The sequence below is a fragment of the Candidatus Planktophila lacus genome, from assembly GCF_002287925.1.
In the GTDB taxonomy this organism is placed as follows: domain Bacteria; phylum Actinomycetota; class Actinomycetes; order Nanopelagicales; family Nanopelagicaceae; genus Planktophila; species Planktophila lacus.
Window position 1 is genome coordinate 571482 of record NZ_CP016769.1, and the last position, 115343, is coordinate 686824.

The 115343-nt window shown below is 48.7% G+C and carries 101 protein-coding genes, 1 tRNA gene and 3 rRNA genes (2 of these 105 cut by a window edge); 95 read left to right on the forward strand and 10 right to left on the reverse strand.

Going from position 1 to position 115343, the window contains the following annotated elements:
- Both A1s21148_RS02900 and A1s21148_RS02905 read right to left on the reverse strand, forming a co-directional pair.
- Window positions 1-304 carry the start of a sulfite exporter TauE/SafE family protein gene (locus tag A1s21148_RS02900; protein ID WP_095670977.1) on the reverse strand. Its footprint begins 434 nt before the window's first position, so 304 of the gene's 738 nt are visible here — the first part of the coding sequence; it begins with the start codon at window positions 302-304; its stop codon lies off the left edge, out of view.
- A 79-nt stretch (window positions 305-383) separates the two neighbouring features.
- A complete protein-coding gene (locus A1s21148_RS02905; RefSeq protein ID WP_095670978.1) occupies window positions 384-812 on the reverse strand; it encodes a DoxX family protein in 429 nt (142 codons plus the stop codon).
- A 166-nt stretch (window positions 813-978) separates the two neighbouring features.
- On the opposite strand from A1s21148_RS02905, the gene A1s21148_RS02910 reads away from it, so the two are divergent.
- The 22 genes from A1s21148_RS02910 (at window position 979) to A1s21148_RS03015 (ending at window position 24523) form a co-directional block, all read left to right on the forward strand.
- Complete coding sequence (locus tag A1s21148_RS02910) at window positions 979-1260, forward strand: DUF6504 family protein (RefSeq protein ID WP_095670979.1); 282 nt, start codon at window positions 979-981, stop codon at window positions 1258-1260.
- 7 nt (window positions 1261-1267) lie between these two features.
- The gene (locus A1s21148_RS02915) at window positions 1268-4546 is read left to right on the forward strand and encodes a DNA polymerase III subunit alpha (RefSeq protein WP_095670980.1); all 3279 of its coding nucleotides are present in this window, start codon (window positions 1268-1270) and stop codon (window positions 4544-4546) included.
- The gene (gene dinB / locus A1s21148_RS02920; protein ID WP_095670981.1) at window positions 4543-5739 is read left to right on the forward strand and encodes a DNA polymerase IV; all 1197 of its coding nucleotides are present in this window, start codon (window positions 4543-4545) and stop codon (window positions 5737-5739) included. Before A1s21148_RS02915 ends, dinB begins: the two co-directional genes overlap by 4 nt.
- 71 nt (window positions 5740-5810) lie before the next feature.
- Window positions 5811-6179 carry a DUF3040 domain-containing protein gene (locus A1s21148_RS02925; RefSeq protein WP_095670982.1) on the forward strand — a complete coding sequence of 123 codons (369 nt, stop codon included), beginning with the start codon at window positions 5811-5813 and terminating at the stop codon, window positions 6177-6179.
- A gap of 206 nt (window positions 6180-6385) precedes the next feature.
- On the forward strand, window positions 6386-6817 hold the full coding sequence (mraZ, locus tag A1s21148_RS02930; protein WP_095670983.1) for a division/cell wall cluster transcriptional repressor MraZ: 432 nt from the start codon (window positions 6386-6388) through the stop codon (window positions 6815-6817).
- 210 nt (window positions 6818-7027) lie between these two features.
- Window positions 7028-7984, forward strand: coding sequence for a 16S rRNA (cytosine(1402)-N(4))-methyltransferase RsmH (gene rsmH / locus A1s21148_RS02935; RefSeq protein WP_095670984.1), 957 nt, complete (start codon window positions 7028-7030; stop codon window positions 7982-7984).
- Window positions 7985-8416, forward strand: a complete 432-nt coding sequence (ftsL, locus tag A1s21148_RS02940) for a cell division protein FtsL (RefSeq protein WP_095670985.1) — start codon at window positions 7985-7987, stop codon at window positions 8414-8416. It abuts the gene before it with no gap.
- Window positions 8409-10232: a peptidoglycan D,D-transpeptidase FtsI family protein gene (locus A1s21148_RS02945; protein ID WP_095670986.1), complete on the forward strand. Its 1824-nt coding sequence runs from the start codon at window positions 8409-8411 to the stop codon at window positions 10230-10232. The genes ftsL and A1s21148_RS02945 overlap by 8 nt, the downstream gene beginning before the upstream one ends.
- A complete protein-coding gene (locus tag A1s21148_RS02950) occupies window positions 10232-11725 on the forward strand; it encodes a UDP-N-acetylmuramoyl-L-alanyl-D-glutamate--2,6-diaminopimelate ligase (RefSeq protein ID WP_095670987.1) in 1494 nt (497 codons plus the stop codon). Before A1s21148_RS02945 ends, A1s21148_RS02950 begins: the two co-directional genes overlap by 1 nt.
- Window positions 11722-13107, forward strand: coding sequence for a UDP-N-acetylmuramoyl-tripeptide--D-alanyl-D-alanine ligase (locus A1s21148_RS02955; protein ID WP_095670988.1), 1386 nt, complete (start codon window positions 11722-11724; stop codon window positions 13105-13107). The genes A1s21148_RS02950 and A1s21148_RS02955 overlap by 4 nt, the downstream gene beginning before the upstream one ends.
- Window positions 13108-14166, forward strand: coding sequence for a phospho-N-acetylmuramoyl-pentapeptide-transferase (mraY, locus tag A1s21148_RS02960; RefSeq protein ID WP_095670989.1), 1059 nt, complete (start codon window positions 13108-13110; stop codon window positions 14164-14166).
- Window positions 14167-14178: 12 nt separating this feature from the next.
- A complete protein-coding gene (gene murD, locus A1s21148_RS02965; RefSeq protein WP_095670990.1) occupies window positions 14179-15534 on the forward strand; it encodes a UDP-N-acetylmuramoyl-L-alanine--D-glutamate ligase in 1356 nt (451 codons plus the stop codon).
- A 22-nt stretch (window positions 15535-15556) separates the two neighbouring features.
- Entirely contained in the window at window positions 15557-16690 is a 1134-nt protein-coding gene (gene murD / locus A1s21148_RS02970; RefSeq protein ID WP_223299426.1) for a UDP-N-acetylmuramoyl-L-alanine--D-glutamate ligase, read from the forward strand.
- Window positions 16687-17862 (forward strand): putative lipid II flippase FtsW, encoded by a 1176-nt coding sequence (gene ftsW, locus A1s21148_RS02975; RefSeq protein WP_095670992.1) that lies wholly within the window; start codon window positions 16687-16689, stop codon window positions 17860-17862. The genes murD (A1s21148_RS02970) and ftsW overlap by 4 nt, the downstream gene beginning before the upstream one ends.
- Window positions 17859-18941: a UDP-N-acetylglucosamine--N-acetylmuramyl-(pentapeptide) pyrophosphoryl-undecaprenol N-acetylglucosamine transferase gene (locus A1s21148_RS02980; RefSeq protein ID WP_223299427.1), complete on the forward strand. Its 1083-nt coding sequence runs from the start codon at window positions 17859-17861 to the stop codon at window positions 18939-18941. The genes ftsW and A1s21148_RS02980 overlap by 4 nt, the downstream gene beginning before the upstream one ends.
- Window positions 18941-20344, forward strand: a complete 1404-nt coding sequence (gene murC / locus A1s21148_RS02985) for a UDP-N-acetylmuramate--L-alanine ligase (protein WP_095670994.1) — start codon at window positions 18941-18943, stop codon at window positions 20342-20344. The genes A1s21148_RS02980 and murC overlap by 1 nt, the downstream gene beginning before the upstream one ends.
- Window positions 20345-20357: 13 nt before the next feature.
- On the forward strand, window positions 20358-21044 hold the full coding sequence (locus A1s21148_RS02990) for a cell division protein FtsQ/DivIB (protein ID WP_095670995.1): 687 nt from the start codon (window positions 20358-20360) through the stop codon (window positions 21042-21044).
- A gap of 184 nt (window positions 21045-21228) precedes the next feature.
- Window positions 21229-22359 carry a cell division protein FtsZ gene (gene ftsZ / locus A1s21148_RS02995; protein WP_095670996.1) on the forward strand — a complete coding sequence of 377 codons (1131 nt, stop codon included), beginning with the start codon at window positions 21229-21231 and terminating at the stop codon, window positions 22357-22359.
- Window positions 22360-22391: 32 nt separating this feature from the next.
- The gene (gene pgeF, locus A1s21148_RS03000) at window positions 22392-23057 is read left to right on the forward strand and encodes a peptidoglycan editing factor PgeF (RefSeq protein ID WP_095670997.1); all 666 of its coding nucleotides are present in this window, start codon (window positions 22392-22394) and stop codon (window positions 23055-23057) included.
- Window positions 23054-23740 (forward strand): YggS family pyridoxal phosphate-dependent enzyme, encoded by a 687-nt coding sequence (locus A1s21148_RS03005; RefSeq protein WP_095670998.1) that lies wholly within the window; start codon window positions 23054-23056, stop codon window positions 23738-23740. Before pgeF ends, A1s21148_RS03005 begins: the two co-directional genes overlap by 4 nt.
- 9 nt (window positions 23741-23749) lie before the next feature.
- On the forward strand, window positions 23750-24217 hold the full coding sequence (locus A1s21148_RS07620) for a cell division protein SepF (RefSeq protein ID WP_095670999.1): 468 nt from the start codon (window positions 23750-23752) through the stop codon (window positions 24215-24217).
- A gap of 24 nt (window positions 24218-24241) precedes the next feature.
- On the forward strand, window positions 24242-24523 hold the full coding sequence (locus A1s21148_RS03015) for a YggT family protein (RefSeq protein WP_095671000.1): 282 nt from the start codon (window positions 24242-24244) through the stop codon (window positions 24521-24523).
- Window positions 24524-24533: 10 nt separating this feature from the next.
- On the opposite strand, the gene ileS is transcribed toward A1s21148_RS03015, so the two are convergent.
- Window positions 24534-27653: an isoleucine--tRNA ligase gene (ileS, locus tag A1s21148_RS03020; protein ID WP_095671001.1), complete on the reverse strand. Its 3120-nt coding sequence runs from the start codon at window positions 27651-27653 to the stop codon at window positions 24534-24536.
- A gap of 106 nt (window positions 27654-27759) precedes the next feature.
- Between ileS and A1s21148_RS03025 the strand changes: the two genes are divergently transcribed.
- The 30 genes from A1s21148_RS03025 (at window position 27760) to A1s21148_RS03170 (ending at window position 59608) form a co-directional block, all read left to right on the forward strand.
- Window positions 27760-28560 carry a TraR/DksA family transcriptional regulator gene (locus A1s21148_RS03025; RefSeq protein WP_223298725.1) on the forward strand — a complete coding sequence of 267 codons (801 nt, stop codon included), beginning with the start codon at window positions 27760-27762 and terminating at the stop codon, window positions 28558-28560.
- A 1-nt stretch (window position 28561) separates the two neighbouring features.
- The gene (gene lspA / locus A1s21148_RS03030; protein ID WP_095671003.1) at window positions 28562-29077 is read left to right on the forward strand and encodes a signal peptidase II; all 516 of its coding nucleotides are present in this window, start codon (window positions 28562-28564) and stop codon (window positions 29075-29077) included.
- Window positions 29078-30016, forward strand: coding sequence for an RluA family pseudouridine synthase (locus A1s21148_RS03035; RefSeq protein ID WP_095671004.1), 939 nt, complete (start codon window positions 29078-29080; stop codon window positions 30014-30016).
- A gap of 19 nt (window positions 30017-30035) precedes the next feature.
- Window positions 30036-33569 carry a DNA polymerase III subunit alpha gene (gene dnaE / locus A1s21148_RS03040; RefSeq protein ID WP_095671005.1) on the forward strand — a complete coding sequence of 1178 codons (3534 nt, stop codon included), beginning with the start codon at window positions 30036-30038 and terminating at the stop codon, window positions 33567-33569.
- A 46-nt stretch (window positions 33570-33615) separates the two neighbouring features.
- Entirely contained in the window at window positions 33616-34923 is a 1308-nt protein-coding gene (hisD, locus tag A1s21148_RS03045; protein WP_095671006.1) for a histidinol dehydrogenase, read from the forward strand.
- Entirely contained in the window at window positions 34920-36020 is a 1101-nt protein-coding gene (locus tag A1s21148_RS03050; RefSeq protein ID WP_095671007.1) for a histidinol-phosphate transaminase, read from the forward strand. The genes hisD and A1s21148_RS03050 overlap by 4 nt, the downstream gene beginning before the upstream one ends.
- Before the next feature lie 29 nt (window positions 36021-36049).
- The gene (gene hisB, locus A1s21148_RS03055) at window positions 36050-36634 is read left to right on the forward strand and encodes an imidazoleglycerol-phosphate dehydratase HisB (protein WP_095671008.1); all 585 of its coding nucleotides are present in this window, start codon (window positions 36050-36052) and stop codon (window positions 36632-36634) included.
- 2 nt (window positions 36635-36636) lie between these two features.
- Complete coding sequence (hisH, locus tag A1s21148_RS03060; RefSeq protein ID WP_095671009.1) at window positions 36637-37239, forward strand: imidazole glycerol phosphate synthase subunit HisH; 603 nt, start codon at window positions 36637-36639, stop codon at window positions 37237-37239.
- Window positions 37236-37988, forward strand: coding sequence for a bifunctional 1-(5-phosphoribosyl)-5-((5-phosphoribosylamino)methylideneamino)imidazole-4-carboxamide isomerase/phosphoribosylanthranilate isomerase PriA (gene priA / locus A1s21148_RS03065; RefSeq protein WP_095671010.1), 753 nt, complete (start codon window positions 37236-37238; stop codon window positions 37986-37988). Before hisH ends, priA begins: the two co-directional genes overlap by 4 nt.
- A complete protein-coding gene (gene hisF / locus A1s21148_RS03070) occupies window positions 37989-38762 on the forward strand; it encodes an imidazole glycerol phosphate synthase subunit HisF (protein WP_095671011.1) in 774 nt (257 codons plus the stop codon).
- A gap of 14 nt (window positions 38763-38776) precedes the next feature.
- On the forward strand, window positions 38777-39127 hold the full coding sequence (gene hisI / locus A1s21148_RS03075) for a phosphoribosyl-AMP cyclohydrolase (protein WP_095671012.1): 351 nt from the start codon (window positions 38777-38779) through the stop codon (window positions 39125-39127).
- Entirely contained in the window at window positions 39127-40617 is a 1491-nt protein-coding gene (locus A1s21148_RS03080; protein ID WP_095671013.1) for an anthranilate synthase component I, read from the forward strand. Before hisI ends, A1s21148_RS03080 begins: the two co-directional genes overlap by 1 nt.
- Window positions 40610-40801: a hypothetical protein gene (locus A1s21148_RS03085; RefSeq protein WP_095671014.1), complete on the forward strand. Its 192-nt coding sequence runs from the start codon at window positions 40610-40612 to the stop codon at window positions 40799-40801. Before A1s21148_RS03080 ends, A1s21148_RS03085 begins: the two co-directional genes overlap by 8 nt.
- Window positions 40798-41571, forward strand: coding sequence for an indole-3-glycerol phosphate synthase TrpC (gene trpC, locus A1s21148_RS03090; protein WP_095671015.1), 774 nt, complete (start codon window positions 40798-40800; stop codon window positions 41569-41571). Before A1s21148_RS03085 ends, trpC begins: the two co-directional genes overlap by 4 nt.
- A gap of 10 nt (window positions 41572-41581) precedes the next feature.
- A complete protein-coding gene (trpB, locus tag A1s21148_RS03095; protein WP_095671016.1) occupies window positions 41582-42793 on the forward strand; it encodes a tryptophan synthase subunit beta in 1212 nt (403 codons plus the stop codon).
- Window positions 42793-43593 carry a tryptophan synthase subunit alpha gene (gene trpA, locus A1s21148_RS03100; RefSeq protein WP_095671017.1) on the forward strand — a complete coding sequence of 267 codons (801 nt, stop codon included), beginning with the start codon at window positions 42793-42795 and terminating at the stop codon, window positions 43591-43593. The genes trpB and trpA overlap by 1 nt, the downstream gene beginning before the upstream one ends.
- On the forward strand, window positions 43590-44078 hold the full coding sequence (locus A1s21148_RS03105; RefSeq protein ID WP_095671018.1) for a DoxX family protein: 489 nt from the start codon (window positions 43590-43592) through the stop codon (window positions 44076-44078). The genes trpA and A1s21148_RS03105 overlap by 4 nt, the downstream gene beginning before the upstream one ends.
- A gap of 2 nt (window positions 44079-44080) precedes the next feature.
- Entirely contained in the window at window positions 44081-44761 is a 681-nt protein-coding gene (locus A1s21148_RS03110) for a DsbA family protein (protein ID WP_095671019.1), read from the forward strand.
- Between the two features lie 11 nt (window positions 44762-44772).
- Window positions 44773-45582 (forward strand): prolipoprotein diacylglyceryl transferase, encoded by an 810-nt coding sequence (gene lgt, locus A1s21148_RS03115; protein WP_095671020.1) that lies wholly within the window; start codon window positions 44773-44775, stop codon window positions 45580-45582.
- A 41-nt stretch (window positions 45583-45623) separates the two neighbouring features.
- Window positions 45624-46346 carry a VIT1/CCC1 transporter family protein gene (locus A1s21148_RS03120; RefSeq protein ID WP_095671021.1) on the forward strand — a complete coding sequence of 241 codons (723 nt, stop codon included), beginning with the start codon at window positions 45624-45626 and terminating at the stop codon, window positions 46344-46346.
- 150 nt (window positions 46347-46496) lie between these two features.
- Window positions 46497-51014: a glutamate synthase large subunit gene (gene gltB / locus A1s21148_RS03125; RefSeq protein WP_095671022.1), complete on the forward strand. Its 4518-nt coding sequence runs from the start codon at window positions 46497-46499 to the stop codon at window positions 51012-51014.
- Window positions 51007-52461, forward strand: a complete 1455-nt coding sequence (locus A1s21148_RS03130) for a glutamate synthase subunit beta (protein ID WP_095671023.1) — start codon at window positions 51007-51009, stop codon at window positions 52459-52461. The genes gltB and A1s21148_RS03130 overlap by 8 nt, the downstream gene beginning before the upstream one ends.
- 98 nt (window positions 52462-52559) lie before the next feature.
- Window positions 52560-53999 (forward strand): pyruvate kinase, encoded by a 1440-nt coding sequence (pyk, locus tag A1s21148_RS03135; RefSeq protein WP_095671024.1) that lies wholly within the window; start codon window positions 52560-52562, stop codon window positions 53997-53999.
- A 39-nt stretch (window positions 54000-54038) separates the two neighbouring features.
- Window positions 54039-54111 (forward strand) — tRNA-Leu (locus A1s21148_RS03140).
- Between the two features lies 1 nt (window position 54112).
- Window positions 54113-54715 (forward strand): ANTAR domain-containing response regulator, encoded by a 603-nt coding sequence (locus tag A1s21148_RS03145; RefSeq protein WP_095671025.1) that lies wholly within the window; start codon window positions 54113-54115, stop codon window positions 54713-54715.
- Between the two features lie 139 nt (window positions 54716-54854).
- The gene (locus A1s21148_RS03150; protein WP_095671026.1) at window positions 54855-56003 is read left to right on the forward strand and encodes a branched-chain amino acid ABC transporter substrate-binding protein; all 1149 of its coding nucleotides are present in this window, start codon (window positions 54855-54857) and stop codon (window positions 56001-56003) included.
- A gap of 128 nt (window positions 56004-56131) precedes the next feature.
- The gene (locus A1s21148_RS03155) at window positions 56132-57082 is read left to right on the forward strand and encodes a branched-chain amino acid ABC transporter permease (protein ID WP_095671027.1); all 951 of its coding nucleotides are present in this window, start codon (window positions 56132-56134) and stop codon (window positions 57080-57082) included.
- A 3-nt stretch (window positions 57083-57085) separates the two neighbouring features.
- Window positions 57086-58120, forward strand: a complete 1035-nt coding sequence (locus A1s21148_RS03160) for a branched-chain amino acid ABC transporter permease (RefSeq protein WP_095671028.1) — start codon at window positions 57086-57088, stop codon at window positions 58118-58120.
- A gap of 2 nt (window positions 58121-58122) precedes the next feature.
- Window positions 58123-58899: an ABC transporter ATP-binding protein gene (locus A1s21148_RS03165; protein WP_095671029.1), complete on the forward strand. Its 777-nt coding sequence runs from the start codon at window positions 58123-58125 to the stop codon at window positions 58897-58899.
- A complete protein-coding gene (locus tag A1s21148_RS03170; protein WP_095671030.1) occupies window positions 58889-59608 on the forward strand; it encodes an ABC transporter ATP-binding protein in 720 nt (239 codons plus the stop codon). Before A1s21148_RS03165 ends, A1s21148_RS03170 begins: the two co-directional genes overlap by 11 nt.
- On the opposite strand, the gene A1s21148_RS03175 is transcribed toward A1s21148_RS03170, so the two are convergent.
- A complete protein-coding gene (locus A1s21148_RS03175) occupies window positions 59609-60031 on the reverse strand; it encodes a PaaI family thioesterase (RefSeq protein WP_095671031.1) in 423 nt (140 codons plus the stop codon). It abuts the gene before it with no gap.
- Between the two features lie 47 nt (window positions 60032-60078).
- Here A1s21148_RS03175 and polA point away from each other — a divergent pair, with 47 nt between their 5' ends.
- Window positions 60079-62685, forward strand: coding sequence for a DNA polymerase I (gene polA / locus A1s21148_RS03180; protein ID WP_095671032.1), 2607 nt, complete (start codon window positions 60079-60081; stop codon window positions 62683-62685).
- 4 nt (window positions 62686-62689) lie between these two features.
- Here polA and A1s21148_RS03185 read toward each other — a convergent pair whose 3' ends face one another.
- Window positions 62690-63916, reverse strand: coding sequence for an MFS transporter (locus A1s21148_RS03185; protein ID WP_095671033.1), 1227 nt, complete (start codon window positions 63914-63916; stop codon window positions 62690-62692).
- A gap of 123 nt (window positions 63917-64039) precedes the next feature.
- Here A1s21148_RS03185 and rpsA point away from each other — a divergent pair, with 123 nt between their 5' ends.
- The 13 genes from rpsA (at window position 64040) to A1s21148_RS03250 (ending at window position 79643) form a co-directional block, all read left to right on the forward strand.
- A complete protein-coding gene (gene rpsA, locus A1s21148_RS03190; RefSeq protein ID WP_095671034.1) occupies window positions 64040-65395 on the forward strand; it encodes a 30S ribosomal protein S1 in 1356 nt (451 codons plus the stop codon).
- An 83-nt stretch (window positions 65396-65478) separates the two neighbouring features.
- Window positions 65479-66069: a dephospho-CoA kinase gene (gene coaE / locus A1s21148_RS03195; RefSeq protein WP_095671035.1), complete on the forward strand. Its 591-nt coding sequence runs from the start codon at window positions 65479-65481 to the stop codon at window positions 66067-66069.
- Between the two features lie 9 nt (window positions 66070-66078).
- Window positions 66079-68172 carry an excinuclease ABC subunit UvrB gene (gene uvrB, locus A1s21148_RS03200; RefSeq protein WP_095671036.1) on the forward strand — a complete coding sequence of 698 codons (2094 nt, stop codon included), beginning with the start codon at window positions 66079-66081 and terminating at the stop codon, window positions 68170-68172.
- Window positions 68173-71046, forward strand: coding sequence for an excinuclease ABC subunit UvrA (gene uvrA, locus A1s21148_RS03205; RefSeq protein WP_095671037.1), 2874 nt, complete (start codon window positions 68173-68175; stop codon window positions 71044-71046).
- Complete coding sequence (gene uvrC, locus A1s21148_RS03210) at window positions 71047-72984, forward strand: excinuclease ABC subunit UvrC (RefSeq protein ID WP_095671038.1); 1938 nt, start codon at window positions 71047-71049, stop codon at window positions 72982-72984.
- Window positions 72985-73016: 32 nt separating this feature from the next.
- Window positions 73017-73886: an RNase adapter RapZ gene (gene rapZ / locus A1s21148_RS03215; protein WP_095671039.1), complete on the forward strand. Its 870-nt coding sequence runs from the start codon at window positions 73017-73019 to the stop codon at window positions 73884-73886.
- Window positions 73883-74836 carry a gluconeogenesis factor YvcK family protein gene (locus A1s21148_RS03220; protein ID WP_095671040.1) on the forward strand — a complete coding sequence of 318 codons (954 nt, stop codon included), beginning with the start codon at window positions 73883-73885 and terminating at the stop codon, window positions 74834-74836. The genes rapZ and A1s21148_RS03220 overlap by 4 nt, the downstream gene beginning before the upstream one ends.
- A 19-nt stretch (window positions 74837-74855) precedes the next feature.
- Window positions 74856-75833, forward strand: coding sequence for a DNA-binding protein WhiA (gene whiA / locus A1s21148_RS03225; RefSeq protein WP_095671041.1), 978 nt, complete (start codon window positions 74856-74858; stop codon window positions 75831-75833).
- A gap of 143 nt (window positions 75834-75976) precedes the next feature.
- Entirely contained in the window at window positions 75977-76975 is a 999-nt protein-coding gene (gap, locus tag A1s21148_RS03230; protein WP_095671042.1) for a type I glyceraldehyde-3-phosphate dehydrogenase, read from the forward strand.
- A 16-nt stretch (window positions 76976-76991) separates the two neighbouring features.
- Complete coding sequence (locus A1s21148_RS03235) at window positions 76992-78176, forward strand: phosphoglycerate kinase (RefSeq protein WP_095671043.1); 1185 nt, start codon at window positions 76992-76994, stop codon at window positions 78174-78176.
- Window positions 78177-78226: 50 nt separating this feature from the next.
- Entirely contained in the window at window positions 78227-79006 is a 780-nt protein-coding gene (gene tpiA / locus A1s21148_RS03240) for a triose-phosphate isomerase (protein WP_095671044.1), read from the forward strand.
- Between the two features lie 64 nt (window positions 79007-79070).
- The gene (gene secG, locus A1s21148_RS03245) at window positions 79071-79301 is read left to right on the forward strand and encodes a preprotein translocase subunit SecG (RefSeq protein WP_095671045.1); all 231 of its coding nucleotides are present in this window, start codon (window positions 79071-79073) and stop codon (window positions 79299-79301) included.
- 3 nt (window positions 79302-79304) lie between these two features.
- A complete protein-coding gene (locus tag A1s21148_RS03250) occupies window positions 79305-79643 on the forward strand; it encodes an RNA polymerase-binding protein RbpA (protein WP_095671046.1) in 339 nt (112 codons plus the stop codon).
- A 19-nt stretch (window positions 79644-79662) separates the two neighbouring features.
- Here the strand turns inward: A1s21148_RS03250 and A1s21148_RS03255 are convergent, their stop codons facing one another.
- Genes A1s21148_RS03255 through A1s21148_RS03265 form a run of 3 tightly spaced genes read right to left on the reverse strand, consistent with a single transcriptional unit; the run spans window position 79663 to window position 84146 of the window.
- The gene (locus A1s21148_RS03255) at window positions 79663-81198 is read right to left on the reverse strand and encodes a hypothetical protein (protein WP_095671047.1); all 1536 of its coding nucleotides are present in this window, start codon (window positions 81196-81198) and stop codon (window positions 79663-79665) included.
- 6 nt (window positions 81199-81204) lie between these two features.
- The gene (gene tkt, locus A1s21148_RS03260; protein ID WP_095671048.1) at window positions 81205-83253 is read right to left on the reverse strand and encodes a transketolase; all 2049 of its coding nucleotides are present in this window, start codon (window positions 83251-83253) and stop codon (window positions 81205-81207) included.
- A gap of 32 nt (window positions 83254-83285) precedes the next feature.
- Window positions 83286-84146 (reverse strand): COX15/CtaA family protein, encoded by an 861-nt coding sequence (locus A1s21148_RS03265; RefSeq protein WP_095671049.1) that lies wholly within the window; start codon window positions 84144-84146, stop codon window positions 83286-83288.
- Between the two features lie 90 nt (window positions 84147-84236).
- Between A1s21148_RS03265 and A1s21148_RS03270 the strand changes: the two genes are divergently transcribed.
- Genes A1s21148_RS03270 through A1s21148_RS03310 form a run of 9 tightly spaced genes read left to right on the forward strand, consistent with a single transcriptional unit; the run spans window position 84237 to window position 92504 of the window.
- Window positions 84237-84971: a helix-turn-helix transcriptional regulator gene (locus A1s21148_RS03270; RefSeq protein WP_223299428.1), complete on the forward strand. Its 735-nt coding sequence runs from the start codon at window positions 84237-84239 to the stop codon at window positions 84969-84971.
- Window positions 84968-86377, forward strand: a complete 1410-nt coding sequence (gene sufB, locus A1s21148_RS03275; RefSeq protein ID WP_095671050.1) for a Fe-S cluster assembly protein SufB — start codon at window positions 84968-84970, stop codon at window positions 86375-86377. Before A1s21148_RS03270 ends, sufB begins: the two co-directional genes overlap by 4 nt.
- Window positions 86377-87468, forward strand: a complete 1092-nt coding sequence (gene sufD / locus A1s21148_RS03280; RefSeq protein ID WP_095671051.1) for a Fe-S cluster assembly protein SufD — start codon at window positions 86377-86379, stop codon at window positions 87466-87468. The genes sufB and sufD overlap by 1 nt, the downstream gene beginning before the upstream one ends.
- The gene (locus A1s21148_RS03285; RefSeq protein ID WP_095671052.1) at window positions 87469-87765 is read left to right on the forward strand and encodes a non-heme iron oxygenase ferredoxin subunit; all 297 of its coding nucleotides are present in this window, start codon (window positions 87469-87471) and stop codon (window positions 87763-87765) included.
- A 12-nt stretch (window positions 87766-87777) separates the two neighbouring features.
- Window positions 87778-88530, forward strand: a complete 753-nt coding sequence (sufC, locus tag A1s21148_RS03290) for a Fe-S cluster assembly ATPase SufC (protein ID WP_095671053.1) — start codon at window positions 87778-87780, stop codon at window positions 88528-88530.
- Between the two features lie 20 nt (window positions 88531-88550).
- Window positions 88551-89795 (forward strand): cysteine desulfurase, encoded by a 1245-nt coding sequence (locus tag A1s21148_RS03295; RefSeq protein ID WP_095671054.1) that lies wholly within the window; start codon window positions 88551-88553, stop codon window positions 89793-89795.
- Window positions 89795-90235, forward strand: coding sequence for a Fe-S cluster assembly sulfur transfer protein SufU (gene sufU / locus A1s21148_RS03300; protein WP_095671055.1), 441 nt, complete (start codon window positions 89795-89797; stop codon window positions 90233-90235). The genes A1s21148_RS03295 and sufU overlap by 1 nt, the downstream gene beginning before the upstream one ends.
- 39 nt (window positions 90236-90274) lie before the next feature.
- The gene (locus A1s21148_RS03305) at window positions 90275-90586 is read left to right on the forward strand and encodes a metal-sulfur cluster assembly factor (protein WP_095671056.1); all 312 of its coding nucleotides are present in this window, start codon (window positions 90275-90277) and stop codon (window positions 90584-90586) included.
- Window positions 90587-90635: 49 nt separating this feature from the next.
- Window positions 90636-92504 (forward strand): ABC transporter ATP-binding protein, encoded by a 1869-nt coding sequence (locus A1s21148_RS03310; protein WP_095671057.1) that lies wholly within the window; start codon window positions 90636-90638, stop codon window positions 92502-92504.
- On the opposite strand, the gene A1s21148_RS03315 is transcribed toward A1s21148_RS03310, so the two are convergent.
- Together A1s21148_RS03315 and A1s21148_RS03320 are read right to left on the reverse strand one after the other, a co-directional pair.
- A complete protein-coding gene (locus tag A1s21148_RS03315) occupies window positions 92445-93191 on the reverse strand; it encodes an SURF1 family protein (RefSeq protein ID WP_095671058.1) in 747 nt (248 codons plus the stop codon). The two genes, A1s21148_RS03310 and A1s21148_RS03315, sit on opposite strands and share 60 nt — an antisense overlap.
- A gap of 39 nt (window positions 93192-93230) precedes the next feature.
- Complete coding sequence (locus A1s21148_RS03320) at window positions 93231-93524, reverse strand: DUF3099 domain-containing protein (protein ID WP_095671059.1); 294 nt, start codon at window positions 93522-93524, stop codon at window positions 93231-93233.
- A gap of 82 nt (window positions 93525-93606) precedes the next feature.
- Between A1s21148_RS03320 and fabG the strand changes: the two genes are divergently transcribed.
- The 20 genes from fabG to A1s21148_RS03420 form a co-directional block, all read left to right on the forward strand.
- On the forward strand, window positions 93607-94323 hold the full coding sequence (fabG, locus tag A1s21148_RS03325) for a 3-oxoacyl-ACP reductase FabG (RefSeq protein ID WP_095671060.1): 717 nt from the start codon (window positions 93607-93609) through the stop codon (window positions 94321-94323).
- The gene (gene fabI / locus A1s21148_RS03330) at window positions 94324-95091 is read left to right on the forward strand and encodes an enoyl-ACP reductase FabI (protein ID WP_095671061.1); all 768 of its coding nucleotides are present in this window, start codon (window positions 94324-94326) and stop codon (window positions 95089-95091) included. It begins immediately after the preceding gene.
- Window positions 95092-95334: 243 nt separating this feature from the next.
- Window positions 95335-95925 (forward strand): translation initiation factor IF-3, encoded by a 591-nt coding sequence (gene infC, locus A1s21148_RS03335; protein ID WP_095671062.1) that lies wholly within the window; start codon window positions 95335-95337, stop codon window positions 95923-95925.
- Window positions 95926-95989: 64 nt separating this feature from the next.
- Entirely contained in the window at window positions 95990-96187 is a 198-nt protein-coding gene (rpmI, locus tag A1s21148_RS03340) for a 50S ribosomal protein L35 (RefSeq protein ID WP_095671063.1), read from the forward strand.
- Window positions 96188-96201: 14 nt separating this feature from the next.
- Window positions 96202-96561, forward strand: coding sequence for a 50S ribosomal protein L20 (gene rplT / locus A1s21148_RS03345; RefSeq protein WP_095671064.1), 360 nt, complete (start codon window positions 96202-96204; stop codon window positions 96559-96561).
- Between the two features lie 8 nt (window positions 96562-96569).
- Window positions 96570-97349, forward strand: coding sequence for a TrmH family RNA methyltransferase (locus A1s21148_RS03350; RefSeq protein WP_095671065.1), 780 nt, complete (start codon window positions 96570-96572; stop codon window positions 97347-97349).
- A gap of 57 nt (window positions 97350-97406) precedes the next feature.
- A complete protein-coding gene (gene pheS / locus A1s21148_RS03355) occupies window positions 97407-98414 on the forward strand; it encodes a phenylalanine--tRNA ligase subunit alpha (protein ID WP_095671066.1) in 1008 nt (335 codons plus the stop codon).
- A gap of 1 nt (window position 98415) precedes the next feature.
- Complete coding sequence (gene pheT, locus A1s21148_RS03360; protein ID WP_095671067.1) at window positions 98416-100872, forward strand: phenylalanine--tRNA ligase subunit beta; 2457 nt, start codon at window positions 98416-98418, stop codon at window positions 100870-100872.
- A gap of 60 nt (window positions 100873-100932) precedes the next feature.
- Entirely contained in the window at window positions 100933-101952 is a 1020-nt protein-coding gene (argC, locus tag A1s21148_RS03365) for an N-acetyl-gamma-glutamyl-phosphate reductase (protein WP_095671068.1), read from the forward strand.
- Complete coding sequence (gene argJ / locus A1s21148_RS03370; RefSeq protein ID WP_095671069.1) at window positions 101949-103091, forward strand: bifunctional glutamate N-acetyltransferase/amino-acid acetyltransferase ArgJ; 1143 nt, start codon at window positions 101949-101951, stop codon at window positions 103089-103091. Before argC ends, argJ begins: the two co-directional genes overlap by 4 nt.
- Entirely contained in the window at window positions 103088-103873 is a 786-nt protein-coding gene (argB, locus tag A1s21148_RS03375; protein ID WP_095671070.1) for an acetylglutamate kinase, read from the forward strand. Before argJ ends, argB begins: the two co-directional genes overlap by 4 nt.
- Window positions 103870-105051, forward strand: coding sequence for an acetylornithine transaminase (locus A1s21148_RS03380; RefSeq protein WP_095671071.1), 1182 nt, complete (start codon window positions 103870-103872; stop codon window positions 105049-105051). The genes argB and A1s21148_RS03380 overlap by 4 nt, the downstream gene beginning before the upstream one ends.
- Window positions 105044-105553, forward strand: a complete 510-nt coding sequence (gene argR / locus A1s21148_RS03385; protein ID WP_095671072.1) for an arginine repressor — start codon at window positions 105044-105046, stop codon at window positions 105551-105553. The genes A1s21148_RS03380 and argR overlap by 8 nt, the downstream gene beginning before the upstream one ends.
- Window positions 105553-106980, forward strand: coding sequence for an argininosuccinate lyase (argH, locus tag A1s21148_RS03390; protein ID WP_095671073.1), 1428 nt, complete (start codon window positions 105553-105555; stop codon window positions 106978-106980). The genes argR and argH overlap by 1 nt, the downstream gene beginning before the upstream one ends.
- Window positions 106981-106988: 8 nt before the next feature.
- Window positions 106989-108269: a tyrosine--tRNA ligase gene (gene tyrS / locus A1s21148_RS03395; protein ID WP_095671074.1), complete on the forward strand. Its 1281-nt coding sequence runs from the start codon at window positions 106989-106991 to the stop codon at window positions 108267-108269.
- A 497-nt stretch (window positions 108270-108766) separates the two neighbouring features.
- Window positions 108767-110279: ribosomal RNA gene (locus tag A1s21148_RS03400) — 16S ribosomal RNA — on the forward strand.
- Window positions 110280-110590: 311 nt separating this feature from the next.
- Window positions 110591-113682, forward strand: a 23S ribosomal RNA gene (locus A1s21148_RS03405).
- Between the two features lie 135 nt (window positions 113683-113817).
- Window positions 113818-113934: ribosomal RNA gene (gene rrf / locus A1s21148_RS03410) — 5S ribosomal RNA — on the forward strand.
- The 16S, 23S and 5S rRNA genes sit together here, the layout of an rRNA operon.
- Window positions 113935-114033: 99 nt before the next feature.
- Entirely contained in the window at window positions 114034-115002 is a 969-nt protein-coding gene (locus tag A1s21148_RS03415; RefSeq protein WP_223299429.1) for a tetratricopeptide repeat protein, read from the forward strand.
- Window positions 115003-115107: 105 nt separating this feature from the next.
- On the forward strand, window positions 115108-115343 hold the 5' portion of the coding sequence (locus A1s21148_RS03420) for a single-stranded DNA-binding protein (protein ID WP_095671075.1). Its footprint extends 97 nt past the window's final position; 236 of the gene's 333 nt are visible here — the first part of the coding sequence; it begins with the start codon at window positions 115108-115110; its stop codon lies off the right edge, out of view.

Consider the following 115343-nt stretch of genomic DNA (forward strand, 5'->3'; position numbering starts at 1 on the left):
CAGTTGTGATTACTTGATCGCTTAACTTGTGAGCCAAGATCGAAGCCGCGAGGTTGGTAACTAACCCAAGTGCCCAAATGACTACTGCTTCACGGTAGAGAATCTGCTTGGCGCGAATTTTTGGAATAGAACCTGCTACAGCAGCTGCTAGAACTATCGCTAGCGCACCTGTGGTTGCAGGAATAGCGGTGAAGTCAAAGATGTAGAGAAGTATCGGAACCGAGAGCATTGCTCCACCGGCGCCTACAACACCTAAAACTGCGCCTATAGCTCCACCGGAAATTAGCGCCAGCAAGATATCCATTTCTTAATACTCTCACCGAAAAGCGAAACGGCCCCCATCTCTGGGAGCCGTTTCGGTGAACGTTTTTAACTTATTGAATTTACTTGTTGAAGAAAGAGATGTTTCCGACATGTGGACCGAAAGCATCTGCTGAAATTGCACCGCTGTAGATAAGTGCGAAGATGATTAGTGATGCGCCAGCAAGAGCGAGATCCTTATTGAAAGCGATCATTTCGTTCTGCTTTGTAGTTGCATCAGTCTCTTTCCAGTAGTTGTGGAAGATGACTGCGGCAAGCACCAAAGTGATTGCAAGCATTAGAGCGCCAAGGTCTACCCAGAAGCCGAGAGCGATGTAGATTCCACCGAGAAGGAAGAAAAGGCCACTTGCGATTACGCCGAGCTTTGCAGCAGGCAACTTCTTGTACTTGGCATAGCCAGTCATCATTTCAAGCTTGGCAAAGTGAGCGATTCCTGAGGTGATGAAGATGAAGGCGAAAAGAATTCGGCCAATTACGAGTACTACGTCCATGGTTCTCCTTTTAATAGCGGTTCTGACTCGGCAATTGTAGGGGAGATAGTTGAACTTTCAACTATTTTAAGCGTGGCGACACACCTTTCTTGCCAATGTCAGGGCCTTGGGCTAGTTTTCGAACACATGTTCGAATTGTCCACAGGAGAGGTTTAGGCGTCCCAAAATGTCAGTCCCAGAGATATCACCAGCCCACGAAGTAGTTTCCGATGGAGCAGCTACCCCCATCGAATTCACCTTTCGCGGCAAACGTTTTCGCATCCATGCAGTTCTATCGCGTTGGTGTGAAGCAGGTGGTTGGTGGAACCGGGTTAGCGATGGCATCTATCGCCCCGATGATGGCGCTCGCGCTTTATGGACAGTTGAAGCCGCTCCTATCGGTGCACTTAACACCTTTCAATTAGAACGCGACGAGATAACAGGTTCGTGGATCGTTAAACAAGTATGAGTTCAGCATGAGTTTTATCCATCTACGTACATCAAGTGCCTTCTCGCTTAAATACGGGACAACGCAGCCGCAAGATCTAGTGCAACGCGCTGCCGAATTTGAATCACCGGCGCTCGCTCTCACCGATCGCGATGGTTTATCTGGCTCTATTCGTTTTGCCCGCGCCTGCCTGCAGTACGGAATCGCACCGATTATCGGAGTAAACCTAGCTATCGATTTATTAAACGACCCTAATAGTAAAAATCCAAGCGCAAAAGATCTGCCACGCGTAACAGTTCTGGCACATGGCGATGGGGGATGGCGGGCACTTGTTCGTTTTATGACTGGGTTATCCATGAACGCCGTTGATCGCAAGCCGGTTATTACTCTCGAACTACTGCAAAGTTTTAGCGAATACTCAACACAGTTACATTTGCTGCACGGCCCTGAATCACCTTTAAGCCAAGCGCTAGTCTTGCACCGCAGCGATATCGCCTACGAGTTATTTAATAAGACTCGCCCCTTCTTTGGCGATCAAGCAATTGACTGTGTTTCACATCTTGTTGCTGGCAAAGGCCCGTTTTCAACAACACATGCCGCGCGCTCTTTAATCTTTGCCCGCGATCACGATATCGATGCAGTTATCACCAATGCAGTGCGGATGCGCGATGCCGCAGATGGACCAGTTGCTGACATCCTCGATTGTGCGCGCCAATTAGTTCCGCTGCATCAACGCCACCTCGAAAGACGTAACGCCGAAGGTTATTTAAAATCTAACGAACAAATGGTTTCACTCGCCGCCGAAATTGCGCGCGCTGCAGGAGAACGAACACCGCGCGCGCTTTTAAATACAACGCGACAATGGGCCGAACGCGCGTTGTTATCGCCACAACGCGATCTTGGTTTAGGGGCGATCCATCTACCTGAACCCCATGTAGTCGGGGCAGATTCAGCAAATCAAATGCGCACTTTGCTGCGCAGCCGTTGCGAATCCGGAATCAATTGGCGCTACAACGATTCAACGCTTATTGCTAAAGCGCGCACTCGTTTAGATGATGAACTAGCAACAGTTGCAACTCTTGGTTACGAGTCATATTTCTTAACCGTTGCCGACATCACTGATATGGCTCGCCAAAATAATATCCGCGTTGCCGCTCGCGGCAGCGGCGCGGGTTCTCTGATCTGTCACTTACTTGGCATCTCTGGCGTAGACCCGATGCGCCATGGCCTTTTGATGGAACGCTTCTGCTCACCGCTGCGTCGCGCTCTTCCCGATATAGATATCGATGTTGAATCCGCACGACGTTTAGAAATTTACGACATGGTCTTTAAACGCTATGGCGACACTGATTGGCGCGCACCAGGTGCGCTATCGCGCTGTGCAACCGTTGCGATGGTCGACACCTACCGCGCCCGAAATGCGATCCGCGATACCGGCGCCGCACTTGGTATCTCACCGATGGAGATCGATCTCATTGCAAAATCTATGCCGCATATCCGCGCTCGAAATATCGAGGCAACTCTTAAATCACTTCCCGAGCTTCGCTCACTTAATTTATCGGCGCCCCTTACCGCGATGGCGATCTCACTTGCCCAGCGCCTTGATGGCTTGCCGCGCCATTTAGCGATGCACCCATGCGCCGTTGTTCTATCTGATGCGGGTCTGCTCGATCGCGCGCCAGTTCAATTTAACGCGGGTGGTTACCCGATGGTCGAATTTGATAAAGATGACGTTGAAGAAATCGGTTTGCTAAAACTCGACATCCTGGGTGTTCGGATGCAATCAACTATTGCCCATGCTGTTGCAGAAATAAAACGAGTTGATGAAGCCGAAATTGATATTGATGTCGTGCCGCTAGATGACACAGAAACTTACGAGTTAATCCAATCAACGCGCACCTTAGGTATCTTCCAAGTTGAAAGCCCAGGGCAGCGCGAACTAGTAGGAAAGTTAACTCCGAAAACTTTTAACGATCTCGTTATCGATATCTCACTCTTTCGCCCTGGCCCAGTAAAGAGCGACATGATCCGCCCCTTCTTAAGTGCGCGCCATGGCTTTACTTCGGCGCAGATAATCCACCCTGATCTATATGAGATCTTGGCTGAAACTGAAGGAGTGGTTGTATTTCACGAACAAGTGATCTCAATTATCGCCACTATGACTGGCATATCTCTGGCTGCCGCCGATGAAAAACGGCGCGCTTTAGGCAGCAAAGAAGGCCAACAAGAAGTCTGCGATTGGTTCTTTCCTGCCGCAACCGCGCGCGGTTACGAGTTAACAACTATTACCGAGATCTGGGATGTCTTGCGCGCCTTTGCATCCTTTGGTTTCTGTAAAGCACACGCTGCAGCTTTCGCACTTCCCACTTATCAATCTGCATATTTAAAGACCCACTACCCAGCAGCATTTATCGCCGGTGTTCTCACTCACGATCCGGGCATGTACCCAAAGCGTTTGATGGTTGATGAAGCGCGTCAGTTAGGCGTTGGGCTGGCACCGCTTGATATCAATTTTTCCAATGAGAGTTATACGGTTGAGAAAAGTAACGATGGCGCTTACAGCGTACGCATCGCACTTTCTACAGTTGGTGGCATTAGCGCGGGGGAGATCACTTCGATAATCGCAGGGCGCCCCTATATCGATTTAGCAGATTTCTATCGCAGATCAGGTGCCTCACATCCAATTATCGAAACCTTAATCATGACTGGCGCTTTCGATCGAGTGCACTCGCTTAGCGATGGCGCCCTAAATCATCGCGATCTACTTCTGCATTTATCTGATCTAACTCGTTCACCTGCCTCAAATATCTCTGGTTCGCAGATGGTCTTTGGCTTTGCCCCACCTGCACTTGCCACCAGTGGATTACCTGCGATGGGCGCTTCCGAAAAAGTGCGTAACGAAGTCGAGCGCTTAGGGATGGATATCACCCACCATATGCTCGAGTTCTATGCGCCATTTCTAAATGCGATCGGCGCAGTTAAATCATCGGATCTACTAACACTTCGATCACAGAGCGATATCTTGGTTGCAGGAGTAAAGGTGGCGATGCAGACCCCACCAGTGCGCTCTGGGCGGCGCGTTATCTTCTTAACTCTCGATGATGGTTATGGTTGCACTGATTCAACATTCTTCTCTGATGCGCAAGAGGGTTTTGCTTCCACTCTCTACTCAACATCCTTATTGTTAGTCCGTGGCAAAACTAGACGCACCGGCGAACGCGGTATCTCGATCAACGCTAGCGGTGCCTGGGACCTACGCCAGGCTTATGAAAAGTGGTCGCGCAAATTAATCGAGAGAGCGATATGACCCAAGAGAAAGCGCAAGAGTCCACGATCTTGCATGTGGATATGGATGCCTTCTACGCATCTGTAGCCGAACTCGATCACCCAGAACTTCGCGGCAAAGCAGTTGTTGTTGGCGCAGGTGCACGTGGCGTTGTCCTATCTGCAAACTATGCAGCACGTAAATTCGGAATTCGCGCGGCAATGCCAGTGGGCCGGGCGCAACGTATGGCGCCTAATGCAATCTTTATCGCACCAGATCACCATCGATACTCTGAAATTTCTGAACGCGTAATGAAGATCTTCGAATCATTTACCCCGCTAGTTGAACCTATCTCACTCGATGAAGCTTTCTTAGATGTCACAGGTGCGCGCAAATTACTGGGCACAGGTCGCGAAATCGCAACAGAGATTCGCGCCAGAGTCGAGCGAGAAGAAGGCATCACCTGTTCAGTCGGTATTGCGCCTTCAAAATTTATTGCAAAGTTAGCCTCACAACATTGCAAACCAAATGGCATGCTCGAAATTACAACTGATCGCATCTTAACTTTTCTACATCCACTGCCAGTTGGCGCAATCTGGGGAGTCGGGCCAAAGACTGCTGAACAGCTGGAAAGACTTGGACTTCATACAGTTGCAGATATCGCAAACACGCCTCGCAGCACTTTGATTCGCGCACTTGGTGATGCAGCAGGTGCTTCACTTTATGAACTTGCGTGGGGCCGCGACTATCGAGATGTCACGCCTGAAGAACCAGATAAATCCATTTCGGCGGCCGAAACTTTTTCGACAGACCTAGATAATCCAATTGAGATCTTGCAAGAGTTTCTCCGAATGACCGAGAAGGCAACTGCGCGACTTCGCGAAAAAGGTTTATTTGCAAAGACAATTTCCATCAAGGTGCGCTTTGCAGATTTCTCAACGATCAATCGCTCAAAGACTCTGCCACTTGCAATCGATAGCACTCACGAGGTTTACGAAGTTGTTAAAGCCCTTTACTTGGCGTTAAAGATCGATCGCGCACGGCTTCGCTTAGTTGGAGTCTCATTGGAAAACTTGCAGGATGATTCACCAGAACAGTTGGTCTTGGGTGCGCGCGAGAAGGGTTGGCGCGATGCTGAAGGGGCCATTGATCGTGCAAAGGCGCGCTTTGGGAGGGGCAGCGTGCGTCCGGGGCGCCTAATTAAGGCTGAATCCGATGAGGAAGAGACCGACTAGCACCGCTAGGTCCTCTGGACTAGTTGGTGAACCAACTAGCACCTAGAGAAATCTTGTTCTATTGTGGGCATATGGCACTTTCCGATCGCGAATTACGCTTGCTAGCCGAGATGGAGCAGGCGCTATCAGCTGATGACCCAGCTCTTGTCTCCACGCTCTCAGGTACTCGCCGTCGCGGCCCAGGCGCTGCAATTGGCGTGGTCGCTCTCATCGTAGGAATCGCCACTCTCTTTGCCGGTCTAATCGCACAAGTCACCGCCGTCGGCGTCGTCGGCTTTATCTTCGCCCTCGTAGGCGTAATCGTCTTGGCTAATGCGATCTCGGCTGCAGCTAAAGGCGCTCGCCAGGGTTCATTTGCCAAGCGCCCACGCGGTAAAGGCTTTGGAAAGGGCTTCACCCAAGGCTTTGAAGATCGTTGGGATCAGCGCAATAACGGCTAACCGCCGCTAAATCTCATCTCCCAAGCCCTCGCTCACGCGGGGGCTTTTTTCTTGCCTATTTGCGGGCAAAACCGGTGGAGAGGCGTGGGGAGGAGGTGGGGGAAGGGTGGCGAAGGGTGGTTGAAAAAGGAGGAAAGTGGAGTAAAGTGGGGGATTAAGCGGGAATTGCCGCTTACAAGAGTCCTCGGGGAAGGGGGTTCGCGAAGATGTTTCTCGGTACCCACGAGCCACGCCTTGATGAAAAGGGCCGCTTAATCCTTCCCGCAAAATTCCGCGAAGAACTCTCTGCAGGTTTAGTAATCACAAAAGGACAAGAACGCTGTCTCTACGTTTTTCCATCTGCTGAATTTGCAACGATCACCGAAACACTGCGCCAGGCACCAGTTACATCAAAGAATGCGCGCGATTACATGCGCGTGATGTTTGCCGGCGCACACGATGAAATTCCTGATCGCCAAGGTCGCGTAACTATTCCTGCAGGACTTCGTACATATGCAGGTCTTGAAAAAGATTGCGTTGTTATCGGTGCAAATACTCGCGTTGAAATTTGGGATAACGCAGCTTGGAACTCTTATTTATCAGATCGTGAAAAGGGCTTTGCCGAGGTTTCAGAGGAGATTTTTCCGGGTCTCTTCTGAGAAAAATTAAAACAACTTAATAAAACAACTAAATAGCAAGTAAAAAACTAAATAGCGCTCTCATCTGTGGCCACCGCCGACCTAAAGCCGGCAGCGACACCCCTTCCCCGGTGTCGCTTTCGTTAGATCCGTCGGCCGGCGGTGACCAGAGATGAGAGATGAAGTTAAAGAAGTAAATGCGAGATAACTAGTTAAGAAAAGGGGGAGTGTATGAACGATGCAAGTACGCAACATATTTCAGTAATGCTTGATCGTTGCATTGAATTACTCTCTCCAACAACTCTGCTAAGCCAATCACCAGTTATCGTTGATTGCACACTTGGTTTGGGCGGTCACACCGAAGCCCTCCTTGAAAAGTTTCCAACTCTTACCGTTATTGGAATCGATCGCGATCCAATCGCTTTAGAACGCGCATCAGCAAGACTTGCTCGCTTCGGAGACCGCTTCAAAGCAAACCATGCAATCTTTGATCGCATCGACGAAGTTGTTGCTAGCCATGGTTATAAAAGCGTTAACGGGATCCTCTTTGATCTTGGCGTTTCATCTATTCAATTAGATGAAGTAGATCGCGGATTTTCATATTCACAAGATGCGCCTCTTGATATGCGCATGGACCGCACTCGCGGGATTACCGCTTCAGAGATTGTAAATACCTATGCTCCAGGCGCACTGGTAAAGATTCTGCGCACTTACGGTGAAGAAAAGTTTGCAACACGAATCGTGGAAAATATTGTTAAAGCCCGTGCGAAAGCACCTCTTAACTCAACCCAAGAACTTGCCACATTAGTTAAAGAGAGCATTCCTGCTGCAACCCGTCGTACCGGTGGTAATCCAGCAAAGCGCACCTTCCAGGCCCTGCGAATTGAAGCCAATGACGAGCTCGGTGCAATCACGCGCGCAATACCCGTTGCCCTCGATCTCTTAATGGTTGGGGGACGTGTAGTTGTTCTCTCCTTCCAATCTTTAGAAGACCGCATCGTTAAAGAGATCTTTGTTGAGCGTTCGACTTCAAAGACGCCACGCGATCTTCCAGTTGATCTTCCAGAATTTGCTGCGAAGTTTGCACTTGTTTCCAAATCAGGTGAAACACCTTCTGATCAAGAGTTGGCTAATAATCCGCGTTCGGCATCGGTTCGTTTACGTGCGATCGAAAGGTTGGCTGCTTAAATGGCACTTACCCAGACGATTGCAACTCGCACCCCACGCGCTCCACGCCAGAAGCTCTCTGAGAAGTCAGCAGAAGTCTTCTTAAAGTTAGTACCAAATGTTTCTGATGGCGCTCAAGCTACTCATCGCTTCTTTGCAACCTTCTTATCGGCAGTTGCTGGTATCGGTTTGTTGATGTTGCTAGTTGTAAATATTTTGTTGGCACAAGATGCCTTCACGCTCTCAGAGTTAAAGGCTGAAGCAAAGATCGTTGCAGATCAACGTGAAGCGATTAACCGCCAGATTGATCTCGCATCATCACCAGAGGCGCTAGCTAAGAAAGCAGCTGAACTCGGAATGCGCCCATCTGAATCTCCCGTATTTCTAAACCTGGCACCAATTGCAGACGCTGCAACTTCTGAAATAACTAATGGAGATGTCGCCCGTGGGTAATTTAAATCTGGCCGCATCTCGCATCCGCATACTCATCGTCTTTATCTTGATCTTCTTCCTACTCTTTGCCGCGCGTTTGATTCAAATCCAGGCGATCCAAGCCAGCGACTATCGCGCTAAAGCTGCCAATGAGATGGAGTCAACGCGTGCCATCCCAGCTGCGCGCGGTGAGATAACCGATATAAATGGCGTTGCCTTTGCACGCAGCGTCTCAGCGATAAATATCGTCGTTGACCAAACCTTAATTACCGATGCGCCCGCAACAGCAAACTTTGCTGCGCCAATCCTTGGAATGACAGTTGCGCAGGTACAGAGCGCGATATCTGGAACAAAGCGTTATTCGATGGTTGCTCGAAATGCGAAGCCTGCGATTTGGCGCACCTTGAGCGATTCCATCGATGCTCATAATGCAGCGCTATCAAAAGAGAATTTTGATAAGCGAATTCTGGGTTTCTTCGCCGAGCGCAATTACATCCGCGAGTATCCATCTGGCTCTCTTGTCTCCTCGCTTGTTGGCTTCGTTCGCCAAGATGGAATCGGTGCTACAGGCCTCGAATCAAGTATGAACTCACTGATTTCCGGAACCGATGGACGTTATTCATATGCGCGTGGCTTAGGTGCCGAAATTCCTGGTTCACAGAATGAAATAGTTGCGGCAAAGAAGGGCACAACGGTTCGTTTAACTATCGACCGTGATGTGCAGTGGGTTGCAGCGCAAGCTATTCAAGAAGCGGTTTCCAAGTCACGCGCAACTAGCGGAACAGTAATTGTCATGGATCCAAAGACTGGCCATATTTTGGCGCATGCGACCGCTCCAACATTTGATCCAAATAACACTAAGACTGTCTCTCAATCGTTGATGCGAAATCCATCGGTACAAGATGTTTATGAGCCTGGTTCAACTGGAAAGATTATGACTCTGGCTGCTGCGCTTGAAGAAGGGAAGATAACTCCAGAGACGGTTCTATCTGTTCCTTACTCAATCAAGCGCGGGGGAGATACCTTCCACGACCACGAACGCCATCCCGTTCAGCATCTAACAACCTCTGGAATCTTGGCAGTTTCCTCAAATACCGGAACTATAAAAATTGGCGAAATGCTTTCAAGCGACAAGTTGCACAACTATTTAACTAAATTTGGAATCGGCGTATCAACGGGATCTGGTCTACCTGGTGAATCTAAAGGGTTATTCCGCCCTGTCAGCGATTGGTCTGGAACTACAGCACCAACTGTTGCTTTTGGTCAGGGATACTCAGTTACCGCAATGCAGGCAACTAGCATCTTTGCAACTATCGCAAATGATGGTGTTCGCGTTTCTCCAACTGTTATTGCAGGCACTAGCGACAGCACTGGAAAGTTTACTGTGGCCGCAGATCGCACCAGCCAGAGAGTAGTTAGCGCAAAGACTGCACAACAGGTTCGCTTGATGATGGAATCAGTTGTTTCAGGACACGGAACCGCGCCAAGTGCGGCGATACCTGGATATCGAGTGGCTGGTAAAACTGGAACTGCCGAACGTTACAACGTTGATTGTGGTTGCTACAGCGGATACACCGCATCATTTATTGGCTTTGCCCCTGCAGATGCTCCAAAGTATGTTGTTAGCGTGACTATCCAAGATCCAAAGGGCTCGTACTACGGTGGCTCACTCGGTGGTCCAGTATTTAAAAAGGTTATGACATTTGTATTGCAGGCAGAGCATGTTGCACCAACTGGAACAAAAGTTCTTCCAGTAGCGCTAACCCAAGCAGAGCTTCGCCAGAAAGAGCGTCGCGAAACTGCGGCAACCGCACAGGCGAGTTTAAAGAGCAGATAATGCGCCCATTTAGCCAGAGCACTTTAAAGTTAACGAAAGTCGCCGGCGCTGTCTCTGCAACCTGTGAATTAAGCGAAGCGGAACTTTCTAAGATAGAAATTTCCGGCCTCACTCATAACGATTCTCAAGTAGAACCCGGAGATCTCTTTATTGCGATACCGGGTGCTAATCGCCATGGTGCAGAGTTTGCGATGAGCGCAGTAAGTAAAGGCGCGGTAGCGATTTTGACCGATAGTGCAGGAGCCGCTTACGTTCAGGGCATCCCAGTTCTAGTTGTGGCGGATCCTCGCCGCGTTGCGGGCAATATCGCTGCTCTGTTCTACAACGAACCAATGCGCGATCTATCGAGTATCGGAATTACCGGTACAAATGGCAAGACGACTGTATCTACTTTGATTTATCAAATATTCGAAGCAGCTGGGCGCGATAGCGGGCTAATCGGAACGATCGAAACACGTATCGGAAAAGATGCCGTCGAGAGTTCGCGAACCACACCGGAGGCCACAGATTTGCAAGCGCTCTCGGCGGTAATGCGCGAGCGACATATGCGCCATCTAGTTATGGAAGTCTCTAGCCATGCCATGGTCTTACATCGCATGCAAGGCGCACATTTCGCCTTTGTGGGTTTCACAAACTTGACTCAGGATCACCTAGATTTTCACGGAGATATCGAGAGTTACTTTGCAGCCAAAGCCAAGTTGTTTACCTACGAATTTGCAGATCAAGCCGTCATCAATATAGATACTGAATATGGCGCAAGGTTGGCTGATAAAACTGAACTTCCGGTTATCTCTCTATCTCGGCTAAATCCGCAAGCCACTTGGCACTTTGCAGAAATTGATACCTCTGGAAAGCAAGTTCACTTTAAAATTCGTGGCTCTGGCGGAATGCTTATTGAATCCTCAACAAAACTTCGCGGTGGCTATAACTTGGATAACCTTTTAATGGCTATCGCTGTCGCAGTTGAATCTGGTGTCGACCCAGTCGATATTGCAGCCGCTGTTCCGGCGCTATCAGGTGCAGCAGGTCGGCTAGAAGAGGTAAGCGTTGGTCAGAGTTATTCGGCCTTTGTTGACTATGCGCACACTCCTGATGCAGTCTCTAACGTGCTCGAATCAATTCGCGAATTTACATCTGGAAAAGTTATCGCCGTGCTCGGTTGCGGTGGGGATCGCGATTCCTCAAAGCGTCCCTTGATGGGGCAGGCACTTCTCAAGGGTTGCGATATTGCAGTGTTTACCAGTGATAACCCGCGATCTGAAGATCCAAGCCAGATTCTCAAAGAGATGGTTGGTAAGTTAAAAGTTTCTGAGCCAGCAAGAGTAATTGAAGATCGCAAGAGCGCGATTGAGTACGCCGTTTCTTTGGCATCGCAAGGAGACACAATTGCGATCTTGGGTAAGGGCCATGAACTCGGGCAAGAGATTGCTGGAAAGAAATTAGATTTTGATGATCGCAAAGTTTTGGCACAGGCGATTGCAGGTGTGAAATGATTGAGTTAAAGGCATCAGAGATCGCCAAGATCGTCGGCGGAGATTTAATCGGCAGTGATATCACCGTCACAGCAGCACCGATCTTTAATTCAAATCAAGCGACTAAAGGATCAATCTTTCTCGCTCTCGTAGGTGAAAAAACTGATGGCCATAACTTCGTTTCAGATGCTTTTGCGCACGGCTGCGTTCTCGCCTTTGTAACTAGGGAAGTCCCAGAACGCTGCATAGTCGTCAAAGATGTTCTTGCAGCGCTTAACTCACTTGCATCTTATGTTCGCCAGGCGCTACCTGAATTAAAGGTAATTGCGCTAACTGGTTCTCAAGGAAAGACAACAAGTAAAGATCTGCTCCGCCACATCTTGGAAACCGTCGCACCTACCGTGGCCCCGGCTGGAAACTTCAATAATGAACTAGGTGCACCGATCACTTTGTTGCAATGCGACGAGAAAACCAGATTCTGCATCCTAGAAATGGGAGCTCGTCATGTTGGCGATATCGCAAAGTTATGCCAGATGGCCACTCCAGATATTGGAGTTGTTCTCAGAGTCGGAACTGCACACGTTGGTGAATTTGGATCCGAAGAGTTAGTCGCCAAAGCTAAGTCAGAGATGATTTCATCACTAAGCGGCTCTGCGATAGCGGTTCTCGGTCAATACGATCAATACACGCCAGCTATGGCTTCCTTGCACAGCGGCGCAACGGTGACATTTGGTGAGACAACAAGTGCAGATGTTCGAGCCACAGATATTGAAATTCGCGAGGGCCGTCCGCATTTTGATCTAGTAACTCCGGCAGGTCGTGCATCGGTTGGCTTAAGAATTGTTGGAATTCATCAAGTATCTAACGCACTTGCCGCGGCAGCGATCGCAACCAATTTAAAGATCTCAATTGATCTCATTGCCGGTGCGCTTTCCACCGCCGAACTTCATAGCAAGTGGCGAATGGATATCGCAGAGCTAAATGGTCTAGTGCTGATTAATGATTCTTATAACGCAAGCCCTGAGTCGACCGAGGCAGCGCTACGCACCTTGGTGCTCTTTGCCCAAGAACGGGGCGGTCAATCCTGGGCTTTCCTAGGAAAGATGCATGAACTCGGCGCGTCATCGCTTCAACACCATTCACGACTTGGCACCCTTGCTTCAGAGTTAGGAATTGACCATCTCGTCTGCGTGGGTTCTCCAGAGTATGCCGCGCAGATTACTGGTTCCAGCGCAATGACAGTTCACCTCCTTGACTCTAAAGAGTTAGCAACCGAGTTAGTTAGCCAGATGAGCCAGGGAGATGTAGTTCTAGTGAAAGCATCTCGCGCAGAGAAGTTTGAGGATGTTGCAGAATCAATCACTGAAAAGTGGAATAGCCGTGAAGTTGGGGGAGAGAATTAAATGAGAGAAATTCTGATCGCTGGTGCGATCGCCTTGTTCTTATCTCTCTTCGGAACGCCAGGTTTAATTCGCATACTTGCCCGCCGCGGTTATGGACAGATTATTCGAGATGATGGACCTTCTTCGCATCACACTAAGCGCGGGACGCCAACTATGGGCGGCATCATCATCATTTTCGCAACGGCAGTGGGATATTTCATCGCCCACGCAATTTCGCGAAACACAGTTAGCACCTCAGCGCTCTTAGTTCTTGGTTTGATGGCAGGTCTGGGATTTCTTGGATTCTTAGATGATTGGCTAAAGGTTTCTCGCCAGAAATCACTTGGTTTAAATGCCAAGCAGAAAATCTTTGGGCAGATTGTGGTTGCCGCAACCTTTGCTTACTTAGGAATCAACTTTCCAGATCGCGATGGGCTTACGCCAATTTCCCAGAATTTATCTACCGTTCGCGATACCTCAATTACTTTAGGAACCACCTTGGTAATAATCTGGGTTGTCATAATGGTGACCGCTACCAGCAATGGTGTGAACCTCACCGATGGTTTAGATGGCTTAGCCACTGGTGCTGCTGTGATGACATTTATCGCATTTATTTTGATTGGCGTTTGGGAATTTGGTCAGAGTTGCGCGGTATCACCTGGCGCTAACTGCTATCTAGTTCGAGACCCGTTAGATATTGCTGTTCTATCTGCAGCGCTAGCTGGGGCCTGTGCCGGTTTTCTCTGGTGGAATGCTTCGCCAGCAAAGATATTTATGGGCGATACCGGTTCGCTAGCACTGGGCGGCGCCCTTGCTGGAATCGCAACAACTTTGCGTATTGAGTTACTACTAATTCCACTAGGTGGCTTATTTGTAATCATTAGCGCTTCAGTGATTCTGCAAGTCGCCTACTTTAAAATCTCAGGTGGAAAGCGAATCTTCAAGATGGCGCCACTTCAACATCACTTCGAATTAATGGGTTGGGGTGAGGTAACAATTGTGCTTCGCTTCTGGATCATCGCTGGTCTTTGCGTCGCAGCTGGCTTAGGGCTCTTCTACGCACAATGGGTTACGGCATAAGGCCGATAAGAAATGGCTATTAACTTATCGGGCGAGAGCGTTTTGATCCTTGGCGCTGGAGTAACTGGAATAGCAGTCGCCAGATCACTCAGCGCTAAAGGCGCTTCGATTCTCTTCGCCGATGACCAGGTTGAAAATGTAGAAGGATTTAAAGTTTCAAAGTCAGATCAAATACAGGTTGATGGGCTTTCATTTATCGTTATCTCACCAGGCTGGAAAGAGAGCCATCCGCTCATCGTTAAGGCGCAAGCCGCCGGCATACGTTTGGTAAATGAGATTGATCTGGCTTGGTCTTTTCGCGCAGAACTTGTTCCCGGTCAAAAGTGGATCGCTTTAACTGGAACCAATGGAAAGACAACAACTGTTGAAATGGCGGCGGCAATGCTGCGCGCAGGTGGCGTTTCAGCCATTGCTTGCGGAAATGTTGGTACGACGGTAATTGAAAGCGTAGAAAGCCCCGAGAAGTATGAAGTCCTCGTGCTTGAACTCTCATCTTTTCAACTGCACTGGTTAAGAGAAGCAAGTTTTGTGGCGGCAGCGATTTTAAATATTGCAGAAGATCATCTTGATTGGCATGGCACTTTCACCGAGTACGCGCGCGTTAAGGGCTCGATTCTAGATCGCGCATCGACAGGAGTATTTAACTCGTCAGATTTGGAAGTCGTAAATCAAGCAGCGCACTGGCAAGGACGCAAAGTCTTTTTCTCACTCGAGACGCCTGCACCTGGTGAAATCGGCATAGTTGAAGAGTTATTGGTGGATCGTGCATTTGTTAGCGATCCCCAGGAAGCGGCGATGCTTGCAGAGATAGTTGATGTAAAACCTACCGTTCCACACAATGTGGCAAACGCCTTGGCCGCCGCAGGGCTGGTTCGAGCCCTTGGCGTATCTCCGGAAGCAGTTCGCAGCGCTCTACAAAATTTCTCATTGGGAAGACACCGCATCGAAGAAGTTGCAAATATAAATGGTATTTCTTGGGTAAATGATTCAAAGGCGACAAATCCCCATGCGACAGTTGCATCTTTAAACTCAGCACTATCGTCTATCTGGATCGCAGGTGGGTTAGCTAAGGGTGCCGAGATGCAAGAACTAATCGCTAAGTGCAAATCAAGAATTAAAGTTGCCATCCTTATCGGTGCCGACCGCGAGCTAATCGCCGATGAATTGCGTTCGCAAGCACCAGAAATTGAAATCGTTTACGTCGATGCTCCCGGCACATATCAGCGAGGCGGAAGAGATAATTCACTGATGGAGGCGGTCGTTAAAGCTGCCGCTGAACGCGCTAAAACGGGGGATCGGGTCTTACTCGCCCCAGCTTGCGCATCAATGGATCAATTCATCTCCTACGAGCCATCCGCTCATCGTTAAGGCGCAAGCCGCCGGCATACGTTTGGTAAATGAGATTGATCTGGCTTGGTCTTTTCGCGCAGAACTTGTTCCCGGTCAAAAGTGGATCGCTTTAACTGGAACCAATGGAAAGACAACAACTGTTGAAATGGCGGCGGCAATGCTGCGCGCAGGTGGCGTTTCAGCCATTGCTTGCGGAAATGTTGGTACGACGGTAATTGAAAGCGTAGAAAGCCCCGAGAAGTATGAAGTCCTCGTGCTTGAACTCTCATCTTTTCAACTGCACTGGTTAAGAGAAGCAAGTTTTGTGGCGGCAGCGATTTTAAATATTGCAGAAGATCATCTTGATTGGCATGGCACTTTCACCGAGTACGCGCGCGTTAAGGGCTCGATTCTAGATCGCGCATCGACAGGAGTATTTAACTCGTCAGATTTGGAAGTCGTAAATCAAGCAGCGCACTGGCAAGGACGCAAAGTCTTTTTCTCACTCGAGACGCCTGCACCTGGTGAAATCGGCATAGTTGAAGAGTTATTGGTGGATCGTGCATTTGTTAGCGATCCCCAGGAAGCGGCGATGCTTGCAGAGATAGTTGATGTAAAACCTACCGTTCCACACAATGTGGCAAACGCCTTGGCCGCCGCAGGGCTGGTTCGAGCCCTTGGCGTATCTCCGGAAGCAGTTCGCAGCGCTCTACAAAATTTCTCATTGGGAAGACACCGCATCGAAGAAGTTGCAAATATAAATGGTATTTCTTGGGTAAATGATTCAAAGGCGACAAATCCCCATGCGACAGTTGCATCTTTAAACTCAGCACTATCGTCTATCTGGATCGCAGGTGGGTTAGCTAAGGGTGCCGAGATGCAAGAACTAATCGCTAAGTGCAAATCAAGAATTAAAGTTGCCATCCTTATCGGTGCCGACCGCGAGCTAATCGCCGATGAATTGCGTTCGCAAGCACCAGAAATTGAAATCGTTTACGTCGATGCTCCCGGCACATATCAGCGAGGCGGAAGAGATAATTCACTGATGGAGGCGGTCGTTAAAGCTGCCGCTGAACGCGCTAAAACGGGGGATCGGGTCTTACTCGCCCCAGCTTGCGCATCAATGGATCAATTCATCTCCTACTCCGATCGTGGAGATAGGTTTGCAGCAGCGGTAAAGAAAGTAGTCCAATGAGCGCCCCGGCCAAGTTCTTCGCAAAACCAGTTAACAATTTCTATATCTTGGCAGTCAGCTCACTCGCACTCTCGGTTATCGGTTTAGTAATGGTCTTTTCTGCATCTTCGATCCACTCACTGGATACAAGAGGCAACGCAGTTGCAATCGTTCTGCGCCAAGGCTTCTTCTTCGCGCTATCTATCCCGTTAGCAATCTATCTATCGCAAAGATCGCTAACCCAGTGGCGTTGGTTGGCAAGATTTGGCTTACTAATTTCAGTTGCAATTCTCGCCATCCTGCAGATCCCTGGAGTTGGAAAGACTGTCAACGGAAATACCAACTGGATCGCTCTTCCATTTGTTGATGTGCAGCCAAGTGAAATCTCAAAATTCTTCTTGATCCTCTGGGCGAGTTACTTGTTGGCAAATCAGGAGAAGAACGGAAAGACTCGGATTAATGTCTTTGCTCTGATTACTCCGGGATTTATGGTTGTTATCTTCTTAATCTTGTTGGGTCGCGATCTTGGTACGGCATGCGTTGTTGCAGCGATACTCGGCGGATTACTTTTTGTTTCAGGCGTTGAACTTCGCTTACTAGGCACATTGGTTGCAGCGGGAGCAGTTGTTCTGGCTGCGCTTATTGCAACCGCTGGCTATCGCGCTGCAAGATTTCTTGTTGTACTTGATCCATTCGCAGCAGAGCAGTATAAAAACGCAGGTTGGCAACCAGCACATAGTTTGCTCGGGCTAGCATCTGGTGGAATTTTTGGAGTTGGCTTAGGGGGTAGTCGTCAAAAGTGGGGCAACCTTGCCGAAGCACATACCGACTTTATCTTTGCAGTAATCGGTGAAGAACTCGGGCTACTCGGCACTCTTGCGGTTCTAGCCTTACTTGCAGCGCTGATCTTTTCAATCTTTAAAATCGCGCTGCGTTGCAAAGATCCAATGTCTCGTTATGTTGGCTCTGGAATCGGCTGTTGGATCGCAGTACAGACGGTTCTTAACATTGGTTCAGCAACTAGTGTGTTACCAGTTGTCGGTGTAACTCTTCCCTTTGTTTCCTATGGAGGCTCAGCGCTAATTTCTCTCTATATCGGACTCGGTTACATATTTGGCAGCGCGCTACGCGATCCTGAAGTATTCAATGAACTCCAGAAAGCGATAGAACGGCGTAGATTACGCACATCATGAAGATCGTTCTCGCAGGCGGTGGAACTGCTGGCCATATCGAACCAGCCCTTGCCGTCGCCCGCACCTGGCGCGCAAATCACGCAGGCGATCAGATTGAATTCCTCGGAACTAAATCAGGGCTCGAAAATCAACTAGTCCCTGAAGCAGGATTTAACCTCTCACATATCTCGAAGGTAGTCATTCCCCGCAAAATCTCACTCTCACTCTTTGTCGCACCTACGACATTAACTCAGGCCTTTCTTGAAGCCCGCGCAGTGCTTAAAGGCGCTGATCTTTTAATCGGTTTCGGGGGATATGTTTCTGCACCTGCATATTTAGCCGCTCGCTCCTCAAGGATTCCGATAGTCATACACGAGGCAAACGCGAAGCCAGGTTTAGCAAATCGCTTAGGCGCACTTTTCACAAACCATTTAGCTGTCGCTCAACCAGTTAAATCCGGAAAATTGAGCAGGGCGCTAATTACTGGCTTGCCACTGCGTTCGGATGTATCGAAAGCTCTTCAATCTAGCGGCAGCGATTGGGCAGCAGCGCGCAGTAAAGCAAAGGCCGCGCTAGGAATGAGCGCCAGCGAACCAGTTATTGCAATCTTCTTTGGCTCCCAAGGCTCGGTAGCGCTCAATAAGGTAATCGCCGATTCTCTTCCTATCTTTGAGAAGAATGGTGCACAACTGCTCCACGCAGTCGGCAAATCAAATCAACTTCCCAAAGCCGCACCTAATTACAAACCTGTCTCATATATCGAGGATATGGCCAGCACTTATCTAGCTGCAGATTTGATTATCGCTCGTAGCGGCGCCGTAACTTGCTCAGAAGTAAATGCGCTCGGAAAATATGCGCTCTTTATTCCACTGCCGATTGGAAATGGCGAACAGAGAGTAAATGCCCGTTTGGTGACCGAACAATTTCGTGGAGAAATCATCGATCAAAGTGAATTCACTCCACAATGGATCGAAAAGCACCTAGATCGCTTACTTAAGAATTGCGAGATGGCTAGCCCTTCAGGCAACGCTTCTGATTTATACGCCAGCGAAAAGATCGTTGCTTTGATGGAAGAAGCCTTGAAAGTGAAGGCGAAGTAATGGCAAACGATATTTCGCAATGGTCAGGCAAGCGTCTGCATTTCATCGGTATTGGCGGAGCGGGAATGAGTGGTTTAGCGCGCATAGCTCTCTCGCATGGAATAACAGTTACAGGATCTGACGCTAAAGATTCAACGGTATTAAGCGCGCTGCAGGCACTTGGAGCGCAGGTTTCGCCAGAACATAAAGCCAGCCAAGTAGATGGCGCCGATTACATTATTTTTTCAACGGCCATCAGTGCTGCAAATGTTGAGTTAGTTCGCGCCCAAGAGTTACAGATTCCCGTGCTGACCCGTGCGCAGGCGCTTGCAACTTTAATGTCGCAAGATCGCAGCATCGCCGTTGCCGGAACTCATGGCAAGACAACTACTTCATCGATGTTGACCGTTGCCCTGCAATCGTGTGGATTGGATCCTTCATTTGCGATCGGCGGCACGTTGACATCATCTGGATCAAATGCCCATAAAGGAACAGGCGATCTCTTTGTCGCCGAAGCCGATGAATCTGATGGATCATTTATTGAATACCATCCCAACGCTGCGATCGTTACAAATATTGAACACGATCACGTTGACTTTTTCGCAAAGCCTGAGGATGTAACCAAGGCATTCAACTCTTTTGCCGCAACAATTAGCCAAGATGGAATTCTGGTTTATTGCGCCGATGATGCTGGTTCTGCCGCTTTGGGCAGGAACCCGAAATTACGCCCTGATCTAAAGGTTGTTTCCTATGGAACTATCGAAGGTAGCGACCTGTATATCGATTCAATCAATCTATTGGCTATGGGATCAACGGCGAGAGCGCTTTGGAAAGGGCGCTTAGTCGGAACCCTCTCGCTGCAAGTTCCTGGTTTACACAATGTTTTAAATGCTGGTGCAGCTTTAGCGATGGGCCTAGCCCTTGGTGCACCCGCTGCCGAACTACTTTCAGGTTTAGCAAGTTTCCATGGCACTGGGCGCCGCTTTGAGTTAAAGGGAACTGTTCATGGAATTCGCGTAATCGATGATTACGGACACCACCCCACTGAAATTACCGTGACCTTAGAAGCGGCAAAGCGCTATGCCGGTGATGGAAGAGTTCTTGCGATATTTCAACCGCACCGTTATTCGCGAACGCAAGCATTTATGAAGGAGTTCTCAACGGCATTAGATATAGCCGATGAAGTAATTCTCCTTGAAATATACGCGGCATCTGAAAAACCAATACCAGGCGTAAGCGCTGCGCAGATCGCATCCGCAATGGAAAACGGCCAATTTATTCCAAACTTTTTCGAAGCATCTGACTGGGTTATCGAAAATGCAAAACCAGGAGATGTAATACTGACCCTTGGTGCGGGAGATGTGAACTCACTGGCGCCAATTATCTGCGATGGGCTAGCGCGCCGATTTAACTCACCGGTCTAAAGATCTGAAAAAAATGAAGATAAGCCCCAAAACCGCGCGCATCGCAATCGTCGTCATTCTAATCTTTGGCGCAGGCTCTTACCTTCTAGGTTGGTCTCCACTACTTTCAGTCAGAAGTGTTGAAATAATCGGGGCGCCGACTAAAGAGAGTCAAATTGCAATCTCGCGCTCTTTAAATATCGCAGAAGGCGAAAAGTTAGCCAGAGTTGACCCCAGGTCTCTCTCGAATCGTTTACGTTCATTTGATTGGATTGAAAGTTCGCATGTCTCAAGAAATTGGATTAATGGAAGAGTTTCGATTTCGATTACAACACGAACTCCAATCGCTCTATATAGCGAACCTGGTAAACCTCAAGTAGTACTTGACTCTTCAGGAAATACCTTTGCCACTCCGGCAGATATTGAAGAAGGACTTCCGAAGGTAAGCGCCAAATCAGTTGATGGGGGGCTGGCGGCGATTAAAGTCTTTACATCGCTACCTGAAAGCTTCAGCAAAAATATCGATCGCATGAGCGCTGCCCGCAGCGATAACTTCTTAATTTACGGCAGATTTGAAGGACAGGATCTACGAATTATTTGGGGAGATGGCGAGGATACAGATCTGAAGGTTGAGGTAATCGAGGCGCTGTTAAAGCGAGAAGAGAATAAGAATTTACGGATGATTGATGTAAGTGCTCCACATGCTCCTATCGTGAAGTGATGTGAAGATTAAAATTTTTTTAAATATTTACTCGATGTCTTTTCTCTAAATTCGTTGAAAAATTCGTTGAAAAATCTTTGAGTCGGTCTTTGCTTTCGCCTGCTTAACGCCTTACGTTGCCCTTATTACAGAGAGTAGAAATGTAATTCTCAAGTAGAGGTTTACAGTTCTAAAGGGGGATATTGTGGCTGCACCACAGAATTATTTAGCTGTCATCAAAGTAGTTGGAATTGGTGGCGGTGGAGTCAATGCAATTAATCGCATGATTGATGTTGGATTAAAAGGCGTTGAGTTCATTGCAATTAATACCGATGCACAACATCTATTGATGAGCGATGCTGATGTGAAACTAGATATTGGTCGCGCATCAACTAAAGGTCTTGGCGCAGGCGCTGCTCCTGAAAAAGGTCGTCAAGCAGCGATCGATCACACAGAAGATATTGAAGAAATTTTACGTGGCGCAGATATGGTCTTCGTTACAGCAGGTGAAGGTGGCGGTACCGGTACAGGTGGAGCGCCAATCGTTGCAAAGATCGCACGCGATCTTGGTGCGCTAACAATCGGTGTTGTAACTCGTCCGTTCTCATTTGAAGGAAAGATTCGCTCTGCGCAAGCAGATGAAGGAATCGAACTACTCCGTGCAGAAGTAGATACCTTGATAGTTATTCCAAATGATCGCTTACTTGCAATTTCAGATCGCAACATAACTGCAGTCGATGCATTTAAGAGCGCTGATCAAGTTCTTCTCTCCGGCGTTCAAGGAATTACCGAAATCATTACACAACCAGGTCTTATCAACCTTGACTTTGCAGATGTTAAAACAGTTATGACCGATGCTGGTTCTGCTCTTATGGGAATCGGATCTGCGCGCGGTGAAAATCGCGCAACACGTGCCGCAGAACTGGCGATCTCAAGTCCACTACTAGAAGCATCAATTGACGGTGCAATGGGAGTTCTTCTCTCGGTAGCTGGTGGATCAGACCTTGGGCTTTTTGAGATCAACGAGGCTTGCGAACTAGTTCAAGCAGCTGCGCATCCCAATGCCCGCATAATCTTCGGTACAACTATTGATGACGCTCTAGGCGATGAAGTTCGCATTACTGTTATTGCTGCTGGCTTTGATGGCGGAGAGCCAAAGAAGGTTTCAGTTCCGGTAATTGATAAGGCGAGCCTTTCAGGAATCGCTAATCCAATTCCAAGTAACGATCCAATTTCTGTCGCCCTTGATCTCGATGGCAGCGCACCTCGTAAGCGCGTTACCTTTGAAGATCTCGTTGCTGAAGATGAGATCGACGTTCCCGACTTTATGAAGTAATTAGCTCCACTCCAAAGGCGAGTGAGCTAACTATGGGAACCTTCTTTACCGATCGCTTAGGTGGCAACAGTTCTGGTGAATTTGCATCCCTTAACTTGGGAGACCATGTTGGGGATACTCCGGAGGTAGTTACCAGCAATCGCGCTTTGATTGCCGCAAGATTTGGACCCACTCAATATATGAACCAAGTCCATGGCAATCGCGTTGCGATCATCGAAGAAGTAACTGACGAAATTCCAACTGCGGATGCGCTAGTTACGGGAATTCCGGGAGTAACTCTTGCGGTCATGGTTGCCGATTGCATTCCACTCTTACTTAAATCTAAGGAAGCCGTTGCGGCAGTTCATGTTGGTCGTAAAGGTTTACTAAATCGAGTGGCCGAAAAAGCGATAGATGTAATGCGCGAGATTTCCGATGCCCAGGTTACAGCGATTATCGGCCCCGCTATTTGTGGCAAATGCTATGAAGTTTCAAAAGAAATCTTTAGCGAAGTGGCTGCAAGCCATCCAGAGAGCGCTAGCCAAACTCCATCCGGAACTCCTTCTCTGGATCTAATCTCTGCCCTCATCTCAGATCTCCAAAAATTGGGGATAAAAGATATTGATAACCAAAGTCGTTGCACCTTAGAACACGATGATCTCTACTCTTATAGGCGAGATGGAGCCACCGGGCGCCAAGCAGGGTTGGTCTGGCTATGACTGAGCGCCGTGAATTTATAAGCAACTCACTGCAAGATGTGAAGTCACGAATTGCTAGCGCCGCTCAATTGGCTGGGCGGGATATTGCCGAGATAACTTTGATCGCTGTTACAAAAACTTATCCAGTATCCGATGTTCAAATTCTTCGCGATCTTGGCGAAGGAAATTTTGGTGAGAATCGAACCGAAGAAGGCGCAGTGAAATCCTTAGAGGTGCCTGGGATTTGGCATTATCAAGGACAAGTGCAGAGTCGAAAATTACGTGAGATAGCTTCTTGGGCCAATGTGATTCATTCCTTAGATCAAATCAGTCATATCGAAAAGTTAAACCGCATCTGCGAAGAGCTAGATAAGAAAATTAGCGTCTTTATCCAACTCTCTCTAGATGGCGCACCCGATAGAGGGGGAGTAGTTGAGCAAGAATTGGCAGAGCTTGCCGATGTGGTTGCTACAAGTTCGGCGCTAGAACTCAAAGGGTTGATGTGCGTTCCCCCAGTTGAGTATGAGCATCAACTCGCCTTTACCGAAATCGCGCAAATTCACCAACGTTTTATCAGCCGATTCCCAAGCGCAAAATCACTATCTGCTGGCATGAGTTCTGACTTTGAAATTGCCATTGCCCATGGCGCGACACATATCCGGATAGGTAGCCAAATCCTCGGTTCGCGGACCTATCACCCCTAACCTTTACCTATGTCTGCACTCAATAAAATGATGGGCTACCTCGGTTTGGTAGATACCGATGAAGAAGCTCAACAACAAGAAGCAACTCCAGTTCGCAACACTGAACGTCCAGCACGCGAGATCGCACGTCCATCTCGTGATCGCGCCGGCGTGACCGTGGTTGGTTCAACTGTGGCAGCTGCTCCAGTTCAAGAGTCGAATTACCACATCATCACTTTGCAACCACGTTCATACTCTGAAGCCCGCAAAATGGGCGAGCACTACCGCGAAGGTAATCCAGTCATCATCAATCTCGATGATATGGAAGAGAGCGAACGTAAACGTCTAGTCGACTTCGCAAGCGGACTTGTATTTGGTCTACACGGACGTATCGAACGCGTAAGCCATAAAGTCTTCCTTCTCTCACCTGCAAATGTAAATGTAAGCAGCGAAGATAAGACCGCTGCAGCACAGGCAAGTTTCTTTAACCAGAGTTGATTTAAGAACCTTCCCTCTCAGTTAATGATTACTTCACTCCTGCTCACGCTACTTGATCTCTTCAAGTATGCACTTTTCATTCGCTTAATTGTTGACTACGCCAGAATTTTTGCACCTAATTGGCGCCCTAAATCTTTCTTGATCGCTTTCTTCGAATTGATTTATTCAATAACCGATCCACCAATGAAATTTGTTGGTCGCTTCGTGCCACCACTGCGTTTGGGTGGAGTAGCAATTGATCTTTCATTTATCGTTCTCTTGATCGGCATTAGCCTGGCCAAGAGCATCATCATCGTCGTACTTTAAATATAACTTTCTAAGCTTTTTTAAGTACTACTTCGATCCCAAGTTCATTATCGCTAGTTGCAATCGTTTCATCGCGCTCGAACTCGAGAGCAAGTACTTCATCGCTGATATGCGCCTTTGCACTTGAAATTGCAGATAGAACTGATTGTTCCGCGTTCCAGCGAACTTTGATCCGGTCCGAGATCTCAAAGCCATCGCTCTTGCGACGTTCCTGGATAAAGCGGATTACTTCACGAACGTTTCCGGCCTCAATTAACTCAGGTGTTAGCGCTAGATCAAGAGCTACCGATTCGCCATCGTGGCTAGCAACCATCCAGCCAGATTTCGGCACTTCAGTCACAACGAGATCAGCTAAATCAATCTCCCATGTGCCCACTTTGGCGCTACCAGATTTGCGAAGACCCTTAACAAGTTCTGTTGGATCGGTAGCAGCAATCGCCTTAGCAATATCTTGAACCTCTTTGCCAAATTTAGCGCCGAGTGATTTGAAGTTAGCCTTTACAGAGATATCAACTAAATCTCCATCGGCATCGGCGATATCGGCTAGATCGATCACATTTAACTCATCTGCGATCTGTTCCTTCATATCTGTTGGCAGAGTCGACCAGCCATTTGCAGAAATCAGAGCGCGTTGCAACGGTTGGCGAATCTTGATCGCCGATTCAGCGCGAGCAGAACGGCCCAATTCAACAACGCGTCGAGTCATCGCAACTTGCGCATTTAGTTCTAGGTTAATTCGGGAAGGATCGGCGATAGGGAAATCTGTTAGGTGCACAGAGGCGGCAACGGATGGATCTGCAACCTTTACCAACTCTTGCCAAACATGCTCGGTAATAAATGGAACCATCGGTGAAAGTAGCTGAGTCAGCGAGACTAGACATTCATGAAGTGTTGCCAAGGCAGCGGCGTCGCCATCCCAGAAACGACGACGCGAGCGTCGCACATACCAATTAGAAAGGTCATCGATAAATCTGGCTAGCGCCTTACCTGCGTTCTGCGAATCAAATTCTGAATATGACTTATCAACTTCTTGAACAAGTGCGTTTAGCTCGCTGATGATCCACTTATCCATCATCGAGCGATCCTTGAGCGCTGGTGATTGGCTTAGCTCAAATCCCGATGCTTCGGCATAGAGAGTATGGAATGAGATTGTGTTCCAGTAAGTAAGTAGCGTTTTACGTACGACATCGCTAATCGCATCGTGGCCTACGCGGCGCGCAGACCAAGGAGATCCGGCGGCCAACATGTACCAACGCACTGCATCTGCGCCATGTTGATCCATTAGCGAAATCGGCTCGAGCACATTGCCCAGGTGCTTACTCATCTTGCGACCATCTTTATCAAGGATGTGGCCGAGGCAGAGCACGCTCTTATATGAACTTTGATCAAAGACCAAGGTGCCAATTGTCATCAGTGTGTAGAACCAGCCGCGCGTTTGATCGATCGCTTCGCAGATAAAGTCGGCAGGATAAGCAGCTTTAAATTTTTCAACTGAACCAGGCTTATGTGGGTAGCCCCACTGTGCAAATGGCATAGCGCCTGAGTCATACCAACAGTCGATTACTTCAGGTACGCGATTCATAACTTTGGAACATTGCGCACATGGGAAGGTAATGTCATCAACAAATGGGCGATGCGGATCTAGGTTAGAAAGTTCTTGCCCGGCAAGCGCGCCGAGTTCAGCGAGTGAATCAACGCAGATTTCATGCTTATCTTCACAACGCCAGATCGGTAGTGGCGTTCCCCAGAAACGATTTCGCGATAGCGCCCAGTCAATGTTGTTATTGAGCCAATCACCGTAACGACCAGTCTTAATGGTTTCGGGATGCCAATTAGTTTTGTTATTTTCGCGGATCAACTCATCTTTAATTGAGGTAGTGCGGATATACCAAGATGGTTGTGCGTAATAAATAAGAGCAGTGTGACAGCGCCAGCAGTGTGGGTAAGGGTGCTCAAATGGCTGGTGCTTATATAAAACACCGCGTGATTTAAGTTCCTTAACCAAAGTCTTATCGGCTTCCTTAAAGAAGAGCCCGCCAACTAGTGGAACATCGGCTAAGAACTTTCCATCGGGCGCGATTGGATTTACAACAGGAAGTCCATAGTCACGGCAAACCGCTAAATCGTCTGCGCCAAAGGCAGGGGATTGGTGAACTAAGCCAGTTCCATCTTCAGTTGTTACATATGTTGCCAGAACTATGAAATGAGAATCTGGAATCTCGATCAAATCTAATGGGCGCTTATAGGTAACGCGCTCGAGATCTCTACCCTTGATAACCTTTAAAACTTTAACTTCACCGGAGAGTGCGCTGAGAAGCGCTTCTGCAACAACTAGGACTTCCCGGTTTTCTTCAACCACAACTTCAGCGACCGCGTAATCAACATCTGGATGAACTGCAACAGCGGTATTTGAAACTAAGGTCCAAGGCGTAGTTGTCCAGACAAGAAGCGCGGCACCAAGATCTGCTAACTCACCAGATGTAACTGGGAAGCGAACATAGACCGAAGGATCGGTAACTGTTTCGTATCCCTGTGCTAATTCATGATCGGACAGGCCAGTTCCACAACGCGGGCAATATGGTGCAACGCGGTGATCTTGAACGAGGAGACCTTTCTTCCAGATCTCTTTTAAGCTCCACCAAACGCTTTCGACATATTCGGGAGCCATCGTCCAATAAGCCTGATCAAAATCAACCCAGAAACCCATCCGGTTGGTCATCGTTGTAAATGCATCAACGTGGCGAGTTACAGATTCGCGACACTTATCGTTAAACGCTGCAATTCCATATTTCTCAATATCGCCTTTTCCAGAAAAACCTAACTCTTTTTCGACCGCGATTTCTACAGGTAGGCCATGGCAATCCCAACCTGCCTTGCGAGTTACATACTTACCCTTCATCGTTTGATAACGCGGGAAGACATCTTTAAATACACGTGCTTCGATGTGATGCGTTCCGGGCATTCCATTGGCTGTTGGAGGGCCTTCATAGAAAGTCCAAGGTTGCGCGCCTTCTCTTGCCTGTGTGCTCGCCTCAAAAATCGAATTCGTGCGCCAGAAATCTAAGATCGAACGCTCCATACCTGGGAGGTCGATCGCAGCGGGAATTGGGCGCATCTTTGGAGAATTCATAAGGAGGCGAGTCTAACGCCCGCCTTGCGCAGAACTGTTCAAGAATTTGTGCGGGCTATGAGTGGCAGAGTTGGTGGCGCGTGGAAAAGGGCATAAGGTGCGCGGCGTGCCAGCAAAAAAGAAGACCGTGAAGAAGCCGGTTAAGAAGGTAGCCAAAGCAAAGAAGGCGCCTGCTAAGAAAGCCGCGGCCAAGAAAGCTTCTGCCAAGAAAGTTGCTAAGAAGGCTCCGGCTAAGAAAGTTGCTAAGAAAGCGCCAGCTAAAAAAGCCGCTGTTAAAAAAGCGCCAGCCAAGAAATCTGCCTTGAAGAAAGCGCCAGTTCGACCTTTCCCATCTAAGGCTGGAAAGACAACTCTTACCGTTGATGAAAAATCTCAAACAGTTAGCGTTGCAACAGTTGTTGCGCCAGTTGCTGCTCCAGTAATTGAAGAGCGCCGTCTAGTAATGCCCCCACCTCCGCGCCCAGTAAAGAGTGGAAAGAAAGTTGCGCCGCTTAAACCAATCAAAGCAGCGCCTACTCCGGTAACTGCCAGCGATGGTGAAGCGCCGTGGTCGGCTGCAGAGTTAAAGGCAGTTAGAACTGAAATCTCTGCTGATCTTGAACGCCTGCGCCGTGAACTTGCACTAGTAGAAGCAGAGATGGATGAGTTGATTTCTGATTCTGGTGAAGGCGCTGGAGATGATCAGGCAGATTCAGGTACGAAAACCTTTGAACGTGAGCATGAGATGTCTCTGGTAATTAACGCGCGCGATATGGTTTTGCAAACAGAGCGCGCTCTTGAACGAATCGACAATAAAACTTATGGAAATTGCGAAGAGTGCGGCAGCCCAATAGGTAAAGCCCGCCTTCAAGTATTTCCGCGTGCGACGCTCTGCATGATCTGTAAGCAGAAGGAAGAGCGGCGCTAACGTGCGCCTTTCTCCACTTAGCAAACGTCTCTACTCAATCGCCTGGGCTATTTGGCTAATTGATTTCGCTACCAAGACTTGGGCGATCGCTAATTTAGATTCCCGAGATCCCATTAAATTGATTGGCTCATTTCTGCAGTTAACGCTAGTTAAAAACTCAGGAGCAGCATTTAGCTTTGCGACAGGTGCAACTCTTATTCTCTCAATATTTGCTTGTTGCGTCGTAGCCGCAATTGCTTACTACGCACCAAAGATCACCTCAAAGGGATGGGCGATCGTGATTGGTCTAGCCCTTGGTGGAATCGTGGGCAATTTAACTGATCGAATTTTCCGTGCACCGGGCTTCTTTACCGGCCATGTGATCGACTGGATTGAGTTACCAAATTGGCCGGTATTTAACATCGCAGATAGCGCTATTGTGGTTGCAACAGCGATCGCAGTGGTCCTGTCAATAAAAAATATTTCTCCGATAGAGCCAGCAAATATCGAGAAAAAAGATCGTTCCGAGGAGGCGTAAATGTCACGCGAAGCGCGCACATTAAGCGTTCCTGAAGGAGTTGCAGGCGAGCGTATCGATAGCGCGCTAACTCGTGTTCTCGGGCTCTCTCGAACCGCAATCGTAAAACTTTTAGAAGATGGCGACATCACAACTTCTGGTCGTGCGATGGCTAAATCAGAGCGCGTAACCAGCGGACAAGTTATCGATGTCTTAATGCCAGAACCGCTGAATCAAGATCCAATTCCGCTAACTCCACTTGATGGGTTACGAGTTGTTTACGATGACGAACACATCGTTGTAGTTGATAAGCCGGTTGGTTGTGCAGCGCACCCAAGCCCAGGATGGATGGGGCCAACAGTTGTCGGCGCACTTATGGCTGCTGGTTACACAATATCTACTTCAGGTCCTGCCGAACGCGCGGGAATCGTTCATCGCTTAGATGTTGGCACGAGCGGTTTAATGATCGTTGCAAAAACTGATGTTGCCTACACACGATTGAAGGAAGCCTTCCGAAACCACGAAGTGGAAAAGACTTATCACGCACTCGTGCAAGGACATATGGATCCTGTTTCTGGAACCATCGATGCGCCTATCGATCGCCATCCCAAAGAAGATCATCGCTTCGCAGTAATTGCCGAAGGAAAAGAGAGCATCACTCACTACGAAGTAATCGAGTTCTATCGCTCCGTCTCACTCGTAAAAGTCGAACTCGAAACTGGTCGCACACATCAAATTCGCGTGCATTTTTCTGCGTTAAATCATCCACTCGTGGGGGATACAACTTATGGCGCAGATCCAGTCCTTGGTAAATCGTTAGCCATGTCACGTCCGTGGTTGCACGCCCTAGAACTTCGCTTTAAACATCCCGTCTCATCAGAAGAGCTCATTCTCAACGCTCCCTATGCACCTGACCTTCAGGCTTGCTTGGCGTTGCTATCCGAGGCTGTTCTGCCGTAACGACTAATCTTGTGCAACTGTGACAACCGAAAACCCAACCCAGCCAAAAGCGAGTAAAGATTCTTTTGTGCACCTTCATGTGCACACTGAATACTCAATGCTCGATGGTGCCGCACGTATTGGCGATCTCGTAGAAGAAGTAGCGCGCCAAGAGATGCCGGCGATCGCAATGACTGATCACGGAAATGTGTTCGGCGCTTTTGATTTCTATAAGCAAGCGGTCAAGGCGGGCGTTAAACCAATCATCGGTATCGAAGCTTACGTTGCTCCAGAATCGCGCTTTGATAAGAAGAAGGTTCAATGGGCCGATGGTGGAGATGACGATGTTTCAGGCGGCGGTGCATATACGCATATGACCATCTTGGCCGAGAACAATCATGGTCTGGCTAATTTATTTAGACTCTCTTCTCTTGCTTCCCTTGAAGGTTATTACTACAAGCCGCGTATGGATCGTGAACTACTCTCTAAATATGCAGATGGCTTAATTGCAACTACTGGTTGCCCAGGCGGAGAAATCCAGACTCGCCTGCGTATGGGAAATTACAAAGAAGCGATGCGCGCGGCAAGTGATTACAGAGATATTTTTGGGGCACATAACTTCTTCCTTGAGTTAATGGATCACGGTATTGATGTTGAAACCCGCGTTAAAGAAGATCTCATCAAACTTGGCCGCGAACTTAAACTTCCGCTGCTTGCGACAAATGACCTGCACTACACCCGACACGAAGATGCGCCTGCACATGAAGCCCTGCTCTGCGTGCAATCAGGCTCCACTCTGGCAGATCCAAAGCGCTTTAAATTCGATAACGATGAGTTCTATCTAAAGTCACCTGCGCAAATGCGCGAGCTCTTTAAGGATCTGCCTGAAGCCTGCGATAACACCCTGCTCATCGCCGAGCGCTGCAATGTAAAACTTCGCGAAGGCGAAAATCTCATGCCCGCCTTTGCGGTGCCGCCAGGTGAAACAGAAGATTCTTGGTTACGTAAAGAGGCAGAGCGCGGGCTGGTTACACGTTTTGGAGATAAGGCAACAGATGCTCATCGCGTTCGGTTGAGTTACGAATTAGATGTAATGGCCAATATGGGATTTCCAGGTTACTTCTTAGTTGTTGCTGACTTAGTTGCGCATGCCAAGAAAGTTGGAATCCGTGTTGGTCCTGGTCGCGGCTCTGCTGCGGGCTCATTAGTTGCGTATTCACTCGGAATTACCGGCCTTGATCCAATCGAACACGGCTTACTCTTCGAGCGATTCTTAAATCCAGAACGTATCTCTATGCCTGATATCGATCTGGACTTTGATGAACGTCGGCGCAGCGAGATGATCCGTTATGCAACTGAGAAATACGGCGAAGATCGCGTAGCCCAGATCATCACCTACGGCACAATTAAATCTAAGCAATCCATTAAAGATGCCACTCGCGTTTTAGGGTACCCATATGTAATTGGTGAGAAGTTAACGAAAGCGCTTCCACCTTCAGTGATGGGAAAAGATATTTCACTCGCTGGAGTATTCGATTCACAAGACTCGCGCCATGGCGAGGCTGGCGAATTTCGCGAGCTCTATAACACCGACCCTGATTCAAAGAAGGTTGTTGATTTAGCGCGCGGACTCGAGGGACTCAAGCGCCAATGGGGCGTGCATGCCGCTGGCGTCATCCTTTCGCGTGAACCACTTCTTGATGTAATCCCAATCCATCGACGCGAAGCCGATGGGGCAATCATCACCCAGTTCGATATGGGCGCTTGCGAATCAACAGGCTTGTTAAAGATGGACTTCCTGGGTCTTCGCAACTTATCCGTACTAGATGACGCACTACTAAATATCAAAGAGAATCAAGGAATAGATGTAGTCCTTGAAGATCTACCACTGTCAGATCAAAAGACATTCGAACTCTTATCGCGCGGTGACACACTTGGTGTATTTCAACTCGATGGTGGACCAATGCGCGCACTCCTTCGCAGCATGGCGCCAGATTCATTTGCCGACATATCTGCGGTTATCGCGCTCTACCGCCCTGGTCCAATGGGCGAAAATGCACACAATAACTATGCCGATCGCAAGAACGGACGCAAACCAGTTGAACCAATTCATCCAGAGCTCTCTGAAGTTCTCCAAGAAATTTTGGGGGATACCTACGGTCTTATTGTTTATCAAGAACAAGTAATGGCGATCGCCCAGAAAGTTGCCGGGTTCTCACTTGGTCGTGCAGATCTTTTACGTAAGGCCATGGGTAAGAAGAACAAGGAAATTCTGGATAAGGAGTACATACCTTTCGAAGCTGGCATGAAAGAGAATGGATTCTCAACCGCCGCCATAAAACGTTTATGGGATGTTCTGATTCCCTTCTCTGACTACGCATTTAACCGAGCACATAGCGCAGGTTACGGTGTTGTTTCATTCTGGACCGGTTATTTAAAGGCAAATTATCCAACCGAATATATGGCAGCCCTGCTTACCAGTGTGCGTGATGATAAAGATAAGTCAGCGCTCTACTTATCTGAATGTCGTCGCATGGGTATCAAGGTTCTGCCACCCGATGTCAATGAATCAAATGCTGAATACACACCGCGCGGCAAAGATATTCGCTTTGGACTTGCTGCAATCCGTAACGTTGGTGAAGGCGTAGTCGCTTCCATAAAGTCTGCGCGTACAACCAAAGGTGCCTTCACTTCATTTGGTGATTTCCTCGCCAAGGTAGATGCGCAAGTTTGCAATAAGAAAACAATTGAATCTTTGATTAAGGGTGGAGCGTTTGATTCTCTAAGCCATCCACGCAAGGCTCTAATGTCTGTTCACCTAGAAGCTATTGATTCGGTAATCGAAACCAAGCGAGCAGAGGCGATCGGTCAATTTGATCTCTTTGGAGGCGAGTCGATGACGCAAGTTTCAGGTCTGGAAATTGAGATTCCAAACTTCGAATGGGATAAGTCAACGCTGCTTAGTTTTGAACGCGAAATGCTGGGCCTCTATGTTTCAGATCATCCGCTACTTGGTGTTGAACATATCTTGCGTTCCAATACCGATATGTCTATTAGCGCGCTACAAAGTGATGAAAGTACGCCAGATGGCATGGTCACTTTGGGCGGCTTGATTACAGGCGTTCAACGCAAGGTTTCCCGCACAGGTTCATCGTGGGCGATTGTTAGTCTGGAAGATCTGGAAGGCGCTATAGAAGTTCTCTTCTTCTCAAATACTTACAACCAATATGCACTTACCTTGATTGAAGATCGCGTTGTAACTGTTCGCGGTCGATTCGAACGGCGCGATGATGTACTGCGCTTTACGGCTCTTGAAATGAAATCGCTTGATGTTTCTACTGGCCCCATTGGACCATTATTAATCTCTTTGCCAATCGCGCAGTGCACACCACCAGTAGTAGATCGCATGAAGGAAATTCTGCGTTCACATCCCGGCAAACGCGAAGTACATATGCAGATCGATGACCAAGGCGTACTAACAACGATGAAGATCGATGCACTCGTAACAGCATCGCCGAGTTTGAGCGCAGATCTGAAATCTATCTTGGGGCCCGACTGCTTAGTTCGAATGTGATTTATTGGCCGCGCCCCGAAGAGGTGGCAGCCGTTAGACTTGCCCCATGATTCGCTCGCTTGATCTACGCGGTAAAGCTCTTACTAAAGCGGGCTACCAGAAAGCTATTCCGCGAGCGAAGTTAGATATCGCAGCAGCCCTAGTTGCGATTGAGCCAATTCTGCAGAGAGTTAAATCAGGTAACGAGGCAGACTTACTGCAACTTGCCGAGGAATTTGATGGCGTTCGGCCACCTTCAATCCGCGTTCCACAATCTGCTTTCGATAAAGCACTTGCCGATCTAGATCCAAAGATTCGCGCTGCACTAGAACTATCAGCCGAGCGAATCCGTAAAGTTCACAACGATCAAACCCGCGGCGTAACTACTACGAAAGTTGTCGATGGGGGAGTCGTAACTGAACGTTGGATCCCAGTTGATCGCGTCGGGTTATATGTTCCAGGTGGTCGCGCCGTTTACCCAAGTAGCGTCTTAATGAATGTCATCCCAGCACAGATCGCCAAAGTTTCTAGCATCGCTGTTGCATCACCACCACAGAAAGAGTTTGGCGGTCTTCCGCACCCAACGATTCTTGCTGCTTGTGCACTCCTTGGTATCACTGAGGTTTACGCAGTCGGTGGAGCACAAGCAATCGCGCTCTTTGCCTATGGCATGGATGGCCTCTGCGAGAAATGTGATTTGGTCACTGGTCCAGGCAATATCTATGTCGCTGCTGCTAAGCGCGCTCTCCGCGGTGTTATCGGTATTGATTCCGAGGCAGGCCCAACTGAGATTGCAATATTGGCTGATGAAAGTGCGCGCGCAGGTGATGTTGCCGCAGATCTAATTAGCCAGGCCGAGCACGATGTTATTGCCGCCGCAGTTCTAGTAACAACTTCTGAAAAATTAGCAGGCGATGTTGTTAAAGAGTTGGAAGTCAGAGTCGCCAAGACGAAGCACTCCGACAGAATCCGTGAAGCACTTTCCGGTATTCAATCTGCAATCGTTCTGGTTGATTCAATTGAACAAGGTTTAGATGTTGTAAATGCCTATGCAGCAGAACACTTAGAGATCCAAACCCAGAACGCTGCGCAAGATGCGTTGAAAATTCGTAACGCTGGCGCAGTCTTCATCGGACGCTTCTCACCAGTCTCACTTGGCGATTATTCAGCAGGTTCAAATCACGTACTTCCAACAGGTGGATGCGCCTGCCACAGCAGTGGGCTATCTGTACAAACCTTCTTACGCGGGTTGCACTACATCGAATATTCGAAGGATGCATTTATTGATATTTCACAGACCGTGATTACTCTTGCAAATTCAGAAGATTTGCCAGCACATGGTGAAGCGATGACCGCGCGTTTGGAAGATTTATGAGTGAGAAGAAATGGCCACTTTGGCTGCCACTTCGCGATGATTTAACTTCTCTTTCCCCATATGGAGCACCACAGGTTCCAGCTGAGGCGACGTTAAATACCAACGAGAATCCTTATGCTCCATCTCCTGAACTCGCACAAGCGATCGCCGACCGGGTGCATAGGGTTGCTACAACTTTAAATCGCTATCCAGATCGTGATGCCACAGTTCTGCGCGCAGCTCTTGGTAAATTTATAAATACTCTATCTGGAACAAATTTCACAGCAGATTCAATCTGGGCAGCCAATGGCAGTAACGAGATTATCCAATCTCTTTTCATGGCATTCGGTGATCGAGGCGCACTTGGATTTACACCTTCATATTCAATGCACCCGCTAATCGCCAAGGTAGTTGGCGTTACTTGGCAAGATGGAGGACGTCGCGCAGATTTCACGTTAGATACCGCCAAGGCGATAACGGAGATTTCGGGAAAGAAACCAGCCCTAACTTTCGTGACAACTCCAAATAATCCAACTGGCACCCTTTTAAAAATCGGCGAGATTGAGGAGCTAGCAAAGGCGACAGCACAAGTTAACGGTTTGCTAGTCGTTGATGAGGCTTATGCAGAATTTTCTAGCGAAATATCTGCCGTCACGCTAATTGAAAAGTATCCAAATGTGGTGGTGATTCGAACCATGAGTAAAGCATTCGCTTTCGCCGGAGCGCGCGTGGGTTATTTAGTGGCCAACCCCGATGTCGTGGATGCGATGTTTCTGGTGAGATTGCCTTACCACTTAAGCGCAATTACTCAGGCAGCTGCTGAAGTTGCACTTGAGTATCAAGGCGAACTTTTAGGAACTGTTGCGACGCTGATTGATTCACGTGGGAAAGTTATTGCTGAGCTGGAATCCATGGGCCTAACCGTTGCTCCAAGCAGCGCAAACTTCATCATCTTCTCAGGATTTAACTCAGAGCCAGCGCAGATCTGGCGCCAACTTCTCGATCGCGGTGTTCTGATTAGAGATGTGGGATTATTAGGGCACTTGCGTATGACCATTGGCAATGAGGCCGAGAATCAGAAGTTTATTGGCGCCTTAAAAGAGATTTTGCAGAAGTAATTGAATATGAAGCTAATGGAGATAAATAGATGAGAACAGCCCGAGTAGAACGTAAAACTAAAGAGTCCCACGTAATTGTTGAGTTAAACCTCGATGGTGTCGGTGAGATATCAGTTGATACTGGCGTGCCATTCTTTGATCACATGCTTTCACAGCTTGGAAAGCACTCCGGTTTCAACCTCACTGTAAAGACAACAGGTGATATAGATGTCGATTCTCATCACACGGTTGAAGATACTTCACTGGCATTTGGACAAGCGCTACGCGAAGCACTCGGGGACAAAATTGGTATCCGTCGCTTTGGTGATGCCATGGTTCCACTTGATGAAGTTCTAGTTCAGGCAGCAGTTGATCTTTCTGGTCGTCCATATCTAGTTCACCGCCAACCAGAAATCGTTGAGTTAATCGGAACTTTCGATACCACTCTTGGTAAGCACATCTGGGAATCAATCGTTGCCGAAGCTCACATCGCACTGCATATTCGCGTTTTAGAAGGACGCAATGCCCACCACGTATTTGAAGCACAATTTAAAGCGGTTGCTCGCGCACTTCGCGATGCAGTTTCCCTTGATGGCGGAATCGCAGGAGTTCCTTCAACAAAAGGTTCGCTTTAATAGTGATCGCAATCCTTGATTACGGTTCTGGAAATTTAAGGTCGGCACAACGCGCTTTCGAGCGCAGCGGTAAAGAAGTTGTCGTTACATCTGATCGCGAGATCGCACTCAATGCGCAAGGGTTAGTGGTTCCGGGCGTCGGTGCATTTGCGGCATGTATGCGCGGTTTAGTTGCAGTTGGGGGAGATGCGATTGTTCGCGAACGCCTTGCTAAGCAACGTCCAACTTTAGGAATCTGTGTTGGAATGCAAATTCTCTTCAGAGATGGCGATGAACATACCAACGGGCTACTGCACCAAGGCGTCGGTATCTGGCAAGAGAGCATCACCAAGTTAGATGCACCGATATTGCCGCATATGGGTTGGAATACGGTAGAAGTCTCATCAAACTCGAACTTGTTCAAAGGGATAGAAGATCAATCGTTCTACTTCGTGCACTCATATGCTGCAAAAAAGCCTGTTGGAATCGCGCAAGCCTGGAGCACTCACAACGAGAAGTTTTTGGCGGCAGTAGAAGATGGTGCGATTGCAGCAACGCAATTTCATCCTGAAAAATCTGGCGATGCCGGTCTTGCGTTAATTAAGAATTGGGTTGGGATGCTATGACGACAAACAATCACCAAGTAAATTATCTGGAGCTCTTGCCAGCAGTGGATGTTAAAGATGGCAAAGCAGTTCGCTTAGTCCAAGGTGAACTTGCTCAAGAAAGTATCTATGGCGCACCTCTTGAAGTCGCACTCGAGTTTCAAGCAGCGGGAGCTGAATGGCTTCACCTAGTTGATCTAGATGCAGCATTTGGTCGCGGCGAAAATACATCTTTGTTAGCCGAGGTCGTGGGTCGCCTGGATATAAAAGTTGAACTCTCTGGTGGCATTCGTGACGATGAATCTTTAAAGCGTGCCTTGGCCACAGGATGTACTCGCGTAAACCTTGGCACTGCCGCTTTAGAAAACCCCGAATGGACAGCGCGCGTGATTGCCGAACACGGAGATCGCATCGCAGTCGGTTTAGATGTCCGTGGTCATGTTTTAGCGGCACGCGGTTGGACTAAAGAAGGCGGCGATCTCTTCGAAACAATTGAGCGTCTGGAGCGCGATGGCTGCTCTCGTTACGTTGTCACCGATGTTACAAAAGATGGAACGCTCCAAGGTCCAAACCTAGAACTACTTAAAGAGGTATGTGCGGCAACTAAGAAGCCTGTTGTTGCCAGCGGTGGAATCTCATCTCTTGCCGATATCACTGCACTTTCATCACTTCATGCAATTGGAGTTGAAGGCGCAATAGTTGGTAAGGCTCTTTATGCAGGTGCCTTCACCCTTGAAGAAGCTTTGGCGATCACTAAGGGCGCGAAGTAAATGGCGTTATCTATTCGGATCATTCCCTGCCTTGATGTAACCGAAGGACGCGTAGTAAAGGGAGTTAACTTCACCGATCTGGTTGATGCGGGTGATCCAGTTGAGATGGCATCTCTTTACAATCTAGAAGGCGCCGACGAGCTAACTTTTCTAGATATCTCTGCCAGCAGCAGTAACCGCGAAACAACTTTGGATGTAGTGCGCAAAACGGCTGAACAAGTCTTTATCCCGTTAACAGTTGGCGGCGGCATTCGCTCGGTTGATGATGTGGACCGTTTACTTCGCGCCGGTGCAGATAAAGTTTCAATCAATACATCTGCCATTGCGCGCCCTGAATTAATCGCAGAAATCGCCGATCGCTTCGGCTCTCAAGTTTTAACCATCTCTATTGATGCGCGCCGCGCAAGAACCGAATCAGGATTTGAAGTTACAACGCATGGTGGTCGACAGAGCGCCGGGCTTGATGCTCTTTCATGGGTTGAAAAAGCTTGTGCACTTGGAGCAGGAGAGATCCTGCTCAACTCAATGGATGCCGATGGAACTCGCGCGGGCTATGACATCGGAATGATTACCGCGGTTCGCGCCATCTCTAAAGTTCCACTAATCGCCAGCGGTGGTGCAGGCGCGCTAGAAGATTTTGCCGCTGCCCTTGATGCTGGCGCAGATGCGCTACTTGCAGCAAGCGTCTTTCACTTTGGAATTCACCGCATAGGTGATGTGAAGCGCTATCTAAGCGCGCAGGGTTATTCCATTCGCAACAACGCAACTGCGTAAGGCAGAATAAGCACATGAGCGCTGCGATCCCACTAGATATAGCAACGCGCCTAAAAGAGGGTATCGATTTAATTCCAGCGATCGCCCAAGATTCGCAAACCGGTGAAGTCTTAATGCTGGCGTATATGAACCGTGAATCTCTTGCACTAACTCTGGCAACAGGTAAGGCAACTTACTGGAGCCGCAGCCGCAGCGAACTCTGGGTAAAGGGTGCAACATCAGGACACACCCAAGAGGTAGTTTCAATTTCACTTGATTGCGATGGCGATGCGTTGCTACTGAAAGTTAACCAAATTGGCGCCGCTTGCCACACTGGAGATAAGACTTGTTTCCACAACCCTCTACAGATAAGTGCGGGAAAGTAATGCAACTATCTGAATTTCGCGAATACGCGAAGAGTTACAACGTTATTCCGGTCTATCGCAAACTCCTTGCCGACGGTGAAACACCGCTAGGTGTTTATCGCAAGATTGCAAAGAACGAAGCATCAACTTTTCTCTTGGAATCTGCCGAACACGGGGGAGCCTGGTCGCGTTATTCATTTATCGGCGCCCATTCGCAAGCAACTTTAAGTGAGAAGGATGGCAGTTCAATTTGGGTTGGAACAACACCTGCCGGCGCACCTGTCGGAATAGATCCACTTGAAGCGCTTCGTCTATCGGCTGCGCATCTGAAATCTCCAAAAATTGCCGGACTCCCACCGCTTACTGGTGGGCTAGTTGGCTACATGGGTTATGACGCAGTTCGTCGCTTAGAGAAATTGCCAAGCCAAAGCGCGAAAGATATTCCACTTCCTGAGATCGCATTTATGTTAACTAGTGATCTCGCAGTAATGGATCACGCTGAGGGAACGATTACCTTGATCGCAAATGCCATCAACTGGGATGGCAGCAATGAGCGAATTGATGAAGCATTTCACGACGCTCAACTTCGTTTAGATCGTATGCAATCTGATCTGCAAAGTTCGCTGCCTGGTTACATTGATCAAATTCCAGACCGTCAGACTCCGCAATATACGCAAAACATCTCTAGTGATGAGTTTAAAAATAAGGTGCTACAGGCCAAAGAAGAGATTGTTGCGGGTGAGGCTTTTCAAATAGTCCTATCGCAGCGCTTTGCTATGGAATGTAGCGCTGATGCTTTAGATGTTTATCGTGCGCTTCGTCTTCATAACCCGAGCCCTTATATGTATCTCTTCCGCTTTACAGATGGGATTGAAGTAGTTGGATCAAGCCCAGAAGCTTTGGTTAAGGTGACCGGTAAAGAGGTAATGGTTCATCCAATCGCTGGAACTAGAAAACGTTCTTCTTCTGCTGAGGAAGATCATCGTTTAGGCGAAGAGTTATTGGCAGATCCCAAAGAGCGCGCCGAACATTTGATGTTAGTTGATCTCGGAAGAAATGATTTAGGGCGCATCTCAAAGCCAGGAACCGTTGAAGTTATCGACTTCATGCATATTGAACGCTATTCACATGTTATGCATATCGTTTCAACAGTTATCGGGGAACTTGCAGAAACCTCTACTCCAGTTGATGCGCTCTTTGCCGTATTTCCTGCTGGCACTTTATCTGGCGCTCCAAAGCCAAGAGCGATGGAGATCATTGAAGAACTCGAACCCACGCGACGCGGACTCTATGGTGGCGCAATTGGATATATTGATTTCACCGGCAATATTGATACTTGTATCGCAATTCGAACCGCGCTGATTTACAACAAGATGGCATACGTTCAGGCAGGCGCCGGAGTTGTAGCGGATTCGGATCCCGCATCTGAAGATCAAGAATGTGCAAATAAAGCAGCCGCTGTTTTAGGCGCCATTAGCGCTGCAAATAAGATGAGGTCATCAAGTGTCTGAGTTTGTTCAAATAGCCATCTCAATTTTAATTGTTGCAGCGCTCACGATCTATATCTCTAAACGTTTTCGAATTTCCAAACGTTACGAGCGCCAATCGCGGAGTACGCCACCCATGAATTCCTGGAGCGCGCTCGATCATGGAATAGATCCCAGCGAAGTTAAATCCGAGACCGAGAAGCCATGACTGTTCTAGATTCAATTATTGAGGGCGTGCGTGAAGATTTAGCAAAGCGTCGCAAATCGCTCAATCAAATTCACGAAGAGATGACACAGGCTGCTCCGGTTCGCGATGCTCACCTTGCCTTAACGGGGGATGAGATGAAAGTTATTGCGGAGGTAAAGCGATCTTCGCCTAGTAAAGGGGCGCTATCTGCAATCGCTGATCCCGCAGCGTTAGCTGAGCGCTATCAAAGCGCAGGTGCAAGTGTGATTAGTGTTTTAACAGAAGAGCGCCGCTTTAAAGGATCGCTCGCTGATTTAGATGCAGTACGTGCTCGCGTTGATATTCCAGTTTTGAGAAAAGATTTCATGGTTGATGAGTATCAATTCTTCGAAGCGCGCGCTCATGGCGCAGATTTGGTTCTGTTAATCGTTGCCGCCCTATCTAAGAGCCAACTGAAAGACTTTTTTGATATCGCAACTGAATTGCAGATGGCATCTCTCATTGAAGTTCACACAGCAGATGAGTTAGAGAGAGCGCTAGAAATCTCTCCTCGAATAGTCGGAGTGAATTCCCGAAATCTAAAGACCTTGGAAGTAGATCCCACAGCATTCTCTGATTTGATTCCGAGAATTCCTGCCGAGTTAATCCGCGTTGCAGAATCTGGAATTTCAACTCGCAGCGATGTTGAATTTGCGCAGAACTCAGGCGCACAGGCGATCTTGGTAGGTGAAGCCCTGGTTACATCGGGGGATCCGGATTTGGCGATGCGGACCTTATTGGGTCGAGGGTAGGCTTAATCCCATGTCGACTACGCCGCAAGAAGATCTTGGATCAATCTTGGGCCACTTCGGTCCATACGGTGGTCGCTTTGTACCTGAAGCGCTGATCGGCGCTCTCGAAGAGCTAGAAACGGCGCATCGCACTGCTCAAGAAGATCCCTCATTTGTTGCAGAGCTCGCAGAACTTCATCGCACGTACACAGGTCGTCCTAGCATCCTCACTGAAGCAAAACGTTTTGCCGAACATGCAGGTGGCGCGCGCATAATTTTGAAGCGTGAAGATTTAAACCACACTGGCAGCCATAAGATCAATAACGTTTTAGGACAAGCGTTACTTACAAAGCGCATGGGTAAGAAGCGCATTATCGCTGAAACCGGTGCAGGTCAGCACGGTGTTGCATCAGCGACAGCGGCCGCGTTGATGGGACTGGAATGCGTTGTTTACATGGGTGAAGAAGATACAAAACGCCAAGCGCTAAATGTTGCCCGTATGAAGTTACTTGGCGCAGAAGTTATTCCTGTTACAACTGGATCACGTACCTTAAAAGATGCCATCAATGAAGCGATGCGCGATTGGGTAACTAACGTTGAAACCACTCACTACATGCTGGGCACCGTTGCAGGTCCGCACCCCTTTCCAACTATGGTTAGAGATTTTCATAAGATCATTGGCGAAGAAACACGCGAACAAGTTTTAGCGCTCACCGGTCGTCTACCTGATGCGGTACTTGCCTGCGTCGGAGGCGGTTCGAATGCCATCGGAATTTTCCACCGCTTTATCTCCGATCCATCAGTACGTTTGATTGGGCTAGAAGCAGGTGGAGATGGCGTGGAAACCGGACGCCATGCAGCAACAATTACTGGTGGAACTCCAGGAGTTCTGCACGGAACTCGATCTTATGTTTTGCAAGATGCTAATGGTCAAACTGTTGAGTCACATTCAATTTCTGCTGGTCTTGATTATCCTGGTGTAGGTCCTGAGCATGCGTACTTGCATGACATTGGGCGCACTGAGTATCGCGCCATCACAGATGAACAAGCGATGCATGCCTTCGCACTTCTTTCGAAGACAGAAGGAATTATTCCGGCGATCGAAACTGCACATGCTCTAGCAGGTGCGCTCCAGGTTGGAAATGAACTAGGTAAAGATGCGATTATCGTTATCAACCTTTCTGGTCGCGGCGATAAAGATGTGCAGACTGCAGCGCAATATTTTGGAATTCCACTGGATTAATGACTGCACTCGATCAACTATTTGTAAAGGTTCGCGCTGAAAATCGCGCTGCGCTAATTGCCTATATCCCTGCAGGTTTTCCTTCTCAAGCTGGTTGTGCAAAAGTTATTCAAACCTTTATCGATGCCGGAGTTGACGCGATCGAGATTGGTTTTCCATATAGCGATCCGGTAATGGATGGTCCAACTATTCAGGCGGCGGCAGTTACCTCTTTAGAAAATGGAACAGGTGCTGCTGAAGTTATGTCTGCTCTCAAGGTTGCAACCGATGGTGGAGTAGCAGCAGTAGTTATGACTTACTGGAACCCGATTGAGCGCTATGGCGTTGAAGAATTTGCCGAAGCGATTGCAGCAAATGGTGGATCTGGCGTAGTTACTCCAGATTTAACAATTGAAGAGTCCGTCGCCTGGTTAGGCGCTACTAAGCAAAATTCGATTAATCCGATCTATGTAATTGCGCCAAGCACATCAGATGCTCGAATGCCTAAGGTAACTGCAGCTTGTGGTGGATTTGTTTATGCTGCAAGTTTGATGGGTGTAACTGGAGCACGTAATTCAGTTTCATCAGGTGCTGCAGATTTAGTCGCGCGCATTCGCACAACAACTGGACTACCAGTCGCCGTTGGCTTGGGTGTATCAACTCGCGAGCAAGCTAAAGGCGTTGCTGCTTACGCGGATGGAGTTATCGTCGGTTCCGCCTTTATTAAGGCTTTGCAAGATGCTCCAAATGAGGAAGCCGGATTGGCTGCAGTTAAAGAGTTAGCAACAGAGTTAGCGAAAGGCGTACGTGAGGGACGATGAGTAAATTCGAAAAGCTACAGCCCTGGATAGGACTTCTTTCGCGTCTGACCCTTGGTGGCGTTCTTTTTGTTGCCGGTTATCTTAAGGTCGACAAACTAGAGGTATCTCAAATGGCAGTTCGGTCATATGAATTACTTCCGATTCCGATAGCTAATTTTCTTGGCCAGACCCTGCCTTTCTTTGAAGTTGTCGTTGGCCTACTACTTATTCTTGGAGCAGCAACTAGAGCGGTCGCAGCGCTCGGTGGCTTTACAATGTTTATTTTTATCATCGCTATTGCTCAAGCGTGGGCACGCGGCTTAAACATTGATTGCGGCTGCTTCGGTGGCGGAGGCACAGTAGATCCTGGTCAGACACGCTACCTTCAGGAGATTCTCAGAGATGCTGGGCTAGTAGCCCTTGCCCTATTCTTAGTGCGATATCCGATAACCAAGTTTTCTATTGATAAAACACCTAAACAATCTAACGCAGGAGATACGGAATAAAGATGGCACAAGCGAAAAAATCAAACGGCGGAAAAGATAACTTCACACGTAACCTCGTAGTTGCAGTTGTGGTTGGAGTAGCTTTAATCATGCTGGTGCCAACAGTTCTCTCTAAGCAAGGCGATTCCACTGCTGCAATTCCTGCTACCGCCTCAGTAAATGATGGTTATGGGTTGGTCTTTAACAGCGAATTAACAGATGTTCCATTTATCGAAATTTACGAAGACTTCCAGTGTCCGGCTTGCGCACGCTTTGAAGCGATTAGCGGTCCTTACATCGAAGAGTTAATTGCTACAAAGAAGGCCAAGGTGGCATTCCACATGCTCTCCTTCCTAGGCGGTGAATCACAGATTGCAGCAAATGCAGCAGCATGTTCTGCAGATCAAGGAAAATTCCTAGAATTCCATAAAACTCTCTACGCTAACCAGCCTGCCGAAAATACAGGTGCTTGGACATCTCAGTATTTTGCAACTCTTGGAATCGGTCTAGGAATTTCTAGCAGCGATTACGACAAGTGCGTAACAGGCCAGGATTACATGGGTTGGGTTAAGAACGTTGCGGAAGAAGGATCGAAGCGAAATATCAACTCAACTCCAACGGTTTTGATCAACGGTAAGGAAATAGATCGCAACACTGCATATGGAAGCCTTGCTGACTTTATGCTTGCGGTTGAAAAAGCCTAACTAGATTCCGCATGAATCGCTCGATACCTACTCCCTCTATTTCGGAAGTATCAATCGGGCCTTTCACCGTTCATTTCTATGCGCTCTGCATAATTGCTGGAATTGCTATTGCAATTTGGCTAGGCAATAAGCGCCTTGCTTCTCGTGATGAATCGTTAAGAGGCGTTGTCTCTGAAGTCGCAGTGATCGCAGTGCCCTCCGGAATTATTGGTGGAAGGCTCTATCACGTAATAACAACACCAGAAGATTTCTTCGGTGCAGATGGCGAACTCCTTGCGATATTAAAGATTTGGCAGGGTGGGCTTGGAATTTGGGGCGCGATATCACTCGGTGCGCTGGGAGCGTTCTACTCTTATAGAAGACTAGCGCGCACAATGAGTTTGCCGAGTTTTGGAGTCTTTCTTGATGCAATTGCTCCAGGAATTCTCCTTGCTCAAGCGATTGGTCGATTTGGAAATTGGTTTAACGCCGAACTCTTTGGTCGCCCGCTAGATACTTGGTGGGGATTATCAATTCCATATAAATATCGACCAAGTGGATATGGCCTCGTTGAAACATTTCACCCAACATTTCTCTACGAAGCGATCTGGTGCACTTTGATCGCCTTCATATTGATGGGCGCATCGAAACACTGGTCTGCTGGTTGCACCTTCGCGGCATATGTATTTAGCTATTCGCTGGGCCGCTTCTTTATCGAATCTATCCGTATTGATCCAGCACATAACTTTGCCGGGCTTCGGATAAATCAATGGGTGAGCATGGGGCTAGTGATGGTTTCTGCGCTAGTTTTCCTCCGACTACGCGCCCGCGATAAGGCCTAAACCTTCGCAGTTTTTCCGCATTGATCCGATAGGCTGTAAATATGGCACTTGAAGATGTTTACCGTAGAAATCTACATCACCGCACTCATCGCGCAGGTTGGTTACGCGCTGCAGTTCTTGGTGCAAATGATGGTTTAGTTTCTACCGCATCGCTAATGATTGGTGTATCCGCAGCGAAAGCTGGCGGAGTAGACGCACAAGCGTTCTTGATTACTGCAGGCGCCGCAGGAATTGCTGCGGGAGCGATGTCGATGGCTGTTGGTGAATACGTTTCAGTTCGTTCACAAAATGATGTTGAAGAATCTGATCGTGTCTTGGAGATGCAACATCTAGCAATTGATCCTGAGTCAGAACTTATCGAACTGCAACATATCTATATCGAACGTGGGCTAACGCCAGAACTCGCAATGCAAGTTGCAAAGGCGATGCACGATCGCGATCCTTTAGAAGCACATCTGCGCGATGAGCTCGGACAGTTTCCTCACACTAAAGCCCGACCTGTCCAAGCAGCGATGGCATCTGCTGCAGCATTCACCGCTGGAGGATTAATCCCATTCGTTGGCGCCTTTGCTCCAACTCCAGGAAAAGCGGCAGCAACAATTGTCGCTTTCACCATTATTGGTTTAACTCTGACCGGAATCCTGAGCGCAAAGACGGCAGGCTCAAAGATCCTCGCTCCGACTCTTCGCGTGATCGTGGGCGGGTGTATCGGCATGGCAATTACCGCTGGAATCGGCCAGGCGCTCCATTTGAGCGGTATCTAAACTCACTCTCGCGCAGGCTAATTCGGGAGTGCCGAATACCGCCAACAGTTGCTACCCTTTTGCATCTACCACCGCTCGCGGTGGCTCTTTCGGGCCAAAGTTGTCCCACTCTTTCAACAATTAAGTGTGAGCAACAGGAGCGTGTAACTGATGGCTCTTCCATCTAATTACCCAACACAACAGGGTCTCTACGATCCCGCAAACGAGCATGATGCATGCGGCGTTGCAATGGTTGCTACTCTAAATAAAGTTGCTACACATGAGATTGTTGAAAAGGCGCTTACCGCTCTACGTAATTTAGAACACCGCGGCGCATCAGGTGCTGAACCAGATAGCGGTGATGGCGCAGGAATTTTGATTCGCGTTCCAGATGCTTTCTATCGCGCAGTTACCGACTTTAAACTTCCCGCTGAAGGCCACTACGCAACAGGTATTGCATTTGTTGCACAAGGTGCCGAAGTTCGATCAGAAATTGCGAAGATCGCAGCGGAGGAAGGCCTAACTGTTCTCGGTTGGCGCGATCTTCCAATCAATGCGAAATCACTTGGCAAGACTGCAGTTTCAGTTATGCCAAAGTTTGAACAGGTCTTTCTTGCCGGCAATAAAGACGAATCAGGAATTGCGTTAGATCGTCTCGCCTTCTGCCTTAGAAAACGCGCTGAACATTCACTCGATCTTTACTTCCCATCACTTTCTTCACAGACAATTGTTTACAAAGGAATGCTTACAACAGGACAGCTCGAAGAGTTCTTCCCGGATCTAAGCGATGTGCGCGTGGTATCTCCGCTTGCACTTGTTCACTCACGCTTTTCTACAAATACATTTCCTTCGTGGCCACTTGCCCATCCATACCGATTTATTGCTCACAACGGTGAGATCAATACCGTTAAGGGAAATCGCAACTGGATGCGCGCCCGCGAATCACTTCTTGCTAGCGAGTTAATTCCTGGAGACCTCAGCCGCCTCTTTCCTATCGTGGAAATGTCCGGCAGTGACTCTGCTTCCTTTGATGAAGTTCTAGAACTTCTCTACCTAGGTGGACGATCTTTGCCACATTCAGTTTTGATGATGATTCCGGAAGCGTGGGAAAATCACACAACGATGTCGCAGAAACGTCGCGACTTTTACGCCTTCCATGCATCTCTTATGGAGCCATGGGATGGTCCAGCATGTGTAACTTTCACAGATGGGCATCAAGTTGGTGCAGTTCTAGATCGTAACGGGCTACGTCCATCACGTTTCTGGGTTACCGATGATGGGCTAGTTGTTCTTGCATCTGAAGTCGGTGTTCTCGATTTCCCTGCTGAAAAGATTGTTCGTAAGGGTCGCTTGCAGCCAGGCAAGATGTTCCTAGTTGATATTGAAGCCGGGCGAATTATTGAAGATGATGAGATAAAAGATTCGTTGGCTGATGCTGCGCCATATGGTGAATGGTTACACGCCGGAATGATGAAGCTATCTGATCTTCCTTCTCGCGAACACATTATTTATCCGCATTCATCTGTTGTCCGTCGCCAACGCGCCTTCGGTTATACCGAAGAAGAATTGCGCATCTTGGTTACTCCAATGGCTAAGAACGGCATGGAAGCGCTCGGCTCAATGGGTACCGATACTCCAATCGCAGCGCTCTCTGAAAAACCACGTCTGCTCTTTGATTACTTCTCACAGCTCTTTGCACAAGTAACAAATCCTCCACTTGATGCAATCCGTGAAGAACTTGTCACAAGTCTGGGCGGATCAATTGGTCCAGAACATAATTTGCTTGATCCAGGTCCTTCATCTTGCCGTCAGATCTCGCTCGCCTTCCCAGTTATCGATAATGATGAACTTGCCAAGATCATCCACGTAAATGCTGATGGCGACCATCCAGGTTTATCTGCCTACGTTGTTCGCGGACTCTTTCCAGTATCCGGCGATGGAAATACTTTGCACACTCGTCTAGAAGAGATTAAGCGCGAAGTATCTGATGCAATTTCTGCAGGAGCGCGCATTATTGTTCTATCCGATCGCGATGGCGATGCCGAAGATGCGCCAATTCCTTCTCTTCTCTTAACTGCGGCAGTTCACCACCATTTAATTCGCGAAAAGACTCGCACCAAGGTTGGTTTAGTTGTTGAAGCAGGCGATGTTCGCGAAGTTCACCATGTGGCTCTTCTTATTGGTTACGGCGCAGCCGCAGTTAACCCGTATCTTGCGATGGAATCTGCTGAAGATTTAGTCCTGCAAGGCGTAATCACTGGCATTACTCCCGAAAAGGCTGTTCGCAACATTATTAAGAGTTTAGGAAAAGGCGTTCTCAAGGTTATGTCGAAGATGGGTATTTCGACGATCGCCTCTTACACCGGAGCGCAGGTATTCGAAGCGATCGGACTTTCTCAAGAAGTTGTCGATGAATACTTTGTTGGTACCACTTCACGTCTTGGTGGAATCAGCCTCGACACAATCGCTGAAGAAACTTTGGCGCGCCACCACATTGCATATCCACCTGGGGGAGCGATCCCAGGTTCAAAGCGCCTGCCAATCGGTGGCGAATACCAATGGCGTCGCGATGGCGAACCACATCTATTTAATCCAGAGACTGTCTTTGCGTTGCAGCACTCAACTCGTTCAAAGCGCTACGACATCTTCAAGCGTTACACCAGCAAGGTCGATGGCCAGAGTAAAGAGCTAATGACTCTACGCGGACTCTTTGCATTTAATGAGGGTGTTCGTCCGGCAATTTCTATCGATGAAGTTGAACCAATTTCTGAGATCGTCAAGCGCTTCTCAACAGGTGCGATGTCATGGGGCTCGGTCTCACAAGAAGTTCATGAAACTTTAGCAATTGCCATGAACCGACTCGGCGCCAAATCAAATACTGGCGAAGGCGGAGAAGATCCATCGCGCTTTACCCCAATGGAAAATGGCGATTCCAAGCGCAGTGCGATTAAGCAGGTTGCTAGCGGACGTTTCGGAGTAACAAGCAACTACCTTGTTAACGCCGATGATATTCAAATCAAAATTGCGCAAGGTGCAAAGCCCGGTGAAGGCGGACAGTTGCCCGGCAACAAGGTTTATCCATGGATTGCAAAGGTGCGTTACTCAACTCCAGGTGTTGGCTTGATTTCACCACCACCACATCACGATATTTACTCAATCGAAGATCTGGCACAACTGATCCACGATTTGAAGAATGCCAATAAGAATGCACGTATTCACGTCAAACTGGTTGCTGAAGTCGGTGTCGGCACCGTTGCTGCAGGAGTTAGCAAGGCGCATGCTGATGTTGTTCTGATCTCCGGTCATGATGGCGGAACTGGTGCATCACCACTTACTTCACTTAAACATGCTGGTGCTCCTTGGGAGTTAGGTCTTGCCGAAACGCAGCAGACGCTTCTGTTAAATGGTCTGCGCGATCGCATCGTTGTACAAGCAGATGGTCAGCTAAAGACGGGTCGCGATGTTGTTATCGCAGCGTTACTGGGCGCCGAAGAATACGGTTTTGCTACCGCGCCGCTAGTCGTTTCTGGTTGCGTAATGATGCGCGTCTGTCACTTGGATACCTGTCCAGTTGGTGTGGCAACACAAAATCCAGAGCTACGTAAGAAATTTACCGGCAAGCCAGAGTTTGTCGAAACTTTCTTCGAGTACATCGCGGAAGAAGTACGTGAAATTTTGGCCAGCCTTGGTTTCCGCACAATGCAAGAGGCGATCGGTCACGTTGAATATCTCGACACTCGCGATGCGGTAAATCACTGGAAAGCCAGCGGCCTGGATCTAGCACCACTACTAGTACGCCCAGATGTGGATTCACCTCTGCACCGCACAACAGTGCAAGATCATGGATTAGCTGCAGCGCTCGACAATAAGTTGATTGAACTCTCCGCCCCGGCACTCGATAAGGGTGAAAGCGTTCGTATCGACCTGCCAGTTCGAAATGTGAACCGAACAGTTGGCACGATGTTGGGTGCAGAAGTCACAAGACGTTACGGCGCTGACGGATTACCAATTGGCACGATCGATGTAACTCTGCATGGCTCTGCTGGACAGTCACTTGGAGCGTTCTTGCCTCGAGGAGTTGTTATTCGTATGTATGGCGATAGCAATGACTACGTAGGTAAAGGTATTTCTGGCGGTCGCGTAATAGTTCGTCCAGATGAAAGAGCGACCTTTGCATCTCATGAAAACGTAATCGCCGGAAACGTAATCGGTTATGGATCCACATCAGGCCAGATCTATATTCGTGGCTTGGTCGGTGAAAGATTCTGTGTTCGTAACTCAGGCGCAACTGCAGTCGTCGAAGGAATCGGAGATCACGGTTGCGAATACATGACTGGTGGCACCGTTGTTGTACTGGGTCGCACCGGACGTAATTTTGCAGCAGGTATGTCTGGCGGCCGCGCATTTGTTTTGGATCTAAATCCTGCACAAGTTAACGGCGAACTCGTCGACATCTTGGCGGTTCCAGAAGATCAGAAGGAGTCGCTAAAGGCTCTGGTCTCTGACTTCTTTACCGAGACTGGATCAGAAGTTGCTTCCGCGCTTCTTGCAGATTGGAACGCTGCGCTAAATCGCATCTCGTTGGTAATGCCACGCGACTACGCGCGCGTCTTAGCGGCCATTGAACGCGCTACAAAAGATGGCTTACCGGTTGATCAATATGTAATGGAGGTTGCAGCAAATGGCTGATCCAAAGGGATTTCTAACTACGCCGCGCGAGACTCCAAAGCGCCGTCCAGTTGATGTACGTATCAAAGATTGGCATGAGGTTTACGAACCACAGAGCATGGAGCACTTGCAGAAGCAGGCAGGTCGTTGCATGGATTGCGGCATTCCTTTCTGTCATCAAGGTTGCCCACTGGGAAATTTGATTCCCGAGTGGAATGACTTGATCTGGCGCGGCGATAAAGAAGAAGCTATCGATCGCCTTCACGCAACAAATAACTTCCCAGAATTCACAGGTCGCCTCTGCCCAGCACCTTGCGAGACTGCGTGCGTCGTTGGAATTAACGCTGATGCAGTAACAATCAAGCAGGTAGAACTGCGCACAATTGAAGAAGCCTTCGGTGCCGGAAATGTAAAGCCGCTCGCTCCAGAAAGATTGACTGGTAAGACTGTTGCAGTAATTGGTTCCGGCCCTGCTGGACTAGCTGCTGCACAACAGCTAACTCGTGCCGGACATACCGTTGCCGTTTATGAACGCGCCGACAAGATCGGTGGACTTCTTCGCTACGGAATTCCTGAATTTAAGATGGAGAAGAACATTCTGGATCGCCGTTTAACTCAGATGGAGAAGGAAGGAACTCGCTTCCGTCCTGGAGTAAACGTGGGAGTTGAGCTAACTGGAAGTGACCTGCGCAAGAAGTACGATGCAATAGTTCTTGCCGTTGGTGCAACCCAATGGCGCGATCTTCCGATTAAAGGTCGTGAAAATAAGGGCATCTATCAGGCGATGGAGTTCTTGCCTTGGGGCAATAAGCAAGCACTTGGTGAAGTTGTAAACCCTGATATCAACGTTGCAGGTAAGCATGTAGTAATTCTTGGTGGGGGAGATACGGGCGCAGATTGCTTGGGAACTTCAATCCGCCAAGGCGCAGCAAGCGTTACTCAACTTGAGATCATGCCTCGCCCAACTGAAGAACGCCCATCATCACAACCTTGGCCAACTTACCCAATGATCTACCGAGTTTCTTCTGCTCATGAAGAGTTGGATAACCGACTCTTTGCAGTTAGTACTGAAGAATTTATCGGTGATGGAAACGGCAACGTAAAGGCGATCAAACTCGTTGAGACAAAGTTTGAAAATGGAAAGTTTGAGCCAGTTCCAGGAACAGAGAAAGAAATACCTGCTGATTTTGTATTTCTTGCAATGGGCTTTACTGGTCCAGAAAAGTCAGCGCTACTAACTCAACTCAACGTTGAATTAGATGAGCGCGGAAACATTAAACGCGATGCCAACTTCCAGACCAGCGAAGAAGGAATTTTCGTTGCTGGAGATGCCGGTCGTGGTCAATCTCTAATTGTTTGGGCAATCGCTGAAGGGCGAAGCGCAGCAGCGGGAGTCGATACTTATTTAGAAGGCGAGAGCCAACTGCCTTCACCGATCGAACCGACTGATCGCTCCCTAATGGTTTAAGGCGAGGTGGTTTAAAGTCTCAGCGGTCTAAAGCCGCGGTGGCTTAAATCTCTTCCTCCAAACTGTCCAGTAGTTAAACGATTAGATAAGGTAGCCACATGCGTCGCGCGAAGATTGTCTGCACAATGGGTCCAGCCGTTGAATCACCCGAAAAAGTTCGTGAGTTGATTGCAGCCGGTATGAATATGGCTCGCCTCAATCTCTCTCATGGCGGCTATGAAGAACACCAGAGCCGACTTAATGAAGTCCGCGCAGCTGCGAAAGAGGCAGGAAAACCTGTTGCGATTCTCGTAGATCTACAAGGACCAAAGATTCGCTTAGCTCGCTTTAAGGCCGGCCCACATGATCTATCTCGCGGAGATATCTTCACAATTACTACTGATGAAGTAGAAGGCACTAAAGAGCGCGTCGGTACTACTTACAAAGGCCTACCTGGAGATTGCAAGCCAGGAGATCGCATTCTCATCGACGATGGAAAAGTTACCGTTGAAGTTACTGAGGTAAAAGGCAACGATGTCGTAACCAAAGTTATCGAGCCGGGCGCCGTTAGCAACAACAAAGGAATTAACTTGCCAGGCGTCGCCGTTTCAGTTCCAGCGCTCTCTGAAAAAGATAAAGAGGACCTTCGCTGGGGGCTAAATGCCGGCGCTGACTTCATTGCGCTTTCATTTGTGCGCAGCGCTGAAGATATTGTTGATGTTCATAAAATTATGGATGAAGTTGGTATCCGCGTTCCCGTAATTGCAAAGATTGAAAAGCCTCAGGCAGTTGCAAACTTGCAGGAGATTGTTAACGCCTTTGACGGCATCATGGTGGCTCGCGGTGACCTCGGTGTTGAACTCCCGATTGAAGAAGTTCCTCTTGTGCAAAAGCATTGCATCGAACTAGCGCGCGAAGCTGCTAAACCGGTAATCGTTGCAACCCAGATGCTTGATTCGATGATTACAAACTCTCGTCCAACTCGCGCGGAAGCAACAGACTGTGCAAATGCAGTTCTAGATGGCGCAGATGCCTTGATGCTCTCTGGCGAAACATCGGTTGGCGAATTCGCTATCGAAGCTGTTCAAACTATGGCTCGCATCATCAGCCATACTGAAGAAGGCGGCATGGATATGATCCGCCCGATGAAATCAGCGCCTAAGACAAAGGGCGGTGCGATCACCAAGGCTGCAACTGAAGTCGGCGCAATTGTTGGCGCTAAATATTTGGTTACCTTCACGCAATCCGGAGATTCTGCGCGCCGCACTGCGCGACTTCGTTCTCCAATTCCGATCTTGGCATTTACCCCTGAAGTTGGCACATATAACCGAATGGCGCTGGACTGGGGAGTAGAACCAGAGTTAACGCCGATGGTTAAGCACACCGATGAAATGGTTATGCAGGCCGATACCCTCTTGATCAAATCTAAGCGCTGCGTTGAAGGTGAACTAGTCGTGATCGTCGCTGGTTCACCTCCTGGAATTCCAGGATCAACGAACGCTATGCGCGTTCACCGCGTGGGCGATGCCGTGAGTGGCGCTGCTCCTGCATACCGTTAAGATTTGGCTTGTAACTTTCCTGTAAGGGAATTGCAAAGAGCCTCGGTACTCCAACGGTAGAGAGGGCAGTCTCAAACACTGCATAGTGTCGGTTCGAATCCGACTCGAGGCACATGACAACGACTAGTAGCGCGGAAAAGTCTCCAGTAAGAATTCTTGTAGCCGAGGATGAAGCGCTGATCCGTATGGACTTAGTCGAAATGTTGCGCGAAGCAGGTTATGAAGTTGTAGCAGAAGCTGCAGATGGTGCCCAGGCGATTGAACTCGCACAGTTACATAAACCAGATTTAGTAATTCTTGATGTGAAGATGCCGGTGCTGGATGGAATATCAGCAGCAGAAAAGATAATTGATATTGCACCAGTTCTTATGTTGACCGCATTTTCACAACGCGAACTCGTAGAACGTGCACGAGACGCCGGCGTTATGGCCTACGTTGTAAAACCATTTTCGATAGGTGACCTTGTGCCTGCAATCGAAATTGCAATTAGTAGACATATGCAGATGCGATCACTTGCCGATGAAGTTGCAGATCTTCACGAGCGACTTGAAACTCGTAAATTGATTGATCGCGCAAAGGGAATATTGATGCAGGCCTTGAACCTCTCTGAACCTGAGGCCTTTTCTTGGATCCAGCGCGCTGCGATGGATCGCCGGCTGACCATGAAAGAGGTCGCCGCAGCCGTTATCTCCCCAGATGCTGTACCTGGCCACTGAACTCTCAGGAAAGGCTCAAAAGTAACCAAACCTTTACATTGGCAGGCTTAACCCTGGGTTGATAGATCTTCCTCACCCCCTTTACACTTTCAGCCTCCCTGTCCCGGGACACATGCAAGAAAAAACAGGAAGGCAATACATGAACAAGAAGATCAAAGCTTCTGTCGCTATCGTTGCCGCAGCTGCGCTTTCACTAGGCGTATTTGCATCAACATCAGCATCAGCAGCAACAAAGACTTACACAATCGCATACCAGGGTCCACTTTCAGGTGGAGAAGCATCAACTGGTATCGATGAGCAGAACGCCGTTAAGTATGCCGCAAAGCTATTCATGGCAAAGAACAAGAACATCAAGATCAAGGTTCTTTCAGTTGATGACCAAGGAGATCCAGCTGTTGCATCAACAGTTGCTCCAGGCGTTGGCAATAACAAGAGCGTTCTTGGCGTTGTAGGACCTGCTTACTCAGGTGCAACAATTGCTTCACTTCCTTACTACAAGGCTGGATCACTAGTAATGATCTCTCCTTCAGCAACACGCGTATCAATTACAGATCCAGCATCACCTGACTTCGGTGGACCAGTTTTCCACCGCGTAGTTGGTAAGGATGACTTGCAGGGTCCAGCGTTGGCTAAGTACGCAACAAAGGGTGTAGCAAATGCAAAGGTATTCGTGTTCGATGACCAGTCTGCATACGGCGTGCCATTGGCAGGCTATGTAACTGGTGGTCTGAAGAAGGTTGCTGGAGCATCTGTTGTAGGAACTGACTCAGTTCCAAACACAACTACAGATTTCAGCCCAACAATTGCAAAGATCAAGACATCTGCAGCAAATGTTGTTATCTACACCGGCTACTACAGCCAAGCTGCTATTTTCGTAAAGCAGCTTCGTGACTCAGGTTCAACAGCGATCTTCGCTGGTGGCGATGGAGTCTTCAACCAGGAGTTCCCAAAGCTTGCGGGAGCATCTGCTGAAGGTTCACGCGTTACAGGTGTAGGCGGACTTGCAGGAATCAGCACAAAGCTTGAGGCTGATTTCAAGAAGCAAATGGGCGTTTCATCTGGTGTTTACTCAGTTGAATCATTCGATGCTGCAAATATCCTTCTTGAAGGAATCAAGGCTGGAAAGACAACTCGTGCAGCAATGCTCAAGTTCGTTAAGGCCTACAACGGTAAGAGCGTTTCAGGAAACACCATCAAGTTCGATAAGAACGGTGACGTTTCATACGGTCTCTTTGCTGGATTCACATCAAAGGATGGCGTTCTAGTTAACACAGGTATTATCAAGTAATTAGATAGACCTGATGCATTAAAGGTTGGTGGGTGCTTTTAATCTCTCGAAAGAGAGAGGCGAGGCACCCACCAATTGCATAATTTGAGAGCATAGAATGACCGAATTGAAGTTACTGAAGGAGATTCATGTTTGCGGTACTGATTGATCAGTTCTGGGCCCTAACGATTGCAGGGCTGGCGTTAGGTTTTATCTACGTTTTGATCTCGCTCGGATACACCATGGTTTACGGTGTCTTACGCATGATCAACTTCGCTAACTCAGAAATTTTTATGTGGGGAACTTTCGGCACAGTCATCACCTCGCGCGATATCTTTAAGTACACACAGGTCTCCGAACCTGCAACAGGGTTCAAACTCGCCCTTGTCCTATTGTCGAGTTTGCTCATGTCGATGCTCGTAGCAGGACTCACTGCAGTATTTGTTGAGTACGTGGCCTACCGTCGCTTGCGCATGAGAGGCACCAACCGTTTAGCGACTCTGATTTCAGCGATCGGAATTTCCATCGTCTTATCAGAGATCATGCGCCTACTTACCGACTCTCGTCCGGTTGGATCTCCACGAGTACTAGAGAAGACAATTCTCACTGAAGTTTGGGGCGCCAACATTCGCCTCGATACCGTTATCACAATCATCGCTGCAGCGATTATCTATATCATTCTTGAACGCTTCGTAAAGCTCTCTCGTATGGGTAAAGCGATTCGCGCAGTATCAATGAATGAAGACGCTGCAAAGCTAATGGGTGTAAATCTAAACCGCGTTATCACCGCCACCTTCTTGGTCGGTGGACTTGCAACAGGTGCGGCCAGCTTCTTCTACATAACAGTATTTGAATACACCAAGTTCAACATTGGTTTCACTATGGGCCTCGCCGCCTTTACCGCCGCAGTAATCGGTGGAATCGGAAATATCCGTGGCGCTTTCTACGGTGGGCTCGCGCTTGGACTTCTTGAAGTTTATGCCTCTGCAGTTCTTGGAACACAGTGGAAAGCGGTTACCGTCTTTATCGTTCTAGTTCTAGTCCTTCTCTTTAAGCCGAATGGTTTATTCGGTGAAGCCGTTCAGACAACGAGGGCATAACTCATGAAAATTAGAAACTATTGGAACCTCCGCGATTGGGGCGCAGGAATCTGGGAGCGCTCAGGCCGACCAGCCCGAGTACTAATCGCAGTTACAACAATTTTCTTAGTTGGGCTACTGCCATTTGCTGGAGCATCATTTCTAGCAACACCAATCGCAGCTTATGACGCGGTACTTGTCTATCCAGTTGCAGTCTTCGTTCTTATGGCGCTGGGCTTAAATATTGTTGTTGGTAAGTCCGGAATGCTCGATCTTGGTTACGTTGCCTTCTTCGCAATCGGTGCTTACACGATGGCGATTATGGGTACAACAACCGGTTTAAATACTTGGGAGATCATGCCTTTCGGTATCGCCTTTGCGATGCTCGCAGGCGTCATCCTTGGTCTACCAACACTTCGCTTACGTGGTGATTACCTCGCCATCGTTACCTTGGGCTTTGGTGAGATCGTTCGCCTTGTTCTTCTCAACTCTTCATGGAGCAAAGGTCCAAACGGAATTGCAAACGTTCCGATGCCACCTGATATCGGACCGCTTAAATTCAAATTAGATGATCAGAAAGTCTTCTTCTGGGTTGTTCTAATTATGATTCTGCTTACGATCTGGATGATCCGCCGCCTATCAGTTCGTCGTCCAGGCCGCGCTTGGGAAGCGATCCGCCAAGATGAAGATGCTGCAGAGTTGATGGGTGTACCAACTCTTAAGTACAAGATCTGGTCATTTACTCTCGGCGCTGCAATTGGTGGCGCCGCCGGCGTTCTCTACGCTTCAAAGAACCTCTTTATCGCACCTGAAATGTTTACCCTAAACGTTTCAATTCTTATCCTTGCCTGCGTGGTATTTGGTGGAATCGGAAATATCTGGGGCGTAATTATCGGTGCAACAATTCTTGGTTACCTCCCAGATCGCATCCGCTTTATCTCAGATGCTCGCCTCTTAGTCTTCGGCTTAGTTCTTGTTGTTGTTATGAACTTCCGCCCAGATGGCCTACTACCGCGAAAGAAACGCGAAAAAGCGATTGTTAAGAAAGGGGCGAATTAAAGATGGCTAAAGTTCTTTTAAATCTGGAAAACCTCACCATGAAGTTCGGTGGAGTTACAGCGCTTAATGAAGTAAATCTTGAGGTTCGCGAAGGTGAAATTCTCGCCCTGATCGGCCCTAACGGTGCGGGAAAGACAACTGTCTTTAACGTGATCACCGGCGTCTACCAAGCAACTTCTGGTTCAATTAATTTTGATGGCCAAAAGATCGGTGGCAAGAAGCGCTATCAGATCACCGGTCTTGGTATCGCTCGCACTTTCCAGAACATTCGCTTATTCGGAGATATGACAACGCTTGAAAATGTCATTACTGCAACCGATGTTCATAAGAAGAGCGGCCTAATTTCGGCTCTCTTTGGAACACCTCGTGCTCGTCGCGAAGAACGCGAGAACCGAGCTAAGGCGCACGAAATTCTTGAGTTCATCGGAATCGATGAATACTCAGATCGCTTAGCCCGTAACTTGCCTTACGGTGTTCAGCGTCGTCTTGAAATCGCTCGTGCTATGGGAACTTCACCCAAGTTATTGCTTCTTGATGAGCCTGCTGCAGGTTTTAACCCACAAGAAAAGGTTGAACTTGCGGCAACTATAAAGAAAGTTCGCGATGCTGGCTACACAGTTCTTTTGATCGAGCACGATATGTCGCTGATCATGGGAATTTCAGATCGCGTTGCTGTTCTTGATTTTGGAACCAAGATCGCTGATGGTTCACCAGCTGAAGTACAAAACGACCCTCGCGTTATTGAGGCTTACCTAGGAGTACCTGCAGATGCGTCTTGAAATTAAAGATCTACACGTTCACTACGGCAAGATTGAAGCGATCAAGGGCGTATCAATCGTTGTTAATGAAGGCGAAATTGTTACTCTCATCGGCGCTAACGGAGCCGGCAAGACAACAATGCTTAAGACAATTTCAGGTCTTCGTCCTGTCACAACTGGTCAGATCATTTTTGATGGTCAAGATATCTCTAACGTTCCTGCGCACAAGCGTGTGGATCTCGGTCTATCGCAAGCACCAGAAGGCCGCGGAATTTTCCCAGGTATGACAGTTTTGGAAAACCTAGAAATGGGTAAGTTCCATCGCCATAACCGTAAAAACGAGATGGCCGAAGATCTAGATAAGGTCTACACGCTCTTTCCACGTTTGAAAGAACGCGTCTCACAAGCCGGCGGAACTTTATCTGGTGGAGAACAACAGATGCTCGCAATTGGCCGTGCACTAATGGCTCGTCCAAAAGTACTTCTCCTCGATGAGCCTTCAATGGGTCTAGCACCTCAGATGATTGCAAATATCTTCCGCATCATCACCGAGATCAATAAGACCGGTGTAACAATTCTTCTCGTGGAACAGAATGCACAGCAAGCGTTGCAACGCGCACACCGCGCCTACATTCTTGAGACCGGAAACGTTGTTAAGGAAGCTAAGGCTTCAGATCTTCTTAACGATCCTGCTGTACGCGAAGCCTACCTCGGTACTGGCGCTCACTAATTATCTTTCAGCAAGGATCATGCAGGTAATACGTGCAGAACAAGTACGTTGACCCTGCTCGTTGGTAATCACAACTTCGTATACACACAAGGTTTTTCCTATTGATACCGCTGTGGCAACGCCAGTCACATATCCTGACATAGCCGATTTGTGATGAGTGGCGTTGATATCAACGCCAACAATTCTGCGGTTAGGTCCAGCATTTAATTGGGTCCCTATAGAACCTAGCGATTCAGCCAAAACGACATTTGCACCACCATGTAGCAAACCAATTGGTTGAGTATTTCCCTCAACAGGCATACGTCCAACTAAGCGCTCAGGGGATGCCTCAAGGATCTCAATCCCCATCTTCTTGTCGAGGGCGCCACTTCCGCGTTCGCGAATTAGTTCTAGATAGTTCGGGGTATTTTCTGGCTGCGTCATAGTTCGAAATAGTAACTTGTTAACGGGTACTTCTCTAGGATGACGCCATGGCCCAGAAGCGTTTATTACTTATCGATGGCCATTCAATGGCATATCGCGCCTTCTTCGCACTACCTGCCGAAAATTTCACAACCGCACAGGGCCAACATACAAATGCTATTTATGGCTTTGCGACGATGTTGATCTCACTACTTAAAGACGAGAAGCCAACTCATGTGGCAGTTGCCTTCGATGTATCTCGCAAGACTTTCCGCACCGATATCTTTCCTGATTACAAAGCCAATCGCGCAAAGACCCCTGATGAATTCCGCTCGCAGATGTCTTATCTAAACGATTTGGTTACAGGATTCGGAATAACCCAGTTTGCACTCGAAGGTTACGAAGCTGATGACATCATCGCCACTATTACTAAGCAGGCAGAACGTGAGGGTGCTGAAGTACTTATCTGTACCGGCGATCGGGACAGCTTTCAGCTAGTTACCGAGAAGACGACTGTTCTCTATCCGAAGCGCGGAGTCTCCGAAATGGCGCGCATGACTCCGGATGCGGTGCAAGAAAAATACGGCATGAGCCCTGACCAATATCCTGATTTTGCGGCGCTGCGCGGCGACCCGAGCGATAACTTGCCATCGATTCCAGGTGTTGGCGAAAAGACTGCCGCAAAGTGGATCGTTGAATATGGATCGCTTAAAGATTTGATTTCCAACGTGGACAAAGTCGGCGGAAAAGTCGGCCAATCACTGCGTGACAATATCGACGATGTAATCCGCAACCGCGAGTTGACTCAACTCGTACATGATGCACCGATCGAATACCAAGTTGATGCACTTGCTTGGGCTGGTGTTGTCGAAAGTGATCTCACGAAGTTATTTGAACAACTTGAGTTTCGAACCCTCAAAGATCGATTAAAGCCAATTCTTAATCCCGACTCAGTAGTCAAAGAGGTAAAGGGTCAGAGCAACAACGTTGAGTTCACACTCTTTGCCCCAATGATCGAAGGTGGAACCCTGTCACCGGAAGAGTTAAGTGAAAAGATTGCTCAGCACTCGGGAGATATCGCTCTATCTTTTGAGCTACTAGATGAGAAATTGCATCGTTACGCAGTTGCCTTTAATCCGAGCGATGTCTATTTGATTCATTCCGAACAGATGGGGGAGTGGGCACAGAACCCAAAAGTTTCTAAAATTGCCCATGACGCTAAATCCTTAGCGCGCGAGAATCTTCTGGATGGCGTTGTCTTTGATACTGCACTCGCTGCCTACTTGGTAAACCCAGGTGTGCGTGCACAAGAGTTATCCGATCTATTAGAGCGCTGGGGAGATGGCGCTCAAATTGATACATCTTCTCCAGAGCAATCACTGCTTACGGGTGCAGCCGCCCTCTTTAAATTACGTGGCTCACTTCTAACCGAGATGAAAGATCGCGGCGTACTTGCGCTCTTTACAGATCTAGAACTTCCTATCGCTCACCTGCTCGCAGTTATGGAGAACCGCGGCATCGCCGTTGATCGCAAAGAACTTGAAAAGTTAGCGACATTCTTTGAGGGAGAAGTCACACGCGAGACAAAGGCGGCGCACCTAGCCGCCGGCCATGAATTCAATGTGGCATCTCCAAAACAGCTACAAGTTGTTCTCTTCGATGAGCTAAACCTGCCAAAGACGAAGAAGATCAAGACTGGATTTACAACCGATGCCGAGGCGCTTAACTGGTTATTTGAAAAGACTAAACATCCACTCCTTGAATCACTTCTTAGAATTCGGGAAACCAAGAAGTTAGGCACAACGGTCGAAGGCCTTATTGCAGAAATAGGCAGCGATGGACGAATCCGCACCCATTTTGCGCAGACCGTTGCAGCAACGGGTCGTCTTTCATCTGTAGGACCAAACCTGCAGAACATCCCGGTTCGAACCGAAGAAGGTCGCAGTATCCGTAACGCATTTATCGCAGATAAAGGATTTAGCGGACTCTTAACTGCAGATTACAGCCAGATCGAAATGCGGATCATGGCTCATCTCTCAAATGATGCTGGATTACTTGCAGCATTTGAAACCGGTGAAGATCTACATGCCACCGTTGCTGGTCTTGTCTTCGGTGTGAAAGCAAATGAAGTTGATTCAGAGATGCGCCGTCAGATCAAAGCGATGTCTTACGGACTTGCCTATGGCTTGAGCTCTTATGGTCTTGCCGCGCAGTTAGATCTCTCACCACCTGCTGCACAGGATTTAATGGATCGATACTTCCAGCGTTTTGGTGGAATCCGCGATTACTTAAGTAGCGTTGTAGTACAAGCACGCAAAGTTGGATACACCGAAACCGTTATGGGGCGCAGACGCTACCTGCCAGATCTAATGCACGATAACCGCCAACGTCGTGAGATTGCAGAACGTATGGCGCTAAATGCTCCGATTCAGGGTTCGGCCGCCGACATCATCAAACAGGCAATGCTCAATGTAGAGCGCGCGTTGATTAGCGAAAACCTTAAATCACGTCTATTACTGCAGGTTCATGATGAGTTGATCCTTGAAGTTGTAGCGGGCGAAGAAGAAGTTCTAACTGATTTGGTCCGTCGTGAGATGGGTTCTGCCTTCCCACTTCGCGCACCGCTTGATGTAAGCGTCGGTATCGGTAAGAGCTGGAACGAAGCTGCACACTAAGGGGCTAAGTAGTAGTTGGTGAATTATCAGACATAGCTGCGAGATCTTCTTCATCTGTTGGTATGCGATCTGCCGCAGATAAACGTTTCTTTCCTAAATTAAGAATGATAAATCCGGTAACGATAGTGAAGCAGGTTATGGAGAGAGCAAATCGCGGTGAATAAGTCTCTGCGATCCAACCACCAGCCGCAGCACCAATTGACATCAGAGTTCCTTCAACAGTCCAGATCCAACCCATCATTCCAACTGCCGAACCCTTAGGGCGCACCGCCTCCATAACTTCCCAGTAAAAGACTTGGATCGTTCCGCCTACCAAACCTAGGAATGAAGCGGCAATAACCATCGACCAGCCTGGATAAGTAAAGACGATCGGTATGGAGATGAAGATCCAAATCAAGTAGGTAATTCGCATCGCCTTAAGTGCAGATACTTTCTTTGAGACAAGACCGCCAAGAAGTCCACCAAAGATATTTGCGATTCCCATCGCCGCTAAAATCCAAGCAGTTCTGTGGGGCACTTCTTCTAAAGTTGCGAAAGCTGGAACGGCTACATCGAAAACGCCCCAACCGAAACCAATAAAACACCCCTCGATCATCAGCAATTGAATTGCCTTGTGGCGCCAGAGGGAGATGTGATTCTCTTCTTTCTTCTCTGGGATCCAATTACGAGAAACTTTGGTAATCGCTAAACCGCCGCCTCCTATCAACATAAAGATGGAAGCCACCACAAGCGGGCTTCCTGGACGTGATGAGAGAGCCAATGAAGTGGCAATAACCGGACCTAGAACACCTGCAGAACTCATTACCGATGTATCTACGGCATAAGCGGTGCGCAAGAAATCTTTTGGAACGACATCGCGCCACAACGGACGTACTGAGAGATTAATTGGAGGCGCGGTAATTCCCATAATGAAGGCGGCCAACAAAATACCATTTCGATTTTCCATAGTATTTAAAATCAACATCATTCCGGCGTAACCTGGAACAAAAATACGCAGTGGCCATTTCTGTCCATATTTATCCATCAACATGCCACGTAATCCAGCAGTTGCGGCGCCCGCGACAGAGTTAATTCCAATAGCAAATCCCGCAGCAGCAATCGAGCCGGTTGCATCTTCAGTCTTAAAGAAAATGGCGAGTGCAACCATGCCGTAGGCGACACGGGCCGGGAATGCTGAGAGAACTAAGACCCATACATTGGGAATGGCAAAGAGTTCTCTGTAGCGTTTCATTGGTTGCTAGTTTACGCCTGACTATTAGGCGGATTTGCCCTATTAACCGCTAAAACCGTACGCTTACGCCCGTTCACCAGAAAGGTTCTGGAGTCCTATTACTTTCTATCCCTACGGAGCAACTTGAGCACATCATCACCAGTCGTAGCAGTTAACGACATCGGATCAGCAGCAGATTTCCTTGCAGCAATCGAAGGCACAATCAGAAATTTCAATGACGGCGATTTGGTCGTCGGAACAGTAGTCCAAGTAGATCGCGAAGAAGTTCTTCTTGATATTGGTTATAAGACAGAAGGCGTAATTCCTTCACGCGAACTCTCAATCCGCCACGATGCAGATCCAAATGACATTGTTAAGGTCGGCGATCGCATTGAAGCGCTCGTTCTCCAAAAGGAAGATAAAGAAGGACGCACGATTCTCTCTAAGAAGCGCGCACAGTATGAGCGCGCCTGGGGCGAAATCGAAGGCAAGAAAGAACGCGACGAAGTTGTCGTCGGAACAGTTATTGAAGTTGTTAAGGGCGGCTTGATCGTTGATATCGGTCTACGCGGCTTCTTGCCAGCATCACTCGTTGAAATGCGTCGTGTACGCGATCTAACTCCTTACATCGGTAAGGAAGTTGAAGCTCGCATCATCGAACTCGATAAGAACCGTAACAACGTTGTTCTTTCACGTCGCGCATTCCTAGAGCAGACCCAATCAGAGTCACGCACTACATTCTTGAACCAGCTACAAAAGGGTCAAGTACGTACTGGCGTAATCTCATCAATCGTTAACTTCGGTGCATTCGTTGACCTTGGTGGCGTAGACGGTCTAGTTCACGTTTCAGAGCTTTCATGGAAGCACATCGATCACCCAGGTGAAGTTGTTGAAGTTGGCGATGAAGTAACCGTAGAAGTTCTCGAAGTTGATTTCGAGCGTGAGCGTGTTTCACTTTCTCTTAAGGCAACACAAGAAGATCCATGGCAAGCATTTGCTCGCACCCACACAATCAATCAGGTTGTTCCGGGCGTCGTGACAAAGCTTGTCCCATTCGGTGCATTCATTCGTGTTCACGAGGGCATTGAAGGACTTGTTCACATCTCAGAGTTGGCAGAACGCCACGTTGAGATCCCAGAGCAGGTTGTTGCTGTAGATGACGAACTATTTGTAAAGATCATCGATATCGATCTTGAGCGTCGTCGTATCTCACTATCTCTTAAGCAGGCTAATGAAGGTCATGAAGTTGAGATCGAAGCTTTTGATCCAACCCAATACGGAATGGCTGCTCGCTACGACGCAGCAGGTAACTTCATCTACCCAGAAGGTTTCGATCCTGATACTCAGGAGTGGAAGCCAGGCCATGACGCTCAACGCGAAGAGTGGGAACGTCAATACCAGGAAGCACAAACTCGCTTCCTTGCTCACAAGAAGCAGAAGGCAGAAGCAAAGGCAGCAGATGCCGCAGCTCCTGTTGCTGAAGAAGCAGCTGCTGAATAATAAGTAGATAATGAAAAAAGGCTCACCTTCGGGTGGGCCTTTTTTCATATCGAAATCTGAATGTGAAAGGTAGAGTCTGAACCATGTTGGTCGTTGCACTTACCGGTGGAATAGGCGCAGGCAAATCTCTTGTTGCCCAATACTTCTCAGAACTCGGCGCTCGTGTTGTAGATGCAGATCAACTATCACGGATAGCAATTGAACGTGGCTCTGAGGGATTTGATGAAGTCATCACCCGATTTGGCGAAGGCATTCTGCGCAACGGCGATATAGATCGCAAAGCGTTAGGTGAAATAATTTTTAAGGATAAGAGCGCTAAGGCAGATCTTGAAGCGATTATCCATCCGCGCGTTCGCGAACTGTTCTTTGAAGTTGTCAGCGATCTCGCTGCAGATGAAATTCTGATTTATGAGATCCCGCTACTAGTTGAAACCGGTGCCGCCAGTAACTTCGATCAGATCATTACAGTTGAAGCAGATCTTGAGATTCGTAAATCCAGACTATTAAAGCGCGGCATGTTCATCTCAGAGATTGAATCTCGCTTAGCTGTTCAGGCTTCACCATCTGAGCGTGAAGCGGTCTCTACCCACGTGATCGAAAATAGCGGCGATGAAGATCAACTGCTGCGCAAGGTGGAAAACCTCTGGGAGGAACTCCAGCGCCTTTCAAAGTAGGCTAGGAAAATGCGCCCGATCTCTGATCTTCAAAGAAAGGTTCACCCTTTCCAGGTAATCAGCGACTACGTACCTGCAGGAGATCAACCTCAGGCGATCGAAGAGATCGTTACGCGAATAAACGCGGGTGAAAAAGATGTAGTTCTACTAGGAGCAACAGGTACCGGCAAATCTGCAACTACAGCTTGGTTGATTGAGCGTTTACAGCGCCCAACTTTGGTTCTCGCTCCTAACAAGACCCTCGCCGCTCAGTTGGCAAATGAATTTAAAGAGCTACTACCCAATAACGCAGTTGAGTACTTTGTTTCTTACTACGACTATTACCAACCTGAAGCTTATGTTCCGCAGACCGATACCTTTATCGAAAAAGACTCCAGCGTTAACGATGAAGTCGAGCGCCTGCGACATTCGGCGACGAACTCGCTCCTAACTCGTCGTGATGTAATTGTTGTCGCAACTGTCTCTTGTATCTATGGCCTTGGAACGCCTCAGGAATACATCGACCGCATGATTCGCCTAAAGGTTGGCGATGAGATCGAGCGCAACCAACTTCTACGCAGATTCGTAGATGTGCAGTACTCACGTAACGATATGGCCTTTGAACGCGGCACCTTCCGCGTCCGCGGCGACACTATTGAAATCATTCCGATGTATGAAGAACTAGCCATCCGCATTGAGATGTTCGGTGATGAGATTGAAAAGATCATGACACTGCATCCACTTACCGGCGAGATCATTCGCGATGAGACCGAGATCTATATCTTCCCTGCCACGCACTATGCCGCAGGCCCAGAAACGATGAAGCGTGCGATGGGTGAGATCGAAGATGAACTTCAAATCCAACTAAATCTCTTTGAAAAGCAGGGAAAACTTCTAGAGGCGCAACGCCTGCGCATGCGTACGACATTTGATCTCGAGATGATGCAACAACTTGGATTCTGTTCCGGAATCGAAAACTACTCACGTCATCTCGATGGTCGTGAACCGGGAACCGCGCCTAACTGTCTGCTTGACTACTTCCCAGAAGATTTCTTAGTTGTTATCGATGAAAGCCACGTAACAGTGCCGCAGATTGGCGCAATGTACGAAGGCGATGCATCTCGTAAACGCACTTTGGTAGAACACGGCTTCCGACTTCCGAGCGCACTCGATAACCGTCCACTGCGTTGGCCCGAATTTCTAGAACGCGTTGGCCAAACTGTTTATCTATCTGCAACTCCCGGAAAGTACGAGATGGAGAAAGTTGGGGGAGATGTAGTTGAACAGGTAATCCGCCCAACCGGTTTGGTAGATCCAGCGATCATTATCAAACCAATTAAAGGTCAGATCGATGATCTTCTAAATGAGATCAATATCCGCGCGGCAAAGAATGAGCGAGTTCTTGTCACAACTCTGACCAAGAAAATGTCTGAAGATTTGACGGATTATCTGCAAGAGCGTGGCGTCCGCGTGCGTTATCTACACTCTGAAGTAGATACTTTGCGACGTGTAGAACTGCTGCGTGAACTTCGCTCTGGTGAATACGATGTTTTGATCGGTATCAACTTGCTCCGTGAAGGTCTTGATCTACCCGAAGTATCACTGGTTGCAATCTTGGATGCCGATAAAGAAGGCTTCTTGCGTTCAGCAACATCTCTTATTCAGACAATCGGACGTGCAGCACGTAACGTTTCGGGTGAAGTGCATATGTATGCCGATAACATTACAAAGTCGATGGCACAGGCAATTGATGAAACCAATCGTCGTCGCGCCAAGCAAGTGGCCTATAACCTGGAGCGCGGTGTTGATCCGCAGCCGCTTCGCAAAAAGATCGCTGACATCACCGACACAATCGCCCGTGAGAGCGATGACACCGATGAACTTATGGCAGCTCGTAAATCATCAGGTAAAGGAAAGGGAGCCACATCGGTTCTCGATATCGGCTTCAACGCCCGCACCGTTATTTCGCTACCGCGCCAGGAACTACTTGCCTTGATAGGCTCGCTCACCGAACAGATGCGTAGCGCAGCTGGTGACCTACAGTTCGAACTCGCAGCTCGCCTGCGCGATGAAATTAGAGAGCTCAAGAAGGAGCTCCGCGGAATGGATGAGGCGGGAATTTAAGTGAGCATCGATAAGTTAATTGTGCGCGGTGCCCGCGAGCACAATTTAAAAAATGTCTCTATCGAACTACCGCGCGAATCCTTAATCGTCTTCACCGGTCTATCCGGTTCTGGAAAATCAAGCCTGGCCTTCGACACGATTTTCGCTGAAGGTCAGCGTCGTTACGTTGAATCCCTTTCGGCGTACGCGCGTCAGTTCTTGGGTCAGATGGATAAACCTGATGTCGACTTCATTGAAGGTTTATCTCCTGCCGTTTCGATCGATCAGAAATCCACCAACCGAAATCCACGTTCGACAGTTGGAACAATCACTGAGGTTTACGACTATCTGCGACTGCTCTTTGCGCGTGCCGGACGACCACACTGTCCTAAGTGCGGCAAAGCGGTCTCGCGCCAAAGTCCTCAGCAGATTGTTGATCAAATTCTCACCATGCCAGCTACAACTAAATTCCAGGTTTTAGCGCCAGTCATCCGCGAACGTAAAGGTGAATTTGTTGATCTCTTTGCCGAACTTGTCACTCAAGGTTATTCACGTGCACGCGTCGATGGCGAGACTATCTCGCTCTCTGAACCACCAAAGTTAAAGAAACAAGAGAAGCACACCATTGAAGTTGTCGTAGATCGCTTGACCGCGAAGGCAGAATCAAAATCACGGCTTACCGATTCAATCGAAACAGCACTACGTCTAGCTTCCGGAATAGTGCTCCTGGATTTTGTAGATGCCAAAGGCGCTGAGAAAGAACGAACCTATAGCGAACATATGGCTTGCCACGACTGCAACCTCTCATTCGAAGAACTTGAACCGCGTTCTTTCTCATTTAACTCACCATTTGGCGCTTGCCCGGAATGTTCAGGTATCGGCACAAAGCTTGAAGTAGATGAAGATTTAATTATCCCAGATGACAATCTCTCAATTAATGATGGCGCTATCGCACCTTGGTCTAGCGGACATATCAACGAGTACTTCTTACGTTTACTTGAGGCGCTTTCTGAAGAGGTTAAATTCTCGCTAGATAACCCTTGGAAGAAGTTATCTGTTAAAGCCAAAGAAGCGATCCTCAACGGTTTTGAGTATGAAGTCCATGTTAAGTATAAGAATCGCTACGGCCGCGTCCGTAATTACTCCTCAGGATTTGAAGGAGTAATACCTTTCGTAAATCGTAAACATGACGAGACTGATAGCGATTATTCCCGATCAAAGTACGAGTCATATATGCGTGAGACGCCTTGTAATGTTTGTAAAGGCGCACGCTTAAAGCCGGAAGTCCTTGCTGTGACGGTGGGGGATAAGAGCATTGCCGAGATCTGTGAACTCTCCATCGCTGATTGCGCAGCCTTCTTAAAGAGTATTTCGCTCAACGCTCGCGAGGCACAGATCGCAGAGCGAGTGATGAAGGAAGTGCATGCTCGTTTGGGGTTCTTGCTCGATGTTGGACTTGATTACCTATCTCTGGCACGACCTGCTGCAACACTTTCTGGAGGCGAAGCGCAACGTATTCGTCTAGCAACTCAGATCGGCTCTGGCCTAGTTGGCGTGCTTTATGTATTAGATGAACCCAGTATCGGATTGCACCAACGCGATAACCGTCGCCTCATCGAGACTCTCACACGTCTGCGCGATCTCGGAAATACCTTGATCGTTGTAGAGCATGATGAAGAGACTATTCGCACCGCTGACTGGATCGTCGACATAGGTCCTGGCGCGGGCGAACATGGTGGCAAGGTTGTGGTGTCAGGATCGTATGAAGATCTAATTGCATCTAAAGAATCAATCACAGGTGCTTACTTATCGGGGCGCAAGTCGATTGCGATTCCAAGCAAACGTAGACCAATAGATCCAAAGCGTAAATTGGTTATTAAGGGTGCCAAGGAGAATAACCTCAAAGATGTTGAAGTAGATATCCCGCTTGGTCTCTTTGTCTCGGTTACAGGTGTAAGTGGTTCAGGTAAATCAACTCTAGTTAACGACATTCTCTACACAACTTTGGCCAACAAGTTAAATGGTGCTCAGTTGGTGCCAGGTCGCCACCGTACCGTTACTGGTATAGATCAGCTCGATAAAGTTGTACACGTTGACCAGTCACCAATCGGTCGCACTCCTCGTTCCAATCCCGCCACCTACACAGGCGTATTCGACAAGGTGCGTGCGCTATTTTCTGAGACAACTGAAGCCAAGGTGCGTGGTTACCAACAGGGTCGCTTCTCATTTAACGTAAAAGGTGGGCGCTGCGAGAACTGTTCGGGCGATGGCACTATAACCATCGAAATGAACTTCTTGCCAGATGTTTACGTTCCATGCGAGGTCTGTCATGGCGCACGATATAACCGTGAAACTTTGGAAGTTCATTACAAAGGCAAAACAATTGCCGAAGTTCTAGATATGCCGATCGAAATCGCGCACACATTCTTTGAATCCGTTCCAGCGATCGCCAGATACCTAAAGACACTTTGCGATGTCGGTCTAGGTTATGTTCGCTTGGGCCAGTCGGCGCCAACTCTTTCAGGTGGCGAAGCGCAACGCGTGAAGTTGGCTACCGAACTGCAACGCCGTTCAACTGGACGCACAATCTATGTTCTAGATGAACCAACAACTGGTCTGCACTTCGAAGATGTCAGTAAGTTACTTGGGGTGCTTAGTCGTTTGGTTGATTCCGGAAATACAGTCGTTGTGATTGAACACAACCTAGATGTAATTAAATGCTCTGACTGGGTAATCGATATGGGGCCAGAAGGTGGTTTCCGAGGCGGCATGGTTGTTGCTGAAGGAACACCTGAAGATGTTGCGAAAGTTAAAGCGAGTTACACAGGTAACTTCCTGGCCGAAATGCTCGCTACCAACCGCGCACCGGCTAAGAAAAAGGCTGCCGTTAAGTAAATGGCTGATCCAGCTAGTTACCGCCCAAAGGAGATCCCAGAAGATCCTGGGGTTTATCGCTTCTATAACGGCAAAGATAAAGTTATCTACGTTGGTAAGGCAAAGAATTTAAAGAATCGCTTAACAACTTACTTTGGTTCAAATTTGGCGCGCAAGACTCACCGGATGGTTAACGAAGCGGTCCGTGTTGATTGGACGATCGTTGCTACCGAACTCGAAGCACTTGCTCTGGAATTTTCTTGGATCAAGCAATATCAACCAACTTATAACGTGCAGTTCAAAGACGATAAGTCTTATCCATACCTTGCAATTTCCATGCAAGATGAATTTCCTCGAATCTTTATTACCCGCAAGGAGAAACGCCCCGGACTTAAATACTTCGGCCCTTACACAAATGCGTGGGCGCTCCGAAATACCTATGAAGTACTTCGCAAAGTCTTTCCAGTTCGATCTTGCTCGGAAGGAAACTTCGCGCGGGCTAAGCGGAGCAAACGGCAGTGCTTACTGGGGGATATCGGTAAATGCGCCGCACCTTGCGTCGGCTGGGTAACGCCTGAAGAACATCGCGAGATCGCAGTAAAGCTCGATGCCTTTATGGAGAAAGGCATGGAAGATATCTTGCCTAAGTTGCGCAGTGAGATGGATCTTGCATCTGAACGCGAAGAGTTTGAACGCGCAGCGCGTATCCGTGATCAGATCGAATCCTTCGAAAAAGCACAACGTTCCACCCAAGGCAATCTCTCAGATGATCTAGATGGAGATTTCATTTCAATACATGAAGAAGGCTTACATGCAGCCGGTTCAATCTTTATGGTGAGACGTGGATCAATCAAAGGCTCGCGTTCGTGGATTGTCGATCAAGAACGAGCACTTGAGGGTGATGAGCAAGTCGCCTCACTGTTCTTCTCTATTTACAGCCAGAGCGCACCAACTGATATTCCAAGCGAGATCTATCTAAATCGCGAGCCGATTGACCAAGAAGCGTTAGAAGCCTGGCTTACAAATCTTCGCGGAGCAAAAGTTTCAATAAAAGTTCCACAACGTGGCGAAAAGGTCGAGCTACTGCAGACTGTGGCACGCAATGCTCACTACGCCTTAATTCAATTCTTAAGTAAGCGTGCAACCGATGCCGCCGTTAGCGGCAAGGCGCTGCTGGAGATCGAGGAGCAGTTAGAGCTAAAGCGCACACCGCTTCGTATCGAGTGTTATGACATCTCAAATATCTCTGGCACATCAGTCGTGGCATCTATGGTCGTCTTTGAAGACGGTATGGCTAAGAAGAGCGAATACCGCCGCTTCATAATCGATACTAAGGAAGCAACCGATGACACTCGGGCCATGCACCAGGTCATTACTCGCCGCATGAAGCGTTTACTAAATGACCGTGCTGTAGATGAAAGCGATGTCGCCGCTATTGGAGGCAAGCTAAGTAAGTTTTCATATCCACCACAGTTAATAGTTGTAGATGGTGGAGCGCCGCAAGTTGCCGCTGCGCAACGCGCGCTCGATGAACTAGGTGTTACCGATGTTGCACTATGTGGGTTGGCGAAGCGCTTAGAAGAAGTCTGGCGTCCCGGTGAAAGCGATCCGTTGATTTTGCCGCGCACTAGTGAGGGAATGTATTTGCTACAACGCATCCGCGATGAAGCTCACCGCTTTGCTATTACCTTCCACCGTTCGCGGAGATCAAAGGTGATGTTGGAATCCATTTTGGATGAGATTCCACAGATGGGCCAGGCTCGTCGCGCTGCCTTGCTTGAACAATTTGGATCAGTTGCCGCACTGCGTAAAGCAACTCTGGCACAAATCGCGATGACACCTGGTATCGGAGAAAAGATCGCTGAAATCATCTTTGAGTATCTCCAGAAATCAGCGCACGGCTCGGTTGCGGAGATTGTTAATACTCAAACCGGCGAGATCACAACCGCTACGAAGTAGCCAAAGAGAGCGCCGCAAGGGAGAATAAAGCCATGTCAACGAAGGAACTCCTTGTTGTAACGGGAATGTCAGGTGCAGGTCGTTCAACCGTTGCCCACGCCTTAGAAGATCTCGGTTGGTATGTAGTTGATAACTTGCCACCTGCCTTGCTGCCTGAATTAGCTGTACAAACAAAGAGTTCAGATATCGCATCCCTAGCAGTTGTTGTAGATGTGCGTGGAGGTAAGTTCTTTGACGCGCTTAGCAACTCACTCCAAAAGTTAAAAGACTCGGGTATCTCTTATCGTTTACTCTTTCTAGACGCTACAGATCAATCTCTGGTGCAGCGCTTTGAATCAACACGTAGACCCCACCCTTTGCAAGCAAAAGACCGGATTGTTGATGGAATCGAACGCGAACGCACCAAGTTAGAGGAACTTCGTTCTGGTGCCGATGTCGTGATCGATACTTCTAATTTAAATGTGCACCAGTTAGAAAAACGGATCGGCGAAATCTTTTCAGCAGGAATGTTGGATGCGATCCGCATCAATGTGCTCTCCTTCGGATACAAATATGGAATTCCGGTCGACTCAGATTTAGTTTTAGATTGCCGCTTTATTCCAAATCCACATTGGATCCCAGAGCTGCGCCCGCTCACAGGTCTTACTAAAGAAGTTTCAAATAAAGTTTTGACCAGCGAGGGCGTATCGGAATTTGTAAAGAGTTATGTTGGAGTTATTCGCCAGATGATGCCGGGTTACCTTCGCGAAGGTAAGAAGTACGTGACCATCGCAATTGGTTGTACCGGTGGAAAACATCGCAGCGTGGCGATCTCTGAGGAAATAGCCAAACAACTCTCTTCAGAGAAATCAGAGATAGAAATTTCAGCACACGCGACACATCGTGATGTAGGTCGTGAATGAGTGGCAGTAAACCGCGAGTAGTTGCACTTGGGGGAGGCCATGGTCTGGCGGCAACTCTTTCCGCACTTCGCCAAATAACAAGTGATTTAACTGCGATTGTCACGGTGGCTGATAACGGTGGCTCAAGTGGTCGCTTGCGCGAAGAGTTTTCGATTTATCCTCCTGGTGATTTAAGAATGGCACTAGCGGCGCTCTGCGCAGATGATGAATGGGGCCGGAGTTGGGCTGAGATCATGCAATATAGATTTGAAAGTGATGGCGTACTTGATGGCCACGCCGTTGGAAATTTACTGCTTGCAGCGCTTTGGAATAAGGGTGAAGATCCAGTTGCAGGGCTAGATCGAGTTGGATCGCTATTGAAAGTTATCGGTCGTGTATTACCGATGTCTGTAGAACCACTTGATATTGAAGCAACTTTCACTAATTCAACAGGTCGCTTTATTGTTAAAGGGCAAGTAGAAGTTGCTACTGCTAAAGGCCGCCTAGAAAGTCTGCGCCTGCTCCCTAAAAATCCAACCGCCCGTCCAGAATCTCTTGCTGCAATTGATGCAGCAGATTGGATTGTTATGGGCCCAGGATCTTGGTTCTCCAGCGTTCTGCCACATCTGATGGTTCCCCAACAACGCGATGCGTTAGTTGCAGCGAAAGCGAAGAAGATTCTGATTCTTAACTTGGATTCAGCAACTGAAAATGGACCAGTCATAAATTCGGGGGAGTACGCCGGATATACCGCTACAGAACATATAGAGATATTGCACACCTATGCTCCCGATCTGCGCTTTGATTTAATCGTGGCAGATCAAAGCGTTGTCGCTGGATCGGATCAGCTACAGCGCCATCTTTCAAGTACAGGTGGAGAGTTATTGATAGCCGACCTGCGTGACCAACGCTCCTTGGTCCATCATGATCCAAAGAAATTAACTTCACTTTTCGCACACATAGCGGGCTAATCCCTGCTTGGATATGCCCATGGCAATGACCGCAGCAGTTAAAGACGAGCTAAGCCGTCTTTCAGTAACCAAACCTTGCTGCCGCAAAGCCGAAGTATCTTCACTTCTGCGTTTTGCTGGTGGCCTTCATATTGCAGCTGGCAAAGTTGTAATCGAAGTAGAACTCGATACTTCACAGAGCGCACGTCGCCTCAAGAAAGATATCGCCGATATCTACGGCCACGATAGCGATCTCGCAGTTCTCTCATCCAGTGGATTGCGCAAAGGTTCTCGTTATGTGGTGCGCGTTATTGAAGCCGGTGATGCACTAGCTCGCCAAACAGGTTTGATCGATAGCAACGGTCGCCCAGTTCGTGGTCTGCCACCACAAGTTGTCGCTGCCAATATCTGCGATGCCGAGGCTGCTTGGCGAGGTGCTTTTATTGCACACGGTTCCCTCACTGAACCCGGTCGTTCATCTTCACTTGAAATTACTTGTCCAGGTCCAGAAGCAGCGTTGGCGCTCGTTGGAGCAGCTCGTCGTTTAGGAATTACCGCAAAGGCGCGCGAAGTTCGCGGCGTCGATCGCGTTGTTATTCGCGATGGCGATGCCATTGGAGTTCTTCTTACTCGCCTTGGCGCACATGAAAGTGTTCTTGCCTGGGAAGAACGTCGCATGCGCCGCGAAGTTCGGGCAACCGCAAATCGTTTAGCAAACTTTGATGATGCCAATCTGCGTCGCTCAGCACGCGCTGCAGTTGCAGCAGCAGCTCGCGTGCAACGAGCTATGGAAATTCTCGGCCCACAAATCCCTGATCATCTAAAAGAGGCCGGCGAACTTCGCATCAGCCACGGACAGGCAAGTCTTGAAGAACTCGGATCGCTGGCCTCTCCACCAATGACCAAGGATGCGATCGCAGGACGTATCCGACGACTCCTCGCAATGGCCGATAAACGCGCCTCTGAACTCGGTATTCCAGATACTGAAGCGGGCTTATCGCCTGACTTGCTCAACTAGTCCTACGCAGAAGTAACTCCACGCGGCTGGTAAGGTTAGCCACGACCCCAATGATGTGGCAGTTTTATTGCCGTACACCCAATTGGCGTAACTTTTAATGAGTACCCAGCGGGTCCTGACACTTTCTAGAGCGAGGTTTTCACGTGATTAATGTTGGAATTAATGGATTTGGACGTATCGGTCGTAACTTCTTCCGCGCAGCACTAACCAACCCAAATATCAATATCGTAGGTATCAACGACCTAACCGATAACGCTACTTTGGCCCACCTCCTAAAGTACGACTCAATCTTGGGTCGCCTAGGACTTGAAGTAAGCCACACCGAAGACACAATCACCGTTGGCGGCAAGACAATCAAAGTTTTCGCAGATCGCGATCCAGCAAATCTTCCATGGGCTTCAGTTAAGGCAGATATCGTCATCGAATCTACCGGCCACTTCACAAAGGCAGCCGATGCTAAGAAGCACATCACCGCAGGTGCCAAGAAGGTAATCATCTCTGCACCAGCAACAGATGAAGACATCACAATCGTTATGGGCGTAAACCACGACAAGTACGACCCAGCAAACCACAACGTTATTTCAAATGCTTCATGTACAACCAACTGCCTTGCTCCAATGGCCAAGGTTTTGCAGGATAACTGGGGCATCGTTAAAGGCTTGATGACAACAATTCACGCCTACACAAACGATCAGGTAATCCTTGATTTCCCACATAAAGATCTTCGCCGCTCACGTGCAGCAGCGACAAATATGATCCCAACCTCAACGGGTGCAGCAAAGGCGATCTCTTTGGTCATGCCAGAGCTAAAGGGCAAGCTTGATGGTTACGCAATGCGCGTTCCAGTCCCAACAGGTTCAGCAACAGATCTAACAGTTGAACTTGCTAAGGAAGCAACTGCGGCAGAGATCAACGCTGCAATGAAGGCTGCTTCAACTGGGGCACTTAAGGGTTTCCTTACCTACACCGAAGATCCGATCGTCTCTTCAGATATCGTCACCGATCCTTCATCTTGTATCTTCGATTCTGGCCTAACCAAGGTAATCGGAAACCAAGTTAAGGTCGTCGGTTGGTATGACAACGAATGGGGTTACTCAAACCGCCTAGTTGATCTTGTCGGCCTCGTCGGCAAATCTATCTGACCATTACCTGTAATTAATGTCGCTTCAAAACTTTGATGTAGCCGGCAAGCGAGTATTCCTTCGCTGCGATCTCAATGTTCCGTTGAAAAACGGCGAGATCACAGATGATGGACGCATCCGCGCCTCGCTGCCGACTATCAAAACTCTCATCGCAAACGGTGCCAGCATCGTTATCGCAGCGCACCTCGGTCGCCCGAAAGGTGAGGCCAAACCAGAACTTTCACTAGCACCTGTTGCAAAGCGTTTATCTGAATTACTTGGCGCACCAGTGCAATTTGCTGGAGCTGTCACTGGAAGCGATGTAACTTCTAAGGCAGCAGCGCTCAAGGCAGGCGAGATCTTGTTGCTGGAAAATATTCGCTTCTCCGCTGCTGAAACTTCTAAGGATGAGGCTGAGCGCCAAGTTCTTGCCAAAGAGTTAGCAGCACTTGCTGATGCATACGTTGGCGATGGTTTCGGCGCGGTTCACCGCAAACATGCATCTGTTTTCGATCTTCCTAAGTTGTTGCCACACGTTGCTGGCACGCTTGTGGCCGCAGAAGTTGAAGTTCTCAAGAAGTTAACCCAAAACCCAGAACGTCCATATGGCGTTGTACTTGGGGGAGCAAAGGTTTCAGACAAGATTGGTGTTATCTCTAACTTGCTCGGCAAGGTAGATGTCATGGCGATCGGTGGCGGAATGGTCTTTACATTCTTGGCTGCACAAGGAAAAGAGATCGGAACATCTCTCGTTGAAACAGACCTCATTGAAACTGTTAAGGGTTTGATCAAGCAAGCTGCTGATTCTGGTGTGAAGTTGGTACTTCCAACAGATATCTTGGTAGCACCAGCCTTTGCATTTGATGCACCTGCAACTTTGGTTAGCGCCGATGCAATTCCCGCAGATCAGATGGGTCTCGATATTGGTCCAGATTCAGCGGCAGCCTTTGCTACAGCGATTCGTTCTTGTAAAACTCTTTTCTGGAACGGGCCGATGGGCGTATTCGAATTTCCAGCATTTGCTAGCGGTACCAAGGTTGTGGCACAGGCGCTTACTGAGGTTTCTGGCATCTCTGTAGTCGGTGGTGGAGACTCTGCCGCTGCGGTACGCGCTCTTGGTTTCGCAGATTCAGCCTTCGGATATATTTCTACCGGCGGTGGCGCATCGCTTGAATACCTAGAAGGCAAAGAACTTCCAGGTCTAACTGCTCTAGGTCTATAAGTAATTGGTCTGTAATTTTTCATCACAATCTAAGTTAGAAGGAGTAAAGAATGCGTAAGCCACTTATGGCAGGTAACTGGAAGATGAACCTCAATCACCTTGAGGCGATCGCGGTTGCACAGAAGCTTGTCTACTCACTCTCTGATAAAGATTATGACGCAGTTGATATCGCGATCATCCCCCCATTTACCGATATTCGTTCGATTCAAACAATGGTTGATGGTGACCGACTTCGCTTGCTATACGGTGCGCAAGATATATCACCAGAAAGCAGTGGAGCATTTACCGGAGATATTTCTGGATCAATGCTGGCAAAGCTCGGCTGCACCTTTGCCGTCATCGGCCACTCAGAGCGCCGCGCAATCCATCACGAAGATGACGCGCTTATCAACCGCAAGATCAAAGCAGCACTCGCAAACGAGCTAACTCCAATCTTCTGCGTAGGTGAAGAACTTTCCATCCGCGAATCTGGCGCACATGTATCTCACGTAATTCGCCAAGTCCGTGCCGGTCTTGAAGGATTTACTAAGCCAGAACTTAAGAAGATTGTTATCGCCTACGAACCAGTTTGGGCGATCGGCACCGGAAAGACTGCAACCCCTGAAGATGCGCAAGAAGTATGCGCTGCGATCCGAGAAGAGATTCAAAGTATCGGCTCACCCGAGATCGCCGCAAATATGCGCATCCTCTACGGCGGATCTGTTAAATCATCTAACGTTGTCGAAATCATGAAGCAGGTCGATGTCGATGGCGCCCTAATCGGGGGAGCGAGCCTGGATCCTGAGGAATTGGCCAAGATCGCCAAGTTCTACTCGGTGGAAGGCGCCTAATCTCGCACTTCGATCTAGTATCCTTACGCTCTATCTCCATCCACAACTTGAGGAGTTTTACACCGTGGCTCTAGCTCTATCTATCTTGCTTGTTATTACAAGCATCTTGATGATCCTGCTCGTTCTCCTTCACAAAGGAAAAGGTTCAGGCCTCTCCGATCTATTCGGCGGCGGAATGTCATCAAACTATGGCGGTTCATCTGTTGTAGAACGTAACCTCGATCGCATCACAATCGTTGTTGGCGGAATCTGGTTCGGCGGCGTTGTCGCACTCAGTCTTGTTTTGAAGGGTTAATCCATGGCAAGTGCAATTCGCGGAAGCCGTGTCGGCGCCGGCCCAATGGGCGAGGCTGAACGCGGAGATCAGATCGAGCGTGCCACAGTTTCATACTGGTGTGGCAATGGCCATGAAGTTCGCCCATCCTTCGCAGTAGAAGAGACTGTAGTAATTCCTGCCGAATGGGACTGCCCTAAATGCGGTCTTCCTGCCGGACGCGATCGCAACAATCCGCCAAAGGCAGTTGTAAATATTCCTTACAAGACGCATTTAGCTTACGTAAAAGAGCGTCGCACAGATGTTGAAGGCGCAAAGATTCTTGAAGAAGCGCTCCGTAAACTTCGTGGAGATGACGATTAAATAAAAGTAGTAAAAGTTTTTAGAGAGCTTTAGCGGCTCTCAAGATCTGGTCGATACCCGCGCTACGTTCTGTGCAATGCAGACGAAGCAGCGGGTATTTTCTTGTCGCAAGAGCGCGGTTATCACCGAGGGCTTGCGCCATGAGCAAAGTACGGAAATCAAAGGCGCGTCCTGGAACCGGATAGTTATTTACTGTCTCGCCAGTTATCTGTAAGAACGAACCATTCTGTTGTCCGCCCTTATGGAATTGTCCGGTGGAGTGCAAGAAACGCGGACCCCAACCAAAGCTAACTGGACGTCCAGATTTCTCGGAGAGAACCGCACGAAGTTCAGTCAACTTGCTATCTCCTGCGCGATCTAAATAAGCGGTGATCGCTATGTAACCGTCAGCGTCGGTATTCGCAATTAGATTCTTTAACGCTGCAACTAAGGTGTTTCCATCGCCGAAGATCTCAACGCCATCTTCGCTGTTGGCGGTGGTAATCACTGGAAGTGAGTTATTCCATTCCGCAAGTACCGCAGAAGTTGCTTCCTTTGCCTCGGTAACATTGGGTTGATTGAAGGGATCGATTTCGAGCGCTGCACCCAGTAGAGCAGTTACCCATTCCCAGAATAAGAAATGCTCACCAAGTTCTGCTTCGACTGTTAGATCTGCACCAGGTGCAAAGGCGACAGAGAATGCACCGCCCATGGCAGCTTCCTTGAAACCTTCTGTTGCAATCGGCAGGCGCCCTTGCTCTTCCTTGCCTGTTGATTCCGCGATTAACTGTTCGATCCAGTCAGAAAGTCCAGGAAACTTTGAACCGCTATCTGTGAAACCTAAGAATTGCTCGGCTTGAGTTAGTAGCAAATAAGCGACATCTAGAACTACTTCGGGATTGGTTTTCATGAGCTCACGACAATCACTTGCTTGATCAAGTAGAACAGATGCATCAACGCCCATCAACGTCGCAGGTGTTAAACCAAAGGCGGTGAGCGCGCTAAAGCGACCACCAACGTGAGGGTCAGCGTTGATAACTGTAAATCCAGACTTACGTACATCCTGATCTAGCGGTGAACCAGGATCGGTTACAAAGACCATATGTTCAGTGGGATTTAACCCTGCATCGCCTAAATACTTTTCAAAGAAGGCGCGCTGTGAAGAAGTTTCAATGGTGGATCCTGATTTCGAAGCAACCAGGACAAGCATCTTGCTGGAATTGCCTTGCAGCGCACGATGCAGATAATCCGGATCCGTTGAATCCAAGATAAAAACTTTCTTCTTATAGGTCTGAGCGATTACCTCGGGGGCAAGTGAAGAACCACCCATGCCACAGAGAATTAAATTAGTTTTATCGCGAAATTTAGCAGCGAGAGCATCGAGCAAGGGGAGTAGCTCGCGTGAACTTTGATCTAGGTCAACCCAATTTAGACGGATCGCAGCCTCTGCACTTGCTGCCTGGCCCCAAATATTTGCATCTTTGGCAGCGATACGAGGATGTGCTTTGGCCAACGCCAAGTATTTAGGATCGTTACGATCAATCTTGGATAGAGATGGTCCGCTTAATTTGATCATCGTTCTTTACTTCAGAGCGTTCTGGATTTTTGCGGCAATTACATCTGGGCCGAATCCAAATTCAGTAAAGAGCTTTCCAGCAGATGCTGAAGCCCCAAAGTGTTCTAGCGATATGGCGATGCCTGAATCACCGATGTAATCGCGCCAGCCTTGGGCGATTCCAGCCTCGATGCTTACGCGCAACTTGGCGGTTTTGGGAATTACTTGGCCTTGGTATGCAGAATCGGTTTCTTTAAACCATTCCAGACAAGGAGCGCTCACTACACGCGTGGAGACCCCTTGGCCTTCAAGAATCTCTTGCGTTGCAATTGCGACACCAACTTCAGAACCAGTTGCGATTAGAACAACATCGGCTGAGCCAGAGGCTTCTTTCAAAATGTAGGCGCCTTTACCAACAAGTGCGACATCGCCATGTGTTGCGCGATCGACTACCGGCAAATTCTGGCGAGAAAGCAATAAACCTGCAGGCTTGCGGCGTTGCAGAATTACCTTCCATGCCTCGCGAACTTCGTTGGCATCGCCTGGACGCACCACATCAAAGTTAGGAATCGCGCGGAGCGCTGCCAAATGTTCAACCGGTTGATGCGTTGGACCATCTTCGCCCAAACCAATTGAGTCATGGCTCCAGATAAAGATAGATGCAATATCCATGATCGCTGCCAAGCGAACTGCTGGACGCATGTAATCGCTAAAGACGGCAAATGTTCCACCGAAGCAACGCGATAACCCGTGCAGAGCAACCCCGTTTAGAATCGATCCCATCGCATGTTCACGAATGCCAAAGTGGATCATGCGTCCGTAAGGGTTTGCATTCGCCATTGCACTCGAAGCAGGAAGGAAAGAACCCGCGCTATTGATAACGGTGTTATTGCTTCCTGCCAGATCTGCAGAACCGCCCCAAAATTCTGGAAGTACCTTTGCGATAGCGGCGATCACATCACCGGATGCTTTACGAGTTGCTACATCTTTTCCAGGTGCAAAGACTGGAAGCTCTTTATCCCAGCCGGCAGGTAGTTCTTTGGATACCAAACGTTCAAGCAGTGTTGCGCGATCGGGGTTAGCGGACTTCCAGGTTGCAAAGTTCTTATCCCAATCGGCGCGCAGCGCAGCGCCACGTTCCTTTACTTTGCGAACATGTGCGATCACTTCTGCTGGCGTAGCAAAACTTTCTTCCGGATTTAGCCCGAGAAGCACTTTTGTTGCGGCAATCTCTTCGGCGCCAAGGGCAGAACCATGAGATTCGGCGGTGTTTCGAGCCTTAGGTGCGGGCCAAGCAATGACAGAGTTCATGCGAATCAAAGTTGGCTTTAGAGTTTCTTTCTCAGCGGCGACCATTGCCGCATCCAAAGCTAAAAGATCAACATCTCCATCAGATTTAGTCGCGACTTCAATTACGCTCCAACCATATGCGCGGTAACGCGCAGAAACATCTTCAGTGAAGGCAACATGGGTATCGCCTTCAATCGAGATGCGGTTGTCGTCGTAGATCATCTTCAAGTTGCCAAGTTGTTGTGTACCGGCAAGGGATGATGCTTCACCGCTTACACCTTCTTGTAAATCACCATCGGAACAGATAACCCAAATATTGTGATCGAAGATCGACTTTCCGGCAGGAGCATCTGGATCTAGTAAACCGCGCTCATAACGGGCAGCCATCGCCATTCCGACCGCAGTTGCTACACCTGCACCTAACGGTCCGGTCGTCATTTCAACGCCAGCGGTGTGACCGTATTCAGGGTGGCCCGGTGTAAGTGAGTTCCAAGTTCTAAATGATTTCAGATCATTTAACTCAACGCCGTAGCCGCTGAAGTAAAGTTGAATGTAAAGAGTGAGTGAAGAATGGCCGCAAGAAAGAACAAAGCGATCGCGCCCCAACCAATTTGGGTCAGCAGGATCATGGGTCAAATGGTTTTGAAATAGGTTGTAGGCAACTGGTGCAAGTGACATCGCGGTACCGGGATGTCCATGACCAGCCTTTTGAACTGAATCCATAGCGAGTGCACGGGCAATGACCACAGCGCGATCATCTAATTCAGTCCAGTTCTTCATAGCCATCCTTTATTTGTATTTTTCATCTACTGATTGACCTATTGAATTACCAAAGTCTTTGTAACGGTAATGCGGATTCGCCACGCTGCGATCCAAACTAGGGTTGCTCCAAGAAGATGAGCAGCTACAAGTATTTCAGGTATCCCAGTGAAGTATTGGATATAACCAATCGCGCCCTGGGCGAGGGCGATCGCTGTGAAAACACCAATTCTCCGAACTAGCTCTTTATCGCTTCGAACCAGAATGAAGAAAGCCGCGGTTAAACCAAGGAGGGCAATGACGGCATCAGCATGTAGCCACGCAACGACGCGAATATCGAATCCAAAACGTTGCGCTTTCTCATCTCCAGCATGTGGGCCAGAGCCAGTCACGATGGTGCCGAGAATAATGACCACGAAAGTTAATCCGATATGTAAGAGTGAGATTCGCTTTGTTAACTTATCTAGATCTGTGCGCGGGCGGGCTGAATACTCTCGTCTCGAGTAAAGCGATGCCGCGCCAGCGATCAAAATTATTGATAGCAAGAGATGGCCAGCCACTGGTAGCGGATGCAAATCAGTGAGAACAGTTATTCCCCCAAGTACGCCTTGACCGAGAATTCCAAGAAGTTGTCCGATAGCTAGCGAGCGCAGATCGCGACGACGTTTATTGAGAACATGAATCAGAATTGCTAATGAAACTGCAACGAGCGCAAAGGTTAATAAACGATTTCCAAACTCGATCCAAGCATGTAACTGACCTTCTGCTTGATGAGGAACCGGCGTATATGAACCAGGTGTGCATTCTGGCCAAGTTGGGCAGCCCAGGCCTGATCCCGTAATTCGCACTGCGCCACCGGTCAAGACCAATCCAGCTTGCAAAGTTAGTAGCGCGCCGTAGAGGAATCTGCGCAGCTTCATAGCCTTAGCCTAAGACCGCGCGAGGAAAGAGGCGGTCAAAGTCACGCCGTAGAAGTGGCGAGATGGCATGAATTAAGACACAATAGTGTTGTGAAAATCAAGGAACGTCCGAGCGCCATCGTGGGAGATGATCCGCGTACCCGCGATGCCGTCGCCCGCTCAATCCTTGAAAATGGACCATCTACCGCTGTTGCCTTGGGCGAGCGCTTAGGTCTTACGCCAGCTGGAATTCGCCGCCACTTAGACCTGCTTGTCGCAGATGGAATTCTCGAAGCGCGCGATCCACGAGTTGCACCATCGCGCGGGCGTGGTCGACCATCCAAAGTTTTCGTGATGACCGATAACGGGCGCGAGAAGTTCGAACATTCTTACGACGATCTAGCGGTAGCCGCTCTTAAATTTATGTCTGCACAATCTGGAGAACATCTCGTTAGCGCATTTGCGCAATCACGCGCCGATGACATGGTTCGCAAAGCCAGTTCTTCTATTTCAAAGAGCGATGACAAAGTCGCATCACTTGCTGAGTTCCTAACCGAACAAGGTTATGCCGCAAGCGTCGGTCCACGTGGGACAGGTGAAGAACTTTGTCAGCACCATTGCCCGATTGCACACGTCGCCGCAGAGTTTCCCCAGCTATGTGAAGCCGAGACAGAGGCGCTTTCAAATCTGCTCGGAACTCACGTACAACGTTTAGCCACGATCGCCCACGGCGATGGTGTTTGCACTACATATATACCTCAACTTGGTAAGCAAGTTATAAAGCAAGTTCCAAAGCAAGTTCCAAAGATAAACACTCAAGCAAAAGCCGGAAAGGCGCAAAAATGACAACAGCACATCCAGAGCTCGAAGGTCTTGGAAACTACGAATACGGTTGGTCAGATGGCAACGATGCTGGCGCAAACTCAAAACGTGGCATTAACGAAGATGTCGTTCGCGATATCTCTTCCAAGAAAGACGAACCACAATGGATGCTAGATCTACGCCTTAAGGGCTTGTCACTGTTTGAGAAGAAGCCGATGCCATCATGGGGATCAGACCTTTCTGGAATCTTCTTCGACACCATCAAATACTTCGTTCGCTCAACCGAGAAGCAGGCTGCAACTTGGGATGATCTTCCTGAAGAAATCAAAAACACTTACGATCGTTTAGGTATCCCAGAAGCAGAAAAGCAACGCTTGGTCTCTGGCGTTGCAGCGCAGTACGAATCAGAAGTTGTTTATCACTCAATCCGTGAAGATCTAGAAGCACAAGGCGTGATCTTCCTTGATACCGATAGCGGGCTAAAGCAGCACCCAGAACTCTTCAAAGAGTATTTCGGTTCAGTAATTCCAGTTGGCGACAATAAGTTTGCAGCACTGAACACTTCTGTATGGTCTGGTGGTTCATTCATCTACGTACCAAAGGGCGTACACGTCGAAATTCCATTGCAGGCATATTTCCGAATCAACACCGAAAACATGGGTCAGTTCGAGCGCACCTTGATCATTGCCGATGAAGATTCATATATCCACTATGTAGAAGGCTGCACAGCGCCAATCTACAAATCAGATTCACTTCACTCAGCAGTCGTAGAAATCATCGTAAAGAAGGGTGCACGCGTTCGTTACACCACGATTCAAAACTGGTCTAACAACGTTTACAACCTCGTAACCAAGCGGGCTACCTGCGCTGAAGGTGCAACGATGGAATGGGTCGATGGAAATATCGGCTCTAAGGTAACCATGAAGTACCCAGCAGTTATGTTGATGGGTCCTCATGCCAAGGGTGAAACACTCTCCCTTGCATTTGCGGGCGCCGGACAACATCAAGATTCTGGTGCAAAGATGGTGCACGCAGCTCCTTACACATCTTCATCCGTAATCTCTAAATCTGTTGCACGTGGCGGCGGTCGTACTTCCTACCGTGGTCTCGTACAGGTTCAAGAAGGCGCACATCACTCAAAGAGCACCGTAAAGTGCGATGCGCTCTTGGTTGACACAATTTCACGTTCTGACACATACCCATATGTCGATATCCGCGAAGACGATGTTTCAATGGGACACGAAGCAACAGTTTCTAAGATCAGTGATGATCAACTCTTCTACCTAATGTCACGTGGACTTACTGAAGATGAGGCTATGGCGATGATCGTTCGTGGCTTTATCGAACCAATTGCACGCGAACTTCCAATGGAGTATGCACTTGAGTTAAACCGACTAATTGAACTTCAGATGGAAGGTGCTGTCGGTTAATGACAACGCTCACCACTAACTACTTAACGCCTACTGGGCGAGAAGAGGCCTGGCGCTTTACTCCGTTAAAGCGTTTAGGTGGTCTTCATGATGGCACTGCAGTAATTGCAGATCGCCGATCGCTTTCGCTTAAGGGCGTGGCCGCAGAAGGCGTCAGCTTCGAAAGAATCTCACGCGAGTTAGCCGCTCCGTTAACTGAAAGCGATGACGCAATTGTTGGCCGTATCCGCGAAAACGCAGCAGATGTCGCCGTTCTAACCATCAAGGCAAACACAGAAGTTGCAGCGCCGATCTTCTTAAATCGCAGCTCTGGCGCTACAGATTCCGCTGAACTCTCTCGAGTTCAGATCCGAATCGAAAACCATGCCAAAGCAACTGTGATCATCGAGAACTCTGGTGATACGCACCTTGCAGAAGATATGGAAATCTCAGTCGCACCGGGCGCGAACTTAACGTTGGTGACTTTGCAAGAGTGGGATGGAAAGACAATTCACGCCGGCCGCCACCATGCAATCGTCGATCGCGATGCAACTTTTAAGTCAATCGTTGTAACCGTAGGTGGATCACTTGTTCGCTTACTTCCAACAGTTGATTTCATTGCACCTGGCGCATCCTGTGAGCTATTAGGCGTTTACTTTGCAACTTCCGGACAGTTCTTCGAACACCGTATGTTTGTCGATCACAAAGTCCCAAATGCCAAATCACGCGTTAACTACAAGGGCGCACTTGCAGGAGATGGAGCCCATACCGTCTGGATTGGTGATGTCTTTATCCGAGCTGCAGCCGAAGGCACAGATACTTACGAGCTAAACCGCAATCTCTTGCTCTCCGATGGAGCGCGCGCAGATTCAGTTCCTAACTTGGAGATTGAAACTGGGGAGATCGTAGGCGCAGGACATGCCAGTACAACTGGTCGCTTCGACGACGAACAACTCTTCTACTTGATGTCACGTGGCATTAATGCAGCAGATGCTCGTCGCTTAGTGGTTCGCGGTTTCTTCAATGAAATCGTCTCTGAGATTGGCGTGGAAGAGATTCAAGATCGTCTTATGGATCGTATCGATGGCGAACTTGCAAAGGCTGGTTCGTAGATGAGCGATCTAAAACTTAGCGAGTTAACTTCGGGTAAGCCGGTCAAGATCGAAAAAGATGGTCGCGCTATCTGCGTTGCTCGTGTTGGCGATGAAGTCTTCGCCGTAGATGACACTTGCTCGCACTCAGATGCTTCTCTATCAGAAGGTGACATTACAGATTTCAAGATCGAATGCTGGCTTCACGGCGCAGAGTTTGATCTTCGTACAGGCGAAGCGTTAACTCCGCCAGCAGTTGCAGCACTAAAGACTTATTCAGTAAGCGTTGACGGAGACTCCGTCACGGTAGATGCGTAGCGAGGATAATTGATGAGCACTCTAGAAATTCGTGGACTTAAAGTCTCTGTAGATACCGAGAACGGTGCTGTAGAAATTCTCAAAGGCGTAGACCTGACTATCAAATCCGGCGAAACCCACGCAATCATGGGCCCTAATGGCTCTGGAAAATCAACTCTTGCCTACTCAATTGCCGGACATCCCAAGTACACAATTACTAGCGGAACTGTCACGCTAGATGGCGTAGATGTTCTTGAGATGACTGTTGATGAGCGCGCCAAGGCTGGTCTGTTCCTTGCTATGCAATATCCAGTTGAGGTTCCGGGCGTATCTGTTTCTAACTTCCTACGCACCGCAGCAACTGCTCTTCGCGGTGAAGCGCCTAAGTTACGTACTTGGGTAGGCGAAGTTAAAAGCGCGATGGAAGCTTTGAGCATGGATCCATCATTTGCACAACGCAATGTCAACGAAGGTTTCTCTGGTGGTGAGAAGAAGCGCCACGAAATCATGCAGCTTGAACTACTCAAGCCAAAGATGGCGATTCTCGATGAGACTGATTCAGGCCTAGATGTTGATGCCCTTCGCATAGTCTCTGAAGGTGTAAATCGTGCAAAGACAAATAACAATCTTGGGGTTGTTCTGATCACTCACTACACCCGAATCCTGCGCTACATCAAGCCAGATTTCGTACACGTCTTCGCCAACGGCAAGATCGTTGAACAAGGTGGGCCAGAACTTGCAGATAAGCTCGAAGCCAATGGATATGCGGAGTACGTAACTGCGTAATCTCGCAATTACTTAATTTAATGTCATTTGATGCAGTCGTAATCCGTGCGGATTTTCCGATCTTTGATCGCAAGATCCGCGATGGAAAGCGCCTGGTCTATCTAGATAGCGGTGCGACAAGCCAGAAGCCGAACATCGTTATCGATGCGGAAAGCGATTTCTATCGTTTACATAACGCTGCAGCTCATCGTGGCGCTCATCAATTGGCAGAGGAAGCGACTGACGGAATTGAATCTGCGCGTAAAGTTGTCGCTGATTTCTTGGGCGGCAAAGAAGATGAGATTGTCTTCACTAAAAGTTCTACAGAGGCGCTTAATCTATTGGCCTATGCGATCGGTTCTGCGCCAACCGGGAATAAGTTTCACCTAAAGGCTGGCGATGAGATAGTGGTTTCCGAGATGGAACATCACGCCAATTTGATTCCTTGGCAACAACTAGCAGCGCGCACAGGTGCGATTCTTAAATGGTTTGAGGTAACTCCTGAGGGGCGCTTAGATCTCTCAAATATCGATTCTATTATTACGACGAAGACCAAGATCGTTGCGCTAACTCACCAATCAAATGTTCTCGGAACTATTGTTCCATTGGATGATCTGGTAAAGCGCACCCACGATGTAGGCGCCGTTTGCATCCTTGATGCTTGTCAATCAGTGCCGCATATGCCAGTTAACGTGGCAGATCTAGATATCGATTTCTTAGCCTTCTCTGGCCATAAAGCAGTTGGACCAACTGGAGTTGGAGTTCTCTGGGGAAGAGCGAATTTACTCGAAGAACTTCCGCCATTCCTATTTGGCGGATCGATGATCGAGTCAGTGACTATGACTGAAGCAACTTGGGCACCAGCACCTCGTAAATTTGAACCAGGCGTTCCAAATATGGCGCAGATTGTTGGCTTTGGGGTCGCACTCAAGTACTTAACAAAGATCGGAATGGGTGCGATCCATAAACATGAAATCGAACTCACTAAATATGCGCTAGATGCAATGTCCGGTATTGATTCACTTCGTATTCTCGGCCCTCTAAATACGGATATGCGTGGGGGAGCGGTTTCCTTCACACTCGGTGAAATTCATCCGCATGACTTAGGACAATTTTTAGATGATGCGGGAATCGCAGTTCGCACGGGACATCACTGCGCCTGGCCACTAACTCGCAAGATGGGCGTTGCCGCTACAACCCGTGCAAGTTTCTATCTCTACAACACCACCGAAGATATCGATCAACTTTGTGAATCGATCCTTGCTGCGCAGAAATACTTCGGCTAATGCAACTCGATAACCTTTATCAGGAAGTGATCCTTGATCACTATAAGAACCCGCAGAACAAGAAGCTATCAGCGACTTACGACGCACAGGTTCACCACGTAAACCCTTCTTGTGGCGATGAAATTGATTTAAATGTAACGATCAAGAACGGCGAAGTATCCGCAATCACTTGGGATGGCGTTGGTTGTTCGATCTCTCAAGCCAGCGTCTCGGTTCTCACAGACCTGTTAATCGGTAAGAGCATTTCAGATGCTTACCGAATATTTGATGAGTTTGTCGCCCTAATGCAGAGTAAAGGTGCGGTGACTGGAGATGAAGATCTCCTGGAAGATGCAGTCGCCTTTGCTGGCGTTTCTAAATATCCCGCACGAATCAAATGTGCCCTGTTGGGCTGGATGGCATTTAAAGATGCCAGCGTTCAAGCCCAATCCAAGGGCTAGTAAGATCTAACCAGAGCAATCTACAAAACGGAGAAAATAATGGCTGCAACAGTTGATGATGTAACAGAGGCGATGAAGGATGTCGTCGATCCCGAGCTCGGAATCAATGTTGTTGATCTTGGCCTTATCTACGATGTAATGGTCGACGATAACAATATCGCCGTACTAAATATGACTCTGACATCTGCGGCTTGTCCATTGCAGGATGTAATCGAAGATCAAACTCGTCAAGCACTCGCACCTCATACTTCGGATGTAAAGATCAACTGGGTATGGATGCCACCTTGGGGTCCAGATAAGATTTCAGATGATGGGCGCGAACAACTACGTGCGCTTGGTTTTACCGTCTAACCTAAATTAGCGTTAGCGATCTAGCAATTTATTTGATCGGAAGCTCTTTATGTCAATGCATGCTGGCTGGATGGCGCTTCGCACGTTAAGTTCTGATCAATCTGTAAAAAACGCCAAGTTAAAGCCCGGCACGTTAAAGCGAATATTTGCCTATGCGATCCCATATAAATCGGTCTTTGCGCTCTTTCTAATCTGTTTAATTGCCGACGCAGTTCTAACCGTGGCCACCCCGCTTCTGCTTCGCGAACTTATCGATAACGGAGTAATTCCTAAAGATCGCTCAGTCGTCACAACTATGGCGGTAGCGGTTGCGCTCCTTGCTATCGCTAGCGCTCTGGTAAATATCGTTGTACGTTGGATTTCAGCAAAGATTGGCGAAGGTCTTATCTATGATCTTCGCTCTCAAGTCTTTCGCCATGTTCAAGAGCAGTCGATCGCATTCTTTACGCGCACTCAGACTGGTGCGTTAATTTCCCGAATTAACTCCGATGTTATTGGAGCCCAACGCGCATTTACATCCACATTCTCCGGAATCATCAGCAATGTTCTGACCCTGGTCTTGGTAGTTGGAACTATGTTGGCGCTTAGTTGGCAGATCACCGTAGCCTCGCTTCTCCTGCTGCCAATTTTCTTAGCTCCAACAAAGTGGATCGGTTCACGCCTGCAGGGTTACACCCGAGATTCATTTGAAGTAAATGCCCAAATGTCATCGACGATGACCGAACGTTTCAACGTATCTGGGGCGCTCTTGGTAAAGCTTTATGGTGATCTAAATCAGGAATCAAAAGAGTTTAAGACCAAAGCACGTAAAGTCGCCGATATCGGTATCTCAATGGCGATGCTCAACACCTTCTTCTTCATTGCGTTGATAAGTATCGCTGCTCTTGCCACTGCAATTGCTTATGGCATCGGCGGACATCTAGCGATTGATGGTTCGATAACTGTTGGAAGTTTGATTGCAATAACCACTTTGCTTGCCCGTCTTTACGGTCCACTGGTTGCTCTGGCCACAGTGCGCGTGGATGTTATGGGCGCACTTGTCTCTTTTGAGCGAGTCTTTGAAGTCCTTGATCTAGAACCTATGGTCAAAGAGATATCAGCACCGAAGAAGTTGGAAAGTAAGACGCCTGCAATTACTTTTAATGAAGTGCGCTTTACCTATCCGAAAGCGCAAGAGATCTCTCTTGCCTCCCTTGAAGCCGCTTTTCTACCTGAGGTAAAGGACTCTGAAGAGATTCTCAAAGGAATCTCATTTGAAGTAAAACCTGGAACGGTAACAGCGCTCGTTGGTCCGTCGGGTGCAGGAAAGACAACTATCAGCGCGCTACTTCCGAGACTTTACGATGTTACAGGTGGCTGTATTTCGATTGATGGTGAAGATATCCGTAACTTCACCCTTAATTCACTTCGCGGATCTATTGGTGTTGTTATGCAAGATTCACATCTTTTCCACGCAACAATTACCGAAAATCTAAGATATGCAAAGAGCGATGCCACACTCGATGAGATGAAGGTCGCTTGTGAAGCAGCGCAGATTTGGGATCTAGTCTCAACACTTCCAAACGGTTTGGAGACAATGGTTGGAGAACGCGGCCACCGTTTATCTGGCGGCGAAAAGCAACGTTTGGCAATTGCGCGGTTACTGTTGAAATCTCCAAGCATCGTAATTCTCGATGAAGCAACCGCTCACCTTGATTCTGAAAATGAAGAGTTAGTTCAAAAGGCGCTAGCGCAAGCGTTATATGGACGCACCAGTATTGTGATTGCGCATCGCTTGAGCACCGTCATGGGCGCAGATCAGATAATCGTTCTTGAAAATGGATCCATCGTCGAACGCGGAAAACATGAGGAGCTAGTGCTAACTGGTGGGCTCTATTCCGAGCTCTTTGCTCGTCAAGATTTGACCACGCCTAATTAAGATTCTGCCGTAGATAATTAGCCCGGCGAAGAAGATCCATTGCAGCGAGTAAGCAATATGTGGCCCATCGCTTAACTCAGGCACTTGCGCAGGCACAGCTGGAGTCAGTGATGGTTGGGAACCGCTCAGTAAATCTAAGTAGAAACCTTCGGATGTCGAATCTGATTGAGCATTTAACTTTGAGATCATTCCCGCGCCACTTGCAGGAAGTGCGAAGAAAGCGCCTTGTGGAAGTGATCTATCCAAACGAAACCGCGCAGTTAGAGAAACTGCACCGGTCGGGGCAGTAGAGACAACTGGTGCGGTAGCTGCATCCTTGCCAGCTTTTACCCATCCACGATCAACCCAGAAAGATCGGCCATCGCTTGCGGTAAATCTAGTTAGTACCTCATAGCCATAGACGCCTTCAAAGTATCGATTCTTAAGCAGAATTTGATTGGTTGAATCGAAGGAACCTTCTACTGTAACTGTGCGCCATTCGTACTTCACAAAATTATCTTTTATATCATTCAATTCGACTGGATTAAGAGTTAACTGCGCCTCAATACCTTGGTTACGATCTTGGCGATCTATACCGCGCTGAAACTGCCACTGACTAGCCCAAAGACATCCCAAGATTAGTAATAGCGCGAGAAGATGCTTTAGAAAAGTATTAGATTCCTTCTCTGAAGAGCGCTCACTAGACATGTATTGAGTCTAGCCAATCGATAATTCTAGAAAGATTATTTACTCTAGGGATTTCGCTTTATCTGAAACCAAGCCAGAGCCCGGCGCAAAAGACTCACGACCAGCATTTGCGATGACTACTGCAAAATATGGAAGCGTTACTGCGCCTAGGAGTGCAAACCAGCGATAAGGACTAGGCAGAATCACCGTCAGAATGAAGCAAAAGGTACGGATCATCATTGAATAGAAGTAGCGACGTTGACGCCCTGCTTGATCACGAGTCAGTGATGCAGGAGCGGCGGTGATGTCATAAACCGCAGGAGCCTTACTTGCTGACTTGCGTCTGATCGCCATGACCTAAGAGTAAGGCGCCTAACCGTGGCGCGCCCGCCGAAAACGGCAAGTTACGCGTAAGTAGCAGGGTAAGTTTTGTCATATGTCCGAGGAATCAAAAGCAATCGCTCTGGTCACCGGCGGAAATCGCGGTATTGGATTAGCGATCGCGCAATCACTTAAAGCAGATGGCCATCATGTAGTTGTTACCTATCGCAGCGGTAGCGCACCTACTGGATTTAGCGCAGTGCAGATGGATGTGACTTCCTCTGAAAGCGTTGATGCCGCCTTCGCTGAAATTGAATCGCAATGGGGTTTGCCTGAAATCATCGTGGCTAATGCCGGCATCACCAAAGATGGTCTAGTCATGCGAATGTCAGATGAAGATTTTGAGAGCGTTATCAACGCCAATTTAACTGGCGCCTTTCGCGTTGCAAGACGAGCGACCAAGGGTCTGCTTAAGTTAAAACGCGGACGACTTATATTTATTGGATCTGTTGTCGGGGGAGTCGGAGCTGCTGGCCAGGTTAACTACTCGGCAAGTAAATCGGGTCTACTCGGAATGGCTCGTTCTTTTGCTCGCGAACTTGGTTCCCGCGGTATTACCGCAAATGTGATCGCTCCAGGATTTGTCGAAACTGATATGACGGCAGCCCTCGATGAAAAACGCAGATCCGAAATCGCTGCTTCTGTGCCGCTCGGTCGTTTCTGCTCTGCAGATGAGATCGCAAAAGTAGTTAGCTTTGTGGCATCACCTGCAAGTGGTTACATCACGGGTGCTTTGATTCCAGTAGATGGCGGATTAGGAATGGGACATTAAATGGGAATTCTTCAAGGTAAAAATATTCTTGTAACTGGCGTATTAACAGATGGCTCGATCGCTTTCCATATTGCCAAGATTGCGCAGGAACAAGGCGCCAACGTACTGCTCTCTTCTTACGGTCGCGTAATGAGTTTGACTACTCGTATTTCAGGTCGCTTGCCACAACCAGCTCCAGTCATCGAACTCGATGTTACAAATCAAGAACATCTCGATGCTCTTTCCGGTCGAGTTAAAGAACATCTCCCACACCTTGATGGCGTTGTTCACTCAATTGGTTTTGCCCCCGAAGCAGCGCTCGGTGGAAATTTCCTAAACACTGCTTGGGAAGATGTAGCAACCGCAGTTCATGTTTCTGCATATTCGCTTAAATCTTTAACGATGGCTGCGCGCCCACTGTTTAACGGTGGGGGATCTGTTGTAGGCCTTGATTTCGATGCCACTGTTGCTTGGCCAAAGTACGACTGGATGGGCGTTGCAAAGGCAGCGCTTGAATCGACATCTCGTTACCTGGCCCGCGACTTAGGCGCAGAAAATATTCGTGTTAACTTGGTTGCAGCAGGTCCAATTCGCACCATGGCGGCAAAATCAATTCCGGGCTTTGATGAATTTGAAAAGGTCTGGAATGAACGCTCCCCACTGGAATGGGATGTAACCGATCCAGTGCCTGCCGCCCAGGCTGTTGTGGCCCTGTTATCTGACTGGTTCCCGAAGACAACGGGCGAAATCGTGCATGTAGACGGCGGTTTGCACGCGATGGGCGCTTAAAGGTAAAGTACGGCTCAGACCAGTGGCTTTGGCTACTGCAAGAGGAGCTCACCGCTCCCACCTTCTTGGCCTAGATTCTAGAGCTGGCTGGTTTGTCGAAAGTAAGCCGCCTTCCAGGCGCGTTTTTCTTTCCTTAGCGGTGCGCGATTTCTGCGGTAAACCCCGGCTACTAAAGTCAAAATCGACAGAACGAAGTTCAAAAGAGAACAGCGTTCAAAAGTAGTAACCAACTAAGGAGCACAAATCACAACTGAACCGCGCATCAATGACCGTATCCGCACACCTCAAATTCGTCTCATCGGCCACACCGGTGATCAAGTTGGAGTTGTAGATATTGAAGTAGCGCTACAGATGGCAGATGAAATTGGTTTAGATCTCGTTGAGATCGCGCCAGAGGCAAATCCACCTGTATGCAAAATCATGGACTTCGGCAAGTACAAGTACGAAATTGCCCAGAAGGCCCGTGAAGCTCGTCAGAACCAGACCCACATTGTGGTGAAGGAAGTGCGATTGACACCAAAGATTGAAAATCACGATTACGAAACTAAACGTAACGCAATCGTGAAATTCTTAAAGGGTGGCGACAAGGTAAAGATCACGATGAAGTTCCGCGGACGCGAACAAACTCGCCCCGAGCTTGGTTTCAAATTGCTACAACGTCTTGCAGAAGATGTTGCAGAAGTTGCTTTTGTTGAGTTCGCCCCTAAGCAAGAGGGTCGAAATATGACGATGGTGCTGGGGCCGACAAAGAAGAAGACTGAAGCGGTTGCAGAGCAGAAGGCAGCGCGCGCAGCCAAGGAAAAGGCAGCGCTCGAGGCGGCAGAAGAGAAGTAAAGAGTTTTTCTAGTTTCAAAAGTTTTTCAAGTTTTATAAGACGACGAAGTACAGGAGAAGATAAATGCCAAAGATGAAGACCCACAGTGGCGCGAAGAAGACTTTTCGCGTAACCGGTTCAGGAAAGATCATGCACGAGCGTGCAGGCAAGCGCCACCTTTTGGAGCGTAAGTCATCTCGCGTAACTCGTCGTTTGAGTACCGAACAAGCAGCAAAGCCAACCGTCGCAATGACAGCCAAGCGCATGCTTGGCCTTAAGTAAGGAGTGTGAATTAAATGAGAGTAAAACGTGGAGTTCACGCTGCTAAGAAGCGTCGCACAACCCTTGAACGCGCTAGCGGATACCGCGGTCAGCGTTCCCGTCTTTTCACAAAGGCGAAAGAGCAAGTCACTCACTCAATGGTTTACGCGTTTAACGACCGTAAAGATAAGAAGGGTGATTTCCGTCAGCTATGGATTCAGCGCATTAACGCTGCAGCCCGCGAAAACGGAATGACTTACAACCGTTTCATCCAAGGCCTAAAGGCTGCTGGCGTTGAAGTTGATCGTCGCGTTCTATCCGACATCGCAACAAACGATCCAGCAACATTTAAGACACTTGTTGATCTAGCTCGCAAGAACCTAGTCAGCGCCTAACTGTTTAAATGATTGAGAGCCTTCACTCGCCGCATATCGCGCGGGTGAAGGCTCTTATTTCATCCCGCGGCAATAAAGAGCGCGGAGAGCATGGAGAATTTATCGCCGAAGGCCTGCAATGCGCCCGCGAAGCGTTAGCAGCAGCGTCTGGTCCAAAGATTAAAACTCTCTTTTTAACTGAGAGTGGCCAATCGCGCATCGATACCGCCGGTTTGGATACATCAAGCGTCGAAACAATTTTGGTTAGCGAGCCGGTAATGGCTGCAATGTCCTCAACGATTACACCGCAAGGAATCCTTAGCGTCTGTGAAATCGGGCGTAATGAATTTTCTGATCTAAAGTTGAGCGGTAGTTCAAGATTTATTTATCTACATGAAATTCAAGATCCAGGAAATGCTGGAACAATTCTGCGCAGTGCCGACGCTATGGGTATTGATGCGGTGATCACATCCCCCGGAAGCGTCGATATGTATTCGCCAAAGGTAGTTCGCGCAACTGCGGGATCGCTCTGGCATATTCCGCTTTATTCGGGAATCACTCTTTCAACACTCTCCGAGAAATTCCCAACCATTACCAAGTTGGCGCTATCCGCGCAGGGAAAGACTTCGCTTTTAGAACTTGAAAAAGTTGGAGATTGTGTAGCGATATTCGGAAATGAAGCGCGCGGCATTGATACCTTGATTAGCGGCGATGTTATTGCAGTAAATATTCCAATGAAAGGCAACGCCGAGAGCCTAAATCTTTCCGCGGCAGCCTCAATTGTTATGTTCCATCTCGCCGCTCTTTAATCGCATCGAAGTTCAAATATCCCGCATCTTGGAAAGGTCACAGGATAAGATTTCGCTATGAGCCCCGCAGAAATCGAAAAATGGGTTAGCGATGCCGCCAAGGCTTTCGCCGCTGCGGGCGACCTCGATTCTTTAAAGAGCGCACGCCTTGCCCATCTTGGCGATAAGGCTCCGATCTCACTCGCTAGTCGCGGTTTAGGTTCACTCGCCCCAGAAGAAAAAGCTAGTGCGGGCAAATTAATCGGTGAGGCAAAGGCAGCGATCGCGGCTTCACTTGAAAAAGCAACCGAAAAGTTAGAGGCAGAGCGTGATTCGAAAGTTCTTCTCGAAGAGGTTGTAGATATAACTCTTCCGGTAAATCGCGCACATCGCGGAGGACTTCACCCAATTACGATCATTAAAAACGAGATCAGCGATTTCTTTATCGAACAGGGTTATTCCGTTGAAGAAGGGCCCGAACTTGAATCTGGATGGTTAAACTTTGATGCTTTAAATATTCCAGCAGATCATCCTGCGCGCACCATGCAAGATACTTTCTACATTGAACCAGTTGACTCTGGAATGGTCCTTCGCACCCAGACCTCACCAGTGCAGATTCGTTCCATGCTTGAACATCAACCTCCGATCTACATGATCTGCCCTGGTCGCACTTTCCGCGCCGACGAACTAGATGCCACACACAGTCCGGTATTCCACCAAGTCGAAGGTTTGGTAGTTGATAAGGGCATCACCATGGCTCACCTAAAGGGAACGCTCGATAATTTTGCCCAAGCGATGTTTGGACCCGATGTTACAACTCGCTTACGTCCATCCTTCTTCCCATTTACTGAGCCAAGTGCAGAAGTAGATATCTTCTTCAACGGTCGCTGGATCGAATGGGGCGGTTGCGGCATGGTAAATCCAAAAGTTCTCGCGACTTGTGGCATCGATACAGATGTATACAGCGGTTTTGCATTCGGCATGGGGCTTGAACGCACACTTATGGTTCGTCACAACGTCACCGATATGCACGACATAGTCGAAGGCGATCTTCGCTTTACGCGTCAGTTCGGAGTAGGACTCTAATATGCGCGCACCTCTATCTTGGATCCGTGAATTTGTAGATATTCCGGCAAAGATTTCTGCCGAAGAAATCTCTAATGGCCTGATCCGCGTTGGCTTTGAAGTCGAAGAGATCATTGAAGCGGGCGCTGATTTAACGGGTCCACTGACCTTTGCCAAAGTTTTAACTATTGAAGAGATAACCGAGTTTAAGAAGCCAATTCGTTATGTTGGAATCGATTGCGGAGAGAAGGAAACTCGCTATGTAATCTGCGGCGCCACTAACTTCGCGGTTGGCGACATAGTCGTTGCCGCTCTCCCTGGCGCAGTCTTGCCGGGAGATTTCAAAATCGGAGCGCGCGAGACTTACGGAAAAACTTCTAATGGCATGATCTGTTCTTCACGCGAGCTCGGTTTAGGTGATGATCACTCAGGAATCATGGTCTTTGCCGAAGGCGGAGTTGAGATCGGCGCAGATGCAATCGCAGTTCTCGAAATTAACGACACAATTTTTGATGTTGCCGTTAATCCGGATCGTGGTTACGCGCTAAGTATTCGCGGTATAGCTCGCGAGGTAGCTGGCTCACTTGGACTTAACTTTAAGGATCCAGTTGAGCCACTTCGTGCTTTGAAGTTTGAAGAGACTGGCAAAGGCGTTGCTGCAAAGATTGAAGATCCTGCAACAGCATCGGTCTTCTACCTCCGCACGCTTTCAAATTTCGATCCATCTGCAACCACTCCGATTTGGATGCGACGTCGCATCGAGAAGATGGGAATGCGTTCAATCTCGCTAGTTGTGGATGTAACTAACTATGTAATGCTTGAACTCGGTCAGCCGCTACATGCATTTGATAAGGCGAAGATCTCTGGTGGCCTAACCATCAAGCGCGCTGGTAAGGCACAACCATTTACAACTCTTGATGGTCAAGTTCGTCACCTCGATCCTGAAGATTTGATGGTCTGTGACGATAAGCAACCGTTGGCACTTGCAGGCACGATGGGCGGACAGTCTTCTGAGATATCCGAGAACACAACTGAAATTGCACTTGAAGCAGTTCGCTTCGATCCGGTGTTAATTGCTAAGAACTCTCGTCGCCATAAACTTTCCTCTGAAGCATCGCGTCGACTTGAGCGCAGCGTGGATCCATCGCTTGCTGAGTTCGCGTCAGCGCGCTTTGTTCAGCTCTTAACTGCGCATAGTTCTGCCAAACATGTCGCAACGGTTGTTGCTGGCGAACCAAAGTATGCGCCTGTTGTGAAACTCGATCCGACCTATATTTCAAAGATTCTGGGGCTTGAAATTGCACCTGCTGAAATCGCGCGCGTTCTGCGAGTAATTGGCTGCGATGTAGATGAAAAGTCATTCGCCGTTGATCCTCCATCTTGGCGCGCAGACTTGTTAACACCTTCAGATTTGGCTGAAGAAGTAGCCCGCATGATTGGTTACGACAAGATTCCATCAATCCTTCCACCACGTCCAAATCACGCCAGCCTTACGCCAACGCAGAAACGGCGCCGAGCTATCTCTGCAATGCTCGCTGCACGCGGTTTGGCAGAAGTTCAAACATTCCCATTTACCAATCAAGAGACCATCGATCAGATGGGATTCGTTGGAGAACGCGCTTCCACGTATCGCATCGCAAATCCAATGTCTGAAGAGTTCCCGCTCATGCGTGTTCACTTAGTACCAGGCCTTGTCGAAGTAGCGGCGCGAAACATCAGCCGAGGTGCAAAAGATTTTGCGATCTTTGAAATGGGTTCGATCTTCCGCAGCGCGCAGAGGCTGGTTCCAGCTGTTTCTCCGGTTATCGGAAGCCGTCCTGATGCCAAAACAATCGAATCGATCTATGCCAGCGTGCCACCACAGGCGTTTCATGTGGCAGGTTTATTGGTCGGTAAAGTTGAGAGCGAAGATTGGCAAGGCAAAGCTCGCCCATATAACTGGCAGGATGCAATCGCTTATGCCCAAGATATCTTGCAACTTTGCAACCTTGAATGGACGATTAAACGTTCCGATTTTGCGCCGTGGCATCCTGGCCGCTGCGCCGAATTAATCGTTGATGGCAAGGCAGTTGCACATGCCGGTGAGATTCACCCACGTATTATTGCCAAGTACGGTTTGCCAGAACGAAGCGTTGCCTTTGCAGTTGGACTAAGTGCTTTGCCAGATTCTCAAATCGTTCGACCAACCAGAGTTGGCACTATGCCCGCGGCCGTTCAAGATGTCGCACTAATCGTCGATCAATCTGTCACAGCACTCGAAGTAGAAAGCGCTCTGCGCAGCGGTGCAGGGGATTTACTCGAGTCCATTGCACTCTTTGATCGCTACGACAAGATTGGTGACGGCAAAATCTCGCTGGCCTTCACGCTAACTTTCCGCGCACCTGATCGCACTCTTACAGGGGCTGAGGTTTCAGAAATGCGCGAAGCGGCGGTAGTTGCCGCCGAAAAGGCCACTGGCGCCGTTCTTCGTACAGCATAATCCGGGTTTTGATCTTGCATAAATATGCGCTAAATTGCATATTTATGCTATTCTCATTCTATGAAAATCGGAGTTATTGGAGCTAGCGGCTACGCCGGGGGAGAACTCCTGCGCTTGCTGGCTGGGCACCCTGAGTTTGAGGTTTCCTGCGTTACGGCTCATAGCAACGCTGGCGAAGAAATCACTTCGGTCCATCCGCAGTTAACTTCTTACGCCGGTCAAAGTTTTTCATCCTTCAAGGCGAGCGATTTTGAACGCTGCGAGCTTATTTTCCTAGCGCTCCCACATGGCGAAAGCGCAGCAGTTATCGCATCACTTAGTCCAAAGGCGAAGATTGTTGATCTTGGAGCTGACTATCGTTTAGAAGACGGTGCTAAGTGGGAAAAGTATTACGGTGGAACTCACGCTGGTACATGGACCTATGGCGCTCCAGAGCTTCCAGGAGCGCGTGCAAATATCGCAAAATCTTCTAAGGTCGCTAATCCTGGTTGTTACGCCACAGCGATTGCTTTAGGTACCGCACCTGCAGCAAAGATTGCAGATCTGAGCGATGTCGTAGTTGTTGCAGCATCCGGAACAACAGGTGCAGGGCGTAGCGCAAAGATTAATTTAATTGCTAGCGAAGTTATGGGAAGCCTCACTTCCTATAAATTTGGGGGAGTTCACCAGCACACTCCGGAAATCGAAGAAGCGCTCACACGTGCAACGGGGACTGCAGCAAAGATCTCGTTTACGCCGATTCTCGCGCCAATGCCACGTGGAATTCTCGCAACGATCACCATGAAACTTAACTCTGCAATCACGAATGAGGCAGCCCATAAGATTTATAACGATGCTTATAACGGCGAAGAATTCGTGAAGGTTTTGCCGCTTGGGCAAATGCCACAAACTTCTTCAGTTTTAGGAAGCAACTATGTTGCGATACAAGTTGCAGTCGATGAGCACACCAATCGTTTGGTTGTAAGCGTGGCAATCGATAACTTGGTTAAGGGTGCGGCTGGACAAGCGATACAGAACGCCAACATCATCTGCGGACTTCCTGAAAACCTTGGACTTACTGGCATGGGTCTTGGGGTATGAAACTGCCTAGCGGCTTTACCGCTGCTTCTTGCGCGGCAGGACTTAAGAGTTCGGGTGCTTTGGATTTGACGTTGATTTTAAATAACGGCCCAAAATTTGATGCGGCGGCGGTTTACACATCAAATCAAGTTGTGGCAGCTCCAGTTATTTGGAGCAAGCAAGTCACCAAAGAGAAGATAGTTCGCGCGGCAATTCTTAACTCAGGTGGTGCTAACGCGTGCACAGGGCCACAAGGCTTTGCTGACACACATAGAACAGCAGAACACGTTGGCGAAGTACTCGGTATTTCATCTGGCGAAGTAGTTGTCTGCTCGACTGGCTTGATTGGCGAGCTACTGCCGATGGAGAAGATTATTTCTGGCATAGATCAGATTTCCATAGCGCTCTCAACCGATTCGTTGCAAGATGTAGCTAGTGCAATTATGACAACCGATAGCGTTTCCAAGATTGCCAACTTTAAGAACGACCACTTCGAAATATCCGGAGTCGCCAAGGGAGCCGGAATGCTGGCGCCCGCTCTGGCGACCATGCTTTCGGTTGTGATGACAGATGCTCTTTTGCCAGATAACGCGCAAGAGATATTCCAGAGAGTCTGCGATCGCACCTACAATCGAATCGATTCTGATGGTTGCACATCAACTAACGACACTGTGTTGCTGATGGGTTCTGGCGCAAGTGGATTTGCGCCAAGCGAGCCTGAACTAGAGAGCGCGCTAATGGAGATCTGTGGTTCTTTGTCTCAACAACTAATCGCAGATGCCGAAGGGTCTACCAAGACCGTGGCGATCGAGATCAAGAACGCGGCTTCTGAAAGTGATGCTGTAGAAGTTGCTCGAGCCTGTGCCCGAAATAATTTGTTGAAATGTGCGATCTTCGGTGGAGATCCAAACTGGGGTCGAGTCCTGGCCGCTGTCGGAACTGCCCGAGCTCACTTAAATCCGCTGGATATAGATGTCACTCTTAACGGGGTGCAAGTCGCAAGATCTAGCGCACCGTTCGAGGATCGCAACAAAGTTTCATTCGAAAATCGTTTAGTTACGATTGAAGTGGATCTCAAGGTTGGTTCAAGTAACGCAACTGTTTTCACCAATGATCTTTCACATGACTATGTTCATGAGAACTCGGCCTACGCAACATGATCGTCGTTAAATTCGGTGGCCATGCCATGAAGGATGAGAATGGTGGTTTCGCAAAGGCAATAGCGTCAGCGCAAGAGAGCGGTGTGAAGCTAGTTGTGGTCCACGGTGGTGGCCCACAGATCGATGCGGCGCTCAAGGAAGAAGAGATAGCTTCGGAATTTATTGGCGGCTTCCGCGTGACCACCCCTGAAATCTTCGAAGTTGTAGAAAGAGTTTTGGTAAACGAAGTTGGTCCAGAAGTTGTCAATTCACTTCGCCGAGCCGGAGTTAACGCAGTCGCGCTCTCTGGCCGCACCAGTGAATGCTTGATCGCCGAACCGCTTCGCAAATTAGTTGACGGCTCACCAGTTGATTTGGGTTTGGTTGGAGTAATCACTGCAGTGAATCCACAGGCGATCAACAGCGCTCTAAAGGGCGGGCAAGTTCCAGTGATCTCACCGATCGCCACCGATGAAAACTTCAAAGGGGGACTTAACGTCAATGCCGATCTCGCAGCCGCTGCGATCGCAGGCGCGCTCAGTGCTGAAAGTTTGATCATCATGACCGATGTTGCCGGCATCTATCGCGCATGGCCTGATACTTCGTCTCTGATTTCAGCTATCTCTTATGCTGAACTAGATGCAATTAAATCAACATTTGCCGAAGGCATGGCACCAAAAGTTAAGGCATGCCTTGATGCGATAGATGGCGGAGCAAGTGCAGTAAGGATTATCGATGGAACGGATCCATCGGCCTTCGCTATGGCGTTAGGTAACTCTGGCGGAACGTTGGTGACTAAATGAGCCCAGTTAAGAAATCCACAGTGACTACTTGGAACGATGTAATGCAGTTGAATTACGGCGTTCCAGAAATCAATTTAGTCTCAGGAAAAGGCCTAGTAGTAACTGATTCAGAGAAGAAGAAGTATCTGGATTTCCTCGGTGGCATCGCCACAAATATTCTCGGTCACGCCCATCCTGCAATAGTTAAAGCGGTTTCAACACAAGTTGCAAAGCTTGGCCATGTAAGCAATTTCTATAGCCATCCATCAGGCCTAGCGCTTGCCAAGAAGTTGCAGGAGATGACCGGAGACAACACAGCAAGAGTCTTCTTCTGTAATTCAGGAGCAGAGGCTAATGAAGCTGCACTCAAACTTTCGCGGAAAACTGGAAAGACGCGAATTGTTGCAACAACTGGGGCATTCCACGGTCGCACCATGGGTGCGCTTTCATTAACTGGCCAAGAGAGCAAGCGCGCACCGTTTCGACCTTTGCTCAAAGATATTAAGCACGTGCCATTCGGTGATATTCCAGCGATGTACAAAGCGGTCTCCAAGAAAACGGCGATGGTCATTGTTGAGCCAATTCTCGGTGAGGCAGGGGTTGTAACTCCACCAGACGGATATTTAAAGCAGTTGCGGTCACTTTGTGATCAGCACGGCGTACTTCTAGTTTTCGATTGCGTACAGACCGGCATGGGGCGAACTGGTAATTGGTTTGGATATGAGCACGAGAACGTTCGCCCTGATGTAATCACTCTCGCAAAAGGTATTGGTGGCGGTCTTCCGCTCGGTGCGATGATCACTCTCGGCAGCAAGACTCCACAATTTGCTCCAGGTGAACATGGAACAACTTTCGGTGGAAATCCAATTGCAGCAGCGGCCGGGCTAGCTGCTATCTCTGTAATCGAGAAGAACCGATTAATGGCGCAAGCCAAGAGTTTTGAGAAACGCTTGAAAATAAAGATCTCAGCGATACGTGGCGTGCGCGAAGTTCGCGGTAGAGGTTTACTTATTGGAATCGCTCTAGATGGGGAGTATGCAAAAGAGTTAGCCGCTCAGTTAGCAAAAAACGGGTTCTTGGTAAATGCTCCAAATCTAGAAACTATACGAATTGCTCCGGCGTTAATTGTCACCAAGGCTCAGATCGATAAATTTATTGTGGCTTTCGCAAAGGCGATGAAAGAGGTAACTAATGGCTAAGGTGTTGAATTCAAGCTCGGTTTCTGCGCGCCGCGCGAAGGCGATTGCATTAATCAAGGCAGGTGTTGTTCATTCGCAATCTGATTTGGTTAAGTTACTGAAGAAGGCCGGGTTCGATGTCACGCAGGCAACTGCAAGTCGCGATCTAGAAGAGCTAGGCGCCGTTCGTTCGCGTAGCGAGTCTGGCGAATTGATCTATCAACTTGGAACAACCGCTGATGGCTCGATCGCGCGATCTATGCCACTTCCTTCGGACCTGATTCTCTCGGTCGAATCATCTGGCAACCTTGCCGTAGTTCGCACACCACCTGGTGGAGCCCAATTTTTAGCAAGTTCACTGGATAACTCAGGCCTTGAAAACATCATCGGCACTATCGCCGGTGACGACACGGTTTTAGTTGTATCGAAGAAGGCCACCGGTGGAGCCGATCTTGCGAAAGAATTGCTCAGCTTCGGCGCAGGCGCAAAACGCGGATCTGCAAAACGAAAGGCGAAGAAATAATGGCTCTCTGGGGTGGACGCTTCTCTGACGCACCAGCTGATGCGGTCTTTGCGCTTTCACGTAGCGTTGACTTCGATTGGCGGCTAGCGCCTTACGATCTGCGTTCATCGCTAGCGCATCTGCGAGTGCTTAAATCTTCAGGGCTTCTGAAAGAGGATGTTGCGAGCCAGATTGAAAGCGCTATTCGTGAATTAATCGATGAAGTTGCTATCGGTAAATTCGTTGCCATCGAAGACGATGAAGATGTTCATAGCGCGCTAGAACGTGGCTTAACCGAGAAGATCGGTGATGTCGGGGGAGCGCTGCGCGCAGGTAGATCACGCAATGATCAAGTAGCGACAGATCTAAAACTTTTCGCAATCGATCATATGATGGAAATTTCTCAGATGATCTTGGAACTTCAAAAGTCGCTTGCAGCAAAGGCCGCAGAGTATGGCGATGCGCCTGCGCCTGGGTTTACTCACATGCAGCACGCGCAACCAATTCTCTTTGGTCATGAGTTAGCAAAACATATCCACGCTTTTGCTCGCGACCTCGATCGAATTCAAGATTGGTTAAAGCGCACATCGGTAAGCCCACTTGGTTCGGGAGCTTTCGCTGGATCAGGGCTTGGCTTAAAGCCAGAAGTAACGGCGAAGGATCTAGGTTTTGCTTCATCTTCTGCTAATAGCATCGATGGCGTATCCGATCGCGATTTTGTTGCAGAAGCGCTCTTTATTATTTCAATGGTTGGAGTTCATTTATCTCGTATCGGAGAAGAGTGGTGCATCTGGGCAACATCTGAATTTGGATGGGCGAAGGTCGCCGATGCTTACTCAACTGGTTCATCGATCATGCCGCAGAAGAAGAATCCCGATATGGCAGAACTGGCACGAGGTAAATCCGGTCGCTTAATTGGAAACTTAACCGGAGTCCTGGCGATGCTTAAGGGACTTCCATTTGCTTACAACCGCGATCTTCAAGAAGATAAAGAACCACTATTTGATTCGATCGATACTTTGATCCTCGTTCTTCCTGCAGTTACCGGCATGGTTGCGACAACAACATTTGATCGAGCAAAGATGTTGGCTGCTGCACCACAAGGTTTCTCGCTTGCAACTGAGATTGCTGATTTCTTAGTACGCGCAAATGTTCCATTCGCATCAGCCCATGAAGCAGCGGGCAAATGCGTTGCACTTTGTGAGGCGAAGAAAGTTGAACTCCACGAGTTAAGCGATCAGGATTTTGTGGGGGTCCATCCGCAACTAACTCCTGAGATCCGCAAGGTTCTTACCGTCGAAGGCGCGATCGCATCGCGCACAACTGTCGGCGCAACGGGCGGCACTGCTTTGGCGGCGCAATTAGCATCAGCGAATTCCGACATAAAGGCTGCAGAAAAGAAATTATCCGACCAAATGAGTTCATTCTCAGCGATGATGGGGGAGTGAACCCGAAAATGGCAACTCAATCAAAGGCGCTAATCGACGATCTAAAGTGGCGCGGTCTCTTCTCGCAATCAACTGATGAAGCAGCCCTTATCCAAGCGCTATCAAAGCCGACCACTCTCTACATCGGTTTCGATCCCACCGCACCAAGTTTGCACGTCGGAAACCTCGTTGTTCTGCTGGCCCTGCGCCGCTTTCAACTAGCGGGCCATATTCCAATCGCCCTTGTCGGGGGAGCGACCGGTTTAATCGGTGATCCCAGCGGAAAGAACGAAGAACGCAGTCTCAACACAACTGATGTGGTTGCAGCTTGGGTAGAACGTATTCGAGTACAGGTCTCAAAGTACTTAGATTTCAACGCCAAAGATAACGCCGCAATTGTCGCCAATAACCTTGATTGGACATCACCACTTTCTGCTATCGAATTCCTGCGCGATGTAGGTAAGCACTTCAGCGTCAACCAAATGCTTGCTAAGGATTCAGTTTCATCACGCCTTGAGGCAGGTGGTATTTCATACACTGAATTTTCCTATCAAGTACTTCAATCATTTGATTTCCTTGAACTTTTCCGCCGCCACAACTGCACGCTCCAATTAGGTGGCTCTGATCAATGGGGAAATATCACTGCAGGTCTAGATCTAATTCGCCGCGTTGAATCTGGTAGCGCACATGCTTTAACAATCCCGCTGCTTGCTAAGGCTGATGGTTCTAAGTTTGGAAAAACTGCAGGGGGTGCAATCTGGCTAGATCCAGAGATGACTTCTCCTTATGCGTTCTTCCAATACTGGTTGAACACTGACGATAAAGATGTCATCAACTTCTTAAAGGTTTTCTCTTTCAAATCTCGCGAAGAGATAGAAGCGCTTGAAAAATCACACTCTGAAAACCCTGGCGCACGTGAGGCGCATCGCGCACTTGCTCGCGAACTAACTTCACTTGTTCATAGCGCCGAAATTTGCGATCGCGTAGAAGCAGCAGCGCGTGCGCTCTTCGGACAAGGTGAACTTTCAGAGCTAGATGAGGCAACTTTGACGGCTGCACTTGCAGAACTTCCGCGCACAACAGTTAAGAGCAGCGAACCGATTCCAACATGGGTAGATCTCCTTGTGGCAACTGGTGTCGTCGATTCAAAATCAGCGGCCCGCCGCATCGTCAAAGAGGGCGGGGCATATTTGAATAACGCCAAGATCTCTGGCGAAGACTTTGCCCCCTCAAAAAGCGACTTTTTATGCGGTAAATATGCAGTTTTACGTAAAGGAAAGCGCGATCTTGCAGCGGTAGAGCTGCTCTAAAAGCCACGCGGGCTACCGTTTTTACACGTTTTTACGCATAAATATGCAGATTTTTGCTATTTAGAGGCTATGACCAATCCCACTGGTAATCGGGCTAGGCCGATTTGACCCTCACGCTGCGCACGCCTATAGTTACGCTCCTTGCTGTGTGAACGGACGATTAGGCCGTACAGCATCTTCCTTATTTAGCGCCATTTAGGCCGGTTTGACCGTGCCTGCGTGGATGGACTAGATTTGGCAGTCTGCCCTGAAAATCGGCCAAAAGCCGAAAAGCAGTGCGCATCCGTACCTTGAGAACTCAACAGCGTGCCATAAGTCAATGCCAGAGAATGGTATTACTAGTCATTTAATTTTGACTGGGCCATTCTCTAAATAAATACTTCAATGAAGTATCTGTAAAACACTGTTTATTCAGTGTTTGCAATACTCGTTGATTTCCTTTGGTAAAGACAAAATAAACGACAGTTTGTTTGTCTCGTAAGCCATGAACAAAACTTTCTATGGAGAGTTTGATCCTGGCTCAGGACGAACGCTGGCGGCGTGCTTAACACATGCAAGTCGAGCGATGAGATCACTTCGGTGAAGGATTAGCGGCGAACGGGTGAGGAACACGTGAAGAATCTGCCTTCAACTCTGGGATAACTCCGGGAAACCGGGGCTAATACCGGATATGAGCCTTGATCGCATGATCGGGGCTGGAAAGTTTTTCGGTTGAAGATGACTTCGCGGCCTATCAGCTTGTTGGTGAGGTAATGGCTCACCAAGGCGACGACGGGTAGCCGGCCTGAGAGGGCGACCGGCCACACTGGGACTGAGACACGGCCCAGACTCCTACGGGAGGCAGCAGTGGGGAATATTGGGCAATGGACGAAAGTCTGACCCAGCGACGCCGCGTGCGGGATGAAGGCCTTCGGGTTGTAAACCGCTTTCAGCAGGGAATAAGCGCAAGTGAAGGTACCTGCAGAAGAAGCACCGGCTAACTATGTGCCAGCAGCCGCGGTAATACATAGGGTGCAAGCGTTGTCCGGAATTATTGGGCGTAAAGAGCTCGTAGGTGGTTTGTTACGTCGGTTGTGAAATTCAGGGGCTCAACCCCTGACTTGCAGCCGATACGGGCAAGCTAGAGTTTGGTAGGGGAGACTGGAATTCCTGGTGTAGCGGTGGAATGCGCAGATATCAGGAGGAACACCGATGGCGAAGGCAGGTCTCTGGGCCAATACTGACACTGAGGAGCGAAAGCGTGGGGAGCGAACAGGATTAGATACCCTGGTAGTCCACGCCGTAAACGGTGGGCGCTAGTTGTGCGAACCTTCCACGGTTTGTGCGACGCAGCTAACGCATTAAGCGCCCCGCCTGGGGAGTACGATCGCAAGATTAAAACTCAAAGGAATTGACGGGGCCCCGCACAAGCAGCGGAGCATGCGGCTTAATTCGACGCAACGCGAAGAACCTTACCAAGGCTTGACATATACAGGAATATGGCAGAGATGTCATAGCCGCAAGGTCTGTATACAGGTGGTGCATGGTTGTCGTCAGCTCGTGTCGTGAGATGTTGGGTTAAGTCCCGCAACGAGCGCAACCCTCGTTCTGTGTTGCCAGCATTTAGTTGGGGACTCACAGGAGACTGCCGGGGTTAACTCGGAGGAAGGTGGGGATGACGTCAAATCATCATGCCCCTTATGTCTTGGGCTGCACGCATGCTACAATGGCTGGTACAAACGGCTGCGATACCGCAAGGTGGAGCGAATCCGATAAAGCCAGTCTCAGTTCGGATTGGGGTCTGCAACTCGACCCCATGAAGTCGGAGTTGCTAGTAATCGTAGATCAGCAACGCTACGGTGAATACGTTCCCGGGGCTTGTACACACCGCCCGTCACATCACGAAAGTCGGTAACACCCAAAGTCAGTGGCCCAACCGCAAGGAGGGAGCTGCCAAAGGTGGGATCGGTGATTGGGATGAAGTCGTAACAAGGTAGCCGTACCGGAAGGTGCGGCTGGATCACCTCCTTTCTAAGGAGCATCTGAACTCAAAAATATTGAGAAATCAGGCTCATATGTGGAGCATTGACTTAGGTTTATCTAAGAATTCATACCAGTACAACCGGATTTGTTGTAAAACAAAAATGGAGTGGAAAATCCCTGAATATCGAATTTCAACTAGGCACGTTGTTGGGTCCTGAGGGGACGGCTAGCGCCAAACCTCTGGACTTAATAAGAAGAGATACTGGAACCAAATGTAAAAGTTTGGATTTTCAAGTCTCAACTCTTATTGAGTACCGCCCGTATTTTGAGAACTACACAGTGGACGCGAGCATCTTTGTGGAAAAATTATTAAGCGCACATGGTGGATGCCTTGGCATCAGAAGCCGATGAAGGACGTAGTAGGCTGCGATAAGCCTCGGGGAGCTGTCAAACGAGCTTTGATCCGAGGATTTCCGAATGGGGAAACCCAGCCAGAGTAATGTCTGGTTATTTCTGCCTGAATATATAGGGCAGATAAAGGGAACGTGGGGAAGTGAAACATCTCAGTACCCACAGGAAGAGAAAACAACCGTGATTCCGTTAGTAGTGGCGAGCGAAAACGGAAGAGGCTAAACCGATACTGTGCCAAGCCGGCAGGCGTTGCAGTATCGGGGTCGTGGGACCAGTTAGGTTGGACTGCCGTTCAACCAAAGAGTCAGAAACTAGTTAAGTAGATGAATGGCGTGGGAAAGCCAGTCATAGAGGGTGAGAACCCCGTAGTCGAAACTTAATTAACTCTTTATTGTCATCCCAAGTAATACCGAACTCGAGGAATTCGGTATGAATCTGGCGGGACCACCCGCTAAGCCTAAATACTCTCTGATGACCGATAGCGGACTAGTACCGTGAGGGAAAGGTGAAAAGAACCCCGTAAGGGGAGTGAAATAGAATCTGAAACCGTGTGCGTACAAGCCGTTGGAGCGACGTAAGTTGTGACAGCGTGCCTTTTGAAGAATGAGTCTACGAGTTAGTGTCGTGTTGCAAGGTTAACCCGTCGAGGGGAAGCCGTAGCGAAAGCGAGTCTGAATAGGGCGACTAAGTAGCACGATCTAGACCCGAAGCGAGGTGATCTACGCATGGCCAGGTTGAAGCGCGGGTAAGACCGCGTGGAGGACCGAACCCACTAATGTTGAAAAATTAGGGGATGAGCTGTGTGTAGGGGTGAAAGGCCAATCAAACTTCGTGATAGCTGGTTCTCTCCGAAATGCATTTAGGTGCAGCGTTGCGTGTTTCTTACCGGAGGTAGAGCTACTGGATGGTCGAGGGGTCCTACAAGATTACCAACATCAGCCAAACTCCGAATGCCGGTAAGTGAGAGCGCAGCAGTGAGACTGTGGGGGATAAGCTTCATGGTCGAGAGGGAAACAACCCAGAATAGCAACTAAGGTCCCAAAGCCTGTGCTAAGTGGAAAAGGATGTGAAGTCGCATAGACAACCAGGAGGTTGGCTTAGAAGCAGCCACCCTTAAAAGAGTGCGTAATAGCTCACTGGTCAAGTGATTTCGCGCCGACAATGTAACGGGGCTCAAGCACAGCACCGAAGTTCTATCATTCAAGCATTATCCCGGTCGTAAGATCCAGGAGCTTGGATGGGTAGGAGAGCGTTGTGTGACTGGTGAAGCGGCAGAGGAATCTAGCCGTGGAAGTCACACAAGTGAGAATGTAGACATGAGTAGCGAGAGAGGGGTGAGAAACCCCTCCGCCGAAAGACCAAGGGTTCCTGGGCCAGGCTAATCCGCCCAGGGTAAGTCGGGACCTAAGGCGAGGCCGTCAGGCGTAGTCGATGGACAACTGGTTGATATTCCAGTACCCGCTTAAAATCGCCCATAGCGAATGTACTAATGCTAAGACCCATAATCAGGCTGGCTTCGGTCAGACCTGAGGTTGCGTCGAACCGGTGTACTAGTAGCTAAGCAATGGTGTGACGCAGGAAGGTAGTTCATCCCGGGCGATGGTTGTCCCGGGGTAAGGTCGTAGGGCGTTACGTAGGCAAATCCGCGTAACACATGCCTGAGAACTGATGCCGAGCCGTAAGGCGAAGTGAATGATCCTATGCTGCCAAGAAAAGCATCTAGCAAGATTTTAAGTAGCCCGTACCCGAAACCGACACAGGTGGTCAGGTAGAGAATACCAAGGCGATCGAGATAATTATGGATAAGGAACTCGGCAAAATGCCCCCGTAACTTCGGGAGAAGGGGGGCCCTTTGACGTGTAGGAGTTTTCCTCCGAAGCGTTGGAAGGCCGCAGAGACCAGGCTCAAGCGACTGTTTACCAAAAACACAGGTCCGTGCGAAGTAGCAATACGATGTATACGGACTGACGCCTGCCCGGTGCTGGAAGGTTAAGGGGACTGGTTAGCCGCAAGGCGAAGCTGAGAACTTAAGCCCCAGTAAACGGCGGTGGTAACTATAACCATCCTAAGGTAGCGAAATTCCTTGTCGGGTAAGTTCCGACCTGCACGAATGGCGTAACGACTTGAGCGCTGTCTCATCCGTAAACTCGGCGAAATTGCATTACGAGTAAAGATGCTCGTTACGCGCAGAAAGACGGAAAGACCCCGGGACCTTTACTATATCTTGATATTGGTGTTCGGAACGGTTTGTGTAGCATAGGTGGGAGACTTTGAAGCGGGCACGCCAGTGTTTGTGGAGTCATCGTTGAAATACCACTCTGATCGTTTTGAACTTCTAACCTCGGTCCGTAATCCGGATCAGGGACAGTGTCTGGTGGGTAGTTTGACTGGGGCGGTCGCCTCCTAAAAAGTAACGGAGGCGCTCAAAGGTTCCCTCAACCTGGTTGGCAATCAGGTGTCGAGTGTAAGTGCACAAGGGAGCTTAACTGTGAGACAGACATGTCGAGCAGGTGCGAAAGCAGGAACTAGTGATCCGGCGGTGGCTTGTGGAAGCGCCGTCGCTCAACGGATAAAAGGTACCCCGGGGATAACAGGCTGATCTTGCCCAAGAGTCCATATCGACGGCAAGGTTTGGCACCTCGATGTCGGCTCGTCTCATCCTGGGGCTGGAGTAGGTCCCAAGGGTTGGGCTGTTCGCCCATTAAAGAGGCACGCGAGCTGGGTTCAGAACGTCGTGAGACAGTTCGGTCCCTATCTTCTGTGCGCGTAAGAAACTTGAGAAGGGCTAACCCTAGTACGAGAGGACCGGGTTGGACGAACCTCTGGTGTGTCGGTTGTTCCGCCAGGAGCACCGCCGATTAGCTACGTTCGGAAGGGATAACCGCTGAAAGCATCTAAGCGGGAAGCTCGCTTCAAGATTAGGTTTCTCATTGGTTTACCAAGTAAGGCCCCCAGCTAGACTACTGGGTTGATAGGGTGGAAGTGGAAGAGCCGTAAGGCTTGGAGCTGACCACTACTAATAGGCCGAGGATTTAACTACAAAGTTGCTACGCGTCCACTGTGTGGTTCTCGAGATACGGTCGAGAACCACGAAATAGAGAGAGTTCTGACATCTATAAACGATGGCTTCAGAATTCGATCTAATTCAAAGGTTTTGTCGAAATCTCAATAGCGTTTCGGCGACCATAGCGAGAGGGAAACACCCGGTCCCATTCCGAACCCGGAAGTTAAGCCTCTCAGCGTCGATGGTACTGCAAGGGTGACCTTGTGGGAGAGTAGAACGTCGCCGGACTTCTTTTATAAAAAGGGGCACTTTCACGAGTGCCCCTTTTTTATTTCCCTAAAAAATATGACTGTAGAATTATCTAAAATCTAAATAGAGGAGAACGAAATGGATGAGAGAAAACCACGCGCCAATTCTGGCCGTCCATCCAGCCGTCCCTCTTCTTCCGGTCGTCCTTCTTCAACTGGACGCCCATCGAGCCGACCAAGTTCAGATCGTCCAAGCTCAGGTCGCCCATCATCTTCTTCATCATCAAGACCAACTGGTCCAAATCGCGAACGTCGCCGTGAAGATCTTCCGGCACGCGGTGGTTCATCTGATCGCGCAGGGGCAATTCGTCAGGTATCGCAGGGGCGTGAAGCCATTGATCCACGCGGGTTTCGTCCCAAGCCGTTAGAACGCGATCAATCAAGACTTCGTCCCAGAATTTTCGAACCAGATATTCCTGAAGAGATTACTGGTGAAGAGCTAGAGAAAAGTGTTCGTGCAGAGTTGTTAAGTTTGTCTGCAGAGAATGCGAAAGTTGTCGCGCGCCATTTAGTTTCTATAAATATCCATATGGATTCAGATCCAGAACTTGCACATAAACACGGCATCGCAGCTGCTCATCATGCAGGTCGTTTAGCTGTTGTTCGCGAAAGCGCTGGTTATGCAGCATATCGCGCGGGTTATTACGAGATTGCTCTAAAAGAACTTCGCGCAGCTCATCGAATTTCTGGCGATGTTTCAATGTGGCCGGTAATGGCAGATTGCGAAAGAGGTCTCGGCAGGCCGCTAAAAGCCCTGAATTTGGCTGGTTCTGACGAGGTAAAGCGACTTGCCAAGCCTGAAGAAATTGAAATGCGAATTGTTGCATCAGGTGCACGTCGTGATCTTGGCGAACTAGATGCAGCAGTTATCACACTGACATGTAAAGAGTTGAAGACCGAGAACGAAGAGTGGGCAGTTCGCCTTCGCTATGCATATGCCGATGCCCTTGAGGTTGCCGGTCGCAAAGCAGAAGCTCGCGAGTGGTTTAAGAAGTGCGCAGATATTGATCATGATGAGTTCACTGACGCGGCAGAGCGCGCCCAGTAATTCGCTTATCCACACCTAACCTCAAGTAACTCCTTTCCTGTCACAGCCTTAGTTCAATATCTCCTCCTTACGCAATCGCGTACTTTTTAGGCTAGGGAGCAAGAGATGGTTAAGAAAGTTGTTGAAGAAGAAGTAATCGATCATTCGCTAAATGATTTATTGTTACGTGGAAGAGTCTCTGCAGAAGCGACAACGAAGGAACTACCCAGCGGAGATAAAGTTGTCGAGTTTCGTTTGATTGTTACTCGCGCAGAACGCGAAGGCGTTGACACCCTGGATATCGCAGCCTGGAGCGCTAAATCTAGAAAAACCGCTCTTACGTTAAAGCCCGATCAGTGGGT

What these genes read in the sequence shown, in the direction of transcription:
- sufU (WP_095671055.1), top strand. Translation starts at nt 89,795, where the DNA reads ATGCAACTCGATAACCTTTATCAGGAAGTGATCCTTGATCACTATAAG.
- sufD (WP_095671051.1), top strand. Translation starts at nt 86,377, where the DNA reads ATGACAACGCTCACCACTAACTACTTAACGCCTACTGGGCGAGAAGAG.
- rapZ (WP_095671039.1), top strand. Translation starts at nt 73,017, where the DNA reads ATGTCAACGAAGGAACTCCTTGTTGTAACGGGAATGTCAGGTGCAGGT.
- A1s21148_RS02950 (WP_095670987.1), top strand. Translation starts at nt 10,232, where the DNA reads ATGCGCCCATTTAGCCAGAGCACTTTAAAGTTAACGAAAGTCGCCGGC.
- A1s21148_RS03185 (WP_095671033.1), bottom strand. Translation starts at nt 63,916, where the DNA reads ATGAAACGCTACAGAGAACTCTTTGCCATTCCCAATGTATGGGTCTTA.
- pheS (WP_095671066.1), top strand. Translation starts at nt 97,407, where the DNA reads ATGAGCCCCGCAGAAATCGAAAAATGGGTTAGCGATGCCGCCAAGGCT.
- A1s21148_RS03110 (WP_095671019.1), top strand. Translation starts at nt 44,081, where the DNA reads ATGGCACAAGCGAAAAAATCAAACGGCGGAAAAGATAACTTCACACGT.
- A1s21148_RS03235 (WP_095671043.1), top strand. Translation starts at nt 76,992, where the DNA reads ATGTCGCTTCAAAACTTTGATGTAGCCGGCAAGCGAGTATTCCTTCGC.
- A1s21148_RS03250 (WP_095671046.1), top strand. Translation starts at nt 79,305, where the DNA reads ATGGCAAGTGCAATTCGCGGAAGCCGTGTCGGCGCCGGCCCAATGGGC.
- A1s21148_RS02955 (WP_095670988.1), top strand. Translation starts at nt 11,722, where the DNA reads ATGATTGAGTTAAAGGCATCAGAGATCGCCAAGATCGTCGGCGGAGAT.
- A1s21148_RS03310 (WP_095671057.1), top strand. Translation starts at nt 90,636, where the DNA reads ATGTCAATGCATGCTGGCTGGATGGCGCTTCGCACGTTAAGTTCTGAT.
- coaE (WP_095671035.1), top strand. Translation starts at nt 65,479, where the DNA reads ATGTTGGTCGTTGCACTTACCGGTGGAATAGGCGCAGGCAAATCTCTT.
- A1s21148_RS03295 (WP_095671054.1), top strand. Translation starts at nt 88,551, where the DNA reads ATGTCATTTGATGCAGTCGTAATCCGTGCGGATTTTCCGATCTTTGAT.
- uvrC (WP_095671038.1), top strand. Translation starts at nt 71,047, where the DNA reads ATGGCTGATCCAGCTAGTTACCGCCCAAAGGAGATCCCAGAAGATCCT.
- hisF (WP_095671011.1), top strand. Translation starts at nt 37,989, where the DNA reads ATGGCGTTATCTATTCGGATCATTCCCTGCCTTGATGTAACCGAAGGA.
- fabG (WP_095671060.1), top strand. Translation starts at nt 93,607, where the DNA reads ATGTCCGAGGAATCAAAAGCAATCGCTCTGGTCACCGGCGGAAATCGC.
- A1s21148_RS03105 (WP_095671018.1), top strand. Translation starts at nt 43,590, where the DNA reads ATGAGTAAATTCGAAAAGCTACAGCCCTGGATAGGACTTCTTTCGCGT.
- trpC (WP_095671015.1), top strand. Translation starts at nt 40,798, where the DNA reads ATGACTGTTCTAGATTCAATTATTGAGGGCGTGCGTGAAGATTTAGCA.
- A1s21148_RS03320 (WP_095671059.1), bottom strand. Translation starts at nt 93,524, where the DNA reads ATGGCGATCAGACGCAAGTCAGCAAGTAAGGCTCCTGCGGTTTATGAC.
- A1s21148_RS02980 (WP_223299427.1), top strand. Translation starts at nt 17,859, where the DNA reads ATGAAGATCGTTCTCGCAGGCGGTGGAACTGCTGGCCATATCGAACCA.
- A1s21148_RS03145 (WP_095671025.1), top strand. Translation starts at nt 54,113, where the DNA reads ATGACAACGACTAGTAGCGCGGAAAAGTCTCCAGTAAGAATTCTTGTA.
- tyrS (WP_095671074.1), top strand. Translation starts at nt 106,989, where the DNA reads ATGGCAACTCAATCAAAGGCGCTAATCGACGATCTAAAGTGGCGCGGT.
- polA (WP_095671032.1), top strand. Translation starts at nt 60,079, where the DNA reads ATGGCCCAGAAGCGTTTATTACTTATCGATGGCCATTCAATGGCATAT.
- A1s21148_RS03150 (WP_095671026.1), top strand. Translation starts at nt 54,855, where the DNA reads ATGAACAAGAAGATCAAAGCTTCTGTCGCTATCGTTGCCGCAGCTGCG.
- argJ (WP_095671069.1), top strand. Translation starts at nt 101,949, where the DNA reads ATGAAACTGCCTAGCGGCTTTACCGCTGCTTCTTGCGCGGCAGGACTT.
- A1s21148_RS03005 (WP_095670998.1), top strand. Translation starts at nt 23,054, where the DNA reads ATGACTGAGCGCCGTGAATTTATAAGCAACTCACTGCAAGATGTGAAG.
- pyk (WP_095671024.1), top strand. Translation starts at nt 52,560, where the DNA reads ATGCGTCGCGCGAAGATTGTCTGCACAATGGGTCCAGCCGTTGAATCA.
- A1s21148_RS03050 (WP_095671007.1), top strand. Translation starts at nt 34,920, where the DNA reads ATGAGTGAGAAGAAATGGCCACTTTGGCTGCCACTTCGCGATGATTTA.
- mraZ (WP_095670983.1), top strand. Translation starts at nt 6,386, where the DNA reads ATGTTTCTCGGTACCCACGAGCCACGCCTTGATGAAAAGGGCCGCTTA.
- gltB (WP_095671022.1), top strand. Translation starts at nt 46,497, where the DNA reads ATGGCTCTTCCATCTAATTACCCAACACAACAGGGTCTCTACGATCCC.
- A1s21148_RS03255 (WP_095671047.1), bottom strand. Translation starts at nt 81,198, where the DNA reads ATGATCAAATTAAGCGGACCATCTCTATCCAAGATTGATCGTAACGAT.
- argH (WP_095671073.1), top strand. Translation starts at nt 105,553, where the DNA reads ATGGCTCTCTGGGGTGGACGCTTCTCTGACGCACCAGCTGATGCGGTC.
- A1s21148_RS03305 (WP_095671056.1), top strand. Translation starts at nt 90,275, where the DNA reads ATGGCTGCAACAGTTGATGATGTAACAGAGGCGATGAAGGATGTCGTC.
- trpB (WP_095671016.1), top strand. Translation starts at nt 41,582, where the DNA reads ATGTCGACTACGCCGCAAGAAGATCTTGGATCAATCTTGGGCCACTTC.
- pgeF (WP_095670997.1), top strand. Translation starts at nt 22,392, where the DNA reads ATGGGAACCTTCTTTACCGATCGCTTAGGTGGCAACAGTTCTGGTGAA.
- A1s21148_RS02990 (WP_095670995.1), top strand. Translation starts at nt 20,358, where the DNA reads ATGAAGATAAGCCCCAAAACCGCGCGCATCGCAATCGTCGTCATTCTA.
- A1s21148_RS03165 (WP_095671029.1), top strand. Translation starts at nt 58,123, where the DNA reads ATGGCTAAAGTTCTTTTAAATCTGGAAAACCTCACCATGAAGTTCGGT.
- lgt (WP_095671020.1), top strand. Translation starts at nt 44,773, where the DNA reads ATGAATCGCTCGATACCTACTCCCTCTATTTCGGAAGTATCAATCGGG.
- ileS (WP_095671001.1), bottom strand. Translation starts at nt 27,653, where the DNA reads ATGAATTCTCCAAAGATGCGCCCAATTCCCGCTGCGATCGACCTCCCA.
- A1s21148_RS03315 (WP_095671058.1), bottom strand. Translation starts at nt 93,191, where the DNA reads ATGTCTAGTGAGCGCTCTTCAGAGAAGGAATCTAATACTTTTCTAAAG.
- A1s21148_RS02915 (WP_095670980.1), top strand. Translation starts at nt 1,268, where the DNA reads ATGAGTTTTATCCATCTACGTACATCAAGTGCCTTCTCGCTTAAATAC.
- A1s21148_RS02925 (WP_095670982.1), top strand. Translation starts at nt 5,811, where the DNA reads ATGGCACTTTCCGATCGCGAATTACGCTTGCTAGCCGAGATGGAGCAG.
- whiA (WP_095671041.1), top strand. Translation starts at nt 74,856, where the DNA reads ATGGCAATGACCGCAGCAGTTAAAGACGAGCTAAGCCGTCTTTCAGTA.
- A1s21148_RS03380 (WP_095671071.1), top strand. Translation starts at nt 103,870, where the DNA reads ATGAGCCCAGTTAAGAAATCCACAGTGACTACTTGGAACGATGTAATG.
- trpA (WP_095671017.1), top strand. Translation starts at nt 42,793, where the DNA reads ATGACTGCACTCGATCAACTATTTGTAAAGGTTCGCGCTGAAAATCGC.
- priA (WP_095671010.1), top strand. Translation starts at nt 37,236, where the DNA reads ATGACGACAAACAATCACCAAGTAAATTATCTGGAGCTCTTGCCAGCA.
- hisB (WP_095671008.1), top strand. Translation starts at nt 36,050, where the DNA reads ATGAGAACAGCCCGAGTAGAACGTAAAACTAAAGAGTCCCACGTAATT.
- A1s21148_RS03415 (WP_223299429.1), top strand. Translation starts at nt 114,034, where the DNA reads ATGGATGAGAGAAAACCACGCGCCAATTCTGGCCGTCCATCCAGCCGT.
- argB (WP_095671070.1), top strand. Translation starts at nt 103,088, where the DNA reads ATGATCGTCGTTAAATTCGGTGGCCATGCCATGAAGGATGAGAATGGT.
- murC (WP_095670994.1), top strand. Translation starts at nt 18,941, where the DNA reads ATGGCAAACGATATTTCGCAATGGTCAGGCAAGCGTCTGCATTTCATC.
- A1s21148_RS02905 (WP_095670978.1), bottom strand. Translation starts at nt 812, where the DNA reads ATGGACGTAGTACTCGTAATTGGCCGAATTCTTTTCGCCTTCATCTTC.
- argC (WP_095671068.1), top strand. Translation starts at nt 100,933, where the DNA reads ATGAAAATCGGAGTTATTGGAGCTAGCGGCTACGCCGGGGGAGAACTC.
- rsmH (WP_095670984.1), top strand. Translation starts at nt 7,028, where the DNA reads ATGAACGATGCAAGTACGCAACATATTTCAGTAATGCTTGATCGTTGC.
- A1s21148_RS03035 (WP_095671004.1), top strand. Translation starts at nt 29,078, where the DNA reads ATGTCACGCGAAGCGCGCACATTAAGCGTTCCTGAAGGAGTTGCAGGC.
- A1s21148_RS03265 (WP_095671049.1), bottom strand. Translation starts at nt 84,146, where the DNA reads ATGAAGCTGCGCAGATTCCTCTACGGCGCGCTACTAACTTTGCAAGCT.
- A1s21148_RS03080 (WP_095671013.1), top strand. Translation starts at nt 39,127, where the DNA reads ATGCAACTATCTGAATTTCGCGAATACGCGAAGAGTTACAACGTTATT.
- argR (WP_095671072.1), top strand. Translation starts at nt 105,044, where the DNA reads ATGGCTAAGGTGTTGAATTCAAGCTCGGTTTCTGCGCGCCGCGCGAAG.
- sufC (WP_095671053.1), top strand. Translation starts at nt 87,778, where the DNA reads ATGAGCACTCTAGAAATTCGTGGACTTAAAGTCTCTGTAGATACCGAG.
- A1s21148_RS03120 (WP_095671021.1), top strand. Translation starts at nt 45,624, where the DNA reads ATGGCACTTGAAGATGTTTACCGTAGAAATCTACATCACCGCACTCAT.
- ftsW (WP_095670992.1), top strand. Translation starts at nt 16,687, where the DNA reads ATGAGCGCCCCGGCCAAGTTCTTCGCAAAACCAGTTAACAATTTCTAT.
- tkt (WP_095671048.1), bottom strand. Translation starts at nt 83,253, where the DNA reads ATGGCTATGAAGAACTGGACTGAATTAGATGATCGCGCTGTGGTCATT.
- murD (WP_095670990.1), top strand. Translation starts at nt 14,179, where the DNA reads ATGGCTATTAACTTATCGGGCGAGAGCGTTTTGATCCTTGGCGCTGGA.
- dinB (WP_095670981.1), top strand. Translation starts at nt 4,543, where the DNA reads ATGACCCAAGAGAAAGCGCAAGAGTCCACGATCTTGCATGTGGATATG.
- A1s21148_RS03155 (WP_095671027.1), top strand. Translation starts at nt 56,132, where the DNA reads ATGTTTGCGGTACTGATTGATCAGTTCTGGGCCCTAACGATTGCAGGG.
- A1s21148_RS03015 (WP_095671000.1), top strand. Translation starts at nt 24,242, where the DNA reads ATGATTACTTCACTCCTGCTCACGCTACTTGATCTCTTCAAGTATGCA.
- hisD (WP_095671006.1), top strand. Translation starts at nt 33,616, where the DNA reads ATGATTCGCTCGCTTGATCTACGCGGTAAAGCTCTTACTAAAGCGGGC.
- uvrB (WP_095671036.1), top strand. Translation starts at nt 66,079, where the DNA reads ATGCGCCCGATCTCTGATCTTCAAAGAAAGGTTCACCCTTTCCAGGTA.
- A1s21148_RS03130 (WP_095671023.1), top strand. Translation starts at nt 51,007, where the DNA reads ATGGCTGATCCAAAGGGATTTCTAACTACGCCGCGCGAGACTCCAAAG.
- A1s21148_RS03285 (WP_095671052.1), top strand. Translation starts at nt 87,469, where the DNA reads ATGAGCGATCTAAAACTTAGCGAGTTAACTTCGGGTAAGCCGGTCAAG.
- A1s21148_RS03350 (WP_095671065.1), top strand. Translation starts at nt 96,570, where the DNA reads ATGATTGAGAGCCTTCACTCGCCGCATATCGCGCGGGTGAAGGCTCTT.
- mraY (WP_095670989.1), top strand. Translation starts at nt 13,108, where the DNA reads ATGAGAGAAATTCTGATCGCTGGTGCGATCGCCTTGTTCTTATCTCTC.
- pheT (WP_095671067.1), top strand. Translation starts at nt 98,416, where the DNA reads ATGCGCGCACCTCTATCTTGGATCCGTGAATTTGTAGATATTCCGGCA.
- hisI (WP_095671012.1), top strand. Translation starts at nt 38,777, where the DNA reads ATGAGCGCTGCGATCCCACTAGATATAGCAACGCGCCTAAAAGAGGGT.
- sufB (WP_095671050.1), top strand. Translation starts at nt 84,968, where the DNA reads ATGACAACAGCACATCCAGAGCTCGAAGGTCTTGGAAACTACGAATAC.
- A1s21148_RS03160 (WP_095671028.1), top strand. Translation starts at nt 57,086, where the DNA reads ATGAAAATTAGAAACTATTGGAACCTCCGCGATTGGGGCGCAGGAATC.
- A1s21148_RS03170 (WP_095671030.1), top strand. Translation starts at nt 58,889, where the DNA reads ATGCGTCTTGAAATTAAAGATCTACACGTTCACTACGGCAAGATTGAA.
- A1s21148_RS02910 (WP_095670979.1), top strand. Translation starts at nt 979, where the DNA reads ATGTCAGTCCCAGAGATATCACCAGCCCACGAAGTAGTTTCCGATGGA.
- A1s21148_RS07620 (WP_095670999.1), top strand. Translation starts at nt 23,750, where the DNA reads ATGTCTGCACTCAATAAAATGATGGGCTACCTCGGTTTGGTAGATACC.
- rplT (WP_095671064.1), top strand. Translation starts at nt 96,202, where the DNA reads ATGAGAGTAAAACGTGGAGTTCACGCTGCTAAGAAGCGTCGCACAACC.
- ftsL (WP_095670985.1), top strand. Translation starts at nt 7,985, where the DNA reads ATGGCACTTACCCAGACGATTGCAACTCGCACCCCACGCGCTCCACGC.
- A1s21148_RS03220 (WP_095671040.1), top strand. Translation starts at nt 73,883, where the DNA reads ATGAGTGGCAGTAAACCGCGAGTAGTTGCACTTGGGGGAGGCCATGGT.
- A1s21148_RS03175 (WP_095671031.1), bottom strand. Translation starts at nt 60,031, where the DNA reads ATGACGCAGCCAGAAAATACCCCGAACTATCTAGAACTAATTCGCGAA.
- tpiA (WP_095671044.1), top strand. Translation starts at nt 78,227, where the DNA reads ATGCGTAAGCCACTTATGGCAGGTAACTGGAAGATGAACCTCAATCAC.
- rpmI (WP_095671063.1), top strand. Translation starts at nt 95,990, where the DNA reads ATGCCAAAGATGAAGACCCACAGTGGCGCGAAGAAGACTTTTCGCGTA.
- fabI (WP_095671061.1), top strand. Translation starts at nt 94,324, where the DNA reads ATGGGAATTCTTCAAGGTAAAAATATTCTTGTAACTGGCGTATTAACA.